This window comes from Geotalea daltonii FRC-32 (assembly GCF_000022265.1).
Classification (GTDB): domain Bacteria; phylum Desulfobacterota; class Desulfuromonadia; order Geobacterales; family Geobacteraceae; genus Geotalea; species Geotalea daltonii.
On the sequence record NC_011979.1, the window covers coordinates 3,381,945 to 3,497,287 of the forward strand.

Sequence of the window (115,343 nt, forward strand, 5' to 3'; positions counted from 1 at the left end):
ATCAGTTTACGCTTGCCCCCAACCTTCATGGACATAACTCCTTCATCCCAACCAGGGATGACCTGTCCGGCACCGATGTTAAATACAAATGGCTCGCCGCGGTCGACGGAACTGTCGAACTTGGTGCCATTCTCCAGCCAGCCGGTATAATGCACTTTTACCGGTTTCCCGGCAGCGGGCGAAGGACCATTTCCGGGAACGAGGTCCACATAGGAAAGGCCGGAGGGTGTTTTGACGGCATTAGCTGCAGCAGAAGCAGAATCAGCTTTTTGGGGCTCTGAAACCTTCGGTTCCTTCTGTGCACAGGCAGGAATTACAACCGCCACCAGCAATAACAGCATGACAATAAATTTCTCCACATTACGCATCAAATTTTTCTCCTTTTTCTTTATCGCTTTCTATTTCAGCAAATGGACAAACAGCCCACTTCGCAGCTTCGGTTCGAACCATGTGGATTTCGGAGGCATAATTTTATCAGCATCGGCCAGTTCCATCAGTTCTTTCATGGAGGTGGGATATAGGGCGAAGGCCACCTCATATTCACCGCTGTCAACCATGCGCACAAGCTCATCCAGGCCCCTGATACCGCCTACGAACTGAATCCTCTGGTCCGTACGCGGATTGCGGATACCAAGGATGGGGCTTAAAAGGTTATTCTGCAGGATTGAAACATCAAGCCTTACCACCGCATCGTCTTCGGAAAAGGAACCCTCTCTCGGCAGCAGCTCGTACCATTTGCCTGAAAGGTACATGCCAAACTGGTGGCTGTGTACAGGTTTAAGTGGGGAATTCAGGGGGCTGATTTCGAACTTTTCCGCCAGCCTTGCCATAAACTCGGTGATACTGAGGCCATTCAGATCTTTGACAACCCTGTTGTAGGGCATGATGTTCATCTCGTTGTCAGGGAAGATGACCGTCAGGAAATAATTATATTCTTCCTTGCCGGAATGGCCGGGATTGGCGGCTTTCCTCATATCCCTCACCCTGCTGGCGGCAGCGCTTCTGTGGTGACCATCAGCCACATACAGCGTGGGAATGACAGCAAAGAGTGCGGTCAGTTCAGCTATCTTTTGACGGTCGTCAATGACCCAGAGGGTATGGGAAACGCCATCATCTGTGGTAAAATCATATACCGGGGTCGCTGTTGCAACTTTCCCCACAAGAGACGAAATTTCAGGATGATTCCTGTAGGTGTAAAATACCGGCTCGTCATTTGCGTCCAAAAAGTCGATATGCCTTACCCGGTCTTCCTCCTTGTCCGCCCGCGTTAGTTCGTGCTTCTTGATTGTCCCGTCCTGATAGTCATCCACCCCGGCGCATACCACTAGCCCTGTCTGGACTATGTCACCCATCTTCTGGCGATACACATAATAACATTCCTCACCATCCTGTTCCAGGATCGCTTCTGCCACAAATCTGGAGAGATTTTCCTGTCCCTTGCGATAAACGGGGTCGGAATAGATGTCGACGCCTGGCAGATCGATTTCGGGGCGGGATATGTGGAGAAAGCTGCACGGGTTTTCCGCTGCCATCTGCATGGCTTCCCCAGTGCTCATCACATCATATGGAAGTGCCGCCACCTTTTCCGCCAAATTTATTTTAGGCCGAAGGGCCTTGAATGGTTTGATGAAAGCCATGATTACCTCATTTCGAGAAAGTGCAATTTGATTGTTTCAGAAATATCTTTTCGCCCCAATGAAGCGTTTTATGAAATAAGCTTCTTCAATTCCTGATATCTTAATGTCGTCGCCCCGGCGCGGTGCGTGGACAAAGCGCCCATCACCGATGTAGATGCCGACATGGTTTATTTCTGCCTCGGAATTACCGAAGAAGACCAAGTCACCATCCTTGAGATCTGCCTTGCTGATGTTGTCCCCCACCTTGAACTGCTCCCTTGAACTGCGCGGGATGTTGACACCGCAAAGGTTATAGACAGCTCGGGCAAATCCGCTGCAATCCATGCCGTCAACCACGGTATCTCCACCCCAGCGGTAAGGAATGCCGACAAAGCGTTCTGCCGTGCGGGCAGCAATGGCTCCCATATCGCTATGCGCCTTGGCATGGTCCGGGGTTTCGGCGTCACCGGCTCGATCCTCTTTGCTTTTCTTCGGTACTACTGGCGTAAGTTTCTTAAGGGATGGCTGCGGAGCTTTTTCAATCGCCACTTCTCTCGATTTTTTCCCGTCGATTTGCGGCGGAGCGATGAAATAGGAGCCGATAACCTTCTCTGAAACAAGACGCTTGGCCGCCTTTTTCGCCTTTTCTTTTGTTTCGAAATCACCGAAACGAACAGCATATAGGCCGCTGTCCTTTCTGAAGTAGAAGGCCTCGATTCCCTTTTGCTGCAGCCTGTTTGTAAGCCGTTCAGCGTTTTTCACCTCTGAAAAAGCTCCTACCTGTATGGCAAAACCGACCCGCGACAGTCCTTTCACTGCTTTCATTTGTGCAGCACAGCCGGTATTGGTCAGACAGAAGAAGGTTAGTATGATAGCTATATATAAAATCCTGCAAATCATTTGCCACACTCCCAAATCACGACTGCAAACCGCCACCCATGTCAGATGTCCTTAACCTCGCGGCGGACCCCCATGAGAAAGGCGATGATAAACTGCTCCAGCTCCCCATCCAGGACCGCATCGGGATTGCCGCTTTCAACCCCGGTGCGCAGGTCCTTTACCATCTTGTAAGGATGCAGGACATAGGAGCGTATCTGGCTCCCCCAGCCGATTTCCTTCTTTTCTCCAGCGATTTCGGCGGCCTGTGATTCCCGCTCCTGCAACTCGCGCTCATAAAGCTTTGCTCTCAGGACCCGCATAGCCGTAGCCCGGTTCATATGCTGACTGCGCTCTGTCTGACAGGCAACAACGATGCCGGTAGGAATGTGGGTGATCCTGATGGCCGAATCGGTCGTATTGACGTGCTGGCCGCCAGCGCCGCTGGAGCGAAAGGTATCAACCCTCAGGTCGGTTTCGACAATCTTTACATCGATATCGTCTTCTATCTCGGGAAAAACAAAAACCGAAGCAAAAGAGGTATGGCGACGGGCATTACTGTCAAAGGGGGAGATCCTCACCAGCCGGTGAATACCAACCTCAGCTTTCAAATATCCGTAGGCATACTCGCCACTGACGGAGAAAGTGACCCCTTTGACACCAGCCTCATCGCCGGACTGATAATCTGTAATCTCGGTTTTCCATCCTTTACGTTCACAGTACCGCAGATACATGCGTAGCAGCATTTCGGCCCAGTCCTGGGACTCGGTACCACCGGCACCGGAATTGATGGAAAAAAAGCATGAACTGGCATCATGGGGACCGGAGAGCATCTTCTGGAACTCGGCATCGACCAATCCTTTTTCCAGCTGATCGTTCAGGTCATGCACTTCGGCAAGAGTCGCCTCATCTTCCGCCTCGCTTCCCAGTTCTATAAGGACCCTGATATCTTCAACCTGACGGTTGAGCCTGTCCCATGAGGCCAGGGTCTTCTCCATGACCGTCCGCTCCTTGAGAACTTTCTGCGCGGCCTCATTATCGTCCCAAAAACCGGGGGCGGCGATCCTGGATTCAAGCTCCTGAATATCTTCCCGCAGGCTGTCTATGTCAAAGAGACCCCCGTAAGTTGTTGATTCGTTCCGCCATTGCTTCAACCCGCGCCACTTCTTCTCTGAACATCGTCTACTCCTTGAACCGATTTATTTCAAGCGGGGTGATCTCACCCGTCAATCTTTTTCCTGAAAATTCTGACAATCATCCCAACCGACAGCAACAAGCAGGACCACGCAAAAAAGTCGCCAAATCGGTTGTAGATAGTCCGCGTCATGCCGAAACGAACTTCCCCCGACAGGAAGGTTTCTTTGAAGAGCGTGGTCATGCCGCGGATGTGCCCCTTGCTGTCTATGACCGATGAAATGCCGGTATTGGCAGCGCGGACCAACGGCACCCGGTTCTCCACCGCCCGAAAAACAGTCATGGAAAGGTGCTGGTAAGGTGCCGATGATTTGCCAAACCAGGCATCGTTGGTGATGTTTACCAGCAGACGACTTCCGGCACGGACATATTCCCTGGCAAGTTCCGGAAATATTCCCTCAAAGCAGATCAGAACCCCGATCTCCCCTTGGCCGGTGTTAAGGGGCACTACTTTGGATCCAGGCGAAAAGTCGCCTATTCCGGCCACCAGTTTGTTGACGAAAGGGAACAGTTTCTGCAGCGGCACGTATTCCCCAAAGGGCACCAGGTGCATTTTATCACTACGGCCGAGAACTTCCCCGGAAGGGGAGAGGAGAAAGGCACTGTTCAAGTAGCGGATACCTTCATCTTTTTTCTCGAAGGCCGGACTGCCTACCACGAGACAACTCTTCATTTCGGCAGCCAATGATCTTACCCTTGCTGCATACTGCTCTTCAGTTTGAAAATAGAAAGGAAGAGCACTTTCAGGCCAGACAACTAGAGTTCCGCCGCTGGCACAAGCCTTGCGGGTAAGTCTTTCGTAAATGCCAACCGTCGACTCTTGAAAAGCCGGATCCCACTTCACGTCCTGAGGGATATTCCCCTGGACCAGCACAACTTTAAGTGGCTCCCCCTGCTCTGCCTGATTGAGCCGGTAAAAGCCATAGCCGATGGTGAGCGTCATCAGAACCAGGAAGATGAAGCCACTTCTGGCAGGATAGGCAACCGCCTCCTTTCGGACCAACCCCTTGATAATCCGGTAAATGATGATGTTAGCCAGAGCGATCAGAAAACTGACGCCATAGACACCGGTAACGTCAGATATCTGGATCAAAGGCAGGGTACGGTATTGGGAATGGCCGAGGGATGCCCAGGGGAAACCTGTCAGGACAAAAGCGCGGATGAACTCAAAGCCCACCCATAGAAAAGGAAAAGAAAAAACCGATGAAATTCCAGCTTTTTCACCCCGATTTACCAGATAGGCAATAATTCCCACATAAAGGGCTATGTATGCCGACAAAAGCAGATAAAGACAGAAACTGACCACCAGAGGAAGCTTTCCATAGGTGGTCATAACTATATTGACCCAGTAGAGAATGCCACCATAGGCAGTAAGGCCGCAGATAAATCCAAGCCGAAATGCCGTTTTCGAGTCTTTTTTGCCCATGGCCAGAAAGAGCGGCACGAAAGCAAACCAGGCACAGATGGATAACCCTGGCTTTGGGAAGGATAGCGCCAGCAAAATGCCGGACACTACCGCCAAAAGATAATCACGGCGAGGAGCGGCATTGAAGGCAGGCATATGGAATCTGCTGTAATTCACTAGCCTTCCGTCTCCTCTACCGCGCTGCCTTTCCTGGCGATTCGCACCTTGCTTATACGCCGCTCATCAGCCTCAAGAACCGTCATGTGTATATGATGGTTATCCACTTCTTCCCCGCTGGCTGGAATGCGACCGAGAAGGTGAAATATCAGCCCACCTACCGTATCGAATTTTTCCCTTTCAATGTCTATTTGAAAATGCTCTTCCAACTCCTCGATGGGCAGACGGGCATCGACGGTCACAGAACCGTCCCCCTCTTCCACAAGCCAGTCTTCTTCCAGGTCGTATTCGTCCTGGATGTCCCCGACAATCTGCTCAAGCAGATCTTCAATGGTGACAAGGCCCGAGGTGCCGCCGTATTCGTCGATGACAATGGCGATATGGACCCGCTTTTTCTTGAATTCGTGGAGCAGTTCCTCAAGGTTTTTAGTTTCGGGGATAAAGTAAGGAGACCTGACGATCTTCTTCAGAACAATGGCAGAAGCCTCCATGCCCCAATATTTGAGCAGGTCCTTGGCATAAATGAGGCCAATGATGTTGTCGATTGTGCCTTCGTAAACCGGTATCCGGGAGTGGCCGCAGGCAATTATCGCAGCAAGCACCTCCTTGACTCCGGCATCTGAGCTGACACATGCCATGTCGGTACGGGGCACCATTATTTCGCGAACCACCGTGTCGCCGAGGGCGAAAATGGAGCGGATCATCTGGTTCTCTTCCTCGTTGATCAGTCCCTCTTCTTCTCCGGCATTCATCAATTCCTGTATTTCTTCTTCGGTCACACGTCGGCGCCCGGAAAGAAAGCGGCTGACGATGTCAATAAGACCAGGGCTTTTTTTGCCGTTGTCCCCTTCCAAAGATATGTTCCCTCCACTTATTAAGAAAATGAGTCGACCAGCTTCTTCATCCTGCCACTTTAAAAAGAAGCAGCACCGCGAGAGTAATACCGGTTCCGGTCAACGCGCCAAGTACCACTTCCCGCAATGAGTGAATATTGAGAAGCAATCGGGAATGGCTGACCATAGTTGCCAGGGCAATGGTCAGAATTGACACCATCGGGTCTTTTGTATTGAGAGAAACCGAGGTGGCGATGGAAAAGGCCAAAGCCGCATGGCCGCTGGGGAGACCACCTTGCAGCGGGGTGCCTCTGCTGGTGCGGGTCTTAATGATGATAACCACGATCACCACTATCAGGATCGAAACCAGGGTCCCCATTTCTGTAGGGGTTCCTATCATGCCGAGCATCTCCTTGTAAACCGGAAATATATAGTGCGAGAGTATAAGGTATCCCATTACTGCCGTGCCGATGGCAGCCACCAGTACAGCTCCTGCCGCGGTATCCTTGGCTATCTTGGCCAAAGGATGGTATTCGGGTGAAACCAGATCCACAACCACTTCGACGGCAGTATTCATCAGCTCGGCAAAAAGAACGAAAGAAACCGATAAGGTCAGAAGGATGAACTCAAGTGCCGTGACATGGAGAAAAAGCGTCGCAATCAGCACGACCAACGCTGCCAGAAAATGGTTGCGCATATGCTTTTGGGTCCTGGCCGTGTAGAGGATGCCTTCGATGGCACAGTTTGCGGAATCTATGAAGCGCGTCGGCTTCAAGGACGCTCCAGTCGGAACTTTGTCCGCATCCTTCCCATGGTTTTCATTTAATGCCACTATCTCAGCCAATCTAGACAAGTCCTTTCCGGTTCAGATTACCGAAAATTTCCCGCTCGCGAAACTCCATTCTTGCAGCTTCCGTTTCGCCGCTACGTTCGTGGTCGTAGCCGGTTATATGGAGTATGCCGTGCAAAAGCAGGAACGAAAGGCGGGAAAAAAAAGGCATGTCACCTTCTTCTGCCTCCCGCGAAGCCGTATCGGCACAAATGATCACATCCCCCAGCATCTGGGGATTGATTTCACTAAAATCTCCTTCGTGCATGGCAAAGGAAATGACATTGGTCGTCTTATCGCGGTCGAGATAGTCGCGATTGATGCGGCGAATGGTTCGATCGCCGACGATGCTGATGGAGAGTTCGCTGTCAGGACATCCCAAGTCGCTTAAGATCATCTCCGCCACTTTTCTTAGCTTCTTCGCTTCTATCGGCCAGCGCCTTTGCCGGTTCGCTATCGCTATCTTCAATGGATTTTTTCCCTCCGCTTCCTTTTTCCTTATAAGCAGGCTCCGGATAGTCTATACGTTGATGATAGATGCCGGCTAGTATCCTGTTGAAGCTCTTGGCAATTTCATGCAGGTTTTTCAGGGTCAGCTCACATTCGTCCAACTGACCGTCGATGAAGATATTGTTTATGATCTTCTGAACCATGCCCTGAATTCGTGCAGGGGTAGGATCGGACAATGTCCTGGATGCCGCTTCCACACAATCAGCCAAAAGCACCAAGCCCGCCTCGCGGGTTTGAGGCTTGGGCCCCGGGTAACGGAAATCCCTCTCATCCACCGCTTGCAGGTCGGTAACGGCCAACCCCTTCGCCTTCTGGTAAAAAAAGGTGATGAGAGAAGTGCCGTGTGACTGGCGGATTATGTCGATGATCGGTTGCCCCAGCCGGCTTTCTCGCGCCAGTTCAACTCCTTCTTTAACATGGGAAATGAGTATGAGAGCGCTCATGTTCGGAGAAAGCTTGTCGTGCCTGTTTTCGCCTCCTCCGACATTTTCTATGAAGTAGAGGGGCTTGCTGATCTTGCCCACATCATGGTAATAGGCTGCAACCCTGGCCAGAAGAGGGTTGGCATTGATCGCTTCGGCCCCGGCCTCCACAAGATTTCCGACAACGACACTGTGATGATAGGTGCCGGGAGCCCTGACCATCAGTTCGCGCAGGATCGGGGTATTCAGATTTGCCAGCTCCAGCAGTTTGATGTCGGTTGTGTAGTGGAAGAGAGCCTCAATGAGAGGAATAGTGCCGGTAACGCATACAGCATTGAAAATGCCGCCCAATCCGGCAAAGACGACGCAGTAGGCCGTCTGAATGGTGAAGGCGCTGTCGCTGAAAAACTGAAAAGAAATTGCCATGGCCACGTTGACCACGCTTACCTTCAATCCTGCCACATATATGGCGTTTCGCTCCTTGCATTGGCGTACCCCATGGGCACCGACAATCCCACCTAGAAGGGCGTATATGACCACCTGAAGGCTGCTGTTGAACATAATCCCGAGCAACGGCGCGCAGACAGCACAATATACGAGTGCCACCTCGGAATTAAGAATAATCCGGACAATAATGGCACTGGCAGCAAAAGGAAAGAAATAGTAGTAAACGGCAGTGTCGATAAAAGGTAAAAGGCTGCCCATGGCCGTTGAAACAATGAAGGCAATCTTCAGGACCACGAAGTTGCCGATGGTCATCAGGGTAAGGAGCAGTATATCCTTGTTGGAGGGGCTGAATTTGCGAATGTTCTTGCGTGCAAAACGATATGGGAAGTAGAAGAGGACCAGTACAAGCCCCAAAACACCTACCCCCATGAAAAACCTCTCTATGCCGCGGGACTCGAAGATGCTGTCCAGCTTTGTAGCCTGTTCCTGGGTGACCCTCTCTCCGACCCGGACAATCATCTCCCCCCTCTTCACCTGAAAGAGCACGGGGCGCGTTGCCGAGCGGGCGTCATGTTTCATTTGCTCGGTCGCCTCACGATCAAAGATAAGATTCGAAGTTATCATCCGGCTCAATAAACCCTTCAGTAGTGCACAATCGCCCGCCGAGGCAGATAGAGCAAGCTTCATGCCGGCAAGAGCCTTGCGAGCTTCACCAACATCCATATAAAAGGAGTAATCACCTGCAGCAATCTCACGTTTTGTTTCAAGGTCAGTGACGACAAGGCCGTGCCTGCGGTCATCGGCAAAACTTTTTTTGTCCTCAACAATCTTGTTGTGATAAATGGTTGTGGCAAGACGTTCCAACTCCATCTGCAGTGATTGGTCGGATGTGAGCCTGGACAGCGCAGCTGCCTCCTTGGCAGAGACATCCTGCGTCAACAAACGCCCTATATTCTGGCGAAAAGCCTCTCCAGCGTCTTCATCTCGTTCTCCGGCATTGCGTATAAGGGCAAAAGCGCTCTCAAAGCGCCGAACTACGTCAAGTGCAGCAGTGGAATTATAATTGTAGACAAGGGGAGAAACAGCCTCTGCCTCGGAACGCTTCTTTTCGGTAAGAAGGCGATCCTCGATGAAATAGTCCTGAGTAGCCCTGATATCAGAGGTGGCAACGTCTCCTACCTTGTATTTCACAGCCAGGAATTGATAGCTGGGGATGATAAGAAAGGTGAGAAGGAGGGCTGTGCAGAAAAGCAATATGAATCGACAGCGCTTTTCCTGTCTCGGATCGGAGATTTTGTCAACTACCGAGCCGAGACATCTTTCGCCAAGAAGGGTGAGCGAACCTTTGGTTTTTCTATCTTTGTCGCCGCTTTCAGTGGGCATTATGTATGTTATTCCCGTTGCTCGGCCACCTGTAACCGCAGTGACCGATCGTCAATGACAGGAGCGTTCCTGTTAACAGCAGCACAGGAACGTTTCAAGAAAAATTTCGCTAAGGACAAGCACTAAATATAGCCTTATCGCCATGCAGTGTCAACTCAAACCATCGCCCTGTCCTTTGGGTAAGTTAATAAAACTACTTCCATTTACAGGAAAGTGTGCTATATAAACAAGATTGACATTACAGGTGCCTTGCCTGTGAAATATTTCATTATGGAGGGGTATGAATGAGCCAGATTACAGATGTATATGCCAGAGAAATTCTCGATTCCCGGGGCAATCCGACACTGGAGGTAGAAGTTTTTCTCGAGTCGGGAGCCATGGGAAGAGCGGCAGTCCCATCAGGCGCCTCTACCGGCGAAAGGGAAGCTCTTGAATTACGTGACGGCGACAAAGGGCGCTACCTGGGCAAGGGAGTCCTCAAAGCAGTTGCCAACGTCAACGATATAATCGCCGAAGAAGTCATCGGCATGGAAGCAACAGACCAGGTCGGCATCGACCGTAAAATGCTGGAGCTTGACGGAACGGAATTCAAGAGCAAGCTTGGCGCCAATGCCATCCTCGGTGTCTCTCTGGCTGTGGCCAAAGCTGCTGCCGATGAGGTAGGTCTTTCCCTTTACCAATACATTGGCGGAGCCAATGCTAAAGAGCTGCCGCTGCCGATGATGAACATTATCAACGGCGGTGCCCACGCGGACAACAACGTGGATATTCAGGAATTCATGATCATGCCTGCCGGCGCCAAGAATTTTGCCGAGGCGCTTCGCATGGGGGCCGAAATTTTCCATGCCCTCAAATCGGTTCTCAAGGGCAAGGGCTACAATACCGCTGTAGGCGATGAAGGGGGCTTCGCTCCCAATTTGAAATCCAATGAGGAAGCGCTGGAAGTCATCATCGAAGCGATCCAGAAAGCAGGCTTCAAACCCGGCGAAGATGTGCTGCTGGCCTTGGACGTGGCCTCTTCCGAATTGTTCAGCGACGGAGTCTATACCCTGGAAAATGAAGCCCAGCCTAAGAAGACAGCGGATCAGCTGATAGATTTCTACGAAAATCTGGTCAACAAGTATCCTATCATCTCCATCGAAGACGGCATGGCGGAAAACGACTGGGAAGGCTGGAAAAAAATGACCGAACGCCTGGGCAAAAGAATCCAGATCGTCGGCGACGACCTTTTCGTCACTAATCCCAAAATCCTTAAAGAAGGCATCGATAAAGGAATCGCCAACTCTATTCTGATCAAACTGAATCAGATCGGAACTCTGACAGAAACCCTGGACGCCATCGAGATGGCCAAACGTGCTGGTTATACCACGGTCATCTCCCACCGCTCAGGAGAAACTGAAGACACCACCCTGGCCGACCTTTCTGTCGCAGTCAATGCAGGTCAGATCAAGACCGGCTCCCTCTGCCGCACCGACAGGGTCTGTAAATATAATCAGCTTCTGCGCATTGAAGACGAACTGGACGCCGTCGCCCTTTTCCGTGGCAAGGAAGTCTTTTACAACCTGAAGAAAAAGTAGATATTTCATCGCCACGATTCAGAATTAGAGGGGTAGTTGTCTCCATTGGAGGCACTACCCTTTTTAAATTTTTCAAGCACAAAATAAAACATAACTAACCGGAATCAATAATATTTTATCTCTTGACTATTACCCTGTCGGTAGTATCATATAATCAAAAGCTGAAGTTGTTCTCTCAAAAAATGGTGTTACATGGGGCAACGCTGAATAGGCAGTTCATACTACATCCGTCATGAGCGTAAAAAACCTCTGGAAAAAGGGGAGACAGCCCAGCAAAAGGTTATATGGCCCTGCAAGGAGCATGTAATCTGAAACCGCCTGTCGTCCACCGTCGGATATGTAGAAAGAGCCCGTTATGTAACACCAGAATCAGAAACGCCCGGATCAAATTCGGGCGTTTTTATTTTGCCTAAGATGGCTGTTTCTCTGCCGCTTCCAGCAACACTTTTCCCAAAATAACATCCGCAGCAACGCTCGTCAGCAGCCCAACCGGTATCGGTACCACCAGGGCAAAGCAAACACCTGTTATGATATTCAGAACACCGAAAAGTTTGAATCGCGTACCCATCAAGCCTGGCAAGCGAAGCAGCCGATAGCCGAAGACAGCCTGGGTGACGCCATATGGCACGACAAGAATGATGGCGAAAAGTCCGCCGGCCTCCCGGAGTGGCTGACTCAGCAGACCGAGCATGCTGAGAACGGTCACCGCGATGTTCATCCAGAGCAGCAGCTTGACAAGCATATGGACATCATGGGATTGGTGGCTGCTGCTGAGATAATCCAGCAAGGTCAGCATGACATAGATGAATAGCAGCGTTGAGATCAATGTCAGTATGGTTTGAACGGCACGTGCACCATGGCTGTCGTCCAGAGCCAGCATGAACGAAAAAAGAAACAGTGGAACCGTTACGATTGCATTGGCAACGGCAAGCCACCCTGCCCTGGTCAACCGTACAGATGTCAGGGCCATTATTCACCCACAAAAAGGCTTGTAGCCCACATCTATAATGGTAAAGGTGGCCACCCCGGCAGGTCTTCTCACCACCACCTCGTCCCCTTCCTGCTTGCCGATAAGTGCTTTGGCCATGGGAGAATCGACGCTGATATAGCCCTTTCCCGGATCAAATTCATCCGGCCCTACTATTCGGTAGACGACCTCATTACCCTCTTCATTTTCAAGCCGCACCCATGCGCCGAAGAAAATCTTTCCCTTCCGCTCCGGTTGGTCTTCCACCACTGTCAGAACATCAAGGCGCTTCATGAGAAAACGCACCCGTCTGTCGATTTCCCGCAAACGTTTTTTGCCATAAATGTATTCCGCATTTTCCGAACGATCACCTTCAGCTGCAGCATCGGAAACCGCCTGAGTCACCCGTGGGCGTTCCACCTTCCATAAATATTCAAATTCTTCCCGAAGGCGCCTAGCACCCTCAGGGGTAATATAATTGGAGTTCGACATTACTCTCTCCATTGGTTTCAATAGTGATTTACTCATATCACATTAAGTTGAATAAAAGCAAAATCATAAAAAATTGATTTCTTATTAAAGTTTTTATCATTTGGTACGATAACTTCTCTGTGGGCTTAATATGTTCTTCTACCATGGAGGAAACGTGAAAGTGATGGTATGTTATGACGATGACAGCTATGACATTGTTGAGGACTATTGCCTGGACTATCTTATCCGGGTGGGCAACATAACAGGTTTCTGCCGGTCCGATAAATGGGTAAGGGTTGGTGCCGATCCGGTCCGGGATGAGAACACTTCGTGTGAAACCTATGTGGGAAAGGAAAGGAGAAGGCCCCTGCTTGAAAAGAGGATAGAACACGCGGACAAACCCGAATAGAATCAACCGACTCTTCACTCCATAAGGATATAATCTGCGTCGTCTTTCGCCACATTATCCGGCGATAGTTCAGGAAATTCCGGCAGTATAACTTTATATGAGATATCAGAGGCGCGTTCAAGTTCAGCAGGAATCCCGCTTTTCAGTGCATGCCCGGCCCCCGTCAGGACCACCATTGTTCGTCCGGAATTCCTCCTCACATAATTCATTATTCCCGATGCCATGAAAGAATTCCATAATTTCTGTGCCTCGCAGAAATGGATAAAAGACTTGTCGCTTTTGTTGTGGGATGCGTAAACCTGTCTTATGAAGGCCATGTATTCAGGATCCACATTACAGGTGACCCCAGGGGGAACCTTTTTCAATTCTTTTGGTGTCAGAGAGGCGAAACCTCGGCGGGCCACCTTTTTCGGAATTTTTGGATCTATGTTAAGACCGATGAGGGGTATACGGTGCTCTTTGGTGTAAAGAAAAATCTCGCTGTAAAGGGGCCATGGCATCTGCCAATTTTTATAGTAAAGCCTGATGAAGCTTGATTTGTCCAGGGTTCCATTGGTCCAGCGGTCAAGATGTCGCTGACTGTCGGCGGTAAACATCTCCATACCGACTGCAATGGGGGTTTCAGCCTGATGATAGGCCTCGATAACGGCCAACTGCAGCTGATGATGCTCGTGACTGTCGTGTGATTCACCTATGACAACAACATTTGTCCCTTTCATTTCATCGATCATCTGCTGAAAGGTTATTATTTTACCATCGCTTACACGATAAACCGGCTGATCATTGGTAATATGTCCAAATGCCGGAATAGCCACGAGAACCGCAATACAGAGAGCTGCAACAAAACCTGACAACATCGGACAAGGTCTAGGCATTGCTTCCCCCACCAGTAATTAGGGATCAAGCGGCTTCATGCAGACTGAAATCGGATAATTGCTGCGTAAATTCCACGAGGCGTAGATTCGGCGACCACGACATCTTTCCCCAAAGCATTTTGCAGATCATCAATACTTAAATCATCGAGGAAAATCCCTTCCCCTTCCTTTAGCATAACATCCGGTATAAGAATTACATCCCCTGACTCCACTTTCTTCAGGCAGTCCAAAATGTCGCCACCGGAAACAAGTCCAGTCACCGTGACGGTGTCCCCAAAAAGCCGATTTTTTATCGGCACGATTGTAAACTTTATTCCTGTCTTGTCCGCCAAGCGGTGAAGGAAACCCTCCAGATAAGGATATGGCGACTCTCCGGTAACAACGGTGACAGATGCCTGCTTCAACCTTTTTGCCCCATGGACAACTTCATCCGCTTCCTCCAGGAAGACCGGCACCATACCGACACCGTTTTCAATCTGTGGGAGGTCCCCATACAACTCAAGGGGAGGAAATGCCACACCCCCTTTAATGTAGAACTCATCGGCAAAAAAGAGGAAAGGTTCCCCCAGACACCTTGCCAACCCGGCCATTTCAGGCTGCCATTGGGAGAGCAATTCAGCTGCATATTCCTTCGTCACCGGCTGTAAGGCCGGCAGCCCTTTGCGGTGCATGGTCAGGCCGACCGGTACCACAGCCAGGGAAGCAACAGCGGGAAACAGTGACGACAGATCGGCAACGGTCTGAGCCAGAACTTTGCCATCATTGACTCCAGGACAGAGCACCACCTGGGTGTGCATGGTAATGCCGGCCCCGGCCAATTCTTTAATTATCTCGAGGATCGGCGGAATTCCCGTTTTGCCCAACATCCTTTCACGCACCAGAGGATCTGTTGCATGCACTGAAATATAGAGCGGTGAGAGCCTTTGCGACTTGATCCGCTCCAGGTCGCTGGCATCGATATTGGCCAGAGTCACATAGTTGCCATAAAGGAAAGAGAGCCGGTAATCCTCATCCTTGACGTAAAGAGGCTTCCGCAGTCCCTTGGGCAATTGATGAACAAAACAGAAAATACATTTGTTGCCGCACTCGGCAGGAACCGGTGCCTGGAAAATAAGGCCGAGAGGCTCGGATTCGTCCCGTTCCACCTCCATCTCCCAGACCTCTCCATCCCTTTTCACAACCTCAAGGGTCAGTTCCTCATCTGCGGCAAAAAAATTAAAATCGATGATGTCCCGCAGCCTGTGGCCGTTGATGGCAACCAACCGATCACCCGCCTCTATTTCAAGCTCGTCGGCGATGCTTTCCGTCACAACACTGTCGATCAACAAACCTTCCATCACACACCTTTGTAATATGCCGTGCTCCGGTAATAATCGAGCAGCGAGCGGAAAAAAACGTTGAGCACGGCAGTTACCGGCACCGCCAGCAGCATGCCGAAGATGCCGAACCATTGGCCCCCGATGAGAAGGGCAAGGATTGTTACAACAGGATGCAGCCCCACCTTGTTACCAACGATTTTGGGGGTAATAATGCCCCCTTCTGCCGCCTGCACCAGCATGAACCAGCCTAGACAAAGCATTGGATGGAGAAGATCATGGAACTTGAGAAAGGCCATGAGCATGGAAAAGACGATGCCGAAGAGCGTCCCCAGATAGGGAATCATGAACAGAAGGCCGGATATGGTGCCGATGAGAATAGCCAGGTCAATGCCGATGAAGTATAGTCCGATGCTGTAAAGCACCGCCAAAATGACGCAAAGCATCAATTGACCGCGGACGAAGGATGAAAGCACCTCATCCACCTCTGCCGCCTTCTGACAAAACCATGGCCTGTAACGCTCCGGGACAAGATTCAGCAATGTGGTCTTCAGTTCCGGCATGTCCAGGAGAAAATAAAAAAGGTAGATGGGAGTAATGAAATAGCCGAGGATGGATAGAACGAAGGCCAAGGTGGAGCTGAAGGCGCGCGTAACAACGGCGAATGTTTCCTTGAACAGGCTGAAGGAAATGCCACGCAACCGCTCAAGCGCTGTTGTCAGGTGCTGATAGGCCTTTTCCGGCGTCTCGATATCCAGGTACGCCTTCACGCCGGCCGGTATGTAATTGTACAGCCGGTTAGCGTACTCGGGAAGATTTATCTCTATTGAACCCAACTCCCCTTTTATGGAGACGATGAAGAACAATATTGCCAGGGTGGCCAGAAGAACAAGCGCAAAAAAGACGAGAACAATGGCAACGGTCCGGTTCATCCCTCGCTCCGCCAGCTTTGCCACGAGAGGGTTCAAGATGTAGGTGAGGATCAGGGCAATAAAGACCGGCAGGAAAACTGTTCCTGAGAGGAAAATCACCGCTAGCGCCACTAAAGCAAGAAGCATAGCAACGATCAAAAATTTTTTTTCACTGGTCATCGTCATGATTATCCCGAATAAATAAAGATGATTGGCTGCGCAGCCGGCAAGGATAGCGCAGCGATCGCTCTTTTACAAACAAAAACAGGGAAGACCCAGCCGGGTCAATCCCTGTTTTTTGATCGTTGAAGCTGTTGCAGTACCTATTGATGCAGTCTGAAATTACCGTCCACAGAAGTTATGCTGGATATGGCGTGTTTATAGATGAGAAGATCGCCCTGTACTTCCATAAGAACCGAGAAATTATCGAACGACTTGATGTAGCCTTCCAGCTTGCTGCCGGCCATGAGCTGGACGGTAACCTTTACCCTCTCTTTTCGTGCCTGGTTAAGGTACTGATCCTGGATGTTGAAAGGTGCTTTTGGCATGGTCCTCTCCTCTTTCAAAAAATTCAATCACATGGTTACAAATATTAGCAAATGCCGCAGGATATTCAACCCATTTAATCCCATATTCTTTATTAAACCAAGTCATCTGCCGTTTTGCATAACGTCTCGTATCCCTCTTGATCAGCTGCACCGCCTGATCCAGAGAAATTTCACCGCTAAGAAAAGAACATATCTCCTTATAGCCTATGGAGCGCATTGCCTTTAAATCCCTGGCATAGCCCAGTCGGAACAGCTCCTCCACTTCCGCGGCCAGGCCCGACTCTACCATTTCATCAACCCGCTTTTCCACCCGGCTGTATAATTCCTGCCGCTCCACATTTATCCCCAGCATCAGGCAGTCGTACATCTCTTCTGCAAAACCATGCTCCTGCCTGAACTGTGACATTGGACGCCCCGTCTGCCGATACACCTCCAATGCCCGGATAATCCGTACCCGGTCGTTGTGGTGAAGTCGTTCGGCAGTAATTGGGTCAACCTCAGCCAACAGCTGCAAAAGGCCTTCGTTGCCAATTTCTTTCGCCAGTTCATTCAATTCTCCGCGGATTTGTTCGTCTCCGCTAGGCGAATCCACCAGCCCTTGGAGCAAAGCACGGATGTAAAGGCCAGTCCCCCCAACGATGAAGACTCTCTTGCCGCGGCTGTGGATATCTGCAATGGCCCCGTCAGCCGCCCGGCGAAAATCCGATGCGGAAAAGTTCACGTCAGGGGTAACGATGTCGATTAAGTGATGAGTAACTCGGCTGCGCAGACTGACTGACGGTTTAGCCGTACCGATATCCATGCCGCGGTATACCTGCATGGAATCGGCGTTAACAATCTCGCCGTCAAAACGCTCGGCCAGGCGCACCGCCAGCTCAGTCTTTCCTGAGGCAGTGGGCCCGACGATACTCACCAGCTTGATTTTCTCTTCACTCTTCACTCTTTGTTCTACCGTTTAAACATCCGCTCGATCTCGGCAAGGGTCAGTGTGTGTAACACCGGTCGCCCATGGGGACAGTTGCTGGAAAATTCTGTGGTATCCATCTGCTGAAAGAGTGCCTTTATTTCCTGTTGGCTAAGGCAATGACTTCCGCGCACAACACTGTGGCAAGCGATCCTGGCCAGGATGTCTTCCAGGATGTCCTGAAAGGAACGGCTTCGGCCCAGGCTCTGCAACTCTTCCAGGATGTCCCGCAGTGTCTTCACATAATCATTGCCGCTCAACAGGTGAGGCACGGCATTCAACAGCCAGGTGGAACCACCGAACTCCTCCAGGCTAAACCCTACCCGATCCAGCTCGGTTTGGTGCTCCCGGATGACAGCACCTTCCTTGAATGAAAACTCCACCGTTTCGGGGAAAAGCAGCCGCTGTGACTCCACTCCCATTGCAGCATGCTGGGTCTTCAGGCGCTCAAAGGCAACCCGCTCATGGGCGGCGTGCTGATCGATGATAACCAGGCTGTTTCCATCCTGGCAAAGGATATAGGCAGCGTTAAACTGGCCGATCACCGAAAGGCCGGAAAAATACCCGCGCTCTACTTCCGGCGCAGGAGCCGCGTCAGCTACCGGCACGGGATCAGGCAGAGATGTTTCTCTGAAGCTTGCCGGCACTGCAGGTGTGGACATCTTGAATGATTGTTGTGTCGTTTTTTGCGGACGGTATTGGGTCAAGGACTCCCGCACCTGGGCAATCCTTGCAGCCGCTATGGATGTGGAAGCCTGCGTCTTTTGCACCACTGGCTGTGTTTTTACCCATGGGGAAGAACGCAGCACTGACTCCACGGCCTCCTGAATGGCGTCATGCACCCTCCCCTGCTCCCGAAAGCGAACCTCGTGCTTGGTGGGATGAACGTTCACATCCACCTCTGCGGCGGGAACGCTTATGAAAAGCACCACCACCGGATAACGGCCCCGCTCCATGAAATTGCGATAAGCCTGAAGCACGGCATGCTGCACTACCTTGTCTCTTATGAAACGGCCGTTGATATAGGTATAAACATGGGAAGCGGCGGAACGACTGCATTCGGGTTTGCCCACCAGACCGGTGACATTGAGTTGTCCGTCGCAGAAGTCTAACGGATAAAGATCCTGGGAGAGTGTGCGTCCGAGGAGGGTTGCCACCCGTTCGCGCAGGTCCGCATTGAGAGCGCGAAAAACAGTCTTGCCGTCGTTGGTATAAATAAATCGGATGTCGGGGCGGGATATGGCCAGCCTGGTCAGGAGGTCTCCCACATGCCCCGCCTCAGTTTCGCTGCTCTTCATGAACTTGAGGCGGGCCGGAGTATTGAAAAAGAGGTTGCGCACCGAGATTACCGTCCCTTCGGCCATGCCGCATGCCTTGACCTCCTTTATCCGCCCCCCCTCGGCATAGATTTCGGTTCCTTCCAGAGACCCCTTTTCCCTGGTTGCCAGAGTGAAACGTGAAACGGAAGCCACCGAGGGGAGCGCTTCACCTCGGAAGCCGAGGGTGGCCAGGCTGAAGAGATCCTCATCGTTGGCTATCTTGCTGGTGGCGTGCCTTTCCAGGGCAAGCAGGGCATCTTCCCGTGTCATGCCGCAGCCGGTGTCGGAGACCCTGATAAGTCTTTTCCCCCCGGCCTCGATCTCGACCATGACCTCGCTGCAGCCTGCATCCAATGCGTTCTCTACCAGTTCCTTCACCACAGAAGCCGGTCTTTCCACAACCTCACCGGCCGCAATCTTATTGGTGAGTTGTTCGGGAAGTATCTTGATCCGCGTAGCCACTAAATCACCTCGTCAAATAGGGCCAAGATACCCCATCCACCGCCTTGTTGTAAAGAAAGTTACCAAGGTTCTCCTTTGCCGGAAGACCTTTTGATGCTACAATTTCCCCTGCAACCACGCCAAACCAACTGCCGGAGAATCAATAATGACCGAAAGCCCCCATCGCACCATTTGTCGCAAGGACTACACCCCCCCCGATTATATCGTCGATAGAGTGGAGCTGCGTTTTGAACTGGACGAGGAGACGACACGGGTCCATTCCCGACTCAGCATCATGCGGCACCCCCAGGCATTGACCTCTGGAACGCCCCCCCTTGTCCTGGACGGGCACCGATTCACGCTGTTGGAAATCAAGCTTGACGACAAGGTGCTTGTCCCCGGCCGCTACAAAGTGGACCAGGAATACCTGACTATTGACCAGGTACCGGATAAATTCGTCCTTGAAATCACCACTGAACTGCGTCCCCAGCACAACACTTTTCTGGAAGGGCTCTATCGTTCCGGCGGCATGTTCTGCACCCAGTGCGAAGCTGAAGGTTTCCGCTCCATCACCTATTTCCCCGACCGGCCCGATGTGCTGGCAGTTTATACCACCACCATCGTGGCCGATCGGCAACGTTACCCCGTGTTGCTTTCCAACGGGAATCCGGTTAAAAAAGGAAATTTCGACAAAGGCCGCCACTTCGTCACCTGGCATGATCCGTTTCCCAAGCCCAGCTACCTCTTCGCCCTGGTGGCCGGAGACCTGGTCTGCCTGGAAGATACCTTCACCACCCGCTCCGGACGTCAAATTGCCCTCCGCATTTATGTGAATGAACAGAACCGGACCAAATGCGATCACGCCCTACGGTCGCTGCAGAAAGCCATGTTCTGGGATGAGGAAAATTTCGGCCGCGAATACGACCTGGATATCTACATGATTGTCGCCGTTGATGACTTCAATATGGGAGCCATGGAAAACAAGGGTCTGAATGTCTTCAATTCCCGCTACGTGCTGGCCAGCCCGGAAACGGCCACGGACGACGATTTTCAGGCCATCGAAGAGGTCATCGGCCACGAATATTTCCACAACTGGACCGGCAACCGGATCACCTGCCGCGACTGGTTCCAGCTCTCCCTCAAGGAGGGGCTGACCATCTTCCGCGACCAGGAATTTTCAGCGGACATGGAATCGCGGGGGGTCAAGCGCATCGCCGACGTCCGTTACCTGCGCACCGCCCAGTTCGCCGAAGATGCCGGGCCCATGTCCCATCCGGTAAGACCGGAATGCTACATGGAAATCAACAATTTTTATACCGTCACCGTCTATAACAAGGGCGCCGAGGTGATCCGCATGCTGCGTACCCTGCTTGGTCCTGAGCGCTTCCACCAGGGCATGGATCTTTATTTCAAGCGCCATGATGGCCAGGCGGCAACCGTTGAGGACTTTGTCCGGGCCATGGCAGATGCGGGAGGGATTGACCTGGGCCAGTTCAAGCGGTGGTACAGCCAGGCGGGTACCCCGGAACTGCAGATAAAGGGGGAATTCCATGCCACGACAGGAACATATCTCCTCAACATCAGGCAAAGCTATCCCAAAACAGGTGAAGAGACACCGAAGGAACCGCTTCACATCCCTTTGACCATGGGTCTGCTCGACAGGGACGGCCATGAATTGCCCCTGACCATGGAAGGGGAGGACTCTGCCGGACCGACGACACGGGTTCTGGAGTTGCGCCAATCGGAAGAAAAATTCCTCTTCACCGGTCTGAAAACGGCCCCGGTGCCGGCACTTTTACGCGGGTTCTCCGCGCCGGTCCGGCTGGATTATGCATACAGCCATGAGGAGCTGGTCCTTTTGATGGCCCATGAGACCGATCCCTTCTGCAGATGGGAGGCAGGACAGCAGCTGGCTATCCAGGTCATGCTCGGCCTGGTGGCCGACTGGCAGGCCGGGCGTCAACTGGAGCTGGACAAAGGCATCATTTCAGCCTTCAAAGAAACTCTTTCCAGCAACGAAAAAGACCGTGCCTTTCTCGCCGAGGCCCTAACCCTGCCTAGCGAGGCATATCTGGCCGATTCCATGGCCGTGGCCGATCCCGATGCGGTCCATGCCGTCCGCCAATTTGTAAGAAAAAGGCTGGCTATCGAGCTTAAGGCGGAATTTCACCAGGTCCACTCGGCCTGCCGCCCGACCCGCCCCTACAAGGTAGGTGACGGTCTGGCCGGAGAGCGGCGTCTGGCCAATCTCTGTCTCGCCTATCTCATGACCCTTGACGGCGATGAAGAAGTCGGCCTGTGCATCGACCAATACCATAAGGCTGACAATATGACCGATACCATGGGAGCGCTGGGTCCGCTCGCTTCTTCCAATTCTCCCAGTCGGCGCATCATACTTGAAGAGTTCTATCAGCGCTGGCAGGGAGACCGACAGGTAGTTGACAAGTGGTTCTCCCTGCAGGCCGCATCAAGCAGGCCCGATACGCTGGCGGAGGTGGAGAAGCTGCTTGGCCATCCTGCCTTCGAACCAGCCAACCCCAACCGCTTCCGTTCCCTGGTCGGCGCCTTCTCCCAGGCCAACCCGGTGCGCTTCCACGATAAAAGCGGCGCCGGCTACAGATTTCTCACCGATCAGCTGATTCGCCTGATACCTATCAATCCGCAGGTCTCTGCCCGCCTCATGTCGCCACTGACCCGCTGGCACCGTTATGACCAGAAACGGCAGGAGATGATGCGTGGAGAACTGGAACGGATCAGGGTGCTCCCCAATCTGCCGCGGGATGTTTACGAAGTGGTGGCAAAGAGTCTGGCAACAAACTGACAACCCAAAAGAGCTGGTGAGGGCACAGGAGTGAACTACTCTTCTACGCCTCCCATACGCAGAATCTGCCGCCATTCCTCCTCTCGCACCGGCTGAATGGACAGCCGGCTGCGGGAAAGAAGGACCATGCCCGACAGGGCTGGGTTGTTCTTCAGTTCGGCAAGCTTAACAGGCCGGGGGAAAGGGTTGACAAAACGCACATCCACCATGTACCAGATCGGCTTCTCTGCCGTACTTGCCGGATCGAAATGCTTATTCTCCGGGTCACGCGCCGTCCAGTCCGGATATCCGGCCCTAACCACCTCGGCAATGCCGACGATGGCCGGCACGGCTATGTTGCTGTGATAAAAAAGCACCTGATCCCCAACCTGCACCTCATCCCGTAAATAGTTCCTCGCCTGATAGTTCCTCACCCCATCCCAGTGTTCTGTGCTGTTCGGGCAGGTTCGAAGATCATCAAATGAAAAATTTGTCGGTTCAGACTTGAAAAGCCAATAACTGCGTTGGGACATGCAAGTACCCCCCGTTGATTTTAATCCATTCTAACTGTAGCAGTCAGCGCTGGCAAGATGCTCCATCGCCATCACAATGTGAATACTGACTAAATGGTTTATTGACTTAAAGCAAAGTTTAATTATTATTAGACATTACTTTTCGCAACAAACTTGCAATTTAAAGAAAGGGAGGGTTTCATGATCAACAGGAGATTGGCGTCTGTAGCCGCTGCGACTGGAATGGCAATGCTTTTGTCGTTACCGATTTATTCAACGGCGGCAAAGGGAAAACCTGCAGCAAAGGACGATGGCAGGGAAACCTGTTATGGCTGTCACGATCAAGTAAAAGCCCTGAAAGAGGGTTCAAAGCATGCAAAACTCGCCTGCAGCACCTGCCATGATAAACTTAAAGAGCATCTGGACAACTCTGAAACCCGGCCGGTAACCCTTATTGACTCCGCACTCTGCGGAAAATGCCACAAGGATGAATATGCCACATCCATGATGGTTGATTACGAAGCCCCCGCCCGCAAGGAAAAGGGTATCCCCGGCGGACGCTCTCCGGTTATGGACAAACTGCTCGCCCCCTATGGCTTTACCATCGAACATAACGAACCCCGTGGCCACGCCTTCATGGTCACCGACCAGTTCGTCGTCGATCGATTCGCCGGTGGCCGGTTCCAGTATAAGCAGCGCTGGGCCGGTGTTGATCAGGTCGGCAAAACCTGGGATATCCTGGAAGATAAGGGGCCCGACTTCAAGATGGGCGAAACTGGCAAGGCAGGCAATCCCACCTGCATCCAGTGCAAGACGTCAGATCACATCCTTAAATGGAAGTTCCTTGGAGACAAGGACCCGAAAGCCAAATGGGATCGCACTTCCGACATCATCGCAGTGGCCAAGGATACCCACAACCCGGTCGGTTGCATCCATTGTCATGATCCCCACGGCGCACAACCGCGCATTGTTCGGGATGCGCTGATCAACGAGATCGACAAGGGTGCTACCATGTTCGCCAGAAACGGCGCTACCGACCTGAAAGTGATCTCTTTCCGGGACGGCTTTCGCAAGATCGGTGTCATGAAAAAATCGGACTCCCGTATGATGTGCGCCCAGTGTCATGTGGAATATGCCTGCGGCAAGGGTTTCGAGTTCGGCAGCGGCAAGCCGGTCGGCTATGACGACCAGCGCACTAACCACATGCCCCTGAAGCAGGTGAAGGAGCTGCTTGATCATTACCGTAAGCTCAATTACTATGATTTCAAGCATGCGGTAACCGGTGCCCGCCTGGTCAAACTCCAGCATCCGGAAGCAGAATCCTATGCCGGCAGCGTCCATGAAAAAGCCGGTGTCACCTGTGCCGACTGCCATATGCCGGTGATGAAAAACAAGCAGGGCAAGAGCTACAAGTCCCACATGATGATCCGTCCCCGCAGCCATGTGAAGGAATCCTGCCAGGGTTGCCATCCGAAATGGAACGCCGAGCAGCAACTGTACCAGATCGACGCCATAAGAAACTATATCAGCGGCAAGATGCGCAAATCAGAATACTGGCTTGGTGAGCTGATCGACACCTATGCCGCTGCAAAGCGTTTCGGGGTCGATGAGGCAACGCTGGCCAAAGCACGGGAAAAACATGAAGAAGCCCATGTGCTATGGGAATGGTGGACGGCAGAAAACAGCGACGGATTCCACAATCCCGATCTGGCCCGTGACAGCCTGGCGGCCTCGATTACCGCCTCCAAGGAAGGGGTTGCGCTGTTGAACAAGGCTCTGGACGAACGGGGCAAGAAGTAAGAGCTGACAAAAGGGGCGGCTGCCGTACTGGCGCCGCCCCTTTTGTCAAAAAAGACAGTTAGCTGAGGTTATCCTCGTCCCCCGACACATGGGGAAAAATCTCGTGGTGCATCTCATGATGACTTTCGAGGACTTTCCCGCAGCTGGCACAAAGATATTTCTCCCCCTTGGTGGTATATTCACTGCGTTCACAATCGGCACACCAGATTCTTACCTCGCATTGGTTCTGAATGTTCTCACTCATGAAGGCTCCTTTCCGGTCTCCTGTGCACAAAATGACTGAAAAATCCTTTTTTACCCCCATGCACATCAGCGGACCTTGCATTTAGGTCACGGGCTATTGCCGCGGCGCCTATGATAGCCCCTGAACTATTGATAACCGGTGACAATCGAAGTGAAATACTCAGACGGGATTGGTCTTTCTTCACCCGCACCGTATTGAATGGAGGAACCCGCTCTCCCTTGCGGATCTTTTCCATAATCCGGGGAATCTCATCCGCCCGCTCGGCCGGAGCCAGTATTGATATGGGCCTGCCGATGATTTCACCGGCAGTGTAACCATACATGGCTTCCGCACCGTAATTCCAACTTGTGATGATCCCCTCCAGAGTCTTGCCGATGATGGCATCATCCGAGGAATCGACAATCGCAGCCAGAAAAGCATGCTCTTCTTCCATTTTCTTTCTTTCGGATATGTCCTCAGCTATGGCTACATAATTGATCACATTACCTTCATGGTCCTTTACCGGTGACACGTACACCGATTCCCAATAGATTGCCCCGCTCTTTTTCGTCGCCATCCGCTGACCACGCCACTCTTCACCTCTGGATATGGTTTTCCACACCTGGCTGTACAGATCGAGGGGCATCTTGCCGGAATCGAGGAAATCCGGTCTTTGGTCTTTAACCTCAGACTGGGTCCAACCCGTTACCTCGGAAAACTTGGGGTTGGTATACTGCACCCTACCCTCCGCATCGGTGATTATGGTCATGACGGGACTGAAGCTGACCGCCCGGAAAAGCAGTCTCAGTTCCTGCTCGGCCAATCTTTGTGCCGAGACATCGTGCAGAGTGATCAGCCATGCAGGTTTTTCCTCCCACTGGGTCCGGGAAACAGCCATCTCTACATTCAGTAAATTCCCATCGGGCAGCTTTATGGTCAGCTCTTTCGACTCATCCGGCGTAATGGGGAAACGGAAGGGCAAACCTATGAGTTCGTTAGCCTGACGTCGGAAAATCATAAGAGCAGCATCATTCACATGGCGGATAACCCCCTCGTCATCGGCAATAACGATACCCTCCACACACTTGGCGATAATATTCACCAGCCTGTTCCGGCAGTATTCCAGCTCCTCAGCTCTCTGTTCAAGCAGCTTTTTAGTTTCGTCTTGCGCCATAGATGTTGTCCCTGAGCGAACTCCTTCTTTAAACATCAAGTCTCAAAGTGGATGGCGAGTGTTGGTGAGAATATCCTGTATCCGCCCTTTCCATAGATCCTCTTTTGCAGGCACCAAGTTGGAATACGTTAATTTTAACCCCGATCCCGATTAAGGCAAACACACGGTGCCTTTTGTAGCACCTCCCTTTTAATACCTCTTTTTTAAGTTAAAATGAATTCATTATTAATGGGAGGTCCATAATGGCCGACGTGAACGGGAAAGGGATGCCAACGGGCAGATCAGGCACAGCTGCAGATGGCCGCGTCATGGTGGAAGAGATACTCGCGCGGTATGCGGATCGCATGTGCACAAAAATGGGCATAAGCCGGCGAAGTTTTCTATCCACGGCATCAGGCATGGCAGCGGCTTTCCTAGCCCTCAATGCCGTTCATGGCTCACTGTTCATGGTTGACCCGGCAGAGGCCGCCGATCCAGGGGCTGCCGCCGAAGCCGGTCGGCGGTTCAGGAATCAGTTAATCTTCGATGTCCAGACCCATTACGTCGGTGACAAATACTCCGAAAAGAGAATTCTTTCTTTACGAAACGAAGCGAAAAAGTGGAACCCGCAGCTTCGAGGAGAAAACGCCACCTTGGACAGCATCCGTTTCGGACCTTACATTAAAGAGGTCTTTCTGGAGAGCGATACGACCATGGCCCTTCTCTCCAGCGCGCCAGCTGATGATCCGGGACGATGGTTCCTCCACAACCAGGAAGTGATCAAGGCCAGGGACAAGATCAATTCCTTTGCCGGTTCGCGGAGGATGTTCGCACATGCCATATTCACTCCCGGACGACGCGGCTGGCTTGACGGGCTTGACACAGCAGCGGAGAGGAAGCCGGACTCATGGAAAGGCTACACCGTCGGCACCCCATTCGGCCTGTCCAAATGGCCCTGGAGGATGGATGACGAGAAGGTTGTCTACCCCGGTTACCAACGGATGGTTAAATCGGGCATCGCTACAATATGTATCCACAAGGGACTGCTGCCTGCCGGACACCAAATCCTGATGCGGCCCAACTGGCGTTATGGCGCCACTGACGATATTCCGAAGGCGGCAAGAGATTGGCCACAACTAACCTTCGTCATCTACCATTCGGCCTATCGCTCCGGGTCCCCTCCGACCAGGAAAGACATCGATACGTTCGAGCGGAGCGGCTATATTCCGTGGGTCAGCGATCTGGCCAGAATGCCCAGGAAACACGGGATTGGCAACCTGTACGCTGAGCTGGGTTCTGTGTTTGCGCTGACGGCAGTCAGCAACCCCCGCTACTGTGCAGGAATCTTGGGCACGCTTATTAAAGGATTCGGCCATGAGCGTATTCTGTGGGGTACGGATTCCATTTGGTATGGTTCTCCCCAATGGCAAATAGAGGCCTTCCGGCGGATGGAGATTCCTGAAGACCTGCAAAGGAAATTCGGTTTTGAGCCACTGGGGCCCGCCGACGGTGTGGTAAAGCGGGCAATTCTTGGCGGCAACGCCGCTCGCCTTTATGGGATAAAAACCCCAACGGCAAGTACTGCCATGGATCGGATCAGCGATCTCAAGTCAAAGCAGGAAGAGACTTGGACGAAGGCACTGGCTTAGTAAGAACAATAACATCAAAGGAGGGAGATGAATAAGTATCAGGCAGGTTTGGTCTGGGCCAGGAATGCCACAATGCCATTCAGGGTCATTTCTACGGCAATGGTAGTAAGGATCATCCCCATTAGGCGTTCTATGGCAATTACCCCCCTTTCACCAAGCAGGCGCTCAAGCTCCGTGCACATGATGAGGATCGAGCCGGTGACAACCCAGGCGAAAAGTAACGCCAGAAGCCACTCCTTCCAGCGGTGGGGTTCCCTGCTCATGATCAGGGTGACGGTAATGAGGGCCGAGGGTCCGGACACATAAGGTATTGCCAGGGGCACGATCAGCGGCTCATTGCCAACTACATTTTCCATGAATTCGTCTTTGGAGGGAAATATCATCTTGATGGCGATGAGGAGCAGGATGATACCACCTGCTATGGTCAATGACGGACCGGAAATGCTGAGCATCTTAAGGATTTTTGTTCCCTGGAACATGAACAGGATCATTAATGCCAGGGCGATCAGCAGTTCTCTCAGTATTACCTTCTTTTTCCGATGTTCGGGGACGTTCTTCAGGGCCGAGATAAAGAACGGGATGCCTCCCAGAGGGTCCATCACAAGGAGCAGGAGTATGACAGCGGCATAAAAGGTCATGCATACCTCCGGGCAAAACGCCCAAAAAGCACCCTTTCCGGATGCGAAACTATTTAGTTTCCATCCTGACTCCGGATGAGAAACTAGTGGTTTCCGATTCGGAAAGAGGGGATTTTTTGTTCTGGCAAGGAAATCAAGGGCTTGCGCGGAGACGTACATCGGTACGTCGCACAAGTAAGCCCGCAGATTGACGCCGCCAGGGCAGAAAAGCACCCTTTCCGGATGCGAAACTATTTAACAACATGGGGCAGGAATGTCAATCGGCAAGGGGCAAGGAAGAAACAACAGCAGGGGAAAAACGTAAAAAATTTTCTTGGGTTAGCTTTTTTTTACTTCTGGGATATAATTATTAACGACAATTAATTGGCCAGCTGAACGATTCCTATAAATGCCCCGTGAGAAAGCATTTGGCCACATACTAGATGCGGCCGCATCTCTTCTGCAGCAGCTTTTCCTGTTGCAACAAGACCTACGTATAACTAATTGCAGTCATAACTCCGTTTGAACACCATGAACGGTTGCCAGTCTCCCTTTGTGTCCATGGCAATCGAAACCAAAACCATCAAAGGAGGTAGCCATGCGCATGATCAGAACCGGAAGTACGCTGTTGATTGCTCTAATGGTTTCAGGCTGTGTTTCCATGTCGAAGTACAATGAAAAGGTCCAGGAAGTGGCAATGCTCAGGGGAGATATCACCACTCTTGAGGAAAATTTGGCCAAGTCGGAGGTTGCAGGTAAGGCCCTGCAAGGGGAGCTGCAGAAAAACAGGGAAAATCTGGCAAGGTTGGAGCAGGAGCATGAAAATCTGAAAGCAGAATATGTGGCCCTGACTGCGGAGAAAGAAAATGCCAACTTGGCTATGGGAGACAGGAGGCATGAGTTTTCCAGCGATATGGAGGCGCTCACAGCCAAGTTGAATGAATCTGAGACAAGGGTCAAAGAGCTCACCACATTGCTCCTGGCCCAGGAAGAAGCGGCGAAAAAGGTTCCCGAACTGCAGGCTGCGGTGGCAGACCGCGAAGAAAGAATCAGTAATCTCAATGCCACCCTCCGCTCACTGAAAAGCAATCTTATCCAGATCAGGACGGATGTGGTTCAGCTGGCGAAGAAGAGGTCGGGCAGCGAAGAAAAGGAAAATGCCTACGCTGCATTCCGTCGGGACTTCAGCGATCAGATCGGCAAAGGAGAAATCCTGGTAACCGAATATCCCGACAAACTGATCGTTACCATGCCCGAGCAGGTGCTTTTCAGGTCGGGAAGCGCCACCATCAACAAGGGGGGCAAAAAGGCACTGGAGCGGGTGGCGAGTATTCTGAAAAAGGTTAAAAACAATCGCATCCGTATCGAAGGCCACACGGACAGTACTCCCATAAAAAGTAAACACCGGTATGCCAGCAACTGGGATCTATCCGCAGCCCGAGCTGCCAGCGTAGTCAGGCATTTGCAGAAAAAAGGCGCGGTAAACCCTGAATTTTTGACTCTGGCTGGGTATGGCCCCTATGCTCCGGCGGCTGCCAACAATACCAGCAGGGGGAGAAGTCTGAACCGCCGCATTGAAATTGCCCTTATCCCCATCGATACAACCGTCACCGCAGAAACAAACAAGGAAAAGCTGGCCCTGCGGTAGCGTCAGGTCACAAAAAAGGGCTGCTTCCAATGGATGCAGCCCTTTCAAAAAATAAACGAAAATACCCTGTCAGTTTTCCTATTCAAGCGTGAAATAGAAAGTAGCTCCGGTTCCCACGCTTCCTTCCGCCCAAATACGGCCGCCATGACCGTTTATGATGCGTTTGACCGTCGCAAGCCCGATGCCGAACCCCTGGTATGTCTTGGCATTGGCCAGGCGTTGAAACGGAGTGAAAATTTTATCGCTCTGGGCCATCTCGAAGCCGACCCCATTGTCGCATATGAAGTAGGCAACCTTGCCGTTACTCTCTGTAACGCCGAAGATGATCAAAGCGTCATCTTTTTGGGCACTGTATTTCCAGGCATTACCGATGAGATTTTCCAGCGCCACCCTGAGCAGGTCTGCATCACCGTCGACCACTACCCCCTCGGCAATATGAAAATTGACGCTGCGTCCAGGCTCCGTCAATTTCAGTTCCAGGGCAACCGTCGTCACCAGGTCGCTGAGGGAGACCCGTTCCCTTTTGACCTCCTTTTTTGTCAGCATCGACAGCTCGAGGATGGTGTCGATCAGCTTGTTCATCCGCTCGGCACCGGCATGAATCTCCTGCAGGTAATCCCTGCACGGCCGGTAACTCATTTCGTTGCATTGTTCGAGGACCACATCGGTATATCCCATGATCCTGGTCAGCGGTTTGCGCAGATCATGTGAAACCGTGTAGCTGAAGGCCTCCAGTTCACGGTTGGCTGCTTCCAGTTCAGCGGCGTGGGCAGCAACATTTTCATGAAGCAGTTCGATCTCCGCCGAGGTCGTCTTCCGGTGGGAGATGTCCTCCTGGACCGTCACCCAATAGGATTTTCCGGAAGTATCCATTGCTGTGATGCGTGCATGAGTCTGAAGCTTCGTGCCGTCCTTCCGGCGATTGGGGAACTCTCCACTCCACTCACCCACCGTTCTGAGGGATCCGGAAATATCCCTGAAGATTCTTCCGTTTTCTTCATCTGAACAGTCGTTGAGAACGGTGATATGTTGCCCTTGCAGGTCAGCGGAATTGTAACCGAACATTTTGTTAAACGCCGGGTTGGTCAGGACAATAAAGCCGTTTTCGTCACAGACGCTCACCCCCTCCGCCATCTTTTCAAGCACCAGGGAGTGCATCATCAGGGTGCTGAGGGTCTTCTCGTCAACATCAAGTGTTTTTATATCTAATTGCAGCATGAAGGTCCCGTTGGGCTGTAAGGTTGTTGCCGTCCTCAAATTTCTTCCCAGTTATGCAAATTCGTTTTTCACGACATGGGGCATAGTAGTTAGTTTCCATCCGGAAACTCCGGATGAGAAACTAGTGGTTTCCGATTCGGAAAGAGGGGATTTTTTGTTCTGGCAAGAAAATCAAGGGCTTGCGCGGAGACGTACATCGGTACGTCGCACAAGTAAGCCCGCAGATTGACGCCGCCAGGGCAGAAAAGAACCCTTTCCGGATGGAAACTAGTTAGCGAGTATAGCAATAAAAGTACCATATTAAGAGGGGAAGTCGGCATAGGTTTTAATATATCTGGGATAAAAGTAAGTTATTTTCAACATCAACTAATGAAGATGTCGATGGTGGATGTCGGGCCAGTGGGTATGTGCATGGGTTACCGGCTCGTGTACGTGAAAATGGTCATGATTCTCTTTATTCTCGTCCGTGTCGTGCTCATGGGCATGGTGCTCGTCATGCTCATGGGGATGGGAATGGGCAAGCCGTTCATGCCGATGCACATGCCCATGCCGTTCGCCAAAGAGTAAAAACATTCCCGAAAGCATGACCAGCGCCGCCACCCAGTACTCCCCCGGAGGACGCTCTCCGAGAACGATGACCGAAAGGATGGTGCCGATGAACGGCCCCGAGGCAAACCAGGTGCTGGTTCTCGCCGCCCCGATCTCTCTCAGTGCCTGGACGAATAGGACAAGGCTTGCCCCATAGCTGAGCGCCCCGACAGCAAGCGCTCCTGTGACCTGAAATACCGTGACAGGACCTGTGAAAAAGAAAAGGGAGAGAAGGACGTTGAAGATCCCCGCGCTCCACCCCTTCATGCAAGCCAGCAGGGAAGCAGGAATCGACTCCAGCTCCCGGGTGAGATTATTGTCGATTCCCCACAGGAGGCAGGCCGCTAGAACGGAAAGTCCGGGAATCGACAACTGTACCTCTTTGCTGCCGGTGAAAATCATCAAAATCGAAGCGCCGATGATGAGCGCCTTGCCAATCCAGACCCGATAACCGATCTGCTCGTGGAAGATCAGCCACGCCAGCAGAGTAGTTGCAACGGTCTCGAAATTGAGCAGCAGCGACACCTCGCTTGCCGTGCCGTAACGGATACCATAGGCCAGGAAAAGGGGGGCGGCCACCCCGCCGGACAGAATCGCGCCGGCAAGAAATGCCTTCTGCCGCCAGGAAAGAGAACCGAGAATATGAAAAACATCGGCCTTTTGCCGCAAGACCACACCGGTCAGTCCCAGGCCCGAGCCCAGATAGAGCAGTCCGGCAAGGAGCGCCGGCGGCATCTGCCCGACGATGGCCTTGCAGGCAACCGGAGACATGCCGAAGAGAATTGCAGAAAGAATTGCCAGGTAGAGACCTTTTTTATGCATGGCTCGGGCTATTTATCATCAAATCCTTCTCTTTTCAGTCTGGACTCCAGACGTGGAATAATTTGGGGGGCAATTCCCTCACCCCATGCTTGCCCCACCTGCATGCATTCGCCCATCACTGCAGGCATTGCTTGTATGCTCTTTTTGCCCAGTGGGGTGCTATAAAAAGCAATGAGACCGTTGATCTCGGCTTGAGTGAAATGCTTTGCATATACTGGAACAATCTCTGTCATAAGTTTCGGCATTTCCTCTGCAAAGACCTGACTTATTTCATCCTTGATGGACGCCACGGCCTTAGGCGGCATATCGGGGGTATTCTTGCCCATAGAATCGATAATCTGGTTCGTGACCGCTACCCCCATTTGAAGACCAAGGGCTTCGGCCCCCGTCATTTTCAGCAGTCTGATTATATCGCTTCTGAACTCCTTTGATATCTCCTCAGCACATGCGCTCCGGACCTGCAGCAACACGAAAACAAAAATAACCATCATACAGCTGAAGCCTTTTCTCATTGCACCTGTTTGCGTGAACATCGGTTCTCCTTTTTGTTAATTCTCTTTTCGGCGTACCAGCTCCTCCTTCATCCGCGCAGCCATTTTTACTTCGATTTCTTTGCCGAAGGCGGCAAGTCTCGCCTCTATTGCAGGCATGGCACGGGCAAATGCAAGAAATGCCGGGGTTTTCTCAAAGCGCTTGGCTATGGCTTCTTCGGTCTGAGTAAACTTTAGAGGTCTTGCTTTACCAGTGGTCAACAACTGCACTTGGGTATCGACAAACCTGCGTCCTATCGGTCCTTCCCAATGCTCGGAGAGCTGTCGGCATGTCTCCATATCGAATTGACTCGCCATAAACTCCCTGAACTCATGGCCGATGTACTCTTTATCGATAAAGGGCTCCACGACAGCAGCCATCAAATCTGCTGTGGCCGGATCACTGGTGCGCATCTGCTGCAAGACTTTTCTGGTTGGAATGGTCAGTGACTCGTACATCCCCATGGCATATACAAGATGTTCAGCCGCTTCCAGGTGAGCAGTGGAAAATTCGTTCCCGTTTTCGGCTGTGGCCAAGTGCGGCAGCAGCAGACCGACCATCAGGGTGATAAAAACCATCCACTTACGGTTAAAAGTCAAAAACATGTTTTGTCTCCTTGAGGTCATGGGTGCTAACGGAAGAATTCGACTACAGACTGCTGTGAATAAATTGGGGGTCCACGATGTCATAGCACTAAAATGTGTCCACGATGTCGTGGCACTCATCAGTTAGGGTTTATATCCGCCAATGTTATGCCTTGATTCAATTTTTGTAGTCCCTATTACTTCTGTGACTTTGTTGCCAGCCTCCATGTACCCTTCTCCGCCCGCAATCCGACTGCCGTCGGCAAAATTAACTATGAGTCCATAGCTTGATTCAGCAGGTGCAGACATACGGAATGTCTTTGATGTACCTGCCGTAGGGCCTTGAATCTGATGTCGTATTTTTTCATCCCTGCCGAATTTCTGAATGATCTCTATGGACTCTATTTTCTTTCCTGAATTATTTACAAAATCAATTACCACCATGGGCGAGCCAGCATGGAATATGGAAGCAATTAATACTCCGGCTAGAAAAACTACGATGAAAGCAAAGATGAGAAGTATTCTTTTTGACATTTGTTGATTGTCCTAACGTGGTAGGGGCGCACAGGCGGAGCGCAGCGAAGACCGTGTGCCGCCGCCTTGTTGGAATCTACTTCTCAGTCGATTCCAAAGTCTTTGATAAAATGTGCGTCCTCGAAATATTCTGATTCAGATATACCAACTATCTCAATTACAATCCTTTTTACGTGTTCCGATATCTGCTCTTTTGTCCATTTCATTTCATCGGAAGTAATTGCAAACGGAATAAGATCCTTAACTTGTTTAATGTTCGCAGGAATAGTCGTTTTCATAGGTCTTGTTAAAGATGTACCAATGTAAATAGTAATTACTGCCGAAAAGAAACCAATTATCGGTATGGCAAAAAAACCGGCTATTGGATTAATTGGATTTCGCAACCATAGAGTGAAAAACACTGAGGCAGGAATTATAACAATGAGAACTTTCAACCATATCGGCCTTGATAGTTCCGGCCAAGTCCGTGCTTGGACGGCCTTTTTTAGACTTAACCATTTCTCTTTATCGGGTGGATTTGAGAAAAGCTGATTGATAGGGGCGTCAGGCGTTATTGACTTTCTGTTGTGGCGGAAAGTATTGGAAATTGCTCTTCTTATTAAATAAAAAGCTCGCTGTGTTTGGCATATTTTTTCGTCAGTTGTTACGATCTTAGAATAAATGAAGTCACAAACCATGCGTGGCGTTTCTAGCTTTTCAGCCTCCGCGTCCGACATGCTGACTCCAAACTGCTCCTCAAATGCAATTACAAGTTCTACTCCGTCGAGTCCCATATCATTTCTCTTTCCTGTTCTTTCCAACGGCCATGGCTTTGACCTGCCGGATTTTTTTGGCAGGTCGTAAGCCTGGTTATGTTTTCCTCTTCGAAAATGGACTAATTCTATTCTCACTGTTTTCCCGCCAGTGTCTGCGCATCAATTCATCTTTTGGTGTTGAATTAAGTACTTCTAGCTGTTCGGCAGTGAGTTCCTTCTCTATGGTGTTGCAAAGACCTTCTATTCTTACTCGCAGGTGTTCTTTTACTTTCGCTACGCAGTACTCAATAATCTCAATGTCTATCCAAGTAGGCATTAATATTCTTGTTGTTTGTCCATCCGGATTCAGGCGCACCTTTCCAGGAATTGGCGCATTTGGAAGGTAAAACAATTGATGTCTATTTGCTTCAATTCCTTGATGAGCATAAAATTCATTTCTGAGTTCGATTGTAGAATTGTGTTTATCTATGTCTTCCCCAAAAATATCATTAATTTGTCCATCTAGTCGTGTTCTGCCAGTGCTTTCAGTAAATGCCTTGGCATAAAGAATAACAATGTAAGAGAGGATGCATTCTGATATTTTCCATGGGACGCAGCCAAATAATGAAACTAGTGTTTCTTTATTATCTTCATTCATGCTATTTCTTAATGCCTTTAATGCATCCTCGGCATCGTCCATGTCATGATTTAACTCTATGAGTGATTCAAGTTGCCTGAGTCCACTAAGGGGTCAGCCCTTGAAAGTAGAAAAATCTGGTTTTCATCGTTGAAATTCTTTTTTCAAGGGCTGAACATCCCGCTGGAATTTTCAAGAAAAATTTGTCATTGGGGCAGCAAGTACCCCCTGTTCTCTTTCAACATCTTGAAGATAACTCGGCACAAATGACGACCAAGGGCGCGTACTGCTTGATTGTGCTTCTTTCCTTCTGCTCGTTTTTTTCGATAGTACGTTTGTGACTGCGGGACTTGTTTTCTGTGTCTGTCGACAGCTGTCATCATGGCTGCCTTCGCTCGCTCATTCACTTGCTTTGGTGGTTTAGAGCCTTTCTTCTTACCAGAACTGTTGTCGAGATTGGTCATTCCAAGATACAATGCCAGGCTCTGTTCGTCTTTGAACCGCTCGACTGTACCGATTTCACCTGCAAGTTCTGCAATAGTCGTAGAGCCGAATCCAGGTATAGTTGAAAGATTCTGCGCAATCTCCGAATCGATGGCGACTGCAGCCATTCGTCGATCTAGACTGTCTATGCTTTCGTGCAACTCCAGTATCCGCCACGCGTCTTCAAGGATCATGTCGCTGACCCACTCGACTTCGTGGCTGAAGTGAGCCTGTTTCTGCCACGTTATGATGATGCCCGTGTACTTTGCCCCGATACCAGGGAGCTTACGGATTGTACCTTCACGCATCCTGGCCAGCTTTGGGAGGCTGTCTACACTCGTAATGAAACGCAGAAACCAGAGATTGCCAGCATCGCCGGTGATCTCCAACAGGCCCGGACAGACGGATTGCAAGTCGGCCTGGAAGTTGTTCAGCACCCGCACGCGCTCATTTACCAAACGACGGCGACGGCGTGACAGACGCTTAAGCACTTCATTTTCTTTGGGCGTGGCACGTACCTCCTGCAGCACATCTTTGGCAACTGGAAGGTAATCGCGGAGCTGGAACAACTCCAGCGCTTTTCTGGCATCGATCTCATCGGTTTTCGCTGCACCAGGAAAGATCTCCTTAAACCTGGCGAGCTTCAGGTTGTTGATGTTGAATAGCCGGTAGTCCCGAGCACGCACCAGCGTGTCCAAGGGCCGGGCATAGCCGTTGTAGCCTTCCATCGCTACTGAAACAGGCAAGCTATGCTTCTTCTCGTGCTTCTCGATGCATGCAAAGAACTGCCGGAATCCTTCCGGCTCATGCTTGATCGAGAACTCTTCCAAAATTTCGCCGTTTGAAAGGCCAATGGCGACATTGTGACTGTGACAGCCGACGTCGACACCGACGCGCAGTTCAAGGGGAGAACTCTTTCTCACAAGGGGGCTCCTTTACCAGACGAGTTAGTCATCCCAAGGTCTCGTCTACTTACAGAGCCACTTGCGGCACCATCCCGGTCGACCTTTGAGGATGACGCAGATGACGGGGGCGGCATTTCAGGCCCGAGTGAGTCTGAATGAACAGGCCACTGACCCCATAAGCCACACCCCCGTCAGACGGTATTTTACACGAGAGGAAATGCTCCGTCATCTGCTTAAATCCTATGGTAGACCCCTTTTTTTCTTCCTAGTTAGAATTATCTTGTTTTTGAACTATCGCAGGGTTAGCTACCTGAAGGGAACTTGGGCCATATCGGTAGCAATAGATAGAATATAGAAGTCCATCGAATGCAGCATTTTCGAATGGATTAAACTGAACTTTCGAATGTAAGATCATTGCTTTTCTAATGGTCTGAAGGAAGAGGGAAAGTGACTTGAGCTTAGGGCCTTCCTTGTCTTCACCTTCAATCGGAATATGACCCCATTCTTCGTTAGTTGAAGGACTCTTGAGAATAATAATTCCACGGTTCAGCACGTATATTGCCCACGGATAATTCTGTAATTCATCAGGGATGTCGGTGACAGAGTCGTACCAAGCTGACAATACCTTTTGAGTGAGCGGGACGCTCTCGTAGGCAAACAAGAACGTCGCCGGTGGAACGAATATGGATCCTCGTGTGAACGAGTACAAGTTGCGAAGCGCTTCGATAAATGTCTTCTTATTTAGTTTGGTTTTTACCTCGATTGCGCAGACTATTGCCTCTGGAGCAACAACCGCAAAATTACCCTCTCGAAAGTGGTATGCTGCCGGATTGTTCTCATCAACAATCAGAATGTCGCCTTGCTGTGACGCACCGAATTTCCTAGTGTAAGCGAAACCTGTCCGAAGCCGAAAACGTTCTGAGAGCATGCTTTCTAGTATCGGCTTGAGAACTTCTTCGTGATACGAGCCAATTGACGGCCCGTGATTCACAAACGAAGAAACTCGCCGCAATTTAGCAGCCATTTCGTTTGCAAGTCCTAGGTAGAAATTTTCGTCCATGGGTTATCCTTCTAACGGGCATGGCTTTGACCTGCCGGTTTTCTAGGGCAGGTCGTAAGCCTTGTTGAAACATTTGCAGTTTTAACTTTTGAAATTTAGAGGCGCAGACCTTCTTCCGTGATCTAACAATTCTTGTGTCTAGCGATTCCATTCCTTTTTAAGGACTTTATCAGAAGCTTGAATTGCCCTATCTCGTGGAGTTGATACACCAAAATCGAGCCAGTGAATTACATTATAATATTGTTGTTCATCACTAGACATATAGTCTGCAAGAAGCTTTATTAAGCGCTTCTTTGTTAACGCACGAATGCATTTTAAAGCTATACACTTTCGAACTTTTTCGTCCTCATATTGCAGCAGACGGATAATAGTTTCATCTGTAAGTTCGCGAAAGGCTTTGTCCGGTGTCTCAACTATAAGGTAGGACAATAGCTGGCTTGGCAGCTGCATTGACAGCAGTTCTGTTAATCTATTTCGGCCCAATGCATATATAGCTTTTGCAGAAACTTGATATTTAGAGTCTTCAGGGGTTGATAATAACAGAGTGTTTTGTCCGGCCTCCGGCCGTTTCACAGAGTCGATAATTAATTTGATGTCCTCCCATTCACCAAATTTACGAAGATACTCAACATCAGTGCTGGAGTAGTCAACAAAGCCACTCTTTAGAGCATTCCTTACAAGTCCCAAGTCCCGCAACTCGGCTTTTTGACAAATAATGTTTAAGCCCTTTCGAGTGAGACTTTTACGTTGATAATCTTCGATGCCTCGTGTCCGTTCTATAACCTCATGGTCCATAGTAAAAATTTCGGACAGCTTATTCAGATAATTTGAAAACTCCTCTTTGAATTGTTCCTCTACTGATTTCCTTAAAATATCTCCTCTTTTTTTAAATTGACGTTCAGCCAAGATGAACTTGGGGTCAAAATCAAAAATTGAGGATTTTTCGGTAATTTTTTCAAGTTCCTTTTCACTTGTTAAACGCAATGTATGATGTTGGTAGTGATTCCAATATGTTTCATCAGTTATTCCTGAAGCGATGGAAAGCATTCCTAAACCGGATTTTTGAGATGGTTTGACAAGAATTTTTTTGGCTTCGTCATTTGAAAAAGTACGGCCGTGTTCAATGAGAGTATTAATAGCTTCATATCTTACCTTTGCATCGTTGTCGCACAACAATTGCTCTACGGTATCAAGTGGCAATGCTTTGCGTTTACGAAGAATCTCTATAGCTTTACGACGTACATTATTGCATTGCTGATCAATGCAGCTAATAAGTGATTCCGTGCTCAACGCTGCTTCATTGTCAAATAGTGCTATCATTAAATCTTGGTGGACAAATGATGGCCGAAGTTCATTAAGCGCCAAAATCGCACATTCGCGGCTTTCACGAAGTTTAATTCGGAGGAATGCATCAGTAGCAGCATTATTTGTTTGATTGTCATTCCTGTCTAGCTCGGCACGGATAATCGAAATATCTGAAGTAATGCCAAACTCGCCAAGATAATTCAAAGCTGCAACCCTAAGCGCACTTTTAGAGTTGTCAGAAAACCAAGATTTAAGTAAAAAATCGCGATTAAAACGTTTTCCACCGGAGGGAAGTGGCTCTGAAATCAGCTTCATCGCAGTGATAGCGTTGATTCGTCGTTCCGTAGGCCCTTTAAATGTGTAAAATGGCAGAATACTATTTGAAAACTCTCCCATTGCTGCCAGCCATCGCCAAAGAGGAACATTCTCATTGCTAAAGTTACTCAACCCACTGGCAACCAGCCCGCTTATTTCATGTTGGCCCAATTTAAATTTATCTCCTTTTGCAAACATCAGGTTTGAATCGTGAACACCAAGAGAGTACTCATCATTTCCATGTTTACCTAATATTGTTGTGAGCAATCTAAATCGTGCGATTTCTGCACCTTCAATGGGTTCTTGTTCTAAATCCCGCTCCGTTTTTGATATGAAGTCTCGCAGAAATTGAGCACCTTCTATGGAAAGTGGTGTTTCGAGAGGTTGTGCATTTGCATCTGATGTTTGTTGTTTTTCATCTTCACTAGGTGGGGCTTGGCTCTGGCTATTAACTCTAACTTGTCCTTCGACATTACATAGGCATTTTATGTAGTCTGCTATGCATCGTCGAAATTTCTTTTCAAAATCACTAAAATCAGAAAAATGCTCGAATAGAATTGTTTTCTCAGTGATGAGTTGTTCTTTAAAATCCAAAACTTTTTTCAGTTGTGCTCCTGGGTCACGAAGGCTATCGGTATCAATTTCCTTAAAAAGGAGACTTATTTCAGGGAGTCCATCAGCTTTTCGGCGTTCAACGGATCTGTTAAATTCTTCTTCAAAGCCAGATGAATACGTCCCAGCTACGTCCGGCGGGGTTCCCCATCTCTTCCACATTAAGCCCACAAAGAGTTCACATTGTTCTAGATCACGATTTATAAGAGCTTGGGGACGACCACATCTTGCTACAGTATCCTCCCATCCCACAAGCTCAACTTGATATCCGAGTTGTTCTGCCCATAATGAATTGAACTCATCGACCACAGTTTTTGCAATTTTGCGTTCATCGGATAGGTCACCTGGTGATGCAAGAAACACTTTCACAAATCTTCGACTATTCGCCATATCAACCTCTTAGAATTTAGTATCTTTGTTCAACGCTAGGCTGACCGGCTTGACCGGTCCAGTCGTGAGTTGGTAGCCTCCCTCTAAGGCAAACTAAGCAGCGTCACTCATAGTTTTCCCTCAATTCCTAGAAAGCTTTTGAATTGCGGAGGCAAGGCCATTACGTAGGGATCTAACTGAATAGGCCTTTATCCCGGAAGTGTGTTCAGATAAATAGGATGCTACATACGACATAACTATTTCTAGGAAGCTCTTTTCTGCTTCAAGGAAGTCTATTATGTTGGAGGCTGAATACCTTGAGTCAACCCAATTTTGGAATTTAAGTATTGTGTCAGGACTACTTTTTATAATAATGTTAAATAACCAGTTTGCATCAATGTCTGAAAGTACAGGAGTAGTCGCATGCTGTGTTTCATAAAACCGTTTAAAAAACTCATCAGGCTCGTTATCAAGCAAACTAAAGGTCTGTGTCACCTCTTCTTTTTGACCAATATTCTGCATCTCATCACAAATTAATTTTATGGTTGCTTTAACTGATCTGTATTCATCTAGGTCGACATCATTAAAACTTAAAGGCGTCCATAGTATTTTATTGCACTCTAATTGTCCGGCAGCTCGAAGAACATTTAGCGCTGCAATGAATCCATTCTCGATATCAACTGGGCTTTGAGTTATCAGCCTCTCTTTAGAAAAGAAAAACAACCTTTGAGCAAGGTTTATTAAGGTCACCGCATTTTTTATTTTAGCGCCCGCAATTTCTTCAAGAAAAGCTTTAGCTATAGTAGTCATAGACTCGTCACTGAGGAGCCAAAAATCACTATGAAACAGTTCTTCTTGAGTTCTGACTTTAATGCTTTTGTCTTCAATATATTTGGACACATTGTCATCTAGTAGCTTTGTGTTTAGATATCCATATAGGATATAATTAAATAGACTTCCAAATTTAGGTATACCGTTGTGATTACCATGATAGTATTTTGATACTATTTTTCTAGTTACTGAGTTCTCATCTTGTTTAAATAGATAAAAGCTGGATGAAGCTTCTAAATGAGTTGCAATTTCCAGTATTGATTTATCATTAAGTAAGCCACTTTTATATTCATTCATGATAACAAGGGTAAAGTATAAAATTGAGTCTAATACATCTATATTTTCTATCGAAATGTAATCGCATACTGAATTGAATATGCTAAAGGCTTTGCTAATAGTTCTTATATTGTTGCATTTTGATATGGCGTAGTACTCGTCGAAAACCTTCTTAGTATTGGCGTAGGCGTGCTTTTTAGATGTGCCTGCAATTAACTTATTTACTACAGCATCCATGTCAGGAACATATCTGAATGTATAACCGACTAACTTTTCCTTCTGAACAGTATATACGTCGAGGTTCTCAATCTTACTTTCATCGCAGAGGATTATCATTCTGATATGTTCATGCTCAACAAGCTTATTAAGATAACCAAGTACAGTATCAATCGGCATCTTTACGCGTTCCAGATCGTCAACACATAAAACTATATTACTAGCTCGCATGATTTCGTGAGCATTATCCAAATCAATATGCTTTTGTGACAATGAGGATAATGCGCTAGTGACGTTGTTGGCTGATGTCAACCGAAGAAAATCAGAAATTGCAACAGTGATTAACTGGTCAATTTCTATTTTAGACTGGATTCCATATAGGGAAATATAGGTTGTATTCCTCTCGCCATTAGGATAATCGATATAAACCCCAGCTTGTATGACATTTTCCCAAAAATATGTTTTACCACTTCCCCATTCTCCTGTTATTAACAATGAATACTCAGGGTGCATATCTCTTATGTACAACTTTATTGAGTCTTCCATTTCTTTTAAGTTCATTAAATTCTCATTATATTATTAGTAGTTTTAGCTAAGTTATATGGCTCTTTTACGCCCTGCTTACCGGCTTGCTTTAATAGCGTCAATAACCGTTTTCTTGACTTCATCTACTTTAAAAAAAACCTCAACTTCTTCTAAATGGAGATGTCTAACTTGCTTCATCATGAACACTACATTGCGATATTTACCTATATAGAAGTCCTTTATTTCTTTACTTCCTTGGTTTTTTTCATAGTTTTCTAGGCACCAAATCAGATGGCTTAATTGTTCGCTTACATATGTTAAATCAAAGGATATTAGTTCTATTACACTTGTTCTGATGTCATCATATATACAAGAAATCGGGTGCGAAGGGTTTAGTTCGATTCTAATTGAATCATCTGAAATAGACCTTAATAACGTGAATACGTTAAAATCATTAGATTTGTACTTATGCTTTTGTTCAAAAAGTACTTTGTCAATAGTTTCAGCTATTCCGAATATCAATTGCTGTAACTCTTCTAGCTTCTGCTGTGTTTTCATGTCTGTTAACTGACGTTTTTGTAGCAAAACAGTATATATAACACCAATAAAGGCAAGGAAAGCATAAATCGGATTTAACACGCCTCCAATAAAGTCACCAAAGGTGCCCCAGTCGCTTTGATTCGGCGATATGGGATATTTCATAATCCAGCCAAACCGAATGAAGTACGCCAATGCACATAGAGCCAAAGGGACTAATGCAAGTAATACAAGATTGCGGATAAGCTTGTCGTCGATCATGTCTTTGTATTTATCCATCTATATCTCACTTTCGGAGTATTATGTATGCCGATTTGTAATGTTAACATTTCTGCATTTCTGCCGCTAAAGGACTTGGGGCGCAAGTTTCTATCCTTGTTCCGGTTGTCGACCAACTCATTATTCACCGATCAGGTCGGCATCTAATATTATATTCCAGCATCTAATATTAGATACAGGCATGCAATATTGGATGCCACAAGGCATATAATAATAGATGCTTTTACCTGATGGGGCACTTCTCCTTTGCATCTAATATTATATGCTTTTCTAATTCCGCCCCCTTAACACTTATTTCCTTCGATTACCAGTTCCCTGTTTTCCGCCGTTGCCATGTCGTTGCATCATATCTGGCGCAAGACCACCACTACACCAAAAATGCATGCAACTCAATGGGAAATCTAACATGATGGGGGTTTAAATGGAAATGGGGGAGAGACTCACCTGAGCAAGCGGCGGTGCCGCTACCGGCACCGCCACTTTTTTCGATATCCTGAAGCGACTGGGAAGGCGACGACACCTATTGACAGGTGCCGTCTGCAGATGTGTAGGCTGGGGTTGTCGCTTGCAGGGTGTTGCTGAAGGGTGAGAAGTCCCCTCCCCGGTATGCCCTCACCTGATAGGCGTATGCCTTCTGGGGTTCGATGGCCAGGGTGTCGGTGTAGCTGCCCGTATTGGGCACCGTTGTCACCAGCCCCATTTCTCCGGTGGGAAGCAGGCGCCAGATCTGGAAGCCGTCGGGATTTTCACAGGGGACCGGAGTGCAGGCGGCACCCGTGTAGCTCCATTCCAGTTTGATCTTGCCCGAATTCAGAGGGGTGACGGCATTAAGGCTTGGAGCACCGACGGCAGGGGTTTTCTGGCAGACAATGTTGCTTGGGGCCGAGTCACCGCCGGTGGTGTTCCAGGCGGTCATCTGATAGCAGTATTCCACGTTCTCCGTCAGGGAAGTATCCCCATGGGTAGTGAAGACCGGCACCAACGTGGGGCAGCCAATGGTTGGGCTGGTATAGTATCCGCAATAGAGTGTCGAATAGGGGATTGCCAGGTTGTTGATCTGGCTCCACGGTCCATTGCCGCCGATTGAGCGCAAGATCTTGTAATTAGTGGCGCCGTAGACCACCTGCCAGGTAAGATCTATTCTCGCCTCGCTGATCAGCTTTGTCGTCAATGAAGGTGCAGCCGGGGTTGTGGTGGCCGATTGGATATTGCTGGGCACTGAATAACTGCCGGCGGTATTTTTTGTGGAGACGCGATAATAGTAGAGGGTACCGGCAGAAAGGCCGCTGTTGGTATAGGTGATGGCACCTTGGGCAGGGGTAGCCACCTGCGACCAGTTGGCGCCGTCGGGGCTTCGCTCTACCTTGTACCCGTCATTGCCGGCAACGTCGTTCCATGAAAGGATGATTTGGCCGGTGGTGATGCCGGACAGGGTATTCAGCACCGGCGGCGTGATGGGCAGGGTGGCTGCGCTCTGCTCGTTGGATGCGACAGAGTATGCGCCAACACTGTTTTTGGTATAAACGCGGTAGTAGTAGGTAGTGTTGGCAGCGGCAGTGGTGTCGCTGTAGATGGCAACATCTGTTACAGGTGTTGCCAACTGTGACCAGGCGACAGTGTCGGTTTTGCGCTCGATCTTGTAGCCGGTATTGCCGGTGATGTTGGTCCAGGAAAGATCGATTTTTGACTGGGTGATGCCGGTAAGAGGGTTGAGAACCGGCGCGTCAAGCCACGTGGTCTGTGTGACAGTAGAACTCCACGGCGAATCCCCCGCCAGATTGGCCGCGTTCAGCCTGAAACAGTAGGTGGTACCCGATAGCAGGCTGCTCACTGTCGTAGTAATCGAGTTCTGGGCAACCGACGTGGAAGTAACGCCGGTCCAGTCTTCGGTGGTGCAGTCTGCGCCGTTTCGCACCTTGTGCTGCAGATTATAGGAGGTTTCCCCGGTTTTGTCGGTCCAGGAAAGTTTGATCTGGGAACTGGAAACTACCGAGGTGCTGAAGCTCGGCGTAGGGGGAACGGTAGTTGCCATGAACTCGTTGCTGAAGGCTGAAAAGCTGCCATCGGCCAGCTTGTAGCGAATTTTGTACTTGTAGGTGTAGCCGGCTGTAAGCCCGCTGTTGTTAAAGACAACCGTATCGGCAGCCAGTGGTGTCGGTGTCCCATTGACGTAAACACTCCAGGAGCCGGTGCCTGGACTTGCCGGAGGAGTCGATTGGTATGTGGCTGCACTTCGCCACACTTCATATCCCACATCACCGGTCACATCGATCCAGGCCAGGTCGATCTGGCCTTGGGACACGCCGGTGACGCTGGTGAGCGTTGGCGGACCATAGATGGTCACGCATGCCTCGTTGCTGTCACTCGAGCTTGTGCCATTGTAGGGCTGCACCTTGAAGCAGTATGGGATATTCATGCTCAATCCACTGACCGTATAAATGGTGGTATTTTGTGCCAGCGGCAATCCGCTGCCGGAGAGGACGACACCGTCTTTCAGCACCCGGTAATTCGTTTCACCAAAGACATCCGACCAGGAAAGGCTGACCGAGCTGTCCGTTGCGGCAGTGGCAACCAGATTTGTCGGACCGGAAACATTCGTCCGGGCCGTTACTATGGTGCTGGTATCCGAATTGACGGTTCCCACAGCCGTAACCCTCAACCGGTAAAGGTTGCCGGGGGTAAGACCGCTAATGTTCCTCGTTGTTGCGTCAACGCCCAGGTTGACCGTGGTCCAGGCGGTCCAGTAGTAATCATAGCCTGTATTCGAGGCGCAGTAAGTTTGATTCAGACAATCGGAATACTCCAGTTTGTAACCACTCTCAAAACTGTTGGGGTCGCTCCAGTTGACGGAGATTTCGCTGGTGGAAACGGTGGTTGCCGATGTAATGGCCGGCGTCTGCAGCTTGGTTCGCCCGGACTGCACCAGGCTGGCAGCGGAATCACCATCTGGATTTGTTGCCCGCAGGCGATAGTAATAGAGAACTCCGGCAACGACGGTGGTATCTGAGAAGCTGACCGCGGCAGCACCCGGAATGGCAATAACGGTCCAGGTGCTGTTGTCCGTGCTCCGCTCTACCTTGTAACCGGTAGCCCCGGTAACTGCAGGCCAAGTCAAATCGATCTTGGCGGCGGTAATCCCGGCCAAGACATTGAGAACAGGGGCAACCTGCACATTGCTGGCGAGGGAAAGCCCGGCACTGTTGATGGTATTGATTCGATATTGATAGACTACTCCGGCAGTCAGGGTTGTATCGTGGTAAAGCAAAGTATCGGGAGCGAGATTGTTGCCGATCTGGGTCCAGCTTCCTCCGCCTGCCATTCTCTCCAGCCGGTAGCCGCTGTTGCCGGGTATATTGTTCCAGCTGACATCCACTGACGTTGGCGACAGGAGAGACAGTTGATCAAGAACCGGCGCCTGGAGGGTTGTGGTGGCGCAGGTGGTAATCTTTCGGGAAACCAGGCTGCCGTTGTAGGCTTCGATACGGTAGCAGTACTGGGTATTGCCGTTGAGGCCACTGTCAACAAAAGCAGTCGTACCGGCAGAGGCGGTGTTGATTGGGGTCCAGATACTGGAAGAGGTTATGGGGCCAAGGGTCCGCTCGATGCGGAAGCCGGCGCCGGCAGTATTGCTGCTCCAGGCAAGATCGATCCTGCTGTAATCTGCCTGTGGGGTTGCCGTGAAAGGCGCAGGAACGAGAATGAAATTATTGACCTGCTTGATCACCAGATAATCGGCATTTCCGGTTGCATTGGCCGAGCTTCCGGCAATGAATGCCTCCCCCTGATAGTTGACGGCGATGGAGCTGGCTTCATCATTGCCATTGGCAGCGCCGTTGTAAGTGGTGGCACCCAACAGCGCCCCCTCATGGTCATAGATGAGTGACATAACGTCAATGGTGGCACCGTTGCTGGTGTTGCCGGCAACATAGATATATCCCGAGGCGTCCACAGCCATGGCGATCGCCTGATCGTCGTTCACCGGGCGCTGCAGACTTTTCTGCCAGACCACATCCCCGGCGGCATTGTACCTGACCAGGGTCACGTCATGATCACCGGGGCCGGTCAATGTGGTCCCGGCAACGATGATCGCTCCGTCAATGGGGTCAATTCTTAACGATACTCCATCGTCATCACCGTTTGCCGGCCCGGCAACCGGGCGTTCCCAGATCCTCTGGGCGATATTGCCGCTACCGCTGTACTTGATGGTGTAGATATCCCTGTTGCCGGCGGCGGTCTTTGCCGATCCGGTTACGTACACATCTCCTGCCGTATCTGTGGCAATGGAATTGCCCCGGTTATCCCCACCGGAGATTACGCTGTAAAGGTCGGACCAGATGAGGGCGCCGTTGGTGCCGCTGTATTTTGCGGTAAAGAAGTTGTAGATGTTGGAACCTGGAGCCGTTTCGCTGTAACCGGTAACGTAGACGTTGCCGTCCGGCCCGATGGCTACCGCACTGGGGATGTCGTCCCCGCCACCGTCAAAGGGCACCGCGGCCCAGGAGGAAACTGCATTGCCCAGCTCATCCAGGAGAGGTGCCGCAGCATATTTGACCACATAAATGTCCTCGTTACCTGCTGCATTCTTGCCATAACCGATGACGACGATGTTGTTACCGGCATCGGTGGTGGTGTCAATGGCCGTCGCCCGGTCATCGATGGCACCGGGGCCGTTGTACTGGCTGTGCCACAGTTCCGGAGGCCCTGCTGCAGGGTATTTCAAGGTATAGATGGAGTTGATGTTCCTCTGGGCCGGTGCGTAGAAAAGTTGCGAGTAGCCCGAGACGATGGCATTGTTGCTGCCATCCACCGCCACGCATTTGGCCACATCCATTTCACTATCCGCATCATCGTAAAGGTGACTCCAGATGATACTTTTATCCACATTGCTCAATTTGAGGGTGTAGTAGTCGAATCCCCCCACGGCACGGAGGCTGTAACCGGTGACTACCGGATTGTTGTCCGGACCGACGGCAACGGCATTGGCGAAATCATCCATGTCATCGGGGTTGTTGTACAGATAGCTCCAGCTGGGGGCGATAAAATTGACGAACACAGTCAGGGCGCGGGCCTCGTTGCTGTAGTGGGAATCGCCGTTGGCGGCGTTGTAAGCTCGTACCCGGTAGTAGTAATAATTATTGGCAATCAGCCCCTCATCGGTATAGGTGGTGATCCCTGCTCCGACAGCGCCAATCTGGGCAAAGGTTCCCTGTTCTCCCAGCTTCCTCTCGATCTTGAACCCATCCTCGTTGCCGGAGTTATCGGTCCAGGAGAGCCCGACGCTGGTGCTTGAAATGGTTGCGGTTGCCAGACTGGTGGGGGGGTTGAGGGCACCGGCGTCGTATTTGATCAGGTAGTAGTCCAGATCGCTGCCGTTGTCCGACCAGCCACCCACCAGAACGTCTCCTGCCGGCGAAAATCCAAGGCCGACCGGGCGATCGTTCTTACCTGCAGTTCCATTGAAGCTGCTGTGCCACAACTGGTTACCGTTGTCTCTTTTGTATTTGATAGTCTGGAAGTCGTAATTTCCCGCCGCCACCGTATAGCCGGTAACGAATACATCCCCTGCCTCGTCGACGGCGATGCCGGTGGCTATTGCCACATCGGTGTTGCCGTCTCCCGAGTCGAAATTCTGCTGCCATACGATAGCACCGTTACTGCCTGAATAGCGGGCAGTATAAAAGTCGTTGGTGCCGGAAAGGGTCCAGGTATAGCCCGTAACATAGACATCACCCCCCGCGTCCACATAAAGGCCGTTGGGTTCGTCGTTGAAGGCTCCGTTGTAGGTCCTCTCCCAGACAATGGCACCGGTCGCACCGTTGTGTTTGGCAGTATAGATATCCAGGTCCAGGTTGTTTGCCGCCGTACCGCTGACGATTACGTTGCCGCCGGCATCCATCTTCACCTGTTTCCCGGAACATACATATCCGGCCCCTGATGAGTAGCGCCGCTCCCACAGGTTGCTTCCGTCGAAGCCATATTTGATGGTGAGCAGGTCATAGGAAGTGCCGTTCCATGATTGACCCGTTACAGCAAGTCCGTCAATGCCTGCGGCAAGGGAATACAGCTGGTCGGCGCCTTGGGCTGTCCCGTTATAGGTAGCAGCCCAAAGGGGAGTCCCGTCAGGATCAGGGCCCCCGGCGCTGTATTTGAGAATGACGAGATCGTCATTGCCCGAAGCATTCTGGGTGGTCCCGCCAACATAGACATTATTGAGGGAGTCTACCGAAACTGCGGTGCCCAGATCGTTGCCACTGGCCCCCCCGTTCCAGGTATGCTGCCAAAGCACGACTCCGGTTGCTCCGCTGTACTTGATGGTGTGGATATCCTTGTTCGTCCCGTTCCAGACATATCCGGTTACGATCACATCATTGGCTGCATCGACCACAATGGCGGTGGCCTTGTCTGAGGCTCCCGCCCTGTCATAAAAGGCACTCCAGGCTATGTCCGATCCATCCGCCTTGAATTTGACGGTGTAGTAATCGTCGTTGGTATCACCGGCAAGATTCCGGTAGCCGGTTACCAGGAAATTCCCCTGGGGATCCACAATGGAAGCCTGAGCCTCCTGGGTACCGGCTTTGAGGTCGCCCTTTTGCCAGACGATATCGCCGCCGGCGGCGAAAGAGTCGCTGAGGGAAAGGTTGACAAACGCCAGGATCAGGAATAGCCCCCCCGTGAATTGACAAAATATCCGGAAAAAGTAATTTGATTTTATAGTTACCATGGCGTCACCTTATTCCAGCTGTTATCGGGCCAGGCGCCGCCCGGATGGCAGTTGACCCCATACTGATCGGCACCACGGGGGAAACTGCCGCTGCTTGGGTTGGGATAGTTGGAATATTCAAAGGTAGCGGGGCCGTTAGACCCTGCCTGTCCGCCGGAAGCCACCCTTCCCCTGTGTCTTGTATCAAGGCAGTTGGTCTGCATGAGGCGAGGCATGCCGCTTGTGTGTGGCGCATGGCACTTGGAACAGCTATAGGAATGCTGCGTGTTGGCTCCCCATCCCTTGACCGACTCGTGCACCCGATCGGCACTTTTCCAAGGCTGGTTCTTGTTGATGCCGTCGGTGAGCTTCGACTTGTTGTGACAGCGCAGGCAAAGCCCGGCGAAACTGCTGTCGTCCTCTGAAATCCTGGCCCCACCGAAGGTGTTCTGGTCGGTGTAAGCCCCCGGCGGCCCGTATAGCTTCTGCCCCCCCGGCGGATTAGCGGTATCTGCTATGGCCGCATCTTCCCGATATGGTGATGTAAGCCAGGTTCCCTTAAGCATCGGCACGGCAAGGGGCTGCTTCGTTCCCAAAACCGGGCTTACCCCATGGGGATCGTGGCAGGGTGTGCAGAGACCATTGATCTTGTTTTGCGCAGCAGTTGTATTGTTGAGGAAACTGGACGATTTCAAGTGCCCACCCTTGATGGCCATATTCTTGTAAGAGTAACGGCTCATATATCCGGCAGTATCCGCCCCGAAGCGGAACGAATCAAGGTAGCCCCTGATGGGTGCAGTTGCACCGAATGTGGACTCATATCCCCATGGGGTTACGCCCACGTTCTGGTTCAGGTGACAGTCGAAGCATTGACCGGCCCCGGCATTATAAGGATTGATGGAACCGGCAGCGCTATTGGCCGAAGCCTTGTAGCTCATGGCGTAGCCCCCCTTGCCCGCCTGTGTTTCTTTGAGATTGGCTCCGTTGTATGTACCGTTGAAAGTCAGGTAACTTGAGGTCACACCTACTACCTTCGAGCCGTGGGAACTGTGACAGTCGAAACACTGTACGTTCTGGGCGCCGTTTCTGGTATTGGCAATGGAGCTGTCGAGGCCATTGATGGCATCGAAGCCGCCCTGGTTGGCTACTGCGTTGCCGTGGGCGGAAACCGCCTTGGTTACCCGGTCCTTCTGATTGGCACCGGGATAGGTGGTGGAGTTGTACTTGCCCCAAGACACGGTGCCCTGCTGTGAATAACGGGCAGCAACGCTCTGCAGATCCCATGCATACTGGCGCGGCGTCTTGCAGTCGTTGAACGGCACGCTGTCATTGTTCTGGTCACTGTGGCAGCTGATGCAGACATTGGTGAGCTTGGTCACTTCCGTCCGCTCATTGGCAGTGCCGATATTGCTGGCAAGGAAGCTGACGGCAGTCGTATAGAGCTTATAAACGGTGGGCCTGATGCCGGGTTCCCAGACGACCAGATCCACGGGCGCATTCTTCGCCGACGAATAATTCTTGTAGTTGTAGCCCTCATGGTGCTTCACATCGATGAGTCCTTCCGGTGTCGATTCCCAGTGGCACGAGTAACAATGCTTGTTGGTTACCGTCACCCCTTGCACATGATGGGAATTGGCTTTCATCTGCCCCATGATGTCCATACGCATGCCGATGGTGCCGCTGTGACACTTTGTGCAGTCCCTGGGCAGGCCGAACCCTGAATGGCGCGGCACCGGCTTGTTTTGGTGGCAGGTGTTGCATGGCTGGTCATCGGCATGGCTGTCGGTAAAGCGATGTTCGTGACAGGAAGTGCAGACGCGGCTGGCATTGTGTCCGTCGCCGCCATCCACGCGGTAATGCTGGCTTCCGGCAGAATGGCAGACGTTGCAGATGCCGTTGTATGGGGCATTGATCCGGGCATAATCAAGCCCGCTCTGTTTCCTGGTGAATGAAACATCGGCCCTGGTTTTCGGAATGCCGAAGGTCCCCTCGGTGGAGGTGGCAACCTTGTTCTGGATCATAAAGATATTGCCGTCCCCATGGGGATCATGGCAGTCCCAGCAGAATTTGCCCCCTTTCCAAACGCCATCCTGGACATAGGCCCGGTTGTGTTTATAGCCAAAGTGGACAGAAGATGCCCTGGCCTTCTGAGGCTTGATGAACCGGTACTCGGCTGAAGAAAATGGCCTGAAGCCAAGAGAGTACTTCAGTGGTTTGTTCGCGGGAGCGGAATGACAGCTGTTGCACTTGCCTCCCGTATCGTCGTCATGGCATTTGAGGCAGACCCCCATCATCAGGTACTGATTTTTCACATCCCCCTTCTGGTCGGCAGTCCATATACCGGCACCGGCATTGTGCCGTTTCATATCATTGGTCGGGCTGGCCGGATCAACAAAATGGCATAACGTGGTCAGACAGGATGTACCTCCACCGGACATGGGCCGGTGATCCGGACGGGGAGCGACACTGCCGTCTGGCCAGGTTGTCGAAGGGTCTGCCGGCAGCGAAGCCAGCTGCGGGGCCAGTGATTCGTCGTTGTCATGGCATGAGAGACATTCGCTGTCGAGGCCGATCATGTGACAGTAGACGCATTCTTTTTCGAAACGGTTGGTATACTGGTCATGCTGCCGCAGCCGGAAAGGGTTGCCGGTGTCATTGTGCAGGATATTGTTATCATGACAGTACCAGCAGGGGTTGCCGGGGAAATTTGCCGCCGGATTGCCGCTTGCCGGGTATGGTCCTGCGGATATAGGCCTGCCATGTCCTGTGGTTGCCCATTCGGTAAGGTTTATTCTGGCCTGGGTGCTGTAGATCTTGAAGCCGAAGCTGTCCACATCGGGGCTGGTGGTGCCGTGGCACGTAAGACAGATGACACCCGTGTTCACCGAGCTTCCCCACTGGGGGTCTGTGCCGCCGGAATGACAGGCGGTGTTGGAACAGGTCTTGGTGACGGGATTATATGATCCCCCCTGCTTGAATACCACGTCCTTGGCCTTGTTCACGTGGTACGAACCATTGAGATGGGAGACCTCAGACATGCTGCCAAGGGGAATACCGGTGGCATGACAGTCGGTGCAGATGCCGTTGGTAATGGTGGCGGTATGGCACTGATCGCAGGTAAAATTGGTATCTGCGTGTCTCTGGTGTGAATTGGCGCGGTCCGAACCGGAACCCTGGTTGGGGAACATGGGAGTTGCTGCCTTCCATTCCTGGCCGGCAGGCCAGCCGGCTTTGGCAGTCCAGACCTTACCGGTGCTGTCGGTCCTTCCATCATGGCAGAGGGTGTTTGAGCATGTTCCACTGGGATGGCCATGACAGCTGTTGCAGTCCGTTTTTGGCGCAGTCCAGGCAAAGGGACGCACGTCTTCAGGGTTAGTGGTGCCGTCGCTATGGCAGTAGACGTTGTCGCAGATCTTGTTGGCTGCGTCATACACCGGGGCAGACCTGCCGACTATCGCCCACTGGCTGCCCATTGACACATCCTTCACGCCATTGGTATGCCTTGTTTTATCGATGATATTGCCGTTGGCATCGATGGTGGCATTATGGCAGTAGGTACAGGGGTATCTGCGTATCCATTGGGGACCCACCAGTCGCGAATGGCCGTTGGAAGTAATATTGACGTAAGGGGCGCAGAAGCCCTTGTCACTGTTCCAGACGCCGCCCGTATCGGCACAGTTGGCGGGGGTATTGTCCTGGGTGCGCCCCTTGTGGCACGAGTAGCACTGCATGGGGGCGGTATCCGTCCATTTGACTGAAAAGGTCGGTGCACCACCGTCTGCATTACTGTGGCAATAGGCATTGCAGCTTTTATCTTCCGAACCGTAATTGCCCCCCTCCCTGAAGGAGACATCCTTGTTTTTGTTCACATGGCTGGCTTTGTCGGCAATGGTATCGCTGCCGTTTGCCGTCGTCTTATGACAACGCTCACAGCTATAGGCATAGCCGGAACTCCCGGTATGCTTTCCATGCCTGCCGCTGAGGTTCGTGGTATCGCCAGCGCTATCGTGGCATGAATTGCAGGATGAGGCGAATGTGGCCCCCCATGTCGGTGTAGTTTTGGGAGCTCCCTCCTGCCCGTCGCTGTGGCAGTAGAGGTTGGAACAGCTGCCGTTTCTGTCTTCGGCCCGGGTCCGGCTCGGCAGATAGTTGGGATAGCTCAGATTCTGTGGTTTGCCATAGCCGCCGCCGCTGTTTGGCGCCACATTAAAGGACAGGATCAGGTTTCTGCCGACACTGGTGGCATGGGAAAACGGGTTGGCACCGGCGAAATGACTGACATGGCAGATGCCGCAACTGCCACTACCGGTGCCATAGTAGTCACCATGCTTCTTGCCAGGTCCAGAGGCAGCTGGATGATTGCCATCAGCCGGTGGAGTATCGTGGCAGGCCCCGCATCCGGTTTCTAAAGTAAGGACGGCACCGCCCCAGACAGGGGTTTCTTTCTCGAAATGGCAATTGACGTTCGTGCAGGTGCCAAGTGAAGGGGTTGAGGTCTGGGGGAAGGGAGTGGTACTGTTTTTATATGTAGCAGCCTGGGGAGAATTCTTGATGTTGGAGGACAATCCGATTACCCCATCGCGATGGCTCGTGGTGTAGCTGTCGCTGCCGGGATGGCACTTGGTGCAGCTAGTGGCATTGGCGCCGATAGCAAGATGGTTGCGATGTGTTCCCTGAAATCCGCCGGTGGTGATGTTGCGGTAGGGGGCGTCGGTGGGACGGAAATCCATGGCGGACCTGGTACCGTGGCAGTCATAGCAGCTTATTGAGGCGCCTGCACTGGTAACGGTCAGAAAAAAAGTTGTTGCTACTCCCAGCCAGATAAGAAAACGCTGCCGGTATTGAACATTGCTCAAGGTTCCCCCCCGGGATCATGCCATTTTAAATTGAAATCCTCCGGAAGCTGCGATACTTTTCCCACCGCGTTTGGACCGAAACGATGGGAAATTTAACAGTGGTCATTGTTAAGGCAGCAAGATATTCCAGAGATAATGAGCAACTTTTATACCCTTAACCCCTTCATTTAATGAGATTAATTCGTGAGAAGTAATTGTTAGTTTTTTCAGGTAGATAGAGAGACCAGGAAGGGAAAAACTGCTAGGGGGTATCGTCTGACAATCGATCAAATAGCGGAGAAATTAAACTTGTTTCTGTGATTAGACTATAAGAACAGTCGCCCGCATTACAACTGAGCTAAAATTTTCTTATTTTTCAAATAATTATCTCATCAGACAGCTCATTTATTTCAGCCCCGGGAGCACGGGGGAAATGTTTGGCCAATTCTTCGCCGCAGGACTGAATTATCGCACAAAGGGATTCACATGCCTTTCCCTGCCTGATGCCAATGGCCAACTCTGCCGCCAGGCTCTGCCAGGATTCGGGTCTGATTTTCTCGTTAATACCACGGTCACCCAAGATCCAAACCTTGTGCTCCAGCAGGGAAATGAAAATGAGGACTCCCGTTTCCTGCTTGGTGCGATAAAGCCCCTTCTCATAAAAGGCTTTCACTGCCCTGTCGCGGACCGCTTCATTCAGCCTTTTCCTTTCGACAAAGAAAATTTTCAAACGGGGAAATATCTTGAGGATCTGGTAACAGGGCAGCATCAGCACAAGCACCAGCGGGATATACGACCATATGGTCACATGCTGAATTGTTATGGAGACAAGGAGGGCGACAAACCCTGAAATGAACAGAACCCCCAGCAAAAGTGCCTCCCGATAACTGTCGCTTTCCTCAACGACCATGGTGGCAATCTCCCCGAAAGTCCCTTCTTCGGCTTGGGCGACCGCATGCCTGATTTTCTCCATTTCTTCGTCACTGAGAAAGCTTTTCTTTGGACTCATTGGCACCCGCTCCATGTAATTTCCGTACTACCAGTCTCCCGATGCCCCGCCGCCGCCAAAACCACCCCCCCCGCCGGAAAATCCACCGCCGCCACCAAAGGAACCGCCGCCAAATCCGCCACCGAATCCCCCCCCGAACGGACCGCCGAAAAAGCCGCCACCGCTGCCGAAAAGCAGGGGAATGAGCAAGCCCAGGACAAAGCCGGCCATGGCCAATCCCAGAAGCAACAGCAATGAAATGCCCGAAAAGGAGAGAAAGGCGATGAGGGGCACACCGACCGCACCGGCCAGGCCGCCAAGAACCCTGGAAATCGAGCCTAAAAACAGGGCAGCAAGGCCGACAAAAATAACCAGGGTAAAGATGGGATTGGCACTTTTCCGGCCATGGCGCATACCGGTGGCGGGAGCCTTGTACTCTCCCCTTACCACGGCCATGATCGCCGCGACCCCGCTGGCAACACCGCCGTCAAAATCCCCCTGCTTGAACTTGGGGGAGATCTCGTTGCGGATGATCCGCCCGGATACCAGGTCCGTCAGTTTGCCCTCCAGCCCCCTGCCCACCTCGATCCTGATTTTGCGCTCGTTCTTGGCGATGAGGAGAATAGCGCCGTTGTCGATCTTTTTCTGACCAATCTTCCATGCCTCGGCAACCTTGATGGAAAACTCTTCCAGGTTTTCATCGGCAAGGGAATCTATGGCCACAACCACGATCTGGGTGGAGTCGGTCCGTTCGAACTCGGCCAACTGCTGTTCAAGGTACTCAGCTGCTGAAGGGGAAAGGAGCGCTGCGTAGTCATTCACATGACCACGCAGGGGAGGCACTTCCAGAGCATGGGCAAAGAGGCTCGAGAACTGGAGCAACAAAAGAATGAGGATGATTTTTTTCGTCATCTGCCGGATCTCCAGCCCTGCTTTAACCACTTATGGGACTATGCTTCTTTATGGGTTGAGCCCTTCTTCCTAAGGGAGAAGGTAGCCCGCCCTCACCCAATCCCTCTCCCTGGGGGAAAGGGCGTTAGAATTTGATTTTCGGCGCCTGCTTGGCCCCCTCCTCCGCCTTGAACGGTTCCTTGCGCGACAGATGCAGCAACAGGGAATTGGTCAGAGAATTGGGGAAGGTCCTGATGCTGGTATTGAAGTCCTGTACCGCCTGGTTGTAACGGGTTCTGGCCACATTGATGCGATTTTCGGTGCCTTCGAGCTGGTTTTGCAGATCCATGAAATTCTGGTTCGCCTTCAGGTCCGGATATTTCTCCACCACCACCATCAGCCGCGACAGGGCACCGGAAAGCTGCCCCTGGGCCTGCTGAAAATCGCTCAGGGCTTTGGGATTGTTGACCACATCCTTGCCCACCTGCATTGAACCCACCTTCGCCCTGGCTTCGGTAACCGCTTTGAGAGTGTCAGCTTCATGCTTTGCATACCCCTTGACTACCTCGACAAGGTTCGGGATCAGGTCGGCACGTCTTTGATAGGTAGCCTCCACATCCCCCCAGGCGGCAAGGACAGCCTCTTCTTTGGCCTGCATGGTGTTGTAGCCGCATCCACCCAGAATAGACAGGGCAAAAACAGCAACTAAAGCGAAGAGCATTTTCTTCATAGTCCCTCCAACATAGGATTGAGTCCATCCGCAACTACCGGATGAAATACTATTGGTGATTAGAAATTTAAGCACAGGATTTGGATTTGTCATCCTCTTTGTAAAGAATTTTCATGACGATGAGCAGCGAATAGCAGACTATGGAAAATGCGTTGGCGGCAATAAGAGGCGTGTCACCGATGATCAGGCCGTAGATGAGCCACATGGACATGCCGACGTTCAGCAGCACCGGCTGCCAGATGGAAATGTCGCGGGCCTGGCGGGTGCGATAGGTTCTGACGACCTGGGGAATCGCTGCGGCTGTGGTGATTGCTCCGGCAAGCAAACCGAGGTAAGTGACGTTCATATTCCTTTTCTCCCCTTGAACCCACCAGTTCCCCAGTCGATCTGGGACATCATTCCCCGCAGCACAGCCACTTCCCGTTCATCCAGCTCAGCCCTTGAATAAATCCGCCGCAGGGTGCGCATGATGTGGGCCGGATTCTCCGGGTTGAGGAAGCCGATCTTGAGCAATGTCTTTTCCATCTGCCGGTACATGGCCTCCATGGCGGCGGAATCTGCCAGCAATCTCGTATCCTGGGCAGGACTGACCTCTTGCCGCTTATGCAACTCGTAGCAGAAGATCAAGACGGCCTGGGCCAGATTAAGGGAGCCGTACTCATCGGCGGTGGGAATGGTGGATTGCCAGCGGCACAGGGCCACCTCCTCGGTTGTCAGCCCGCTGTCTTCACGGCCGAAAACCAGCGCAACCCGATGCATGGCCGCCTGGCTCCTCACTCTTTCAGCGATTTCTTGAGGGGTCGAAATCTCCTGCCGGTATTTTCCGTGGCGCCTGGTGGTGGCAACGGAAATTTCGCAGTCGCGCAAGGCATCTTCAAGGCTGGTGAACAGCCGTGCACCATCAAGGACATCTCTGGCTGAAACGGCAAATTTGTGGGCTTCAGGATGATCAACCTGACAGGGGTTAACCAGCCGCAGGTCGTAAAGCCCCATGTTCTTCATGGCACGGCAGACCATGCCGATGTTGCCCGGACTTTGGGTACCCACCAGAACAATACTTATTGCTGTACTTGTTTGCATATGTTCACTGTTTTCCATTGTTCAGTTTCTGTTTCATCCTCTGCAGGCGCGCTCGAGCAGGTTTTTTCCGCCACCAGGCATGGACGAAGTGGAACAGCCACATGCAGGCAATGAGCCCGAGCAGGGTCAGCATCAGGTAAGGTTCGTAGCGCTGTACATCCTCTACCAAGAGGGAGGCGCTCTTGCCGAACAGATAGCCGGCGCAGGAAAATATCGCCGCCCAGGTCAAGGCGCTGATCAGGTTCAGCCAGAGAAATCTTGAAGACGGAAGATTGGTCATTCCCAGGATAATAGGAAGCACGATCCTGAATCCGTAGGTATAACGGGAGATAAAAGCAACGAAGTTCCCGTATTTCTCGATAAGTCTCAGAGCCTTACGGAATTTCCTGGCGATGGAGGTGAACAGCTTGAGGAGAAAGGGGCCTTTCCACCTCCCCAGATAGAAATAGAACTGGTCACCGAAAAATGAACCGGCAAAGGCGGTGAGGATGACACCGGGCAGATTGAGATACCCCTGGAAAGCGAGAAAACCCGCCATGATCAGGATCGCTTCCCCCTCAAGGAAAGTGCCGAGGAACAATACCCAGTAGCCATGCAACTCAAGATAGTCTCTGAGAAACTGCTGCACGTTTCCTCCAGGCAAAAAGCAGGTTCGAGGTTCGAGGTTCGAAGTTCGAAGTTCGAAGTTCGAGGTCCTCGTCACCAATCACCAATCACCAATCACCAATCACCGTTCGTTCACCGATACTCCGGGTTGGCGCCGATCACTTCGACCACGGGGCCGTCCTCCAGTTCCTCGGCTTCTCCCGTATCGTCTTCATAATCGTTTTCGCCGACGGCCCATTCGTAAAGCTTTTCAGAATCAAGCACAAGAGGTTCTTCCGGAATGCCGTAAACCCGATTCTGCATGCCCTCGTCCGCAAGGCCTACACAACCGTGAGAGGCAGGCTTCCCCGGCAAATCACGGGCATGGATCCAGTAGGATACGTTGTCCGGGCCAATATGGAATCGAATGGCATTATCCATGGGATACTGTGCAGTATCATCCTCGGTTTTGTAAAGGGACGAGGTATGATTACGGTGCCGGGCATCCACCCGAAACAGTCCGGTCGGTGTTTCGTGGCCTTTCGTACCACTGGCAGCCGGCATGGAAAACTTAAGTTTACCAAATTCGTAGGCACCCAACCACTGTTCGCCAAGGTCGATAACTATGTATTTTCTATGGCCCTTGGCAGGGGGGTACTTTGCAGGCATTGGCGTATAGCCCTTCACCGAGGCGACATCAAGGGGTTCCTTGATGGTCATGCCCGGATAAACATGGCGGCGGTCAATCCTGTTGAAGCGTGCCACTGTCGGCCAGTCGTTGCCGTACAGGGACTCCAGAGTATCCTGCGGCCGAATGAACCGTCCACGCCAGGGAATTTTGTCCAGGCTAGGGTAGTGGATTTTCGTCAGGTCTTCCCTGGCCGGATCGTCGGGATTGGCTCCAGGATCGGAAGTGGCGGAAGGTTTGTAACAGACAACACCAGCAACTAAAACTACGAGAGAAAAAAACAGCAATTTTCGAAACATCTAAATCCTCTGCAAACAGCCTGCTGACAGGCTGCTACGACTGATAGGGGAGGGTAACTCCCCATTCATACAAAAAGTGTCACGGGAAAGCCATGATTCAAGCAGAGCCGGTCCATTTGACCCTGCCGGTCTCCTCGGTCAGGACCTCCTCCACGGCGGTGTACGGGTCCTTCTCCCTGGACATCATGCCGTCGATGATCTGGCGAAAGCGGCCATTGACCTTGATGTGGGCAAAAAATTCGGAGAACAGCCGGTCTTTGAGAAGGTCCATGAACATGGAGGCGTTCCTCTCCTCCAGCAGGTGGTTAATGGCACCGGAGGAAAAGAGGAAACCCCGGTGGGCTTCCATTTCGGCGACCAGTTCATCGATACCCCGATTGCACTGGGCTTCGGTCTTGAGGACCTTTGCCTGCCACTCGCCAGGCTTCGACGGCTTCATATCCAGCATTGCGGAAAGTTCCCGGACGGTGCGATCGGCACCCTCCCGATCCCCCTTGTTAACGACGAAAACGTCTCCGATTTCCAGAATACCTGCCTTGATGGCCTGAATATCGTCGCCAAGCCCCGGCACCATGACAACGACGGTGGTATGGGCCATGCGGACGATGTCTATTTCATCCTGGCCGACCCCCACCGTCTCGATGATGACGATGTCCATTCCCATGGCGTCCATGACGTTGACCACATTGCCGGTGGAGCGGGAAAGGCCTCCCAGGTGGCCGCGGGTGGCAAGACTGCGGATAAAGACTCCATCGTCGTCAGCATGGCGGTTCATGCGGATCCTGTCCCCCAGGATAGCTCCGCCGGTAAAGGGGCTGGTGGGGTCGATGGCGACGACTCCGACCCTCTTGCCGGCCTTGCGGTAGGCGGCGGTCAACTGGTCCACCAGGGTGGATTTGCCGGCACCGGGAGGGCCGGTAAGGCCGATGATATAGGCTCTACCCGTGTGCGGATAGAGCTTTTTCAGCTCTTCCACCGAGCTTCTGAGACCGTCGTCGATATCCCGCATCAGCCGTGCCGCTGAACGGATATCCCCCTGAAGAATTTTTTCCGCCAATGACATTATTATACTTCCTTTTCTTTGCAGCTGCCTGAGGTGTCGCGGAGAGGAAACAGGGCACTGAACAGGCCCGATTCGAGGATGCAGCCGTTTTTCAGATCGCAGTCTTCTGCGGCATTGATGGCCTTTTTTGCATAGCCAAGAGATGGTGCGGGATTTGCGGCGATTCTTTCGGCAAAGGCAACAACCTCGGGCCAGAAGATATCAGCCGGGTGGACGCAGTTCACGTAACCCATGCGCAGGGCATCTTCCGGGCCGTAGACATCGGAGGTCATGAAGATCTCATTGGCAAAGTTCCGCCCCAAAAGCCGCGGCAGCTTTTGAGTGCCGCAAAAGCCGGTGAGAATGCCAAGCTTGGCACCAGGATGGGCGAATCGGAGGGCATCGCTGGCGATGCGCAGATCGCAGGCCAGGGAGAGGTCGCAGCCGCCTCCCATGGTGATGCCGTTGAGGGCGCCGATAATGGGTTTCGTGCAGGATTCCATGGCGGCAAAGAGAGATTGCCCAAGCTCGGCAAAAGCAAAGGCATGCTGGGAGTCGAACTTGACCATCTGGCCGATGTCGGCGCCGACGGCAAAGGATTCGCCCGGATAACCGGAAAGTACGATGCATGCCGCTTCATCGGAGGCCTGAAGCTCGGCCAGGCCGTGCTTGAGCTCCTTGAGCATGTTGATGGTGAGCTTGTTGAACCTGGCACCTGAATCCATCATCATGAAACCGACCCGGTTTTTTACTTCCAGTCGCAGTTTGTTATACAAAGCCATATCCTCAAAAACCATAGGAGCGCCAGTACTGCAGCATGTATGACAATCCAGCTGCAGCTGCGCCCCTAAGAAAAAGCTTCTGAACCCGAAAAGACTTTATTGCCGCTTGGAACCTCTTTGCCACGAATGACACGATCAACACGAATGGAAATCCTAACCAGAAACCCATGTACATTTTGATTTGAACCCAAAGATTCAGCTGTTGCCTTTATTCGTGCACAGTCGTGCTATTCGTGGCTAGACAAAAGCCTTTAAACCTATGCGCGGGGATGAACGTTGTTGCGCACCCAGGCAACGATGTCCTCAGTGGAGGTGCCGGGGGTGAATACCTCTCTGATGCCGGCAGATTTCAAACCTGGGATATCGTCATCGGGAATGACGCCGCCGCCGAAAACGATGATATCGTCGGCATTCTTTTCTTTGAGAAGCTGACAAACCTGGGGCAGCAGCGTGTTATGGGCGCCTGAAAGAATGGAAAGGCCCACGCAGTCGACATCTTCCTGGATCGCAGCCGACACGATCTGCTCCGGGGTCTGGTGAAGTCCGGTGTAGATGATCTCGAAGCCGGCATCCCGGAAAGCACGGGAAATGATCTTCGCTCCTCTATCGTGTCCGTCCAGGCCAGGCTTACCAACAAGCACCCTCAGTTTCCGTTCAGTCATTGCATTCTCCTTTTATTCAAAAGTGGTTTATCTCATCAGGGAACTGGATAAAGCGATCTATTTCTCAATGCCGATCCGGGCTGGCACCCCCGCCTTGTAATAATGCTTGATCTCCGTCATCTCGGTGACCAGATCGGCCGCCGCAATAATTTTCCCATGGGCATTCCGTCCGGTCAAGACCAGCTCGACCCGTTCCGGTCTGAGAGCGATCAGCTCCAGCACATCGTCCACATCAATGAGGCCGAAGGATACGGCTCCATTTATCTCATCGAGAATGACCATGTCATAAATGCCCCCGGTCAAGGCATCCTTAGCCTTGATAAGGGCCTTCCGGGCAAGGCGGACATCCTCCGGGTCTGGATTATCCCTGTTGACCCACCCTTCCCTGCCGGTTTGAATTATGGTCAGATATGGGGCGAGCTTCGGTGCTGCAAGGTGCTCGCCATAGGGCCCGCCACCTTTCATGAACTGGATCATGCAGACCATCAGTTCACGGCCTACGGCACGAAGAGCCAGTCCAAGGGCTGCCGTTGTCTTGCCCTTGCAGTTGCCAGTATAGACCTGAACGCACCCCTGTTCCAGTTTCATTGGTTACCTGCCCTTGAATTGTGCCGGACGCTTTTCAATAAACGCCGTCATCCCTTCCTTCTGATCCTCAGTGGCAAAGCAGATGGCGAAGGCATCCCGCTCCATCATGCAGGCATTCCTGAGATCAACATCGGCGCCGGCGCCTATGATCTCCTTGGCCATCTTCAGGGAAAGCATTCCACGGCTGCAGATTGTCTTCAACAGAGCCGCCCCTTCGCCAACAAGTTCTTCATCGTCATAAACCCGATTAACCAGCCCCATACTCAAGGCTGCTTCCGCATCGATCCGGTTGCCGGTGAAGATCAGCTCCTTGGCCCTGGCCTTGCCCACCAGCCGCGTCAGGCGCTGGGTTCCGCCAAAACCTGGTATGATGCCCAAGCGGATCTCCGGTGCGGCAAAGACGGCCGAGCGGGAAGCAACGATGAAGTCGCAGGCCAGTGCCAGCTCGAACCCGCCACCCAGGGCATGCCCTTTGACTGCAGCGATGACCGGTTTGCCGACCGATTCCAGGGCAAACATCACATCCTGCCCCAGCTGGGAAAAGCGACCCGCCTCAAAGGGTGTCATGTTGCGCATGGCTTCGATATCCGCACCGGCACAGAAGGTAGCACCGGCACCGGTAACGAGAATCCCTGCCACAGCTGCATTCTCTTTCAGCGAGGCGAACGTGGACAGCATCAGCTGCAGCATCTCGGCATTCAGGCTATTCCTGACGTCTGGCCTGTTCAGGCTTACAATTGCTATATTCTCGTCGTGTTTGACTTGTATGGGACGGTTAGGCAAGGCAGTCTCTCCACGGTTTACGGAAATTTTCTAATGAAGCAAGGTGAAACGCCGCAAAATATACCAATTCCGGGTGTGGGGTGTCAAGTTGATTCAGCCGGAATAACGATATATTAGCCCGATATGATCGCAACATCTTCTGCCTTGTCATTCCTTAAACATGCTGCTGAAAACGTCATGAGGAGTTCGGGATGCAAGGTTCAAGCGAACGAGGAATCGAGACGTACACTGATGTATGTTGAGTTTCCGAGTGAGCGGCTACACGGCAGACTGGCCCCGCAGTAGTTTTTAGCTGTCTGTTAAATCTTGACATGCAATTAACCTTCTGCTATTAAAGTCACACACAAAGGGCGATTAACTCAGCGGGAGAGTGCTACCTTCACACGGTAGAAGTCGTTGGTTCGATCCCAACATCGCCCACCAAGCACATCACAATGGCCAGGTCCACAGACCCGGCCATTTCTGTTTCTCATCGCTGCAACACCTTACACTACACGCCATCAACAAACATAATCCCCTTAAACATCCTGCCACAGGCTCATGAGCTCCTAAGCCACCAGACTACGGACATTGAATTAAAATCTACATGTTTTTTTATTATCGTTAAAGTTACGCCAATGACAGCCCGATAATAAAAATAATTTAGTGCGACCAGCATCGCCTTATTAAACTCCCCCTGCAGATGGAATGGCTGTCATTGTGAACGATAGCCGGGATCTAGAAAACAAGCTTGCCCAATCTCACCTATCATTCAGTATTGCAAAAGGAGAACGTCATGCGTTTATTCAGCAGCATCAAGTCCAAATTAATTGTCTTTTCGGTTTTCGCTTTCCTGGCTGTGGCTTTCAGCGTAATTTTTTCCTACTCCATCGCAGTCAAGGAAGTCAGGACCATCATGGAGGCCGATGTCAATTCAATTGCCGATGCGCTGGGCAAAAGCATCAACTACATTGCAGCCACCAAGCCCGATGCCTATAAGGAAGAAGGATTTAAAAAATTTATTTACAGCATAAAAATCGGCAAGACAGGCTATCCTTTCATGCTGGACGAGCAGGGAACGCTGGTGGTGCATCACAAGGAGGAGGGAAAAAACCTGGCGGGGCAAAAGCATATCGACCATATCCGGAGCCATAAGGAAGGCGGCATCCATGAATATATGGCCAAGACCACCGGACAGCAGAAGATAGTGGCCTTTCGCTATATTGAGCCCTGGAAGCTTTGGGTAGTGCCCGGAGTGAACGAAGCGGATTACTTCGCCCGCATGAAGATTTCCTTCTTTAAATGGAACCTGCTCTTTTCCATCTTGATCATTCTTGTGCTGAGCATCATAAGCATCCGCATTTCACGCCAAATTACCAAGCCATTGAATGAGGCCATCGGCGTGGCCGACAGTCTGGCAAACGGCGACCTTACGGTGGCCATCGAGGTGAAGGACGGCGGGGAAACCGGGCGTCTTTTGACCGCTCTGAAAAACATGGTCCACGAGTTGACGATGATGGTAACGGAAATGAAAACGGCGGCGCTGCAGGTGGCCTCGGCTTCCTCTCAGTTATCGACCACTTCGGAACGCATAGCGAACGGAGCCGAAGAGGTAGCATCCAGGACCGGGACGGTGGCCACCGCCGGCGAGGAGATGGCTGCAACTTCAGGCGAAATTGCCCAAAACTGTGCCATTGCGGCAGACGGCTCCAGGCAGGCAAACGTTTCAGCAGCGGCCGGAGCGGCGATTGTTCAAGAAACTGTAGCCATGATGGACCGTATTGCCGGCAGGGTCAAAGAATCGGCCAAAACCGTGGAGAGCCTTGGGGCAAGGAGCGATCAGATTGGCGAAATAATCGGCACCATAGAAGATATCGCCGACCAGACTAATCTCCTGGCTCTTAACGCAGCCATTGAAGCGGCAAGAGCCGGCGAGCAGGGACGCGGATTCGCAGTTGTTGCCGACGAGGTACGAGCACTTGCAGAACGGACCACCAAGGCAACCACAGAGATTGCCCACATGATCAAGACCATTCAGCAAGAAACCAAGTCGGCTGTCTCCTCAATGGAAGAAGGAGTGGGAGATGTGGAACGGGGAACGGCCGAGGCGGCAAAGTCGGGAGAAGCACTTCAGGGCATCCTCGATCACATCGGCTCCGTTACGATGCAAGTGGGTCAGATTGCAACTGCCGCTGAACAACAGACCTCAACAACAGTGGAGATCAACAGAAACATTCACCAGATCACCGAGGTTGTGCAGGAAACGGCACGGGGAGCGCAGGATTCGGCTGCCGCAGCGAACAACCTGGCTAAGCTGGCGGTTGAATTGAAGGGTGTGGTTGAGCAGTTCAAGGTGACCTAGGAATCTGTCGGATCCTCTAGGAGTCTGTCGGACTTAGGGATCGAAGCGAGAGAATGGAAAATCGAGGACGGATATTTGGAAATTTGAGAGCGAATAGTGGACCTGTTTGTCGAAAATTTACGGAGATCCGGACTGATTTGCCATTTTCGCAGCCGATTCATTCTAAGTCCGACAGACTCCTAGGTCAGATCCATGTTGACCTTGCTTTTTTGATGCTTTTCAGGTAAAAGTCAAAAGTTAAAATTCAGCAGGCATCTTTAATCAAATCAAAGTGAATTCGCTTTAATTTCAGCGAGTTTGCCTGCCAGCCAGCTTCCTTTCCGTTCCTTGTGCGCAGACCAGCATCAGCAAAAATGTAACATGATAGGAGATTGTGTTGAACCAGTTTCAGACCAGGAGTGACGCAACGGGTCATCCCTCGGAACTTGCCTGCCCAGGCTGGTGGTTACCGTCATCACAGTTATCATCACATGGAAACAGCCTGTCGGAGGCGCTTCGACAGGTCACTCGCCCCCTTTACCTGGTGAAGGCCGGGGAAGCCATCTGGGCAAAGACGGATGGCAGCGCCCTCTTCGGCCAGGAAAGACCGGATGGCGGCCTGCCGATCATGGGTCAGGCTTTACCCTGCCTGCCTGAAAAGCTGGGAGATGCACAATTTTGCCGGGACCTTGGCATCCACTACCCCTATATCGGCGGTTCCATGGCCAAGGGTATAAGTTCCGCCGCCATGGCTGAGGAGTTGGGGCGAGCGGGAATGTTCGGCTTTTTCGGCGCCGCCGGCCTCCCCTTTGCCGAGGTAGAGGCCACCGCTGACAGGCTGGGCAAGGTCGATATTCCCTATGGTTTCAACCTGATCCATTCTCCACACGAACCCGACCTGGAGGACGCCCTTTCCCGTCTTTACATCGACAAAGGAATCCGGGTCATCGAGGCTTCCGCCTTCCTCGCCCTGACTCTCCCACTGGTCCGTTATCGGGTCCATGGCATCCATCGTGCCGCCGACGGCACCATCGTCACCCCCAACCGCATTATCGCCAAGGTCTCGCGGGAAGAACTGGCGGCACGATTCTTCTCACCCCCGCCGGAAAAGCACCTGCGGTCATTGATCGCTGCCGGTGAGATCACCGGGGCCCAGGCAGAGCTTGCGGCACAGATTCCCATGGCCCAGGATATCACTGCCGAAGCGGATTCCGGTGGCCATACGGACAATCGTCCCGCCATCGCCCTTTTTCCCACCATCCTTTCCCTGGCTGCCAAACACCAGGCAAACTACAGCGGCATCAGGCTAAGAGTCGGTCTGGGAGGAGGCATTTCTACCCCTGCCGCCGCAGCTGCCGCCTTTGCCATGGGCGCCGCCTATATCGTCACCGGCTCTGTCAATCAGGCCTGCGTGGAATCCGGCACCTGTGAAGAAGTGCGGAAGATGCTGGCCGAGACACGCCAGGCCGATGTGACCATGGCCCCGGCCGCCGATATGTTCGAGATGGGAGTGACGGTACAGGTCCTGAAGCGGGGCACCATGTTTCCCATGCGCGCCGCCAGGCTTTACGAGATTTACCGTGCATACGGCAGCATGGATGAGATACCTGCTGCGGAAAAAGAGAAGCTGGAACAAACCCTGTTCCGCAACAAGCTGGAGAACATCTGGCAGGATACTCGCGCCTATTTCCAGCAGCGCGACCCGAGCCAGGTGGAGCGGGCAGACCGGGACCCCAAGCATCGCATGGCCCTGGTTTTCCGCTGGTATCTGGGACAGGGCGCGCACTGGGCCAGGGACGGAGAACCGACGCGCAAGATGGACTATCAGGTCTGGTGCGGGCCGGCAATGGGCGCCTTCAACGAATGGACTGCCGGTTCGTTCCTGGAGCAGCATTCCCGGCGCACGGTAGTTTCGGCAGCTTTGAATATTCTCTTCGGCGCCGCTGTCCAGACCCGCGCCGCCATGCTCAGCTGCCAGGGAATTCGCCTGACCCCGGAAGAACTGCAGATACAGCCGTTGGAAACAGCAAAGATCAAGGAGTACCTTAGGTGAAAAAGAACGACGTGAAACCGGACGCGACTGCAAGCAGCACACCGCTGGCCATTATCGGCATCGGCTGCCTCTTCCCCCAGGCCAATGATCCTGATGCCTACTGGTCCAATGTTGCCGAAGGTATCGACGCCATCACGGAAATACCCGCCACCCATTGGCAGATCGCCGACTATTTCGACGGTGATCCCAAGTCCCCGGACCGCACCTACGGCCGCAGGGGTGGTTTCATTTCACCGATCCCCTTCAATCCCATGGAATTCAACATTCCCCCCAACATCCTGGAAGCCATCGACACGTCCCAACTGCTCGGCCTGGTGGTGGCCGGCCAGGCGCTTAAAGACGCGGGCTATGGGCCGGGAAGCGATTATGACCGCAACCGCGCCAGCGTCATCCTCGGCGTTACCGGCACGCTTGAGCTGGTCGTGCCCCTGGGAGCGCGGCTGGGCCATCCCGTGTGGCGCAAGGCGCTCAAGGAAGCCGGAGTGGATGAAAATATCGCCGAGGACGTGGTGCAGCGTATCGCCGACTCCTATGTCTCCTGGCAGGAAAATTCGTTCCCCGGTCTGCTCGGCAACGTGGTGGCAGGGCGGATCAGCAAGCACTATGATTTGGGGGGAACCAACTGCGTCGTTGATGCCGCCTGCGCCAGCTCCTTCAGCGCACTGCACCTGGCCGCCATGGAACTGGATTCGGGCAAGGCCGACATGGTGGTAACCGGCGGCATCGATACTTTCAACGACATCTTCATGTACATGTGTTTCAGCAAGACTCCTGCCCTCTCCCCCACCGGCAATGCCAAACCCTTTGACGCCTCGGGAGACGGTACCATTCTCGGCGAAGGCCTGGGCATTGTCGTTATCAAGCGGCTGGCTGATGCAGAGCGGGACGGAGACAGGATTTATGCAGTTGTTCGCGGCATCGGTTCCTCCAGCGACGGCAAGGGGGATGCCATCTATGCACCCAGTGCCGGGGGCCAGAAAAAAGCCCTGGTTGATGCCTATAATCGGGCAGGAGTCACTCCCGACAGCATCGGGCTCATAGAAGCCCACGGAACCGGCACCAAGGTGGGGGATGCCGTTGAGGTAAGCGCTTTGCGCGACGTCTATGGTGAAGCAGATACCCCGTGGTGCGCCCTCGGCTCGGTCAAGTCGCAGATCGGCCATACAAAAGCCTCGGCAGGCGCCGCAGGCCTCATCAAATCGGCCCTGGCCCTGCACCACAAGGTGCTTCCCCCGACCATCAAGGTGGAAAAGCCGCTGAAAGAGGTGACAGCCGAGCGTACTCCGTTCTATCTTACCACCCGGAAGCGACCCTGGCTTCCCCGTGACAACGGGCCCCGCCGGGCCGCCGTCAGTGCTTTCGGCTTTGGCGGTTCCAATTTTCATGTGGTCCTTGAGGAATACAAACCGGCAAAAGAAGCAGCAGACTGGGACGGCAATGTCCAGCTCGTTGCCCTGTCGGCACAGGGCGCCGATAAGCTGCAGGCTGCCCTGGACAACCTGTCTGCTTCTGCTTCGTGGGAAGAAGTGCGGGCTTTTGCCGCAAAAAGCCGTGCCGCCTTTGACAGCAGAGCTCCCTTCCGCATGGCTCTTGTCGTTGAACGGGAAAAAACCAATCTGGGTACTGTTGTCAATAACGCCAAGATGATGCTCGGCAAAAATGCCGCCAGTTCCTGGAGCACCCCCGATGGCGCTTTTTTCGCCCATGGTTCGCCCCCGGGAAAGCTGGGCATGCTCTTTCCGGGCCAGGGAGCCCAATATACCGGTATGCTCAGAGACCTGGCATGCAACTTCCCGCAGATGCTCGACTCTTTAGCTGCTGCCGATGACGGTTTTGCAACCGCCACCGGCGAACGCCTCTCCGACCTCATCTACCCCCCCACTGCCTTTGATGGGGAAGCAAGGGAAAGACAGGAAGTGGCATTGCGGGCCACCGAATCTGCCCAACCGGCCATAGGCGCGGTCAGCACCGGGGCGCTGAATATTCTTAAAACCTTCGGGCTCAACCCTGACGCCGTCGCCGGACATAGCTATGGCGAGTTGACTGCCCTTCACGCTGCAGGACGACTGGATGAAATGACGCTCAACCAGCTGTCTCGCCTGCGCGGCCGCCTCATGGGGGAGACAAAGGGGGAAAAGGGAAGCATGCTGGCCGTATCGGCCCCTCTGGCAACAATCGAACAGCTGCTGGCCGAGGAAAAGATCGACCTGGTCCTGGCCAACCGCAATGCCCCCAGCCAAGGGGTATTGTCGGGCAAGAGCGCCGAGATCGACCGGGCAGCCGATATCATTACCGGCCGCGGCATCCCCTGCAAGAAGATTCCCGTTGCCGCAGCCTTTCATAGCACCCTGGTCGCCGATGCAGCGGCACCCTTTCAGAAAGCGCTGGACAGCGTTATCTTCAATCCCGCCCAACTACCCGTTTATGCCAACACCACAGCCACTGAATATCCCGCTGAAAATACTGCTGCCAAGGCCCTTCTGGCAGGACAGTTGGCCAACTCGGTCGAATTCGTCGCCGAGATTGACGCCATGTATGCCGCCGGGATACGCACCTTTGTCGAAGTAGGTCCGGGAGCCAGACTCACCGGGCTCGTCAAAGCCATTCTCGGCGACAAGGAGCATCTGGCTGTTGCCCTGGATTCTTCAGCCGGCAAGCGCTCGGGCATTGCCGACCTGGGCAGGCTCCTTGCCCAGATGGTCGTGCTGGGGTACCCGGTGCGCCTGTCAATATGGGATGAAGGATATGAGATTCCTGCCGGGAATGGAAAAAAACCGGCCATGACGGTGCCCATCTGCGGTGCCAATTACGTGAAGCCTAAAGCAAAACGGCCGCCGCTGCCAAAGCAGATTCAACCGAACGTTGCCCGGCCTGTCCAGCCAGCGACCCAACCGGCAGCGGCTTTCCATTCCCAAGGACCGGCAGTTTCCCATACGACAACGTCCGTTTCCCCGGATGCCCTGGCCGAATCCATGCGTGTCACCCGCGACAGCCTGTCGCTGCTGCAAAAGATGCAGGAGGATACTGCCCAACTGCACCGGCGTTTTCTTGAGGGACAGGAAGCAGCCAACCGTACTTTTCAGACCCTGCTGGAGCAACAACAGCGCCTTTTCCAGGGAACGATCACCCCCGGATCAATGCCGCTGCCAGCTTCCGTTGCCCCATCAGCCACCGTGCAACAGGTTGCGGTCCAACCGGTTCAGGCTCCTTCGGCGCCTGCCACTGCAGCACCTGCAGTTTCTGCCCCGAATCCGGCGCCCCCTGCGGCCGCCAATCGGACGGCGGAGACCCTTCTTGCCGTGGTCAGCGAGAAAACCGGTTACCCGGTGGAGATGCTGGAAATGGAGATGGGGATGGATGCCGATCTGGGCATTGACTCCATCAAGAGAGTGGAAATTCTCTCCGCTATCCAGGAACGCCTCCCCGGCGCACCGGTTATCGGCCCGGAACATCTGGGTACCCTGCGCACCCTGGGCGATATTGCCGGCTATCTGGGCGCCGGAGCTCCTCTTTCTGCTCCTGCACCGCAGGCAGTCACGGCATCCCTGTCTTCCGCCGGCAACATCCAGGTTGCTGAAACGCTGCTGGCCGTGGTGAGCGAGAAGACCGGCTACCCGGTCGAAATGCTGGAAATGGAAATGGGCATGGATGCCGATCTGGGCATCGATTCCATTAAACGTGTGGAAATTCTCTCGGCTATTCAGGAACGCCTCCCCGGCGCACCGGTCATCGGCCCGGAACATCTTGGTACGCTGCGCACCCTGGGTGATATTGCCGGTTATTTAGGTGCCGGAGCCTCTGTTGCCGCACCAGGTTCCATGGCAACAGCACCTGCAGCTGCCGGCAACGTAGCCGAAACTTTGCTGGCCGTGGTGAGCGAGAAGACCGGCTATCCGGTGGAGATGCTGGAAATGGAAATGGGAATGGATGCCGACCTGGGCATCGATTCCATTAAAAGGGTGGAAATTCTCTCGGCCATTCAGGAACGCCTCCCCGGCACGCCGGTCATCGGGCCTGAACACCTGGGTACCCTGCGCACCCTGGGCGACATAGCCGGTTATCTCGGCGCCGGGTCAACTCCCGTTCAGGCCGCCCTCCCACAGGCGGCCGCTATGCCCATCTCGGCAGGCGCTGGCGATGTTTCGCGGGTTCTGCTGGAGGTGGTCAGCGAGAAGACCGGTTATCCGGTGGAGATGCTGGAAATGGAGATGGGTCTGGATTCGGACCTGGGTATCGACTCCATCAAAAGGGTGGAAATCCTCTCCACCATCCAGGAGCGCCTTCCCGGCGCACCGGTGATAGGTCCCGAGCATCTGGGCACCCTGAAAACCCTGGGTGAGATAGCCCGGCATCTGGGAAGTACTGCTGCAACTGCCGAGCCTGCCCCTGTGCAATCATCACTGCAGGCTGCTGCAGAGCCGGAATCAGGGAAAGAATCCCGAATCTCCCGCAGCACCATCCTCCCGGGCGAGCTTGGCGTCACCAAAGATGCTGAAGAATTACAGATAGGCACGGACAGTGAGTTCTGGGTAACCGACGATGGTTCCCCTTTTACCGCCGAGCTCTGCACCATGCTCTTCCGCCGCGGTTTTACCGTGCGCAGGATCAGCAACCATGAGGAACATGAAATTATCCCGCCGGCAAAACTTGCAGGTCTGGTAATCTCTGCACCCCAAAGCGGAACGGATGGGCAGTTCCTGGAGAAGGCCTTCATTCTCCTGAAAAGCGCCGCACCTGCCCTGCGCAAGGCGGGTGTAGAAGGGGGCGCGCGCTTTGCTACCATTTCCCGGCTTGATGGCGCCTTCGGTTGCGGTACGACCAATGAGCTTGCTGATCCCTTATCCGGCGGACTTGCCGGTTTTACCAAGACCGCAGCGCGGGAGTGGCCTGAGGTAACCTGCAAGGCCATGGATCTCGGCATTTTCCAGAATCCGACGACAATGGCAGAGGCCATTACCTCGGAGTTGTTCCGCGTCGGTCCTCTGGAAGTGGGTCTTGGCCCGGAACAGCGCGTAGGCCTTCAACTTGCCGAACTTCCCGCTGCCGAGACTGCTTCCACGCCATTGCGCGAAGGAGATGTCGTCGTCATCACCGGCGGCGGCAGGGGCGTGACCGCTGAAACTGCCGTAGCTCTCAGTCGGGCCTACCGTCCTTTCCTGGTCCTCCTGGGCAGAAGTCCCGAACCTGTCCAGGAACCGGCATGGTTGAGCCCGTTGACGGAGGAAGCCCAGATCAAGAAGGGGATCATCGAGCAGGCCGGGGGCAAACTCCATCCCAGGGATATCGAGGAGCGCTACCGGGGCGTCCTTGCCGGACGTGAGCTTCGCGCCACCCTTGCCCGCATCGGAGCGGCCGGGGGCAAAGCCGCCTATCACTCGGTTGATATCCGCGATGTCGGCCAGGTGAGAAATCTACTGGCAGGCATCAGGCAGAAACATGGCCAAATCCGCGGTCTCGTTCATGGGGCAGGGGTCCTGGCAGACCGTTTGATCGTCGACAAATCGGTCGACCAGTTTGCCATGGTCTACGGCACAAAGGTCGACGGTCTGCATTCCCTGCTGAATGCCACGGCAGAAGACGAGCTCCGCTTCATCGCCCTCTTCTCCTCCACCACCGGTCGTTTCGGCCGTGTCGGCCAGGTTGATTATGCGGTGGCCAATGAAGTCCTCAACAAGCTGGCCCAGGCTGAAATGCGCAAACGTCCTGGATGCAGGGTAGTCAGCATCAACTGGGGACCGTGGGACGGAGGCATGGTAACTCCTTCCCTGAAAAAGGTTTTCGCCGGCGAAGGGATCGGACTGATCGGTCTTGCTGCCGGTGGCGATTTCCTCGTTCGCGAGATTGCTGCCACAGGCTCGCCAGTCGAGGTCGTCGCCATTGCCGGCGCTGCCGGTGAACTTTCCGCCATCTCACCCAATTCCCGCTCCCAGGTCCTGCCGGAAGCATTTGCCCTGAACCTGACCGTCAATGAATACCCGTTCCTCCGCTCCCACGTCCTGGACGGCAAGGCAGTGCTCCCCATGGCCGTCATCGTTGAATGGCTGGCCCATGGCGCCCTCCATGGCAATCCCGGACTGCATTTCCATGGTTTCAACGACCTGCGCATCTGCAAGGGTGTTGTCTTCGAACAAGGCTCCCCATGCACCCTCAGCTTCCTGGCCGGCAAGGCCCAAAAACGGGATTCCTTCTATCTGGTGCCCGTTGAACTGACCAGTGCCACGGTAGAAGGCAAAAAGATCCTCCACGCCAAAGCAGAAATCATTCTGGCAGGGCGGCTACCCGAAGGGATTCGCTCCATCATCGAAATACCCTCCACTCCTTACGAGCCCAAAAACGGCAAGATTTACGACAAGGAACGCCTTTTCCACGGCCCTGAACTGCATGGCATCGAGCAGGTGATCGGCTGTTCCACCAAAGGGATTGCCGCCATGGCCAAGGGTGCGCCGTCACCGGCAAGCTGGATCAAGCAGCCCCTGCGTAGCGTATGGCTCACCGATCCCCTGGTCATGGACAGCGCCTTCCAGCTCATGATCCTCTGGTCCTTCGAGCGCTTCGGCGCCGGATCTCTTCCATGCTTTGCCGGCCGGTATCGTCAGTACGTGGACAGTTTCCCCATTGAAGGAGTTCAGGTGGTGGTGCGCATCACTGAAGAACGCCAGAAAAGCGCCACTGCCGACATGGAATTCCTCGATCGGCATTCGGGCAAGCTTGTTGCCCGCCTGGAAGGATACGAGTGCGTCATTGACCCCTCACTGAAACAGGCCTTTCAGCGTAACCAGCTCGCCAAAACAGGCGGAGTCCAGTTGGGAGCAGCCTGAGAATGCAGGAAAAACCTTCGGTTGCAATTGTCGGCATCGGCGCCATTTTCCCAGATGCCCCCGACCTTGAGCAGTATTGGGAAAATATCCGCGCCGGGCGCACTTCAGCCAGGGAAGTTCCGGCTGAAAGATGGCACGTTGCCGCCGATGGGGTCTTCGACCCGACCCCGGGAAAAGCTGACCATGTTTACTCACGGCGCGGCTGCTTTATCGAGCAGCTGCCACCCATCTCCAGGCTTGACGGCATTGCCCTCGATCCAGGCCTCGTCGCCGGTCTCGATCCTCTTTTCCAACTCCTGCTCCACGCAGGGAAAAGGGCTTTCGACAACGGCATCACCGCCCCCCTTGACCGCTCCAGGGTGGGAGTCATCATCGGCAACCTGGCCCTTCCCACTGAAACATCCGCAAAACTGACCCGCGCCTGGTTGGGCAAAACTTTCGAGGAAAAGCTTCTCGGTCGATCCAGGAAGCGGGAAGACATCGATCCCATCAACCGCTATGTCGCCGGCCTCCCTGCCGGACTTCTGTCAAACGCACTGGGCCTTGGGGGGGGCAGCTGCACTCTCGACGCTGCCTGCGCAAGTTCCATCTATGCCATAAAGCTGGCCATGGACGAGCTTCTCTCCGGTCGCGCCGATGCCATGCTCACCGGCGGCGTCTCCAGGCCCGACCCCCTTTATACCCAGATGGGCTTTTCCCAGCTCCGCGCCCTGTCAAAACGTGGTATCTGTTCCCCTTTTGACGCTGCCGCCGATGGACTGGTCGTCGGCGAAGGGGCCGGCATCTTCCTTCTGAAAAGAACCGAGGATGCCGTAGCTCATGGTGACCGGATTTACGGAATCATCAAGGGAGTCGGCCTCTCCAACGACGTGGGCGGCAGTCTGCTCGCCCCTCTATCCGAGGGGCAGCTTCGGGCCATGGGCGCTGCCTATGCCCAGAGTGGCTGGAAGCCGCAAGATGTGGATCTGATCGAGTGCCATGCCACCGGTACTGCCGTCGGCGATGCAACGGAATTTGCCAGCCTTAAGCAGCTGTGGAGCGAGACCCCTACTGCCGCATCCTGCGTTATCGGTTCGGTGAAATCCAATATCGGCCATCTGCTGACTGCAGCAGGCGCAGCGGCCCTGACCAAGGTGCTCCTGGCCATGAACGAGGGGATTCTTCCCCCCACTGCAAGTTTTTCCACACCACCGGACGCCATTGATCTTGAGGGAAGCCCATTCCAGGTGCTGGCCAGTGCACGCCCATGGCAACGGCGCGGTGAGGGGATTCCCCGCCGGGCAGCAGTGAGCGCCTTCGGTTTCGGCGGCATCAATGGCCATCTGCTGGTTGAAGAGTGGCTGCCAGACAACCATTCGGGCTCACGGGCGATTGCCGTAAAGGCCCCGACTATGGAAGGGTCGGCTGATATCGCCATCGTCGGCATTGATGCCCGCTTCGGTCCTTGGCAGTCATTGAAAAAGTTCACCGAACGGGTTCTGGGTGGCGATGGCAGCGCTGAACCGACCACACCCCAGCGCTGGTGGGGAGCAGAGAAAAGCCGGTGGTTCAGGGAAGAAGAGCTGGATCTGGCCTCGTTCAAGGGCTTTTATATCGACGAGTTTGCCGTTGCCACCGATCAATTTCGCATTCCGCCGCTGGAAATGGAAGAAATGCTGCCCCAACAGCTCCTTATGCTGCAAACTGCCGCAGCAGCCATGGCCGACGCCGGTCTTGGCCGTGAAGGCAATGACCGGGCGGCGGTCCTCATCGGCATTGCACTGGACCTGAACAGCACCAATTTCAGCTTCCGCTGGTCAATGGCAGAAGAAGCACGAAAGTGGCAGCAGGAGCTGGGAAATGAACTTACTCCCGGCGACCTTGCAGGATGGACAGCCGAGCTGCGGGAGGCTGCCGGACCGTCTCTCACCGCCAACAGGACCATGGGCGCCCTGGGAAATATCGTTGCCAGCCGTATCGCCCGTGAGTTTCGGGTCGGCGGACCGAGCTTCACCGTCTCCAACGAAGAAGGCTCCGGCATCCGTGCCCTGGAAGCAGCGGTCAGGCTGCTGCATGCCCACGAGATCGACCGGGCGCTTGTCGGGGCAGTGGATTTTGCCGGCGACCTGCGCGCCGTCCTCGGCCATCATTCCCGGCGTCCTTTCGCCTCTGACGGCAATGGCAGTTCCTTCGATGAAGGTTCATGCGGCAGCACGGTCGGTGAGGGAGCCACGGCAGTGGTATTGAAGCGGCTGCAAGATGCGGAGCGCGATGGTGACCGCATCTATGCGGTCATCAAGGGCATCGGCACCGCCGGGGGGGGCATCGTCAACCCAGGGAAAAAAGCCTATACCAAAGCCATGGAACGGGCCTATGCCGGTTCCGGTGTGGAGCCTCACAGCATCAGCTACCTGGAAGCCTGCGGCAGCGGCAATCCTCCCGAAGACCGGATGGAAGCAAAGGCCCTGGCTGGTTTCCTTGCCGGCAACCAGCCCCGCCACTGCGCCGTTACATCGGTCAAGGGTGATATCGGCCACTGCGGCGCCGCCTCCGGCCTTGCCTCCTTCGTCCGGGGCTGTCTCGCCCTTTATCATGAAATCATCCCGCCGTGCCGCGGTGTAGAGTCACCTTTGCCGGAGTTGTCGGGCAAGGGATCACTCCACATTCCCCGCAGCCCACGCTACTGGCTGCGCAACCGGGCAGAGGGACCGCGCCGGGCAGGGATCAGTACCTTTGGTATTGATGGCACCTGCAGCCATGTTGTTCTGGAAGGATGGGCATCGGTCCCCCAGCGTTTCCAAAGGGAGCGTCAAGCGCCTTTAGGCTCCCTGGGTGAATTCATCTTTGTGGTGGCCGGGAACAATCAGGCCGAGCTGACCCAGGGACTGGACCAGCTGCGTCAATTAAATGGCGAAAAGAAATTCGATCTGGCCCGGCTGGCACTGGAATGGCAGGCACGAAATGGTTCTGGCAAAACACTTGCCCTAACCATGGTGGCCAGAAATGTGGACGAGCTTGCGGCTCTCATGGAGCAGGCCAAGGCAGTAGTTGCTGGAGGAAATGCCCTGATCCTGGCGCAGCCCATGCTTCGCGACCGGCTTTTTTATTCAGCTTCTCCCATCGGCACTGAGGGTAAGATCGCCTTTGTCTTTCCAGGGTCCGGCAACCACTATGCCGGCATGGGCATGGAACTGTCCGTTGCCTGGCCGGAGGTGTTCCGCCGCCAGGACGGCAGAAACCTTTACCTGTGCAGCCAGTTCCAGCCCGAATACTTCTGGAACGGCGCTCCTGCAGCAGAGGTCAACAACAACCACGAGGCGGTCATCTTCGGCCAGGTGGCAACCGGCGTCGCAGTCAGCGATATCGTCCGCAGCTTCGGCATCGAACCGACCTCGGTCATCAGCTACAGCCTGGGGGAATCGGCAGGACTTTTCGCCTTGGGGGCATGGCACGCACGGGATGAGATGCTGATGCGCATGCGCAAATCAACGCTCTTCACCCGTGACCTGGCTGGCGAATGCCGCGCCGCTGCCCGTACCTGGGGCTTGGGGGAAGGTAAGGAAGTGGAGTGGAGCATCGGCGTTGTCGAGGCAACGGCCAAGGATGTGCGCCGCGCCCTCCGCTCCACCCAGCGGGTCTACCTCCTCATCGTCAACACCCCTGACGAATGCGTCATCGGCGGCGATGCAAAGGCGGTGAAACGTCTGGTAGCCATGCTGGAATGCCGGTTCTACCCCCTGCACGGAGTTACTACCGTTCACTGCGAGGTGGCGAAACAGGTAGCCGAGGCGTATCGGGACTTGCACCTCTTTGAGACCACTCCGCCACCGGGGGTTACATTTTACAGCGGCGCCAAAGGGAAAGCATACTCCGTCACCCGCGCCAGTGCAGCCGATTCCATCCTTGCCCAGGCGGTGGAGGGCATCGATTTCCCTGCAGTCGTCAATGCAGCATATGATGCAGGAGTCAGGTATTTCCTGGAAATGGGACCCGGCAGCTCCTGCAGCAGAATGATTGGCCGCATCCTTGGAGAGCGCCCCCACCTGGCCAGGTCAGCCTGCTTCTCCGGCATCGATGGCACCTCGGCGATTCTTCGCCTCCTGGCCCAGCTCATCGCCGAGCGGATACCGGTCGATCTCTCGCCCCTTTATGCAGAACAAGCAATACCGGTTTCCACAGCAAAAGGTGAGCGTCAATTCCAGATCGTCATGGTCAATAGACCCTTTGAGCCACCCAAGCCCACATTGCGACCGGTTCCAACACCCCCTTCCCCACGCCCCCTTCCACGAGGTGAAGGGGTAGTTGCAGCACCTCCCAAGACAGCAGTAGCACCTGAGACTCCCATTACGGAAAGGGAATCGGCAACTACATCTGCTGTATTTTGTCATCAATCTCCAGCGGCGACAGGGGACCCGCTCATGCAAGCCTTTGCCGCTGCCCGGCAGGCACAATTGCAAGCCCATGATGCGTTTCTCAAGGTGTCGAACAGCTTCAGCCGGACCATGGCCGATACCCTGGCTTATCAGTTCTCCATCCGGAACGAACTGACCGCCGCCGGGATCATCATTGACCACCTCCCCCTTGATTCGCCAAGACCGCTAACTGCTCCTGAACCTGGGCCGAAAGCAGCCTTCGACCGGGAAATGTGCCTGGAGTTCGCCCGTGGCCTGGTCGGTCGCATGCTCGGCCCGGCCTTTGCCGAAGCCGATTCCTTCCCCACCCGGGTCCGTCTCCCCGATGAACCGTTGATGCTGGTGGACCGGATCATGAGCATCGAGGGGGAGGCGAAGTCCATGACCAGCGGCCGTGTGGTAACCGAGCACGATATCCATCCCGGCGCCTGGTACCTGGATGGTGGCCGCATTCCCACCTGTATTGCCGTCGAAGCCGGGCAGGCCGACCTTTTCCTCTCGGGCTACCTGGGAATCGATTTCATCACCAGGGGCTTGGCCGTCTATCGCCTCCTCGATGCGGTGGTCACATTCCATCGAGCACTGCCCGTTCCTGGCGAAACCATCCATTACGATATCAGCATCGAGCGCTTCTTCCGCCAGGGTGATACCTACCTGTTCCGCTTCCGCTTCGATGCCACGGTCAACGGGCAACCGCTTCTCACCATGCGTGACGGCTGCGCCGGCTTCTTTACCGCTGGCGAGCTGGCAGCAGGCAAGGGAATTGTCAAGGGAGCCCTCGATTTGCGCCAGATCGCCGGTAAACGACCAGCCGATTGGATGGAACTGGTGCCGATGGTCAAAGAATCTTACACCGCCTCCCAGCTGGAGAGCTTGAGGAGAGGCGATCTGGCCGGCAGTTTCGGCCCCCTCTTCGCCCACATCGAATTGGCCGCCCCCCTGACCATTCCCGGTGGAAGGATGCAGCTGGTGCACCGGGTACTGGAGCTCGATCCCACCGGCGGCCGTTACGGCCTGGGGATGATCCGCGCCGAAGCCGACATCCATCCCGATGACTGGTTCATCACCTGCCACTTCGTCGACGACCGGGTCATGCCCGGCACCCTCATGTATGAGTGCTGCCTCCATACCCTGCGTATTTACCTGCTGCGTATGGGTTGGATTGCGGAAGCTGCCGAAGCGGCCTGGGAGCCGGTGCCAGGAGTAGCGAGCCGGCTCTGCTGCCGCGGCCAGGTCCTGGAAAGCACCAGGGTCGCCGCCTATGAAATCACCATCCGGGAACTGGGCTATCGCCCTGAACCCTATGCCATTGTGGATGCGCTGATGTATGCGGATGGCAAAGCTATTGTCGAGATTACCAGCATGTCGGTAAGGTTGAGCGGGACCAATAAAGAGAAGCTGGTAGAGTTGTGGCAGGGTCGGAAGTCTGCGGCTACCTCCCTCTCCCCAACCCTCTCCCACCAGGGGAGAGGGAGCTCTCTTGTTCCCCCTCCCTTTAGGTACCCACGAGGCATAAAGGAGAGGGGTCAGGAGGAGGGCGAGGCTCCTGCAGGCGCACACAAACCCGCCATCTACACCAAGGAACAGATCCTCGCCTACAGTAACGGCAAACCGTCGGAAGGCTTCGGCGACCGCTACCGCATCTTCGACAACGACCGCAAGATCGCCCGACTCCCCGGCCCTCCTTTCCAGTTCATGGACCGGGTCACCGGATTGCGCGGCGAACCGTGGCAGATGGTCGCCGGCGCCATGGCCGAAGCCCAATACGAGATTCCCGTCGATGAATGGTACTTCAAAGCGGAGCGTCAACCGCTCATGCCCTTCTGCGTGCTATTGGAGGCGGCTCTGCAGCCTTGCGGCTGGCTGGCAGCCTATGTGGGCTCGGCACTCAACAGCCCTACGGATATTTCTTTCCGCAATCTGGGGGGCAATGCGGTTCAGCATCGCCCGGTGACACCTGACAGCGGCACCCTTACCGCGACCGCCACCATGACCAAAGTCGCCACCAGCGGCGGCATGATCATCCAGGAGTTCGACTTCAGTGTCGCCGACGGAAAAGGGATTATCTACGAAGGTGATACCATGTTTGGCTTCTTCTCCCGTGAAGCGCTGGCCAACCAGGTGGGGGTCCGCGATGCTGTCATCTACCAGCCGACCGCCGAAGAGGAACAACGGGGGCGCAGCCTGTCCTACCCCCAAAACGCCCCTTTCCCGGAAACAATGCTGCGCATGATCGACCGCATCGATCTCTTCGTCCCGGACGGAGGTCCGAAAGGGCTCGGCTATGTGAGAGGCATAAAAGAGGTGGACCCTGACGAGTGGTTCTTCAAGGCCCATTTTTACCAGGATCCTGTCACACCGGGCTCTCTGGGCCTGGAGTCGTTCCTCCAGCTCTTGAAGTTTGCTGCAGTTGAGCGCTGGGGCTGCAATGCAGGGGAAACCGTTGCCGTCATTGCACTTGGGCAAAGACATAGGTGGCTCTACCGGGGGCAGGTGGTTCCCGCAAACAGCAGGGTTACGGTCCACGCATGGATCACTGCAGCGAACGACGAAGAACGGAACCTGACTGCCGATGGTTTTCTCTCCGTAGATGGAAAAACCATTTATCAAATGAACAATTTCACTGTAAAGCATGGGTAAAAACATGAAGTACTCAAAAGTACATATCGAGGCTTTGGGCTATGAACTTGCACCGATGGTCATAACATCGTCCGAGCTTGAATCGCGTCTGGAGCCACTTTATAAGTCCCTTTTCCTGGCCCCCGGCCAGCTGCAGGCCCTGACCGGCATCCGCGAACGTCGTTGGTGGGAGCCCGGCTATCCATTGTCACAGGGAGCCATTGCTGCCGGGAGAAAGGCTCTGGACGCCAGCGGCATCGCACCGGCGGAAATTGGCGCCCTCATCTACACCGGCGTCTGCCGCGAACAGTTCGAGCCTGCTACCGCCTGCCGCGTTGCAGCTGGTCTAGGCATCCAGGGCAATGCCGCTGTCTTCGACCTTTCCAACGCCTGTCTCGGAGTGTTGAACGGCATTCTGGATGTGGCGAACCGCATCGAGCTGGGACAGATCAGGGCCGGGTTGGTTGTTTCCTGCGAAAGCGCCAGGGAAATAACCGAAATCATGATCGGACGGATGCTGGAAGAGAGGAACATGGAGCATTTCGCCGTTTCCCTCGCCACCCTGACCGGAGGATCGGGAGCGGTTGCCGTGTTGCTTACCGACGGCTCCTTTTCCGGCACCGGTCGGCGCCGCCTGGTGGGTGGAGCAACCCAGGCCGCTCCCGAACATCACCGCCTCTGCCTGTGGGGCATGGTGCCCGATGGCAAGGATGGCTACAAACAGACTATGAGCACCGACGGCGTTAACGTCATGAATTACGGCGTTGAGCTGGGCCTGCGCACCTGGCAGGCATTCCTGAAGGAAGTTGCCTGGAAAAGCGAGGACGTCGACCGGGTGGTCTGCCACCAGGTAGGTTCCGCCCACCAGAGCGCCATTTTGAAGACCCTCGGCATCGCCAGCGACAAGGATTTCACCACCTTCGAATACCTGGGCAACATGGGCACCGTCTCTCTGCCCCTGACCGCGGCCATTGCCGACGAGCGGGAGATGCTGGAGCCGGGAGAAAAGGTGGCCCTGCTTGGCATCGGCAGCGGGCTCAATTGTCTGATGCTTGGGGTTGAGTGGTAGACCAAACCCACCCCATAGTCCTTCTCCCCCCGGGAGAAGGTGGCCGGAGGCCGGATGAGGGGTAGCCGTTACCACCGACCTTTACCATCGCCCCCTCACCCCAACCCTCTCCCTAAGGAGAGGGGGCAACTACAAGACTTATAAGGTAAACACAGCATGGCCATGGACATAACAAAACACTACCCCTTTACCAGCAACTACCTGGACCTGAATGGCCTGGCCTACCACTACCTTGACGAAGGGAGCGGCGACCCGGTGGTCATGGTCCACGGCAATCCCTCCTGGTCCTTTTACTACCGCAACCTGGTCCTTGCCCTCAGGGACCGCTACCGGTGCATTGTCCCCGACCATATGGGCTGTGGCTTTTCGGACAAGCCGGGCGATGACCGCTACGAATATACCCTTCCACGGAGGGTTGACGACCTGGAGCGACTCATAGACCATCTTAAAGTGAATAAGAATATCACTCTGGTGGTCCACGACTGGGGCGGGATGATCGGCATGGCCTATGCCGTGCGCCATCCGGAGCGGATCAAAAGGCTGGTAATCCTAAACACAGCAGCTTTCCATCTGCCCAAGGAAAAGCCATTTCCCCTGGCCCTGAAAATCTGTCGAGACACAATGCTTGGGACCCTGCTGGTCCGCGGTTTCAACGCCTTCAGCCTGGCCGCATCATTTGTCGGCTGCAAACGGAACCCCATGAATGCCGAGCTGCGGAAAGCCTATCAGGCCCCCTACGACAGCTGGCAGAACCGCATCGCCACCCTGCGCTTCGTTCAGGACATCCCCCTCGCCCCCGGTGACCGCAATTATGACATGGTCAGCAGCGTGGAATCCGGTCTGGAGCAGTTCCGCAACCTGCCCATGTCCATCTTCTGGGGAGAGCTTGACTTCGTCTTCGACCGCGCCTTTCTTGCCCAATGGAAGCGACGTTTTCCAGCTGCGGAAGTGCACAGTTACGGTGACGCGGGCCACTATATCCTCGAGGATATGGGAAACGAGATCATTCCTCTCATTTCAGACTTCCTCAGCCGAACCGAGATAAAACCATGAGCAGAGCCGACTTCGTCAATATCGCCGCACACCTCCCCGAAATGGCCAACAGCCAGCCCGACACCCCAGCCATCATTTTCCCCAACAAGAATTGCAGCCTGACCTTCAGCGAGTTGGATCGTCTGAGCGATCGCATCGCCTATGGCCTGGAAACCTACGGCATCGGCCGCGGCGTTCGAACCATCCTGATGGTTACTCCCGGTCCCGACCTGTTTACCCTGACCTTTGCCCTGTTCAAGGTGGGGGCGGTACCGGTGCTGGTCGACCCGGGGCTGGGAGTGAAGAACCTGAAAAAGTGCCTGGCCGATGCCGAACCCCAGGCCTTCATCGGCATTCCCAAGGCCCATATGGCACGGAAAATCTTCGGCTGGGGAGAAGACACCCTGCGCACCTTCGTAACCGTCGGCCGGCGCCTGTTCTGGGAAGGAATTACCCTGGCGGAACTTGTCGCCGGCCAGGGGGAACGAGCTTTTCCCATGGCCCCGACCGACCGGGACGATATCGCCGCCATTCTCTTCACCAGCGGCAGTACTGGTTCCCCCAAGGGAGCAGTCTACACCCACGGCAACTTCGCCGCCCAAGTGGAGGCCCTGCGCCAGGTCTACGGCATCGAGCCGGGAGAAATCGATCTGCCCACCTTCCCCCTGTTCGCCCTTTTTGCTCCTGCCCTGGGGATGACCGCCGTTATCCCGGAAATGAACTTTACCCGACCCGGTTCGGTAAATCCGCGGAAGATCATCTCTGCCATAGAGAAATATCATGTTACGACCATGTTCGGGTCCCCCGCCCTCATTAACCGGGTCGGCCGCCATGGGGTGAAGAAGGGGAAGAGACTCCCCTCTCTGAAACGGGTCATCTCAGCCGGTGCCCCTGTGCCAGCGGCAGTAATGGAACGCTTTGCCGCCATGCTCAGGCCGGACGCCCAGATTTTCACCCCTTACGGAGCAACGGAAGCCCTGCCGGTCTGCTCCATCGGCAGCGATGAAATCCTCGGCGAAACCCGGGCCATCACCGAGGCCGGTGGCGGAGTCTGCATCGGCAGTCCGGTGAAAGGCATAAGGCTGGAAGTGATCGAGATCAGCGACACTCCCATTGATCAATGGGATGATGCCTTGCGCGCCCCCATCGGCAAGATCGGCGAGATTGTCGTTCAGGGAGAACAGGTAACGCGCCGCTACCATAACCGTCCGGAAGCAGACCTGCTTTCCAAGATAAAGGACCCGGCCACCGGCGGCTTTTTCCATCGCATGGGCGACCTGGGGGGGAGAGACGAACAGGGGCGGATCTGGTTCTGTGGCCGCAAATCCCATCGGGTAGTAACCCCTGAGGAAACCCTCTTCACCATTCCCTGCGAGGCGGTCTTCAACACCCATCCCTCCGTCTTCCGCACAGCCCTGGTGGGAGTCGGAGAAAAGGGCAAACAGCTGCCGGTTCTCTGCGTGGAGCTGGAAAAGGGTATCAGGGCCAACAAGAAGAAGGTGCGACAGGAGCTGATGAACCTGGCCAAGGCCCACATCCATACCCAGGGAATCAGCACCATCCTCTTTCACCCGGCTTTTCCGGTGGATATCCGCCATAATGCAAAGATATTCAGGGAAAAGCTTGCCGTCTGGGCAGCACGGAGCCTTAAATGAAAGCTCTTGTTACCGGCGGTGGCGGGTTTCTCGGCAGCGCCATTGTCCGGCTGCTTATGACCAGGGGCGATGAGGTACGCAGCTTCTCCCGCAGTGAATACCCGGAGCTTGCACAACTGGGGGTGGAACAGGTGCAGGGGGATCTGGCCGATCAGGACTGCTTGATGGAAGCGGCCTCAGGATGCGACATCATCTTCCATGTGGCGGCCCAGGCCGGCATCTGGGGAGATTACGCCGGCTATCACCGAGCCAACGTTACCGGCACGGAAAACATTATCGCCGCCTGCCGTGAGAACGGCATCAAGCACCTCGTCTACACCGGCTCTCCCAGCGTGATCTTTGACGGACGGGATGTGGAGGGGGGCGACGAGTCCCTCCCCTACCCGGTACATTTCGAAGCGAATTATCCGAAGACCAAGGCCCTTGCAGAGCAAATGGTCCTGGCGGCCAACGGCCCGGAGCTGGCTACCGTTTCTCTCCGGCCGCACCTGATCTGGGGGCCCGGGGACAATCACCTGGTGCCGCGGATCATCGCCCGCGCCAAAGCAGGCAAGCTGCGCCGCATCGGCAACCGCCACTGTCTGGTGGACACGGTCTACGTGGACAACGCCGCCCAGGCCCATCTGCTCGCCGCCGACCGCCTCACCCATGACAGCCCCATAGGGGGCAAGTCCTACTTCATTTCCAACGGCCAGCCGATCCCCCTCTGGGAGATGGTCAATGCCATCCTTGACGCCGCAGGACTGCCGCCGGTGACGCGAACCATCCCGCCACAGGCCGCCTATGCCATAGGAGCGCTCTGCGAGCAACTATGGAAATTCCTCCCCATGAAAGGCGAGCCCCCCATGACCCGCTTTGTCGCCAAAGAGCTTTCCACCGCCCACTGGTTCGACATTTCCGCCGCCCGTCGTGATCTGGGTTATCAGCCGGAAATAAGTATTGCCGAAGGGCTGAAACGCCTGAAAACCTGGCTCTCCGAAAGGGAGGCGTAAGATCCATGCCCCTTGCCCATGGAGAAGTGCATGTCTGTTTTTATTCCCTGGATGTTGAAAGTGCGGAACTGCAGCGACTTGAGCAGCTGTTGTCTGCCGATGAGCTGGCACGGGCAAAACGGACCCTCAACCGGACGGTACGAAACAGGTTCATAGCCGGACGGGGGACTCTCCGCCGCATTCTCGCCCGATATCTGGAGAAAGAACCGGAGAGTGTGGTCTTTGCCGAAGGGGAACAGGGCAAACCGTATCTGGCCGACCGGGCTGAGCATCAAAGGCTCCGTTTCAACCTGACCCATAAGCATGAGCGGGCTGCTCTTGCCGTCAGCGGAGGCTCTGAGCTGGGAATAGACCTTGAAGAGCTGCAGGAGACCATTCCCTTTTGCAGGATGGCGGAACGTTTTTTTCTCTCAAAGGAAAGCGAGGAACTGTCGAGCCTGCCTCATGAACAGCAGCTGGCCGCTTTTTACCGCTGCTGGACCAGGAAAGAAGCCTATCTGAAAGGACTCGGCACCGGCCTGACCCGCCCGGCGAACAGTTTCGGCGTTTCTCTCCTCCCAGGCCAGCCACCAATCCTCGACGATCTACAGTATCCGGAGCTTGGCCGAAAATGGACTCTCCATGACATCGGCGTTCCGGTGGGCTACTGCGCAGCCCTGGCCATGGAAGGGAAGCCTGCTGCTTTAACCTGCTTTCCCTGGACCTGACATTCTATTTCCCCCGCATCACATCCTCTATCTCAGCCGGCGCCGGGCGTTTGCTGAAGGCGTTTGTCCGCCTTGCCTCCGCCTCCATCTGCCCCAGGACCGATAGGAGATGATCCGCTGTGGTGATCCGGTAAAACCTGCCTATTTTCGATTCAAGACCCGAGATATCGCTTTTCCCGGGAAAGACGACCAGCCCGTACACCGGCAATTGGGGCAACCGTCCCTTCACCATGTTCATCAGGTTCATCACATAGTCACGCACCTGGTGATAGGGGTTTTCTCCCCAGTCCCCTTTAACTTCGACTGTTTGGTTACCGCTCCCCCGGCAGAGCCATTTGGAATTCTCCACCGAGCCTTCCGCTTCAATGGCGCCGAAGTAGCCCTTTGCCTCAATGACAATCAGGCAGTCCTTGCTGATGACGATACAGTCGATAAAGCGGCTCCCCCTGTTGCCCGTTGCCACGTCGAACTGACTCACCACCCGCCAATGGCCGCTTTTGGCCTGGGGACTGTCGGCGACGATCCTGATCACCTGCTGTTCGAAAGCTGTGCCAGTCTTTGTACCGATGGCGCTGGAAAGGGTCTTGGAAGCCTCCACCTTGTCCCGCCCCACCGCCTTTTTATATTTCTCCACCTCTATCTGCAGCTGTTCCTTTTCAACCCTGGTCAGGTCAAGCTGTTCTTCAAATAGTTTGGACTGCCGGTTGTTTTCCTCTTCCAGATCCCTGATGATGCTCTCGGCAGCCTCGCGGTATTCCACCACATCCTTCAGCCTTTGCTCAAGCCCCCTGATACGTCCGATGTAGGTTTCAAACTGCCTGCTGAACCGTAGTTGTTGATCCTCAATCTGACGCCCCTTCTCCTCCAGCTGGGCTACGTAAGTGTCGGCATCCTTGACCAACTCAGCCTCACGCTGCCGGGCATTGCGCAGCTCTATTCGTCTGATCTTTAGGAAAAGCTCCAGGAGCAGCCAGATGAATATCCCCCCCATGAGACAGGAGGTCATGGTTGCCAGATATCGCCGCCACAGCTCGTTATCCCGGAAGGGATCATGCAACCATTGCCGGTAGTCTTCACTGAAAGAAGGAATGGTGCTGATGGAATAGACGCGCCCAATGATCTGGCCACTATGTCCGGCTTTGCCGTCCATCTGCTGCAGCAGCTGGAGAACGGATGAGGACGGTCTGCGGAGCACTATATACGGATAGTTGAGCAGGTCTGTTGCATCAATGGGCTTATTTGGAATCAAGCCGGGACTTGTCCGAAAGAGAATGTTCTGCCCGCTGCAGTTTTCCTCGCCGGTCCTGCAGTCGGTTATCACCAGGGCGTAGATGCTGTAATTGCGATCCAGGAGCTCCTGCAGCTTGCCATGGTTTCCCTCCAGCAGAAGACTTGAGAGGAGGTTTGCATTCAGACCCATTCGGGCTTCCGCATGGACCTTGATCATGGTTTTGCCAAGGTAATCGGAAAAATTGCGGCCATTGAGGTAATTGGCCATGAGAACGGCAAGATAGAGGATGATGCAAAGCCTGATGCCGCTGTATGCCAGCTGTTTCAGCAACGCCTTCGACATGTGATAGCCCTGACTCTATTTGGATTTCAGCGGCTCATAGTTTACCAGTTTTTCGCTCGAATACTCCTTCAGCCACAAATTAAAATCGCCGTGACGAAGGGTCCGCCACGGCGAAGAGAGATAAAACATCATCCTTCAGGTCAATCCCGTGCATGGCACTTGTTGCACAACTGCCGCTGAAAGGTGGCAAATTGTGCCGGGTCCCGATTGTACATGGCTGCCTTGTACTCAGTTCTCAGCTTGCCGGTGGAATTTTCCCCTTCCTTCCCCTTGCCGCCTGCGTCAATGCCCGGGTATTCTCCCCCAACGGTGATAAAGGTCCCTTTCATATTCCACCTGCCAATGCCGTCCCAACCGGAGGCGTGGGCGCGATGGCAGCTAAGGCATGTCACCCGGTCGTCGGGATTGGGGCCGTTGCTGGAGGTAAGCTCCGCAGCCAGCTGTTGAGGATCGGTTGTTTCGGTTGTCTGGAACGGTACCAGTGAAGTGTAGGCATTGGCCTGGATGCCGCTCAGATCGCCAGACTTGATGTAATTGTTGTAGACTCCGGCAATGGGGCCGAGCTCTGCGTCGGATGGGTGGACATGGCTCATGCTGCTCCCCTGCAGGAATGCCTCATGGCAGTTGGCGCACCACTTGGACACCCCTTTGCCATAGGCGACCCGGGTATCCCTGCCACTTTCGGGGCGGTTGTACTCCTTGGGAGCGACGGCAATGGGGGGATCATGGGCAAAAACATGGCTGGTTCCCCCGGCTTGGTAACCCTTGCCTGCCAGGAGGCGATAGCTGCCGACAGCTCCATTGGCGGTGGGGACGGCACCATATGAACCGGATTCGCCGATGGGATTTATGTCGGTGGCGATGGTGCCGTAAACATCCACCAGCCGGTAATTTCCATGGGGATCATGGCAGCTGATGCAAGAGAGTGACTGGGCGGGATAACTGCCACCTGGCGAGACATGAAGGGTGCTGTCCCCCACATAGCCATAGGCCGCGGCAACGATGTTGTGCCCATGCCTTTCACCGGGACTGCTCCCCCCGGTGCCGTTGGTATTGACCCAGCTGTAGTTTTTTTTCACGTAGGCGAAGTCTCCACCCGGAGTCATGGCTTTGGGTGCAAGCCCCCTGGCCGGGGCCGGCTCTGTGGCTATCTGGTGTGCCTGGGGGTTCGGAGCACCATGGCAGCGCAGACAGGTGGAGCTGGGATCAGGACCGAGAAGAGAGGTATAGTTGGTGTCTGCCCCCCTTGAGCCGTGGCAGCCTTCGCAGGCACCAGTGTGCCCTCCATGGAATTTTTCTGCCCAGCCGGAGCCTGCAGTGGTCAGGATCAAGGCAATTGTTGTCAGGATGCCCGTGATACCCATTTTTTCCCCCTTGATGTTACCCTGTTACTTCAGACATAGCTTGAGTAACAGTATCGGTAACCGGGGGAAAACCTTTACCACAATCGATTTAAGCGAATCTAATAACGTACTGCAGTCCTGCAGGGCGAACGATTCGAGGTCAGTCTATCCTGTTGTAAATGGCCTGTTCCCCTTGGCCGGCAAGAACAAAGGTATTGCTCTTTTCCAGCCTGCCGTAAAGGGTTCGGCTATTGCCCATGAAGTTGATGAGCAACTCGATCCTCCCGTCCTTGAGCTTTTTCCAGGTGAAGGGAAGACTTGGGTTGTTCTGCACGTTAAAGGTACCGGTGCTGTCTTTCCTGAATTCTACCGTTTCAGGCATATTTATGTTTTTCCATTTCCCCGTCACATCATTGCCTTGCTTGCAGGCCAGAAAAGACAGGCACACTGCAACTATGATCAACAGTAGGACCGGTTTCAATGCTTTCATGTAATTTCCTTTTTCAGCCTTGATAAGTACAGTCCCTGCTACTTCTCGCTCATCACCTTGAGCAGTTTCCGTGCCTTGCCATGTCCCTGCCTGGCCGCCTTGCGCAGCCATTTCATCGCTTCCTGCTTGTCCTTTTCCACACCTTCGCCGTTGGTGTACATGAGCCCCAAGTTGAACTGTGACTGGGCATGCCCCTTTTCCGCCGCCCTGCGGTACCATTTGGCAGCGGCAGCCATATCCCTGGCAACGCCGTCACCCTTGTCGTACATCATGCCCAGGTTGTACTGGGCCCGTACCAGACCTTTTTCCGCCGATCGCTGCAGCCATTTCAATGCCTCGGTCTTGTTCGGCTCAACCCCTTCACCCCGAAAGTACATGACGCTCAGCACATAGCTGGCATCGGCGCCGCCATCCGCCTTCAGCTCCTTCAGGGCGGTCTGGTATTCCTTTCTCTGGTAGGCATCCAGGCCGGTCTTGAAATCGGCACCTGCCGTCCCGACAACGGTACAGCAAAGGATAAGACAAACAGCGGCAAACAGTTTGTTGTGCTTCATCTGAAATCGCTCCTGTGCTTTTCCTGTTTATTTGACTGCTTCGAACAACTGTATCCTGCTGTTATCCCGGTCGGCGATGAAGACACTCCCCGAAGGTCCGAGACATATCTGCCCCGGATAATAAAGCAGGCCGTTTTTTCTCCCCATGCCCAACTGCCTGGCAAGGAAAGAGCCATCCTGGCCGAAGCTCACCAGGGCTCCGCCGTTCTGGTCGACCACCAGGATATTCCCCCGTGCATCAACGGTAAGGTAACCCGGAAATGATAGGTACTCCCGCAGGTTGTTCACCAATGGGGCAAATTCCTTGGCGGCACCGGAAGCGGCATAGATAATGCCGTTGGTGCTGTCGGCAAGATAAATGGTTCCTTTGCCGTCAACCGCCAAATCGACCATGAACCCGTAGCCTTTGGGGAAAGGCGCCTGGCTTAAGAATTTCCCCCCCTGGTCCAGCACCAGCACGCGCTCGGCAAAGATGTCCAGGAGATAGAAGCGCCCTTCGCTGTCGATTTTAAAGGCAGAGGCGATAAAGGCAGGGGCTGGAACACCCTGAGGGTCAAGATAGCCCTGGAAGGCGCCAGCCTGGCTGATGCGCACGATGCGTCGGGATTTGGCATCAAGGGCATAGATGTCTCCCTTGGCGGACAACTGGACCCGCACCGGATTGGCCAACTGGGCAGGCCTGAGTTCCGCCCCCCCTTTGACGCTGTCCCCGTCCAGCGTATAGCGCACCAGGCGGCCATTGCCCGAATCAGCAACCACCAGTGACGAAGCATCGCACGCAACCCCTTCCGGGTTCTTCAGCTCCACCCCTTTCTCGTCGCCGTAGATGGTGGTCAGATGTTTGATCTTTACCATATCAGCAGCAAAGGACAGGGCTGGAAGGAGCGATATCATGGCCAGAGCCATGGAGAAATATCTGCAGGATATCATGGTCTTCACCTCTTGAATTGTTCGTGGCACTGGGTGCACAGCTCCGTTGGTGTGGCGAACGGAATGAAGTGCTTGTATTCCGTGCCGTGGGACCGGTGGCAACTCAGGCATTGCAAGGTGATGTTCTTGTCCCGCGGGTCCTTGAACTTTTCCCCGATGGGATGGGTGGAATGCTTCTGCCAGTCATGGCAGGTGCCGCATAACTCGATGATCGAAGGCTGAGAGGTAAGGAACGTGTTGTCCGACGAATGTGGATCATGACAGGACATGCAGTCCCCGTCCTGGATCGGCGGATGCTTGGTCAGGGACTGCTCCTGGCGCTTGATGGTATCCTTGTGGCACCGGCCGCAGACAGCGATCATATTGTCTTTCAACAGCCCCTTTTTCGGTGCAGCATGGGGATTGTGGCAGGTAAGACATCCATCCCTGCTCAAAAGCGGCCAGTGCATCTGTTTCTTACCGAAGGTCTTGTTGACCATCTCGTTATGGCATCCCTTGCACAGCTCATAACCTGGCCGTTTGGTTTTAAGGGGAGTGGCCGAGCCGGATTCCCCATGGCACTGATTGCATTGCTTGTTGGCCACCGGCTTGTGCACGGCATTGAACAAGATGCCAGGATTGTTCGAACCGTGGGGGTCATGACAGGAGGTGCAGCGGGCGGTCGCCACCGGGTAGTTCATATGCTGTTTGGCAAAGAGGGGGCGGTCGGTCTTGTGACAGCCGATGCACAGAGCCGGCACATCGTTTTTCAGCAGATAGCCGTATTTGGCTGAAACGTGGGGATCGTGGCAGTTGAGACAGCCCTTTGCCACGGGTGCGTGCTTGAATTTTATCTTGACCAGCATGCCGGCCAGATCCTTGTGGCAATCCAGGCACAGTTCATTGCCAGCCTTGAGAAGATTGTTCTTGTTGGCTGCAGAATGGGGATCATGGCACTTGACGCATTGCCCCTCTGCAACCACCCTGTGGACACTTTTGTCGGTGTCCTGGCCAAGCCTTGCGTGGCAGGAATAGCAGATATCCTTTGGATCCGAAGCCAGAAGCTTGCCATGGGATGAGGTATGGGGACTGTGGCAGCCGGTACATTCACCCGCTTTGACCGGCGTATGGATCACCGGCTTTTTCAGCTTTTCCTGGAAATCATTGTGGCAATTGAGGCAGAGCTTGCCGTTGGCGCCCGGTTTCAGCTTGTACTTCAGGGCATTGTCCTGGGCTCCCTGCGATAGGGTGGCCGATCCCAGGAAAAAGAGCGTCAACAGGCAGAAAGCCGATGCTGATAGATATTTCATGATAACTCCTTTACTGCTTGCCGACGATGTGGCATTCGTCGCACGACCTGGCCGCGAAGGGAGCGTGTATCGTCTCTTTGAAAAATTTCGGGTCCTGTGAAGCATGAGGGGTGTGGCAGGTCATGCAGTTCATATCTGCAGCGGCAATACCCAGGTGCCCCTTGTTGAAGGCCGCGTCGCCGGTATCATGACACTGGGCGCACAGCTCCTGTACCGGCTGGCCGGTCAGTGCCCGATAGGGGGCGAAATGCGGTTTATGGCACTGCTGGCAGTCCTTTGCCGCCGGTGAATGTACCTTCTCCTTGCCGATCTTTTCCTTCAGCGACTTATGGCAGGTAAGACAAAGGTCGGGCGCCTGGGCGAGAAGAAGCTTGTTCAGGGATGACTTGTGCGGACTGTGACACTTGGTGCAATCCCCTGCCAGCAGAGGCTGATGCTTGCTTTTCGCCTCCACCAGTCCTTTCTTCAGATCGATATGACATTCCATGCAGAGCAGATCCTGCTTCTTCACCAGCATCCCGGCTGTATTGCTACCGTGGGTATCATGGCAGGTGAGACATTCGCCGCTGTTAAACGGCATGTGGTTTGAGCCTCCCACCGATTCCTTCATCAGGTCGCCATGGCACTGGCTGCACAATTTGGCTCCCGAAGCCTTGAGCAGTTTACCTTCATCGGAGCTGTGCGCCTTATGGCAGGAGGTGCAGGTACCATCGGCGACCGGTCGGTGAGTATAACTTTTCTTGAACCTTGTTTCGGCCTCCGGATGGCAGCCATAGCAGATGTTGTCCATTCGGTCCTTGAACATGCCGGGCATATTGGAGCCATGGGGATTATGACAGGAACTGCATTCACCACCGGCAAAGGGAGGATGGACAGTCTTGTTTTTCATGGCATCTTTCGTCCTGGCATGGCAGGGATAGCACAGCTCCGCATCCTTGGCCGACAGCAGCCCCCTGTTTTTGGCAGCGTGGTGCGTGTGGCAGGATAGACAGCCTTTCCCTTTGCCGACTGCTGCATGGGGATAGGCCATGGCAGCAGCTTTATTCTTATGGCAACCGAAGCAGAGTTTGTTGCCGTCAGCGGCAAGAAGCCGTGGATAGTCCGAGGTGTGGGGGTTATGACAGGAGATGCAATCTCCCCCTTTGAAAGGCGCGTGAATGATGTTCCCATCCCCCTTCAGACCCTTCTCGTCATGGCACTGATAGCAGAGCGCACTCCCCTTCCGGGTAACGGCAAAGGGTTTGGCTGAGGTGACGGCATCGTGACAGCCGTCACAGCCTCCGGAGGCAACCGGATTATGGGTGCTCCCCCGCAAAAGTTTTGCCTGGTCTGAAGAATGGGGAGTGTGGCAGATGGTGCAGCGTTTGGTTTCAACAGGATAGTTGCCGTGGGCCTTTTTAAAGCCTGTCTTGCCGCTATCATGGCAACCCAGGCAAAGCTTTGGTTCGGCACTGGCGAGGAGAAACTTTTCGTCGGAGCTGTGGGAGTAATGGCAGGCCTTGCAGCCTTGCTTGGCCAGCACCCCATGGACGAATTTCTTCTGGTAATCGTCCTTCTTATGACATTGGAAACAGATCTCATTGCCTTCTGCCTTCAGCAGATGACTGCCGTTGGAGGCATGGGGGTTATGGCAGAGGGTGCACTTGCCGGTTTTCAGGGCCGTATGTACATTGGGCTTGGTCAAGGCCGTCTTTACGTTGTTGTGGCATTTGAAGCAGAGGGCGTTCCCCGTCTCCTTCAAAAGCAGCTTCGGTACCACCCCGTGGCGCAGGTGGCAATCCTCGCATCTCTTCTCCTTGACCACCGCATGAACATCCTTCATGCCCAGGTATTTGTCGGCAAACTTCTTATGGCAGTCCAGGCATTCCTTACGGGCGAATGTCCGCGCCGCCTCTGATGGCCTGGGTGAAAGGAGTATCACGGAGCTGCACAGGATCAGCAGCAGAATGATCAGTAATTTATTTTCAGTGAATGAATGAAACATATTTTTCTCCAACAGGAAACCCTGGATAATAAGGCTCCTGATTAGCATCATTCTCTGCCATGGATCCCTCTAGATATTTCGGTATGCACTCCGCTGACAGCCTGCTAATTGCCCAGGTCGGTGATATAGACCTGCACCTTATAGGCTTCCCGAAGCTTTTGACCCCAATCTTCCACGGACTTGTTGAGCTTCTGGTTAAAGACCTCCTTGGTGATCGACTGCTTCACCTGTTCCAGAGGCTGCGGTTTTGCAGGGATCACTTCCTGCACCTGTATCACATAGACAAAACCCTCCGGCGTCTCGAACAACCTGTACTCGCCGGGCTTAGCCGCAGCAATTGCTTCCTGCATTTTTTCGGGCAGGCTCTTGCGGGTTACCGGAGTTTGCGAGAAGGACATCAGCCCTTCCGTATCACCGGGCACCAAACCTTCAGCGTTTGCCTGCAGCCATTGGTATTCGGTTCCTTTTTGCAATTTCTCCATGGCAGCTTCGGCAAAATCCTTCCTGGTGAAGGCGAGTCCCCGGAGCTTCAGCATCTCCGGCAGTGAAAACTCGTCGATTTCCGCATTGTAATGGGCTTTGATCTCCTCATCGGTTACCTTGATTTCAGAGGCTACCACTTTCTGGATGAACATGCCGAACAGCAGCGAGTCCCTGAAATCCTTGATCCTGTTTTTGTAACTTTCAGTTTTATCCAGGCCGAGCTTTTTTGCCTCCATAGGATAAAGTCTGGCGTAGAAAATATCGTATAGCGCCGGCATTTTCTGCTCATTGATACGCTTGCCCTTGGCCGCTTCCTTGACCCCATGGAAAAACTTCTGCTTGAGCATTTCGCCCAGGTCGGCAACGGTGATCGGCTTATCCCCTTTGATGGTGGCGATGACCCGCTTATCCTTGAGCAACTTGTCAAAACCGGGCTTGGCTGACTCGAAATCCAGCTTGTCGAGTAACTTCCTGTCTATCTTGGCGTATTTCTTCACCAACATACCGTTATATTCGGTAAGCACCTGGAGCTGTTTCAGGGCCAGGGCCTGTTCCCGTGCGGCTTCCCTGGCCTCCATATCGTCAGCGGGATAGCGGATATCTTCCAGCTTGAGGATGGTGTAAGCGGGGCCCACCTGAACAACCGGGCTAATGCCGCCAACCCTGAGACTGGAGACAATGTGGGCAACCTGGGGAAGCAGTTCCTTTGCCTTGACGAATTCCCCTTCCTTGACGCCGGTGGCCTTGCCCGATTCGATCAGGCTGTTTGCCAGCTCGTCGAAATTGCCCCCGGCCTGGACTGCCCTGGCCAGTTCCTTGGCATCATCCTCCTTGTCAAAACGAACAGATTTAACCTTAAGCTCCTTGACCGCTTCCTTGTAAAACCTCTCCGTATCTGCTTCTGCCGGCTTCAGGTCCTTGATTTGCTGCTCCTTCAATTCCTCCTTGATGGCCATCCTGGGGAAATCTTCCAGTTTCTCCTTCACCTCGGGAAGGTCTGCAAGGCCCATGTTTTCTGCTTCCTGAACGATCAACTTGCTGTTGATCAAGCGATTGAGCACGATGTTATAGTCTTTCTTTCCCGCCGATTCATCTTCCCCGGCACGCTGATGTAAAGCTGCCAGTGACTGATTGAATTCCTCCATGGTCACCACGTCGTCCCCCACCGTCGCCACCGGCACGGAAGCGAACTTTGGCGAAAGCAGCGGTATTTTCAGGGTAATCCGGGACTCAGCCACCGGTGAGGCGTTTTCTTTTAATTCGTCGCCGGTTTTTGGCGCAACCGGACTCGGTTCAGCAGCGATCGACAGTGTCCCGAACAAAAGGCTGACCAGAAATGCTTTCATCATCATGGTTCGTTTCATAACTCTCCCTTTATCCCCTGCTGTCATTTAGTTTCCATCCGGAAAGGGTTCTTTTCTGCCCTGGCGGCGTCAATCTGCGGGCTTACTTGTGCGACGTACCGATGTACGTCTCCGCGCAAGCCCTTGATTTCCTTGCCAGAACAAAAAATCCCCTCTTTCCGAATCGGAAACCATTAGTTTCTCATCCGGAGTTTCCGGATGGAAACCATTTAGTTTTTCCCGATCATGCTCACTATTGCCGCAGCCATCTGGGAGGTCATTTCTCCTGCGGTATTGACTCTGCCCAGATCGAAAAAAAATACCCCGTCGTCACCTTCGTTATAACTGTGGGAGGTCCATACTACTTCCCGGCTTTTCCTGTCCAGCAAGGTCAACGAGAAATCAACCTTCGGCGTCCCCATGCCCCCCTGGTAGTCCTGAAACTCCTGAACTTCACCTGTCAGGACAAGGTCGGCGTTGAGATCATTGAAAAGGACATCGGCATTGGCCAGGGATATCCCCCCTTCGAGAATGATCCTGAATTTGAGGAATGCCTGCCTCACCACTCCTGGTTCAATGATAATATGTTTATTATCTTTTGCCAATTCTTCAACAAAGTGCAAGGCAACTATTTCTCCGGCGCTTTTCCTGCCACTTTTGTTAATGAAGGGAATAATGGCAATGGTACGCTGCTGTTGCATATCCAAGCTCGGCGAATGATAGACCGTTTTGGGCCGGAACTTCCTCATCCACTTCCGGCCCTTTTCTTCCCGGCCACTGAAGGCACCGGCAAGACGAACCGCAATTGGATCCAGCGCCTTTTCAAGGAGGTGGTCAGGTTTATGGATCTCTCCCATCCCCAAAAGACCCGGAGCATCGTCACCGGCGAGGGCAGCCGAAGTCATGCCGATAATTTTCGCCTCCGGGGCGGTGGAAACCAGACGACAGGAGATTGCCACCTTTGGCGGCGCCGCTTCGCTGCTCATTTCCATGGATGAAATGAGAACGGCTGCGGCACCGGTCTCTGTTTTCAGTGCCACCAATGTGTCCCTGTCGATGCTGCCGGTGTGACGCAGGCGATGCCTGGCCAGGAATTGGTCGGTTCCCTTTTCATCCAGTACTCCAACACCCTGCTCCCGCATTTTTTCCGCCAGCGATTGCCGGATACTTTTCAAAGGTACGGCCACGCCGCTCAGGTTTTCCACCGGGAGGACAACTATGAATGGTTTTTTTCCTTCCGGAATGGCCGCTGATTTGACCGTGCCGGTTCCGGCGGCACAACCGCCTGCGCCTGAAAGCAGTGCCAGCAACAGAGCCAGTTTAGTTGAAAAGTTTATCAAGGAGCTCATTCACTGCCTTTTCCGTTATCCTGTTCATTGGTTCTCCCCCTCCCCCCAAAAGACGTTCGGACATGCCGATCCCCCCCTGGGTCGACGAGGCGTTCCACACCACTTTGCCACTCTGGGCCTCGATTGCCTGGACACCGAGAGAAATGACGTTGGCTCCGGAACTTCCGGATCGTACCTCGCCGTACTCCCTGACCACACCAGTGATAACCGCATCAACCTTGATAATACCGGCGAGCTTGATTATGTCCTCGGGGGACGGAGCAGCGGCGTTAGTTATGCCGGCACGGGACAAGCCCCGCAGTACCTCCCCCGCCGGCATCACATATATGGCGCCGGTTGCCATAAGCATGTTGGAAAAGACATCCCTCACCCTTTCCGCCGCCTGATTGTCGCGGGTGAGATTGGCAAAAGGCAGAACGGCAACGGTTCTTACCGAGCCAAAATCCATGTTGGCGTCCCGATAGACGTCGGCTGTTGTCCCACAACCGGCTGCAAAAATCAGGCAGATCAGAGTCATACTGATACGTATTCGTTTCATCACACATCCTGGTTGCATCATTTTTGTTTTACTTCTCCCTTCATAAAATCAGAAAAAGATCCGGTAGGTAGCGTTGAAGATCTTTGAATCGAGCGACTGCCTGTGAGACGTGGAGCTGGTAAAAGAGTAACTCAGGTCAAGGAGGCTTTTACTGGTTATTTTCCAGGAAAGATTCGGAGAGATCAGCCTTTCCTTTGACCGCTCGAGACTGCGCAGGCTCTCATTGTAGGCAAAGCCGAACTGGATGGCTCCATCGGGAAACGGGGACCAGTTGACCCCGTAGTTCATCAAGGTATCGAAGGTACTGTTCTGCTCAACCACCCCGATAGAGCCGAACAGGTACATGGCCGGAAACGGGCGGAAAGAAGCGTTGAATTCTCCCCGTTGCTGAAACGGATTCTGGTTCTGCGCCATGGCCAGAGAGGAAATGGTCTTGTTCAGGGTATAGTTGATGTTCATGCTCAGGGTAGGGTGCGGCACGATGTTGGCGCCGAAGACCATGCTGTAATCGTCCTCTTTTACCCCGGTTTCGGTAGTGACGTAGGTAGCCCCTCCGGACAGGTTGACGCTCACCCCCTTGTACAGGTCCGCATGATTATGGAGATAGATGGAGTTGGTATCCTTGGCCCTGCCGCTGATCGTCTCATGGCGGCCGCTGTAAACCAGGTTGTGGCTCAGGGTCCTGAGAGGAGTCGCCTTCAGCGATGCGGTGTAAAGATAACCGACCCGGTGACCGTCAGCCGCATCGTCATCTTCACGGGCTACCCTGGCACTGGAAGAGAATATCCCGTTGAACCTGTGGTCCAGACTGAGGCCATTGGATAAAGTAGACCTGACACCGGACTCTGACGATTTCAGAAACAATGAGCTGTCGTAGTACAGGGGCAGAGAAGCCAGCAGCCTTGCCTTCACATCCAGGTTAAGGACCTGCGAAACAGTTGCGCTGTCTCTGTTGAGCTGCTCCAACGGTCTCCTGATAAAGCCCTGGATCTCCGTCACCAGTATCCTTTCGGGGTCCTGAAAACCGGGCGCCATGGCAGCAGCCACCTGGGTGAGGGGACTGACGACCACTTTTATGGCACGGGCCGTTACATTGGGGAATTCGATCTGGAAACGAAATCCTCCCAGCAATGGCCCAAAGCCGGCACTGGCAGCGGTCTGCACCAATTCCCACCGAGGATTGCCGTTGGCAGGATCGTCATCGGTCTTATAGACATCCCAGATGAAAAAGGAGCTGACCATCGCCGGCAGGTCTCGATCGATGAAAACGTACAGTGTGTTAATTTCCGTGGGATTGACAAAATCCAGACCGATATTTCTCGGTAGCGCCTCACCGCCGGGTGCGGTGACACCAAGGGAATCCAGACCTGCCGAAGCACCGGTTTCACCATTTATCAGCGCCGGAATCGACGCAAGAGCCACAGCTGTCCAGGTGTCGCTTGCAGCATAAAGCCCGCTGAAGGGAAAGAGCTGATAGGGCACCTCTCCGTCATTGCCGGAAACTATGGTGGTATCCAGCCGGTTGACGGTGTAGTTGCTCGTCACATTGACCCGCTTGTTGAAGAACTGGTCCGAATAGCTGATCCGGCCGCTGTTATTCAAATTCTTGGTTTCAAACCTGAGCAGCCGGTCCGTCGCATCGGTATAGACACTCTGGAATTTGAGATCCATGGTCTTCCAGGGGGCATACTTCACCCCCAGCAGTGCCCTGTCTGTGGTGGAATCGGTGAGAAGCCGGGTGCCGTCAAAGGTATTGGTCCTGGTCAGCTGCAGATCCACCTTGGGCAAACCGGCAGGACGCCACCCCAGCATGGCATGCCAGTCCTCATTTATTGCGTTGGCACGGTTGACCCCTGTCGCCTTGGTGGTTTCATCCCTGCGGCTGTAACCGAGGCCGGCCGTGTAGAGCAGCGTATTCAGGGTAAGATCCACCGACGGGCGCAGGGTGGTCACCGAGGAATTGCTGCTGGCGTCATTGTCGGTCATCCGGCCCAGGTTCTTTTCGAAGATACCGCTGGTCATCAGGCGCAGATTGGGAAACAGGCTCTTGTCCAATGAAAGGCTGTATCTCTGGCTGAGATTTGTCCATTTTGCCTTGGCCGCCTCTCCGGAGGCACCTTTTGACCTGGTATCGATACCGGTGTAGCCCCACTCGAGAAAGCCGTTCAAACCTTCCGCTACCGCAACAGCCGGATAAGTAGCGCTGAAGAGACAGGCTGCCAGGGTGAAGATGACAACAAAACCGAAACTACGATAATTTGCGCCCACGAACCGGTTACCTCTCTCCAATCAAGGAAACCTGACAAGGGGCTTCACCCACATCGATCCGACCTACAATCTTCCTGCTCACCAGATTGATAAAGAGCAGGGAACCGTTTTCCCCGTCCAGAGTGCAAAGGTTATTCTCCTCGCCATCGATAGCCATGTGGCTTGTGCTTTCTGGCTCATCGATAGAGACACCGGGCAGGAAAGAAAATGGGTCATAAACGGCAATCCGGCCATCCTGCTCCTTTGCCAGATAGATCTGGTCGGTATTGGTGTCCACCTTGATGGCAGTTGCCCCGGTCCCCACGTTGGTGCGCCTGGTGACGGCAAGGGAAGTGGGGTTAACCACCGACAGGTAGGGACTGAACTTCTGGATAACGTAAAGGGCATCCCCTCTGCGGTTGAACTGCCCCCTTAGTGGCGAAGGTTCGGTGGCGATGGTGGTCAGGACCGACCGCCTGGCCAGATCCACAACGGAAATGGTATTGGCAGTGGTGTTGAAGACGAAAGCTCTTTTGCCGGAAGGATCTATCAGGGCTGAAGTTGGGCCGTCCCCGACGCTGACACGGCCTGTTTCGAAAAGGGAATTGGCGTCGATGATGCTTATGCTGTTAGTTCCGGTATTGGTGGTGACAATTGTCCTGCCGTCAGGGGATAGTGCAATCTCCTGGGGATTATCTCCCACGTTGAGACTGATCTGGTTGACCAGATTTCCTGTGGAGATATCGAAGACCTGGACCATATCATCGTCGAACAGGGCCACATAAGCCCTGCGCCGTCGCTGATCGAAAGCGATGCCCTTAGGCCCTCTCCCCGTGGCGATAATCCCGTTTACCTGCATGGATTGTTTATCGAAAACGGTCAAGGTGTTATCGGCATAATTGGACACATAGCCCACCAGCCCCGGAACCGGTTTACCGGGAATTACCGCGTCAAATACCGGCGAGAACTGCACCTCGTTTGTCAGGGATTTCCTCAGGTTGAAGTTCAGATTGATCAGCAGTGCTTTGCGGTTGTTGATGGTAAAAGAAACATCAGATCTTGAGCCTGCATCGGTGACGACCAGGGCCGCTTCACCTTCTTCGGTCCTGAGCCGGGCATTTCTGACGCTGAAGGTCAATGCCGCATAGTTGCCTGGAGGGAGTTGACCGTAAGCGAAGAAACGCTGACGTTGGGGATCACTGCCCTTGAGGTTCTGCAGTTTGAGCTTCAGGGGAAACTGTTCGCCGCGGTCATTGACGGCGGAGATGCGGGTAACCATGAAGCCGAGCCGATCAGTCTCCTGGGGGAGGGGTTGAAGATAGACGTACAATTCGCCGTTATCGGCAAGGGGCTGTTTGAGGGCGGAGGGCAGGCTCTGGCAACCAGCCAGCAGAGCAATGGCGGCAACAATGATCAGCAAGCTGCTTAAAAGCGGATTTTTCCTAATATTCACGGTCACTTCTCCGATTGCAAATCGAAACTATAAACAATTTGCCCTCTTCTGACGGTGAGCCACATCACATTGCAGCTGGCTCCATCCTGAGCCAACATGCGAAAAAGGTGGAGCCGGCTTAAAACCGGCCCCACCAGGTCATGGAGTTTTACCTCCAGGTCAGGCAGTTGGACTATTAGTCTTTAGCGTGACACTTGTTGCAGAGCGAACGCTGGAAGGTTGCATATGCGGTAGCCGGCTTGTTGTAGAAGGTTGCCTTGACTTCAGCCTGGGTCCTGCCGCCATGGGTACCAGGATCGGCTGCCTCAAGATCGGTGGCATCACTACCTGGGTACATACCGGCCACGGTGAGGAAGTCAGCCTTGTTGTTCCAACGGGTCATGCTGTCCCAGCCGGTAGCGTGAGCTCTGTGGCAGGAGAGACACATGACGTTGTTGGAGGTGCTCATGCCCTGGGTTTTGGTGCCATCGTTTACAGCGTTGGCAGCCAGGGTAGCCAGGTCGGTTGTTCCCTCTTCGTAAGGAACCATGGAGCTGTAAGAGGTTGCGACAGTGCCGGTGAGGTCACCGGAAGCCTTATAGGAGTTGTAGTTGTTGACGATGGTTGCGGAGAACTTGGCACCATTTCCGGCCGGATGGATCAGGCTGGTAGGATAGTTCACGTTGTGCAGACCGGCATGGCAGTTTCCGCACCATTCGGACATGCCCTGACCATATGCAACCCTGGTCTCGGTGGCATCTTCAGTCCTGTTGTAGGTAGAAGGAGCAACGGCAATGGGAGACTGGTTGGCAAAGCCGAAGTTACCAAGAACCGATACCGGCTGATAGCCTGCGCCGGCAAGAAGACGGTAGACACCAACTGCTTCGGTAGCTGTCGGCAGCTGGCCATATGAACCGGAAGCGTTGATAGGCTTGCCGGTAACAGCAACGGTGGTGCCTGCTGCGTCCATGATCCTGTATTTGCCATGGGGGTCATGACAGCTGCTGCAGGTCAGGTTGGTAGCAGGATAGGCGCCGCCAGGTGCGGTTGTCAGTTTGGCATCGGCAACATAGCCAAAGTCGTTGGCGATGACGTTATGACCATGGCGCTCGCCTGCGCTTGTTACGAGCTTGCCACGAACGGTAGCATTGAAGGTTTTCTGCAACCAGGAAAAGTCGCCGCCCGGGGTGAACTGAACAGGAGCAGCACCGGCTGCAGGAACTGGATTGGTAGCAACTTTGTAGCTGCTGGTAGTGGAACCGGAGTGGCACTTGAGGCAGGTAGAGCTCTGGTCGCTGCCCTGGAGAAGGAAGGCATTGCCGGTACCGGGGGCCAGGTTGTTAACGGTCATTTTGGCGTTGCCGGAAGAGTTATGCATGGTATGGCAACCATCACAGTAAGCTACACCACCCTCATGGAAAGCAAGGGCGTTACCTGCTGCAGCAAAGGTAAGCAGTACTGTTGCCAGTACAATCTTGGATGATCTCATCTGTTAATATCTCCTGAATTTTCTTAAAGGTTGTTTTTTTGATGTTGCTTTCAATTTGGTAACGCTTTCAATTTTGGATACTTACATTAACCACATTACCTCTTACATCTACACCTACTTACCCGTGACATGAAACCCGTGCGAGCGCTTATGCGGTAATCACCCCCTTTGTTGTTTGCCAGAGTGTATCGATCCAGAATCACCCAACGGTTATTCTGAAGACACTTACCCCCCTATTTCGACTCTGGGTTATGTAAAGCTTTTCTTCATCTATCGCCAGTTCCTGCGGAGCAACCAGATTTTCCGGGCCGTTACCGCGATAACCAAACTCGGTCCGGAAGTTGAAATCCTTGTCAAAAGCCATGACGACACATCTCAAAGTATCTGCTACGTATATGTTGCCGGAATTATCAGCGACAATGCCGCCGATGATATTGAATTTGCCCGGGCTGCTTCCCTTGACGCCGAAGCTGCGCAATTTGCCGGCCGGAGAGAGGACATAGGCCTGGAAATTAACCGGAACGGTAAAAAGCAGATTGCCATCTTTGTCAACTGAAAGTCCTACCAGCCCTGAATCTCTTTTTTCCTTTTCGCCAAGCCCGAGAATGGAAGCTATGTCGATGCCATCAAGATATTGCCCTGCTGCATCCATGATAAGGACCTTCATCGCCTCCTTGTCAGCAATATAAATCCGGCCGTTGCGGCTGCAGATAAAGCTGGGATGGAAGTTGGTTATCAAGGCAGCTGGGATACCTTGCGGTACCAGAGTCCCCACCCTTTCGCCGCGGAAATTGCACCTGGTTATGGTAAAGCTGGAAATTGCCGGGTCCCTGGAAGAAAGGAGGAGAATCCCGCCGTCTTCCTCCACCGCAAGATCGTAGAGATTGCCTATGCTGATGTCGTCACCGAATTCGAATATGGCCATTCCTTTATCGTTGAAAACGCGTATGGAGCGTTCACTGAAGTTGGCCACATAGACCTCATGGGTCTTAGGATCGACCACCGGCCGAACCCAGTTGTAGGGAACCGTCCCGGTGAAATCCGATAACTGGTAAAGGTAATCTGCCTTTAATTCTCCGGCAGACACAGGGATGGCGAAAATGGCAAGGAGAAAGACAGCCGCCGCGGACACATCACGTATTTTTTTCATTCTCCGCGCCATTAACCCTCGGTAATCGTTTCTTATTCTTTTTCTCAACATTCTTTCTCATATATGGCATCAGTCATGCCATCAGGTGCCCATCAAGGGAACCAATTTCACAACATCTTGTTTTTTCGATTATTTCTGCTGTAACTCGTTACCCGGATAATAGAGGGATCTAATTCAGCTCCGGCAGATTATTGCTTACCCTGTTAATCAACAACCCATTCCGGGAAAAAAACGATTTTACTGAGTCAACTCTGTTACACCAAGATGACGATTTCGTAATCAAAGCCACAGCCCCGGTAAGCTTGAATAAAAAAAGCCCGGCAATGGCCAGGGCTTATTGATTTGAATCAGTCATCAGTGAGGCGCCAGGATCGAAAGAGAATTCTGCGGAATTTTTCTTCTAAAACAATGATGTCAAGATGATAAATTCGTAATATCGGCGCGGGGGAATAAAAGGGTAATGGAGGTTCCTCTGCCAGGCTCGCTTTCAACTTTGATCGATCCCCCATGTAGATCCATGATGGATTTGACGATGGCAAGGCCGAGGCCGGTACCCTCCTTGTTCATATGGCGGGTGGAATCCACACGGTAGAATCGGTCCGTGATGTTCGGCAGATCGGCCTTTGAGATACCACAACCGGTATCTCTTACAGTAACCTCGATGGAACGGTTTGGCGCCTGTCTGGTCGAGATGCTGACGCTGCCTCCTGCCTCGGTATAATGGAGGGAATTGGAAATGAGATTGCTGACCGCACGGCGGAACAAGGTCCGGTCGGCATAGAGAGTGGCATTATTGAGGCAGGAGATATTTATTCCTTTATCTTCGGCGACCGGCTGGTAGTATTCGATGATCTCCCCTACCTCACGGCAGATGTCGATCTCCTCTCGGGACAGGTCTGGTTTTTGGACATCGGTGCGGGCAATGAACAGAAGACTGTCGATTATGCGTGAAAGCCGGTCGTATTCCTCCAGATTTGATTCTATTACCCGCCGGTAATCGTTGGTTGTTCTTGATTTTGTCAGGGCAACCTCAGCCTCTCCCATGAGAACGTTGATCGGAGTCCGAAGCTCATGGGCCAGGTTGGACACATAACTGGAAAGGCGGACAAAGGAATCCTGCAGGCGGTCGAGCATCTCATCGAGGGCAATGGCAAGAGCCTTTACCTCCTCGGGCCAGTGTCCCAGCGTCACCCGTTCGTCCAGATTGTGGGCTGTAATGGATGATGTTCTCTGGGCAATCTCCGTTAGCGGACAAAGCCCCCGTTTCACAGTCAGCACAGCCAGTGCCAGGGAAACGAACGTGCCAATAAAGACGACCAACAGCAGGACATTACGAAAATCGGAAAATATCTGCTCAATGTAGGTCACATCAAGGGCGATTTGCAATACTCGCCCATCTTGAGCTTTGCCTTGCTCAAGAAGTACCGAGCGCAAAAGGTAGACCTCTTCTCTGCTGTTTTTCCACTGTATCGATCGGACATTCCCTGGACGAGAGGGGGGTGGGAATACTTTTGCAGGTATCTTTGCGTCCATACCATATGTCTGCAACAGCACCATGCCTTGCTGATCAAGGATCCGCCCGTAAGATTTCATGGATTCACGGGCTGCGTATCCCACCTCCAGTTTCCGGGCAAGCGCCTTCAGGTCGGTGTCAGCTCTGCTGAGCAGTTGGATGGTGTTGATCTCATCCTGTAGATATTTATTGCTCTGGCGTTCGGTGATGTTAACCAGGCCCCAGTGGACAAAGGCCGCAGACATGTTGAGAATGACAAAGGCCGACAATGCATAGTGCAGCGTCAATCTTCGCGAGAGGGACCAGGATCTTGAATGGTTCCTGCCGGCTCCACTGGAATCCTTACCGCTCTTCGAGGACATAACCCACTCCCCGCACCGTATGGATCAGCTTTTTCTCGAAGGGATCATCCACCTTCGCCCGAAGACGGCGCATATGCACGTCAACCACGTTGGTATCGCTTTCAAAGTCAATATCCCAGATACGCTCGGCAATGCGCACCCTGGTCAGGACCTCACCTGAACGCCGGGCAAGGAGGGATATCAGGGCAAATTCTTTAGGGGTGAGGTCCAGCCTTTTCCCGCCCCGGGTCACACGGTGTCCCATGAGGTCGATCTCCAGATCGCCAATGGTTATCAATTCCTGGGTCCTCACCGGCCCGCGCCGGAGGATTGTCCGGATGCGAACAAGCAGTTCGGAGAAAGCGAACGGCTTCACCAGGTAATCGTCCGCTCCCAGTTCAAGCCCCTTTATGCGGTCCTGGATCGCATCACGTGCCGTAAGAAAGATAATGGGGGTATCCTTTTTCAGCTTCCGGATCCTGCTGATGATTTGCCAGCCATCCAGCCCCGGGAGCATCACATCCAGAATGATAATGTCGTATTCCCTGGTCAGGGCAAGATCCAGTCCTTCAAACCCTTCGTTGGCAACATCGGCAGTGTAGCCGCTTTCACGCAAGCCTTTCCTGATAAAGGCAGCCGTTTTCACTTCATCTTCTATGACAAGTATTCGCATCAGGCTCCTCATTTAATTTCTCTTAAAGTCTATCCACATGGCTTTACAAAGCAAGATCTCTCGGAAGACCGCCCGATGCAGCTGTTCAATTAAGATTAAAGTTGGAAATAAAACAACCGATAAAGGTTCTAGCGAGTTGTCTCTAAAAATTGAATTTTTTTGCGGAGGTCACATGTCGGAAATAGTCCCCATTTCCCAAGCAGAGCAGAAAAAAAATGAAATCATCCAAATGGTAACATTTGCTTTGGAGCGGGAAGAGTATGGAGTGGAAGTTCTGAGCGTCCGTGAGATCATTCGCATGCCCGAGCTGACCAAGATGCCCAATGCTCCCCATTATGTGGAAGGGGTCATCAACCTGAGGGGCACGGTCATTCCGGTCATATCGCTGCGGAAGCGGTTCAATCTGGATGACCATGACCATGACCGCAACTCACGTATTCTGGTCATGGAACTCAGGGGAGGCAATCTCACCGGTTTCATAGTCGATTCAGTGGCCGAAGTGATCCGCATTCAGAAGAGCTCGATTCAGCCTGCGCCGGACGTGGCTCACCAGGATGGCATGCAGGATTGCATCACCGGCATCCTCGATCACAACAACCGGCTGCTGATACTCCTGGACCTGAACTTGCTCTTTGCCGACGAAGAACATGAAGAGCTGTTGGCCGTGATGTAATCCAGGTAAAAAGATCAGGTTGGCCGTGTTGACTCTCCATGGGAACCATGATAGAGGTGGGACCATGGACGAGCAGCAAAAAGAAATTCCCTTTGGCGACCGCATCATCATGCATGTGGATATGAACGCCTTTTTCGCCTCGGTGGAACAGCAGAACGACCCTCGCCTCCGGGGTAAACCGGTGGCGGTGGTCGGCTCATCAAAAAGAACCATCGTCACCACCTGCTCCTATGAAGCCCGTGCTTTTGGCGTAAAAACCGGCATGGCGCTCTGGGAGGCAAAAAGCTGCTGTCCGAATCTGATTCTGGTGGTGGGGAAAAACAGGGAGTATACCCGTATTTCCTCCCTGATCATGAAGCTCATGTATGACTTTACGCCACTGGTGGAAACCTTTTCCATCGACGAAGCCTTCCTGGACATCTCCGGTTCACTCTCCCTGTTCGGCACTCCGGAAAATATCGCTTCCCTGCTTAAAGCCCGCATTGGGGACCAATTCGGCCTGACCTGTTCCATCGGCATTGCTCCGAACAAGCTTCTGGCAAAGCTTGCCTCCGACATGCAAAAACCGGACGGGCTGACCGTGATCAAGCCTGCCGAAGTGGCCCTGACCATGGATCGAACCCCGATCAGGGATATGTGCGGCATCGGCAAAAAGACCGAAAAAAGCCTGACCATGCTCGGCATTCGCACCTGCGGAGACCTGGGACGATTTCCGGTCAAGCTCCTCAGGCAGAAATTCGGCATTGTGGGGGAAGCTCTGCACCTCATGGGGTTGGGTGTGGATGACTCACCGGTGGTTCCCCAGGAAGAGTCCGACCTGGTCAAATCGGTGGGGCACAGCATGACCCTGGAGAAGGACCTGGAGAAAAGGGAGGATATCCTCAGGTATCTCCTGCAGCTTGCCGAAATGGTCGGCAGAAGGATGCGGCGCTATGGGGTGGCCGGCAAAACCGTCTGCCTCTCCGTACGCTATGCGGATTTCTTCACCAATTTTTCCCGGCAATTGACACTGCCGGAATATACCAACCTGAGCGCAGAAATATACCGGGGGGCGGTGACCCTTTTGGACAGTGTCGAACTGACCCAGCCGGTACGCCTCCTGGGGGTGAAACTTTCCAACCTGCGCCATCAGGACGAGCAGCTTCCCCTATTTGAAGGTGAACGGAAAAAAGCCCATCTGGCCAAGGCCATGGACGAAGTAAACAGCCGCTTCGGGGAGTTTTCCGTCACCTACGGCACCCTTCTAACCGTTGAAGGAAAGAAAGGGTCATTCGTTATCTCGCCGGCCTGGCGACCACAGGGGATCAGGAAGGTGGACGTGGAATAGCTGCTGGTAGGGCTCCTGCAACATGAGAACTTTTTTCATAACAGAGCGACAAAAAGTGTCAAGTTTGGGCTGAAATCGCCGATAAGCAGATCATCTTCCTTTTTCGAGAAAAACTCCCTGTGTCGCACTTCCCATACATTTAACCAAGGCCCATCAGGGTTCTGACCACCCTCCTCCACCAGATCCGATTGTTTTGTATCTATCCGGAAACATCATGGGAAACCATTGAGTTTGAAGGCGGAATACTGTTCTGCCATCATCAGCCACAGCATTGGGTATGGTGCTTGCAAAACTGGGAGTCTCCATGAAGATATATAAACTTGTTCAAATCATAAAAAAAATCCACGTCCCGCTCACCATCATGGTCGTGCCGCATTCCAGGGGCTGCTCCCGCAGCATCAGGATACCGTTCATTGTGGCCGTCCTTTGCTGCTGCATGTCCGTAGTCGGCGGTGTATACACCGTATCCCTGACCATCGAGGCATTCAACTACCAGCAACTGAAAAAGCGATATGCCGGTATTTCCAGTGAAGTCTCGGAAATGCGCTCGACGATGATCTCCCTCAAGGAATCGGAAGCTCAGCTCAAGCAGCTTGTTTCCCTTGGCTCACGCAGTAAAATCCTGAAGAATCTCGACACCTCCGAAAGCGGTTCCATAGATATCGAGGAACTGAAGAGCCAGGTTGCAAAATCCATGGATACGGTCAAGGAAATCAAATCATACCTGCGCAAGGAACGTGTCACGGACCTGGCAACACCCCAGGGATGGCCTGCTTCCGGGCGCGTCAGCTCGCTTTTCGGCAACCGTGAGCATCCCCTTTATGGAATAAGGAAATTCCACTCCGGAGTGGATATTTCCCTTCCCACCGGCACCCCGTTGCATGCCACCGCCGATGGTGTCGTCAGTTTTTCGGGCAGGGCTGCCAACAACGGCAACATCACCGTCGTCGAACATGGTTTGGGATACAGCACCATCTACGCCCATAACTCTAGAAACCTGGCCCGTGCCGGGCAGACGGTAAAGCGGGGAGAGGTCATCGCCTATGCCGGGTCAACCGGGGCTTCCACCGGCCCCCATGTCCACTACGAGATCTGGAAAAACGGCCAGAGCATAGATCCCATGCCATTTCTGAAGCGCAACTGAATTTCATGAAGCCCCTGCATCAACGAAAGGAGCAAATACATGTTCAGCAAGAAACATTCTAAACTTGAAGTGGTCATCGGTGCCGAAACCGTCATCAAGGGAGAAATCTCCTCCAAAGGAACGGTGAGGATCGATGGCAGACTTGAGGGAGACATCACTGCAGATTGCGTTATAATCGGCGATTCCGGCTCGATTGTCGGAGATGTGGCAGCCAAGACCTTTATCGCAGGAGGCAAGCTTCACGGCAACGTCCGCTCCAGTGAAAGCGTTGAAATACTCCCCCGCGGAGAAATAAACGGCGACATCATGACAGCGAGACTTTCGGTTGCCGAAGGGGCAATGTTCGAGGGCCATTCCATGATGCAGAAGAATCACAATCTTGAGTACAAGCCGGTGGAAGTACTCCAGTAAAGGGATAGCGATAATTCGACGGAGTTGAGATGACAGAAGATCCTTCGCCAGGACAGGGACTCCCCCCCAAGCTACCCAGTATCTGGGCTGTTGGTGGCGGTAAGGGGGGGGTCGGAAAGTCCGTGATCGCCACCAATCTCGGTGTGGCCGTGGCACGAATGGGTCTGAACTGTGTGCTGGTAGATGCGGACCTTGGCGGCGCGAATCTGCACACCATGCTGGGAGTATCGGCTCCAAAGGCAAGTCTTGCCAGCATCTTCAACCACGAATCCGCATCGCTCAGTGATATTCTCACCCCCACCGGCGTTCCCAACCTTAACCTTATCAGCGGGGCACAGGCGCTGCTGGATATGGCCAACCCCAAGCACACACAGAAGCTCAAACTGATCCGCCAGCTAATATCCATGGATGCCGACGTGATCGTGTTGGATTTAAGCGCCGGGTCATCTTTCAATGTGCTTGATTTCTTCAATACCGCCCATGATCCCATCATGGTCGTTGTCCCCACCCCCACATCCATTGAGAATGCCTACCATTTCCTCAATGCCGCTCTCCACCGCCGTTTCATGCAGGCTGTGGCAAAAGCCGAAGTGACCGAACTGGCAAGAAAGGCCCTTGCCGACAAAAATGCCCACGGCCTCCGTTCGCCCCGTGAATTGCTGCGTTATCTTTGCCAGGAGCATCCCGATGCCGGATCGACCATAGGCAGCATAATGGCCAGCCTGCGTCCCAAACTCATTGTCAATCAGGTACGCCGTGAGGAAGACATGCAGCTGGGCGACCAGATTGCCGATGCCTGCCGTGATTTCTATGGCGTGAGACTGGAAAATCTGGGGGGGCTCCGCAATGATGATCGGGTAATATCCTCGATACTAGCCAGAAAGCCTCTGCAGTCGTCCCAGCCTGGCTGCCAGTTCTCCACGGCCATAGAGGGAATGGCCATGCGACTTGTTAACCATGACAGGGAGGCGCAGCATGAATGAATCCTACGAAATCCTGGGCCTGAATTCAGGTGCGGACCGCTCTGAAGTCAAACGTGCTTACCAACGGCTCAGGGATCTTTATTCACAGGACTCTCTGGCAATTTACTCACTGGTAAATGAATCAGAAAGGAAAGGCCGACTGGAACAGATAGAATCAGCCTATCAGGGCATCCTGACTTTTCTGCGGCAGCGAAAGGATAAAGAGGAGAATGATTTCGCCGAGGATTCTCCATCAGCCTCCATGCCAGACCCTGAGGTGGCGACCGGGGCCTACCTTCGCTGGGCGCGTGAGCAGGCAGGACTTTCCATAAGACAACTGGCGGATCGAACCAAAATAAGCTCAGGCAAGCTGGAAGATATTGAATCAGAGCGGATCGACCATCTCCCCCCTCCGGTCTACCTGCGGGGCTTTGTCTTTGAATTTGCCCGCAGTCTGGGCCTTGCCAATGCCTTTCAGCTTTCGGAATTATACCTGCGGCGAGTATCTGCAGACCCGCGCGATTGAGGCTGCGGCCTTGCCTTTCCTTGTTCTTTGCCCTTACTTCTCCATCCTGAACAAAAAATAGCCCCCGGCTTCCCGGGAGCTATTTCGTTTTCAAGGTATGACGCGCTGCTTATCAGAACCTATCCGACAACGACCACTCTATTTTCATGGAGATATTCAACTTACCAGGACTCCCGTCCATGGCATGAGTTAGCACAGGTACGCGCCGATGGATTCCACCCGATGGTGCTGACCACATTTTTGACGCCATTGCTGTGGATTGCCGAATTTACTGTTGTGGCACTGTAACCGGTGCCATGGCAGGTGGAGCACGAACGGCTGCGATGTTTTGAATGTTTCCCGTTCGCCGGAGGAAGGGCATGGCAGCTGCCACAAACAGGCGCAGGAGCAGGCGTCGGTGCCGGAGTTATGGTTGCCAGTGCATCGGCGATACCCTGAACCTGGCTGGAACTCAGTGAAGAGAGGGTTCCCATGCCGCCTGCATTGTTATTGATCCCGGCCTGGATTCGGACAGCTGTTGCTCCTGCCTTGCCTGAGCTTGCCAATGCACCATGACAGGCAGCGCAATTGCCGGCATAAAGGGTTGCACCATCTACCGGTGCTGGTGCTGGTGCCGGTGCAGGAGTCGGTCCAGGTGCCGGTGTTGGGGTAGGTGTTGGTGTTGGGGCGACGGCAGCAAGTACATCGACGATGGCCTGTAGTTGCGCGGTGCTCAATGGGGAAAGCGTGCCCATTCCGGCAATGTTGTTGCTGATGGCAGACTGGAGACGGGTCAGGGTCGTCCCTTTTTTGCCTGAGCTTGCCAGCACGCCATGGCAGCCGGCGCAGTTGCCGGCATAGAGCGCGGCGCCATCAATCGGTGTTGCCGGTGTCGGCACCGGCGTTGGCTCAGGTGTCGTTGGAGCCGGAGCCGGTGTGGGTGTGGATGCAGCTGTAGCAAGGGCATCGACAATAGCCTGTTTCTCCGTGACGGTCAGCGATGACAGGCTGCCCATCCCGCCTATGCCGGAATTGATGGAGGAATCAAGCCTGGTAAGCGTCATGCCCTTTTTGGTCGAGGTGGCCAGGGCGCCATGGCAGCCGGCGCAGTTACCGGCGTAAAGTGCCGGGCCATCAACAGTGGCGGGTGGCGCAGTGCCTGGCGCCGGATTTGGTGCCGGTGTTGGATTGGGAGTGCCGGACGGCGGCGATGACGGTGCAGTTGCAAGGGCCATGGCAATAGCCTGTACCTGTTCCGGTGTCAATGTTGACAGGGAACCCATACCCCCTACTTGCGCGTTAATCGCCGATTGAATGCGGGCCACCGATGCCCCTGGCTTGGACGAAGAAGTCAATGCGCCGTGGCAGGAAGCACAGTTGGCCGCATAGAGGGATGCCCCATCAATGGATGGCTGTGCCTGGCCCGGAGAAACCGCAGGGAGATTGGCGGCGGTGAATGTGCCGCTCATCATGCCGCCGATCGGAGCTGTGAATATTGTGCCCCCGGTTGCGCGGTTGCTGACGGTTACCGTTCCACCGGAAGCCTCCATTTTTACACCGTCAAGCATGGCATCCAGCCCCGTATGATTGGCGACAAAGGGACCCGAGATGGGATCGACCGTCACCCCGTAGGCATCCATAAGCGGTTTCAGTTGGGAGATCACCTGGGAGATAGACGACTGCAAGCCGCTGGAAATGCGTATCTTCGACTCTTGGCTGGAATTGTAGAGGGTCTCCGGATCGGTCACGCCGGCTGCACTGGCAACAATAAGATGGGAAAGCGGATTGATGTTGGCGGTACCGGGGGCACTTGCGAAAGAGACAAGGGATTGGGAACCATTCCATTGCGCTTTTACGATGAATGGAGCTGTAAGTCCGGAAACATTGATGACATACGAACCATCTTTGCCCGTTGGGGCCGATAATTCCCTTGGAGTTGCTGCTGAGTCTTTAAGATAGACTTGGCCGACGATTGGCAAACCTGTCGCTGCAATACCGGATACGGTTGGGGGAGCTGAACTTTGGTTCGAACCGCCAC

General features: G+C 53.5%; 85 protein-coding genes and 1 tRNA gene (2 of these 86 cut by a window edge). 22 read left to right on the forward strand and 64 right to left on the reverse strand.

Annotated elements, in window-relative coordinates; all coding sequences use genetic code 11:
- The 9 genes from GEOB_RS15350 to GEOB_RS15390 form a co-directional block, all read right to left on the reverse strand.
- Nucleotides 1-368, reverse strand: the 5' portion of a protein-coding gene (locus tag GEOB_RS15350) for an FKBP-type peptidyl-prolyl cis-trans isomerase (protein ID WP_012648161.1). Its footprint begins 103 nt before the window's first position; only the first 368 of its 471 coding nucleotides appear in the window; the start codon lies at nt 366-368; its stop codon lies off the left edge, out of view.
- Between the two features lie 30 nt (nt 369-398).
- A complete protein-coding gene (locus tag GEOB_RS15355; RefSeq protein ID WP_012648162.1) occupies nt 399-1,637 on the reverse strand; it encodes a DUF1015 domain-containing protein in 1,239 nt (412 codons plus the stop codon).
- 36 nt (nt 1,638-1,673) lie between these two features.
- Nucleotides 1,674-2,516: an NlpC/P60 family protein gene (locus GEOB_RS15360; protein ID WP_012648163.1), complete on the reverse strand. Its 843-nt coding sequence runs from the start codon at nt 2,514-2,516 to the stop codon at nt 1,674-1,676.
- Nucleotides 2,517-2,557: 41 nt separating this feature from the next.
- Nucleotides 2,558-3,671, reverse strand: a protein-coding gene (prfB, locus tag GEOB_RS15365; RefSeq protein WP_012648164.1) for a peptide chain release factor 2 whose coding sequence is annotated in 2 segments (ribosomal slippage) — nt 2,558-3,601 and nt 3,603-3,671 — 1,113 coding nt in all. Because the reading frame shifts where the segments join, the coding sequence is not laid out codon by codon here.
- Nucleotides 3,672-3,711: 40 nt separating this feature from the next.
- Complete coding sequence (gene lnt, locus GEOB_RS15370) at nt 3,712-5,268, reverse strand: apolipoprotein N-acyltransferase (RefSeq protein ID WP_012648165.1); 1,557 nt, start codon at nt 5,266-5,268, stop codon at nt 3,712-3,714.
- On the reverse strand, nt 5,268-6,122 hold the full coding sequence (locus tag GEOB_RS15375) for a hemolysin family protein (protein WP_012648166.1): 855 nt from the start codon (nt 6,120-6,122) through the stop codon (nt 5,268-5,270). The genes lnt and GEOB_RS15375 overlap by 1 nt, the downstream gene beginning before the upstream one ends.
- Before the next feature lie 46 nt (nt 6,123-6,168).
- Nucleotides 6,169-6,876, reverse strand: a complete 708-nt coding sequence (locus GEOB_RS15380; protein WP_012648167.1) for a diacylglycerol kinase — start codon at nt 6,874-6,876, stop codon at nt 6,169-6,171.
- Between the two features lie 70 nt (nt 6,877-6,946).
- Entirely contained in the window at nt 6,947-7,327 is a 381-nt protein-coding gene (gene ybeY / locus GEOB_RS15385; protein ID WP_012648168.1) for an rRNA maturation RNase YbeY, read from the reverse strand.
- Nucleotides 7,299-9,692 (reverse strand): HD family phosphohydrolase, encoded by a 2,394-nt coding sequence (locus tag GEOB_RS15390; protein WP_012648169.1) that lies wholly within the window; start codon nt 9,690-9,692, stop codon nt 7,299-7,301. Before GEOB_RS15390 ends, ybeY begins: the two co-directional genes overlap by 29 nt.
- A gap of 284 nt (nt 9,693-9,976) precedes the next feature.
- On the opposite strand from GEOB_RS15390, the gene eno reads away from it, so the two are divergent.
- On the forward strand, nt 9,977-11,269 hold the full coding sequence (gene eno, locus GEOB_RS15395; RefSeq protein WP_012648170.1) for a phosphopyruvate hydratase: 1,293 nt from the start codon (nt 9,977-9,979) through the stop codon (nt 11,267-11,269).
- Between the two features lie 409 nt (nt 11,270-11,678).
- Here eno and GEOB_RS15400 read toward each other — a convergent pair whose 3' ends face one another.
- Together GEOB_RS15400 and greB are read right to left on the reverse strand one after the other, a co-directional pair.
- Complete coding sequence (locus tag GEOB_RS15400; protein WP_012648171.1) at nt 11,679-12,239, reverse strand: hypothetical protein; 561 nt, start codon at nt 12,237-12,239, stop codon at nt 11,679-11,681.
- A gap of 3 nt (nt 12,240-12,242) precedes the next feature.
- Nucleotides 12,243-12,728 (reverse strand): transcription elongation factor GreB, encoded by a 486-nt coding sequence (gene greB, locus GEOB_RS15405; RefSeq protein ID WP_012648172.1) that lies wholly within the window; start codon nt 12,726-12,728, stop codon nt 12,243-12,245.
- Nucleotides 12,729-12,891: 163 nt separating this feature from the next.
- On the opposite strand from greB, the gene GEOB_RS15410 reads away from it, so the two are divergent.
- A complete protein-coding gene (locus GEOB_RS15410) occupies nt 12,892-13,116 on the forward strand; it encodes a GSU3473 family protein (protein WP_230199057.1) in 225 nt (74 codons plus the stop codon).
- A 14-nt stretch (nt 13,117-13,130) separates the two neighbouring features.
- On the opposite strand, the gene GEOB_RS15415 is transcribed toward GEOB_RS15410, so the two are convergent.
- From GEOB_RS15415 to mutL, 6 genes are all read right to left on the reverse strand, one after another.
- Nucleotides 13,131-13,991: a ChaN family lipoprotein gene (locus tag GEOB_RS15415; RefSeq protein WP_012648174.1), complete on the reverse strand. Its 861-nt coding sequence runs from the start codon at nt 13,989-13,991 to the stop codon at nt 13,131-13,133.
- A 35-nt stretch (nt 13,992-14,026) separates the two neighbouring features.
- Complete coding sequence (locus GEOB_RS15420) at nt 14,027-15,328, reverse strand: DUF512 domain-containing protein (protein ID WP_012648175.1); 1,302 nt, start codon at nt 15,326-15,328, stop codon at nt 14,027-14,029.
- Nucleotides 15,328-16,398: an AI-2E family transporter gene (locus GEOB_RS15425; RefSeq protein WP_154650504.1), complete on the reverse strand. Its 1,071-nt coding sequence runs from the start codon at nt 16,396-16,398 to the stop codon at nt 15,328-15,330. The genes GEOB_RS15420 and GEOB_RS15425 overlap by 1 nt, the downstream gene beginning before the upstream one ends.
- A gap of 143 nt (nt 16,399-16,541) precedes the next feature.
- Nucleotides 16,542-16,766, reverse strand: coding sequence for an RNA chaperone Hfq (gene hfq / locus GEOB_RS15430; RefSeq protein WP_012648177.1), 225 nt, complete (start codon nt 16,764-16,766; stop codon nt 16,542-16,544).
- Entirely contained in the window at nt 16,726-17,706 is a 981-nt protein-coding gene (gene miaA / locus GEOB_RS15435; protein WP_012648178.1) for a tRNA (adenosine(37)-N6)-dimethylallyltransferase MiaA, read from the reverse strand. Before miaA ends, hfq begins: the two co-directional genes overlap by 41 nt.
- A gap of 8 nt (nt 17,707-17,714) precedes the next feature.
- Nucleotides 17,715-19,511, reverse strand: coding sequence for a DNA mismatch repair endonuclease MutL (mutL, locus tag GEOB_RS15440; protein WP_012648179.1), 1,797 nt, complete (start codon nt 19,509-19,511; stop codon nt 17,715-17,717).
- A 145-nt stretch (nt 19,512-19,656) separates the two neighbouring features.
- Here mutL and pepN point away from each other — a divergent pair, with 145 nt between their 5' ends.
- Nucleotides 19,657-22,311, forward strand: coding sequence for an aminopeptidase N (pepN, locus tag GEOB_RS15445; RefSeq protein ID WP_012648180.1), 2,655 nt, complete (start codon nt 19,657-19,659; stop codon nt 22,309-22,311).
- A 35-nt stretch (nt 22,312-22,346) separates the two neighbouring features.
- On the opposite strand, the gene GEOB_RS15450 is transcribed toward pepN, so the two are convergent.
- A complete protein-coding gene (locus tag GEOB_RS15450; RefSeq protein WP_012648181.1) occupies nt 22,347-22,823 on the reverse strand; it encodes an EVE domain-containing protein in 477 nt (158 codons plus the stop codon).
- 180 nt (nt 22,824-23,003) lie between these two features.
- On the opposite strand from GEOB_RS15450, the gene GEOB_RS15455 reads away from it, so the two are divergent.
- Nucleotides 23,004-24,602, forward strand: a complete 1,599-nt coding sequence (locus GEOB_RS15455) for an ammonia-forming cytochrome c nitrite reductase subunit c552 (RefSeq protein WP_012648182.1) — start codon at nt 23,004-23,006, stop codon at nt 24,600-24,602.
- Between the two features lie 58 nt (nt 24,603-24,660).
- Here the strand turns inward: GEOB_RS15455 and GEOB_RS15460 are convergent, their stop codons facing one another.
- Complete coding sequence (locus tag GEOB_RS15460) at nt 24,661-24,846, reverse strand: hypothetical protein (RefSeq protein WP_012648183.1); 186 nt, start codon at nt 24,844-24,846, stop codon at nt 24,661-24,663.
- Nucleotides 24,839-25,999, reverse strand: coding sequence for a PAS domain S-box protein (locus GEOB_RS19435; protein ID WP_012648184.1), 1,161 nt, complete (start codon nt 25,997-25,999; stop codon nt 24,839-24,841). Before GEOB_RS19435 ends, GEOB_RS15460 begins: the two co-directional genes overlap by 8 nt.
- A 242-nt stretch (nt 26,000-26,241) precedes the next feature.
- On the opposite strand from GEOB_RS19435, the gene GEOB_RS15470 reads away from it, so the two are divergent.
- A complete protein-coding gene (locus GEOB_RS15470; protein ID WP_012648185.1) occupies nt 26,242-27,627 on the forward strand; it encodes an amidohydrolase family protein in 1,386 nt (461 codons plus the stop codon).
- A gap of 38 nt (nt 27,628-27,665) precedes the next feature.
- On the opposite strand, the gene GEOB_RS15475 is transcribed toward GEOB_RS15470, so the two are convergent.
- On the reverse strand, nt 27,666-28,265 hold the full coding sequence (locus tag GEOB_RS15475; RefSeq protein ID WP_012648186.1) for a MarC family protein: 600 nt from the start codon (nt 28,263-28,265) through the stop codon (nt 27,666-27,668).
- Between the two features lie 577 nt (nt 28,266-28,842).
- On the opposite strand from GEOB_RS15475, the gene GEOB_RS19440 reads away from it, so the two are divergent.
- The gene (locus GEOB_RS19440) at nt 28,843-29,892 is read left to right on the forward strand and encodes an OmpA/MotB family protein (protein WP_012648187.1); all 1,050 of its coding nucleotides are present in this window, start codon (nt 28,843-28,845) and stop codon (nt 29,890-29,892) included.
- Between the two features lie 78 nt (nt 29,893-29,970).
- On the opposite strand, the gene GEOB_RS15490 is transcribed toward GEOB_RS19440, so the two are convergent.
- The 26 genes from GEOB_RS15490 to GEOB_RS15615 form a co-directional block, all read right to left on the reverse strand.
- Nucleotides 29,971-31,110 carry a PAS domain-containing sensor histidine kinase gene (locus tag GEOB_RS15490; RefSeq protein WP_012648188.1) on the reverse strand — a complete coding sequence of 380 codons (1,140 nt, stop codon included), beginning with the start codon at nt 31,108-31,110 and terminating at the stop codon, nt 29,971-29,973.
- A gap of 366 nt (nt 31,111-31,476) precedes the next feature.
- A complete protein-coding gene (locus GEOB_RS15495) occupies nt 31,477-32,520 on the reverse strand; it encodes a DMT family transporter (RefSeq protein ID WP_012648189.1) in 1,044 nt (347 codons plus the stop codon).
- An 8-nt stretch (nt 32,521-32,528) separates the two neighbouring features.
- The gene (locus GEOB_RS15500; RefSeq protein WP_012648190.1) at nt 32,529-33,053 is read right to left on the reverse strand and encodes a DUF2059 domain-containing protein; all 525 of its coding nucleotides are present in this window, start codon (nt 33,051-33,053) and stop codon (nt 32,529-32,531) included.
- A gap of 15 nt (nt 33,054-33,068) precedes the next feature.
- Nucleotides 33,069-33,656, reverse strand: coding sequence for a hypothetical protein (locus tag GEOB_RS15505; RefSeq protein WP_012648191.1), 588 nt, complete (start codon nt 33,654-33,656; stop codon nt 33,069-33,071).
- 123 nt (nt 33,657-33,779) lie between these two features.
- Nucleotides 33,780-34,169 (reverse strand): hypothetical protein, encoded by a 390-nt coding sequence (locus GEOB_RS15510; RefSeq protein ID WP_012648192.1) that lies wholly within the window; start codon nt 34,167-34,169, stop codon nt 33,780-33,782.
- A gap of 83 nt (nt 34,170-34,252) precedes the next feature.
- Complete coding sequence (locus GEOB_RS19445) at nt 34,253-35,059, reverse strand: acyl carrier protein (RefSeq protein ID WP_195892553.1); 807 nt, start codon at nt 35,057-35,059, stop codon at nt 34,253-34,255.
- Complete coding sequence (locus GEOB_RS15520) at nt 35,019-35,603, reverse strand: hypothetical protein (protein ID WP_012648194.1); 585 nt, start codon at nt 35,601-35,603, stop codon at nt 35,019-35,021. The genes GEOB_RS19445 and GEOB_RS15520 overlap by 41 nt, the downstream gene beginning before the upstream one ends.
- A 143-nt stretch (nt 35,604-35,746) precedes the next feature.
- Complete coding sequence (locus tag GEOB_RS15525; protein WP_012648195.1) at nt 35,747-36,946, reverse strand: IS110 family RNA-guided transposase; 1,200 nt, start codon at nt 36,944-36,946, stop codon at nt 35,747-35,749.
- A 247-nt stretch (nt 36,947-37,193) separates the two neighbouring features.
- On the reverse strand, nt 37,194-37,988 hold the full coding sequence (locus GEOB_RS15530) for a DUF6602 domain-containing protein (protein WP_012648197.1): 795 nt from the start codon (nt 37,986-37,988) through the stop codon (nt 37,194-37,196).
- Between the two features lie 138 nt (nt 37,989-38,126).
- Nucleotides 38,127-40,610, reverse strand: coding sequence for a DUF4062 domain-containing protein (locus tag GEOB_RS15535; RefSeq protein ID WP_012648198.1), 2,484 nt, complete (start codon nt 40,608-40,610; stop codon nt 38,127-38,129).
- A 120-nt stretch (nt 40,611-40,730) separates the two neighbouring features.
- Nucleotides 40,731-42,473 (reverse strand): P-loop NTPase fold protein, encoded by a 1,743-nt coding sequence (locus tag GEOB_RS15540; protein WP_012648199.1) that lies wholly within the window; start codon nt 42,471-42,473, stop codon nt 40,731-40,733.
- Nucleotides 42,474-42,533: 60 nt separating this feature from the next.
- Nucleotides 42,534-43,253, reverse strand: a complete 720-nt coding sequence (locus tag GEOB_RS19450) for a hypothetical protein (RefSeq protein ID WP_012648200.1) — start codon at nt 43,251-43,253, stop codon at nt 42,534-42,536.
- Nucleotides 43,254-43,773: 520 nt separating this feature from the next.
- On the reverse strand, nt 43,774-49,974 hold the full coding sequence (locus GEOB_RS15550) for a fibronectin type III domain-containing protein (protein WP_012648202.1): 6,201 nt from the start codon (nt 49,972-49,974) through the stop codon (nt 43,774-43,776).
- Entirely contained in the window at nt 49,968-54,809 is a 4,842-nt protein-coding gene (locus tag GEOB_RS15555) for a CxxxxCH/CxxCH domain c-type cytochrome (RefSeq protein WP_012648203.1), read from the reverse strand. The genes GEOB_RS15550 and GEOB_RS15555 overlap by 7 nt, the downstream gene beginning before the upstream one ends.
- 355 nt (nt 54,810-55,164) lie before the next feature.
- A complete protein-coding gene (locus GEOB_RS15560; protein ID WP_012648204.1) occupies nt 55,165-55,797 on the reverse strand; it encodes a TPM domain-containing protein in 633 nt (210 codons plus the stop codon).
- Nucleotides 55,798-55,824: 27 nt separating this feature from the next.
- Complete coding sequence (locus tag GEOB_RS15565; RefSeq protein WP_012648205.1) at nt 55,825-56,688, reverse strand: TPM domain-containing protein; 864 nt, start codon at nt 56,686-56,688, stop codon at nt 55,825-55,827.
- Nucleotides 56,689-56,812: 124 nt separating this feature from the next.
- Entirely contained in the window at nt 56,813-57,397 is a 585-nt protein-coding gene (locus GEOB_RS15570) for a LemA family protein (protein ID WP_012648206.1), read from the reverse strand.
- Nucleotides 57,398-57,464: 67 nt separating this feature from the next.
- Nucleotides 57,465-57,743 carry a SemiSWEET family sugar transporter gene (locus GEOB_RS15575; protein ID WP_012648207.1) on the reverse strand — a complete coding sequence of 93 codons (279 nt, stop codon included), beginning with the start codon at nt 57,741-57,743 and terminating at the stop codon, nt 57,465-57,467.
- Entirely contained in the window at nt 57,740-58,477 is a 738-nt protein-coding gene (locus tag GEOB_RS15580) for an RNA methyltransferase (RefSeq protein WP_041267614.1), read from the reverse strand. Before GEOB_RS15580 ends, GEOB_RS15575 begins: the two co-directional genes overlap by 4 nt.
- A gap of 4 nt (nt 58,478-58,481) precedes the next feature.
- Entirely contained in the window at nt 58,482-59,105 is a 624-nt protein-coding gene (locus GEOB_RS15585) for a DedA family protein (RefSeq protein WP_012648209.1), read from the reverse strand.
- Nucleotides 59,106-59,215: 110 nt separating this feature from the next.
- Nucleotides 59,216-60,049, reverse strand: a complete 834-nt coding sequence (locus GEOB_RS15590; RefSeq protein ID WP_012648210.1) for a L,D-transpeptidase — start codon at nt 60,047-60,049, stop codon at nt 59,216-59,218.
- A 97-nt stretch (nt 60,050-60,146) separates the two neighbouring features.
- Nucleotides 60,147-61,112 carry a methylmalonyl Co-A mutase-associated GTPase MeaB gene (gene meaB / locus GEOB_RS15595; protein WP_012648211.1) on the reverse strand — a complete coding sequence of 322 codons (966 nt, stop codon included), beginning with the start codon at nt 61,110-61,112 and terminating at the stop codon, nt 60,147-60,149.
- Between the two features lie 2 nt (nt 61,113-61,114).
- Entirely contained in the window at nt 61,115-61,873 is a 759-nt protein-coding gene (locus GEOB_RS15600; protein ID WP_154650506.1) for an enoyl-CoA hydratase/isomerase family protein, read from the reverse strand.
- Nucleotides 61,874-62,130: 257 nt separating this feature from the next.
- Complete coding sequence (locus tag GEOB_RS15605; protein WP_012648213.1) at nt 62,131-62,535, reverse strand: cobalamin B12-binding domain-containing protein; 405 nt, start codon at nt 62,533-62,535, stop codon at nt 62,131-62,133.
- Nucleotides 62,536-62,592: 57 nt separating this feature from the next.
- Nucleotides 62,593-63,123: a cob(I)yrinic acid a,c-diamide adenosyltransferase gene (gene cobO / locus GEOB_RS15610; protein WP_012648214.1), complete on the reverse strand. Its 531-nt coding sequence runs from the start codon at nt 63,121-63,123 to the stop codon at nt 62,593-62,595.
- A 3-nt stretch (nt 63,124-63,126) separates the two neighbouring features.
- A complete protein-coding gene (locus tag GEOB_RS15615) occupies nt 63,127-63,906 on the reverse strand; it encodes an enoyl-CoA hydratase/isomerase family protein (RefSeq protein WP_012648215.1) in 780 nt (259 codons plus the stop codon).
- 348 nt (nt 63,907-64,254) lie between these two features.
- On the opposite strand from GEOB_RS15615, the gene GEOB_RS15620 reads away from it, so the two are divergent.
- From GEOB_RS15620 to GEOB_RS15665, 10 genes are all read left to right on the forward strand, one after another.
- Nucleotides 64,255-64,329 (forward strand) — tRNA-Val (locus GEOB_RS15620).
- A gap of 352 nt (nt 64,330-64,681) precedes the next feature.
- Nucleotides 64,682-66,247, forward strand: a complete 1,566-nt coding sequence (locus GEOB_RS15625; RefSeq protein ID WP_012648216.1) for a methyl-accepting chemotaxis protein — start codon at nt 64,682-64,684, stop codon at nt 66,245-66,247.
- Between the two features lie 373 nt (nt 66,248-66,620).
- Nucleotides 66,621-68,279: a PfaD family polyunsaturated fatty acid/polyketide biosynthesis protein gene (locus GEOB_RS15630; RefSeq protein WP_327049799.1), complete on the forward strand. Its 1,659-nt coding sequence runs from the start codon at nt 66,621-66,623 to the stop codon at nt 68,277-68,279.
- Entirely contained in the window at nt 68,276-75,097 is a 6,822-nt protein-coding gene (locus GEOB_RS15635) for a type I polyketide synthase (protein ID WP_012648218.1), read from the forward strand. The genes GEOB_RS15630 and GEOB_RS15635 overlap by 4 nt, the downstream gene beginning before the upstream one ends.
- Nucleotides 75,098-75,099: 2 nt before the next feature.
- A complete protein-coding gene (locus tag GEOB_RS15640) occupies nt 75,100-82,128 on the forward strand; it encodes a type I polyketide synthase (RefSeq protein WP_012648219.1) in 7,029 nt (2,342 codons plus the stop codon).
- Between the two features lie 4 nt (nt 82,129-82,132).
- Nucleotides 82,133-83,176 carry a 3-oxoacyl-ACP synthase III gene (locus tag GEOB_RS15645; RefSeq protein ID WP_041267169.1) on the forward strand — a complete coding sequence of 348 codons (1,044 nt, stop codon included), beginning with the start codon at nt 82,133-82,135 and terminating at the stop codon, nt 83,174-83,176.
- A 156-nt stretch (nt 83,177-83,332) separates the two neighbouring features.
- The gene (locus GEOB_RS15650) at nt 83,333-84,229 is read left to right on the forward strand and encodes an alpha/beta fold hydrolase (RefSeq protein WP_012648221.1); all 897 of its coding nucleotides are present in this window, start codon (nt 83,333-83,335) and stop codon (nt 84,227-84,229) included.
- On the forward strand, nt 84,226-85,863 hold the full coding sequence (locus tag GEOB_RS15655) for a fatty acid CoA ligase family protein (protein WP_012648222.1): 1,638 nt from the start codon (nt 84,226-84,228) through the stop codon (nt 85,861-85,863). Before GEOB_RS15650 ends, GEOB_RS15655 begins: the two co-directional genes overlap by 4 nt.
- Nucleotides 85,860-86,855, forward strand: coding sequence for an NAD-dependent epimerase/dehydratase family protein (locus tag GEOB_RS15660; protein WP_012648223.1), 996 nt, complete (start codon nt 85,860-85,862; stop codon nt 86,853-86,855). Before GEOB_RS15655 ends, GEOB_RS15660 begins: the two co-directional genes overlap by 4 nt.
- Nucleotides 86,856-86,860: 5 nt before the next feature.
- Nucleotides 86,861-87,562, forward strand: coding sequence for a 4'-phosphopantetheinyl transferase family protein (locus tag GEOB_RS15665; RefSeq protein ID WP_012648224.1), 702 nt, complete (start codon nt 86,861-86,863; stop codon nt 87,560-87,562).
- Between the two features lie 4 nt (nt 87,563-87,566).
- Here the strand turns inward: GEOB_RS15665 and GEOB_RS15670 are convergent, their stop codons facing one another.
- From GEOB_RS15670 to GEOB_RS15745, 16 genes are all read right to left on the reverse strand, one after another.
- The gene (locus tag GEOB_RS15670; protein ID WP_012648225.1) at nt 87,567-89,135 is read right to left on the reverse strand and encodes a nuclease-related domain-containing protein; all 1,569 of its coding nucleotides are present in this window, start codon (nt 89,133-89,135) and stop codon (nt 87,567-87,569) included.
- Nucleotides 89,136-89,275: 140 nt separating this feature from the next.
- On the reverse strand, nt 89,276-90,499 hold the full coding sequence (locus GEOB_RS15675; RefSeq protein ID WP_012648226.1) for a hypothetical protein: 1,224 nt from the start codon (nt 90,497-90,499) through the stop codon (nt 89,276-89,278).
- Nucleotides 90,500-90,638: 139 nt separating this feature from the next.
- The gene (locus GEOB_RS15680) at nt 90,639-90,968 is read right to left on the reverse strand and encodes a hypothetical protein (RefSeq protein WP_012648227.1); all 330 of its coding nucleotides are present in this window, start codon (nt 90,966-90,968) and stop codon (nt 90,639-90,641) included.
- Between the two features lie 38 nt (nt 90,969-91,006).
- Nucleotides 91,007-91,522 carry a tetratricopeptide repeat protein gene (locus tag GEOB_RS15685; RefSeq protein WP_012648228.1) on the reverse strand — a complete coding sequence of 172 codons (516 nt, stop codon included), beginning with the start codon at nt 91,520-91,522 and terminating at the stop codon, nt 91,007-91,009.
- 27 nt (nt 91,523-91,549) lie between these two features.
- Nucleotides 91,550-92,452, reverse strand: a complete 903-nt coding sequence (locus GEOB_RS15690) for an NHL repeat-containing protein (protein ID WP_012648229.1) — start codon at nt 92,450-92,452, stop codon at nt 91,550-91,552.
- Nucleotides 92,453-92,457: 5 nt separating this feature from the next.
- Nucleotides 92,458-93,741, reverse strand: coding sequence for a cytochrome c3 family protein (locus GEOB_RS15695; RefSeq protein WP_012648230.1), 1,284 nt, complete (start codon nt 93,739-93,741; stop codon nt 92,458-92,460).
- 10 nt (nt 93,742-93,751) lie between these two features.
- Nucleotides 93,752-95,725, reverse strand: coding sequence for a cytochrome c3 family protein (locus tag GEOB_RS15700; protein WP_012648231.1), 1,974 nt, complete (start codon nt 95,723-95,725; stop codon nt 93,752-93,754).
- 104 nt (nt 95,726-95,829) lie between these two features.
- On the reverse strand, nt 95,830-97,572 hold the full coding sequence (locus GEOB_RS15705) for a peptidyl-prolyl cis-trans isomerase (RefSeq protein WP_012648232.1): 1,743 nt from the start codon (nt 97,570-97,572) through the stop codon (nt 95,830-95,832).
- A 209-nt stretch (nt 97,573-97,781) separates the two neighbouring features.
- Nucleotides 97,782-98,900 carry a hypothetical protein gene (locus tag GEOB_RS15710; RefSeq protein WP_012648233.1) on the reverse strand — a complete coding sequence of 373 codons (1,119 nt, stop codon included), beginning with the start codon at nt 98,898-98,900 and terminating at the stop codon, nt 97,782-97,784.
- Nucleotides 98,872-99,438, reverse strand: a complete 567-nt coding sequence (locus GEOB_RS15715) for a GNA1162 family protein (protein WP_012648234.1) — start codon at nt 99,436-99,438, stop codon at nt 98,872-98,874. Before GEOB_RS15715 ends, GEOB_RS15710 begins: the two co-directional genes overlap by 29 nt.
- 48 nt (nt 99,439-99,486) lie before the next feature.
- Nucleotides 99,487-101,706, reverse strand: coding sequence for a hypothetical protein (locus tag GEOB_RS15720; RefSeq protein ID WP_012648235.1), 2,220 nt, complete (start codon nt 101,704-101,706; stop codon nt 99,487-99,489).
- 7 nt (nt 101,707-101,713) lie between these two features.
- Nucleotides 101,714-103,138: a YncE family protein gene (locus tag GEOB_RS15725; RefSeq protein ID WP_012648236.1), complete on the reverse strand. Its 1,425-nt coding sequence runs from the start codon at nt 103,136-103,138 to the stop codon at nt 101,714-101,716.
- A 175-nt stretch (nt 103,139-103,313) separates the two neighbouring features.
- Nucleotides 103,314-104,606, reverse strand: a complete 1,293-nt coding sequence (locus GEOB_RS15730; protein WP_012648237.1) for a hypothetical protein — start codon at nt 104,604-104,606, stop codon at nt 103,314-103,316.
- A gap of 199 nt (nt 104,607-104,805) precedes the next feature.
- On the reverse strand, nt 104,806-105,756 hold the full coding sequence (locus GEOB_RS15735; RefSeq protein WP_154650508.1) for a 6-bladed beta-propeller: 951 nt from the start codon (nt 105,754-105,756) through the stop codon (nt 104,806-104,808).
- A 414-nt stretch (nt 105,757-106,170) separates the two neighbouring features.
- Nucleotides 106,171-107,631 (reverse strand): heavy metal sensor histidine kinase, encoded by a 1,461-nt coding sequence (locus GEOB_RS15740; protein WP_012648239.1) that lies wholly within the window; start codon nt 107,629-107,631, stop codon nt 106,171-106,173.
- Nucleotides 107,612-108,283 carry a heavy metal response regulator transcription factor gene (locus tag GEOB_RS15745; RefSeq protein WP_012648240.1) on the reverse strand — a complete coding sequence of 224 codons (672 nt, stop codon included), beginning with the start codon at nt 108,281-108,283 and terminating at the stop codon, nt 107,612-107,614. The genes GEOB_RS15740 and GEOB_RS15745 overlap by 20 nt, the downstream gene beginning before the upstream one ends.
- 172 nt (nt 108,284-108,455) lie before the next feature.
- Between GEOB_RS15745 and GEOB_RS15750 the strand changes: the two genes are divergently transcribed.
- From GEOB_RS15750 to GEOB_RS15775, 6 genes are all read left to right on the forward strand, one after another.
- Nucleotides 108,456-108,956, forward strand: coding sequence for a chemotaxis protein CheW (locus GEOB_RS15750; protein WP_012648241.1), 501 nt, complete (start codon nt 108,456-108,458; stop codon nt 108,954-108,956).
- 64 nt (nt 108,957-109,020) lie between these two features.
- Nucleotides 109,021-110,283, forward strand: coding sequence for a DNA polymerase IV (dinB, locus tag GEOB_RS15755; RefSeq protein ID WP_012648242.1), 1,263 nt, complete (start codon nt 109,021-109,023; stop codon nt 110,281-110,283).
- A gap of 304 nt (nt 110,284-110,587) precedes the next feature.
- Entirely contained in the window at nt 110,588-111,427 is an 840-nt protein-coding gene (locus tag GEOB_RS19455) for a M23 family metallopeptidase (RefSeq protein ID WP_012648243.1), read from the forward strand.
- A 39-nt stretch (nt 111,428-111,466) separates the two neighbouring features.
- Nucleotides 111,467-111,838, forward strand: a complete 372-nt coding sequence (locus tag GEOB_RS15765; protein WP_012648244.1) for a bactofilin family protein — start codon at nt 111,467-111,469, stop codon at nt 111,836-111,838.
- Between the two features lie 29 nt (nt 111,839-111,867).
- A complete protein-coding gene (locus GEOB_RS15770; RefSeq protein ID WP_012648245.1) occupies nt 111,868-112,821 on the forward strand; it encodes a P-loop NTPase in 954 nt (317 codons plus the stop codon).
- Nucleotides 112,814-113,326, forward strand: a complete 513-nt coding sequence (locus tag GEOB_RS15775) for a helix-turn-helix domain-containing protein (RefSeq protein WP_012648246.1) — start codon at nt 112,814-112,816, stop codon at nt 113,324-113,326. The genes GEOB_RS15770 and GEOB_RS15775 overlap by 8 nt, the downstream gene beginning before the upstream one ends.
- Nucleotides 113,327-113,487: 161 nt before the next feature.
- On the opposite strand, the gene GEOB_RS15780 is transcribed toward GEOB_RS15775, so the two are convergent.
- Nucleotides 113,488-115,343: the 3' portion of a c-type cytochrome gene (locus GEOB_RS15780; protein ID WP_012648247.1), read on the reverse strand. Its footprint extends 67 nt past the window's final position; the window shows 1,856 of its 1,923 coding nt (coding positions 68-1,923); its start codon lies beyond the right edge, outside the window; the stop codon is at nt 113,488-113,490.

Coding starts and splice junctions, on each gene's coding strand:
- greB (WP_012648172.1), bottom strand. CDS start 12,728: ATGTCGAACTCCAATTATATTACCCCTGAGGGTGCTAGGCGCCTTCGG.
- GEOB_RS15730 (WP_012648237.1), bottom strand. CDS start 104,606: ATGAGATCATCCAAGATTGTACTGGCAACAGTACTGCTTACCTTTGCT.
- GEOB_RS15740 (WP_012648239.1), bottom strand. CDS start 107,631: ATGTCCTCGAAGAGCGGTAAGGATTCCAGTGGAGCCGGCAGGAACCAT.
- GEOB_RS15605 (WP_012648213.1), bottom strand. CDS start 62,535: ATGACTGAACGGAAACTGAGGGTGCTTGTTGGTAAGCCTGGCCTGGAC.
- GEOB_RS15715 (WP_012648234.1), bottom strand. CDS start 99,438: ATGAAACGAATACGTATCAGTATGACTCTGATCTGCCTGATTTTTGCA.
- pepN (WP_012648180.1), top strand. CDS start 19,657: ATGACCGAAAGCCCCCATCGCACCATTTGTCGCAAGGACTACACCCCC.
- GEOB_RS15700 (WP_012648231.1), bottom strand. CDS start 95,725: ATGTTTCATTCATTCACTGAAAATAAATTACTGATCATTCTGCTGCTG.
- GEOB_RS15505 (WP_012648191.1), bottom strand. CDS start 33,656: ATGTTTTTGACTTTTAACCGTAAGTGGATGGTTTTTATCACCCTGATG.
- GEOB_RS15390 (WP_012648169.1), bottom strand. CDS start 9,692: ATGCCCACTGAAAGCGGCGACAAAGATAGAAAAACCAAAGGTTCGCTC.
- GEOB_RS19450 (WP_012648200.1), bottom strand. CDS start 43,253: ATGGATAAATACAAAGACATGATCGACGACAAGCTTATCCGCAATCTT.
- GEOB_RS19435 (WP_012648184.1), bottom strand. CDS start 25,999: ATGGCGCAAGACGAAACTAAAAAGCTGCTTGAACAGAGAGCTGAGGAG.
- GEOB_RS15550 (WP_012648202.1), bottom strand. CDS start 49,974: ATGGTAACTATAAAATCAAATTACTTTTTCCGGATATTTTGTCAATTC.
- GEOB_RS15750 (WP_012648241.1), top strand. CDS start 108,456: ATGTCGGAAATAGTCCCCATTTCCCAAGCAGAGCAGAAAAAAAATGAA.
- GEOB_RS15685 (WP_012648228.1), bottom strand. CDS start 91,522: ATGAAGCACAACAAACTGTTTGCCGCTGTTTGTCTTATCCTTTGCTGT.
- GEOB_RS15705 (WP_012648232.1), bottom strand. CDS start 97,572: ATGAAACGAACCATGATGATGAAAGCATTTCTGGTCAGCCTTTTGTTC.
- GEOB_RS15675 (WP_012648226.1), bottom strand. CDS start 90,499: ATGGGTATCACGGGCATCCTGACAACAATTGCCTTGATCCTGACCACT.
- GEOB_RS15645 (WP_041267169.1), top strand. CDS start 82,133: ATGAAGTACTCAAAAGTACATATCGAGGCTTTGGGCTATGAACTTGCA.
- GEOB_RS15765 (WP_012648244.1), top strand. CDS start 111,467: ATGTTCAGCAAGAAACATTCTAAACTTGAAGTGGTCATCGGTGCCGAA.
- GEOB_RS15565 (WP_012648205.1), bottom strand. CDS start 56,688: ATGACGAAAAAAATCATCCTCATTCTTTTGTTGCTCCAGTTCTCGAGC.
- GEOB_RS15650 (WP_012648221.1), top strand. CDS start 83,333: ATGGCCATGGACATAACAAAACACTACCCCTTTACCAGCAACTACCTG.
- GEOB_RS15500 (WP_012648190.1), bottom strand. CDS start 33,053: ATGTTCACGCAAACAGGTGCAATGAGAAAAGGCTTCAGCTGTATGATG.
- GEOB_RS15470 (WP_012648185.1), top strand. CDS start 26,242: ATGGCCGACGTGAACGGGAAAGGGATGCCAACGGGCAGATCAGGCACA.
- GEOB_RS15575 (WP_012648207.1), bottom strand. CDS start 57,743: ATGAACGTCACTTACCTCGGTTTGCTTGCCGGAGCAATCACCACAGCC.
- GEOB_RS15690 (WP_012648229.1), bottom strand. CDS start 92,452: ATGATATCCTGCAGATATTTCTCCATGGCTCTGGCCATGATATCGCTC.
- GEOB_RS15560 (WP_012648204.1), bottom strand. CDS start 55,797: ATGAGTCCAAAGAAAAGCTTTCTCAGTGACGAAGAAATGGAGAAAATC.
- cobO (WP_012648214.1), bottom strand. CDS start 63,123: ATGAAACTGGAACAGGGGTGCGTTCAGGTCTATACTGGCAACTGCAAG.
- GEOB_RS15495 (WP_012648189.1), bottom strand. CDS start 32,520: ATGCATAAAAAAGGTCTCTACCTGGCAATTCTTTCTGCAATTCTCTTC.
- GEOB_RS15540 (WP_012648199.1), bottom strand. CDS start 42,473: ATGAACTTAAAAGAAATGGAAGACTCAATAAAGTTGTACATAAGAGAT.
- ybeY (WP_012648168.1), bottom strand. CDS start 7,327: ATGATCTTAAGCGACTTGGGATGTCCTGACAGCGAACTCTCCATCAGC.
- GEOB_RS15665 (WP_012648224.1), top strand. CDS start 86,861: ATGCCCCTTGCCCATGGAGAAGTGCATGTCTGTTTTTATTCCCTGGAT.
- GEOB_RS15355 (WP_012648162.1), bottom strand. CDS start 1,637: ATGGCTTTCATCAAACCATTCAAGGCCCTTCGGCCTAAAATAAATTTG.
- hfq (WP_012648177.1), bottom strand. CDS start 16,766: ATGCCAAAAGCACCTTTCAACATCCAGGATCAGTACCTTAACCAGGCA.
- GEOB_RS19455 (WP_012648243.1), top strand. CDS start 110,588: ATGAAGATATATAAACTTGTTCAAATCATAAAAAAAATCCACGTCCCG.
- GEOB_RS15655 (WP_012648222.1), top strand. CDS start 84,226: ATGAGCAGAGCCGACTTCGTCAATATCGCCGCACACCTCCCCGAAATG.
- GEOB_RS15415 (WP_012648174.1), bottom strand. CDS start 13,991: ATGCCTAGACCTTGTCCGATGTTGTCAGGTTTTGTTGCAGCTCTCTGT.
- GEOB_RS15580 (WP_041267614.1), bottom strand. CDS start 58,477: ATGCAAACAAGTACAGCAATAAGTATTGTTCTGGTGGGTACCCAAAGT.
- GEOB_RS15420 (WP_012648175.1), bottom strand. CDS start 15,328: ATGGAAGGTTTGTTGATCGACAGTGTTGTGACGGAAAGCATCGCCGAC.
- meaB (WP_012648211.1), bottom strand. CDS start 61,112: ATGTCATTGGCGGAAAAAATTCTTCAGGGGGATATCCGTTCAGCGGCA.
- GEOB_RS15570 (WP_012648206.1), bottom strand. CDS start 57,397: ATGAAGAAAATGCTCTTCGCTTTAGTTGCTGTTTTTGCCCTGTCTATT.
- GEOB_RS15510 (WP_012648192.1), bottom strand. CDS start 34,169: ATGTCAAAAAGAATACTTCTCATCTTTGCTTTCATCGTAGTTTTTCTA.
- GEOB_RS15670 (WP_012648225.1), bottom strand. CDS start 89,135: ATGTCGAAGGCGTTGCTGAAACAGCTGGCATACAGCGGCATCAGGCTT.
- GEOB_RS15490 (WP_012648188.1), bottom strand. CDS start 31,110: ATGCTGCAATTAGATATAAAAACACTTGATGTTGACGAGAAGACCCTC.
- GEOB_RS15475 (WP_012648186.1), bottom strand. CDS start 28,265: ATGACCTTTTATGCCGCTGTCATACTCCTGCTCCTTGTGATGGACCCT.
- dinB (WP_012648242.1), top strand. CDS start 109,021: ATGGACGAGCAGCAAAAAGAAATTCCCTTTGGCGACCGCATCATCATG.
- GEOB_RS15450 (WP_012648181.1), bottom strand. CDS start 22,823: ATGTCCCAACGCAGTTATTGGCTTTTCAAGTCTGAACCGACAAATTTT.
- GEOB_RS15680 (WP_012648227.1), bottom strand. CDS start 90,968: ATGAAAGCATTGAAACCGGTCCTACTGTTGATCATAGTTGCAGTGTGC.
- GEOB_RS15600 (WP_154650506.1), bottom strand. CDS start 61,873: ATGGCTTTGTATAACAAACTGCGACTGGAAGTAAAAAACCGGGTCGGT.
- GEOB_RS15400 (WP_012648171.1), bottom strand. CDS start 12,239: ATGGCCCTGACATCTGTACGGTTGACCAGGGCAGGGTGGCTTGCCGTT.
- GEOB_RS15410 (WP_230199057.1), top strand. CDS start 12,892: ATGGTATGTTATGACGATGACAGCTATGACATTGTTGAGGACTATTGC.
- GEOB_RS15360 (WP_012648163.1), bottom strand. CDS start 2,516: ATGATTTGCAGGATTTTATATATAGCTATCATACTAACCTTCTTCTGT.
- GEOB_RS15530 (WP_012648197.1), bottom strand. CDS start 37,988: ATGGACGAAAATTTCTACCTAGGACTTGCAAACGAAATGGCTGCTAAA.
- GEOB_RS15625 (WP_012648216.1), top strand. CDS start 64,682: ATGCGTTTATTCAGCAGCATCAAGTCCAAATTAATTGTCTTTTCGGTT.
- GEOB_RS15775 (WP_012648246.1), top strand. CDS start 112,814: ATGAATGAATCCTACGAAATCCTGGGCCTGAATTCAGGTGCGGACCGC.
- GEOB_RS15425 (WP_154650504.1), bottom strand. CDS start 16,398: ATGACCAGTGAAAAAAAATTTTTGATCGTTGCTATGCTTCTTGCTTTA.
- GEOB_RS19440 (WP_012648187.1), top strand. CDS start 28,843: ATGCGCATGATCAGAACCGGAAGTACGCTGTTGATTGCTCTAATGGTT.
- GEOB_RS15710 (WP_012648233.1), bottom strand. CDS start 98,900: ATGAGCTCCTTGATAAACTTTTCAACTAAACTGGCTCTGTTGCTGGCA.
- eno (WP_012648170.1), top strand. CDS start 9,977: ATGAGCCAGATTACAGATGTATATGCCAGAGAAATTCTCGATTCCCGG.
- GEOB_RS15640 (WP_012648219.1), top strand. CDS start 75,100: ATGCAGGAAAAACCTTCGGTTGCAATTGTCGGCATCGGCGCCATTTTC.
- GEOB_RS15535 (WP_012648198.1), bottom strand. CDS start 40,610: ATGGCGAATAGTCGAAGATTTGTGAAAGTGTTTCTTGCATCACCAGGT.
- GEOB_RS15735 (WP_154650508.1), bottom strand. CDS start 105,756: ATGAAAAAAATACGTGATGTGTCCGCGGCGGCTGTCTTTCTCCTTGCC.
- GEOB_RS15460 (WP_012648183.1), bottom strand. CDS start 24,846: ATGAGTGAGAACATTCAGAACCAATGCGAGGTAAGAATCTGGTGTGCC.
- GEOB_RS15770 (WP_012648245.1), top strand. CDS start 111,868: ATGACAGAAGATCCTTCGCCAGGACAGGGACTCCCCCCCAAGCTACCC.
- GEOB_RS15520 (WP_012648194.1), bottom strand. CDS start 35,603: ATGGACGATGCCGAGGATGCATTAAAGGCATTAAGAAATAGCATGAAT.
- GEOB_RS15745 (WP_012648240.1), bottom strand. CDS start 108,283: ATGCGAATACTTGTCATAGAAGATGAAGTGAAAACGGCTGCCTTTATC.
- GEOB_RS15455 (WP_012648182.1), top strand. CDS start 23,004: ATGATCAACAGGAGATTGGCGTCTGTAGCCGCTGCGACTGGAATGGCA.
- GEOB_RS15590 (WP_012648210.1), bottom strand. CDS start 60,049: ATGTTTCGAAAATTGCTGTTTTTTTCTCTCGTAGTTTTAGTTGCTGGT.
- GEOB_RS15660 (WP_012648223.1), top strand. CDS start 85,860: ATGAAAGCTCTTGTTACCGGCGGTGGCGGGTTTCTCGGCAGCGCCATT.
- GEOB_RS15695 (WP_012648230.1), bottom strand. CDS start 93,741: ATGAAATATCTATCAGCATCGGCTTTCTGCCTGTTGACGCTCTTTTTC.